The following is a 112,551-nucleotide window of genomic DNA, read 5'->3' as shown; positions in this document are numbered from 1 at the left end:
AGCAGGGCGATCTCCACGCGCTGGTTGCGCAGCATCAACAGGTCGATATGCAGGCTGCCGGCGAACAGGAGGAATCCCAGTACCCCCTTGAGCAACAGGTCCTCCAGGTTGAGAACCGGCAGCAGGTGGTCAGCCCAGCCGCGCAGGTCCAGCCAGCCGACCTTGCCCAGTCCCATCACCAGCAGCGACAGCGCCAGGGCACCGGCGGTAATGGCGATGGTGCTCTGCGCGCGCAGCACGTACTGGTTGAGAAACCCCAGGAATACCGACACTGCGGCGAGGAAACAGAAGGTGTAATAGATTTCCATGCCGCCTGGGCTCTCCACTAGCCACCGAGAGAGGGAAAAGAAAGTATGAATTCAGCGCGGGGGCTGCCGCCGGCCGGGATCCCGCCCGGCCGGAATACAATGCCGCGGGACCGATGTCAGCCGGCCAGGGTGCCGTTATTGTAGTCCCGCAGCGCCTGCTCGATCTCCGCGTGGCTGTTCATCACGAAGGGACCGTAATGGACCACCGGCTCGTTGAGCGGGCGACCGTGGAGGCACAGGACGCCGGCGCCCTGCTCCCCGGCGCGCAATTGTAGCGACTCGCCAGCGCCATACAACAGCAGATTGCCCCGCCCTGTCTGCCCGCGCTCGGTTAGCAGTGCCCCCCGGTACACGAAAACCAGCACACTGTGTGCCGCCGGGACAGGCAGCCTGGCCTCGGCGTCGGCCGCCAGACGGATATCCGCCACGGCCGCCTCGGCGGCGGCCTCGGTGAGCGGCCCGCTTTCCGTCGACTCGCCAAGCTGCCAGTGCCCGGTTACCAGCCGGATCAGCGAGCCGCGGTCGTCCAGCGCGTGCTCCGGTACCTCGCCGGCCTGGATATCCCGCCAGGTGGGTGCCGCCATCTTGTCGGCGGCGGCCATGTTGATCCACAGCTGGAAACCGTGCATCGCCGCTCCACTGCCATCTTCCGGCTGCGCCGGCATCTCCGAGTGGATGATGCCGCGCCCGGCCCGCATCCACTGGGCGCCGCCGGACGAGACTGCGCCCCGGTTGCCCAGGTGGTCGCGATGCTCGAACTCGCCGCTCAGCATGTAGGTCAGGGTCTCGATACCGCGATGCGGGTGCGGCGGGAACCCGGCGATGTAATCGTCCGCATTGTCGGAGCGAATCTCGTCGAGCATCAGGAAAGGACTGAAATCCGGGCTCTGGAATCCCGCCACCCGCTGGATTTTCACGCCGGCGCCGTCGGCAGACGCCTGGCTGGGCACGGTGCGCACCAGCGGTCGCGCGCCGGGGCCAAGTTCGAAAGTGGCCATGGAAGCCTCCTGCAGAGAAAGGTTTCTGGTGATATAGGTCGCAGTATAAGCCGATGAATTCGGTAAAAAATGGCAAATAATTGCCGGCTGTGTTCGAATTATTCGATTGTTCTCCCGGCCCCGGTTTCTGCATTGCTCGGCGAAACCGGCCTCTCCGCGAGATGAGATCCCCGATGGCAGAACCCCGAGGTGACAGCTGATGGCCAAGGTAACCCTGGAGCAGTGGCGCATGTTTCAGGCCGTGGTAGAGCACGGCGGCTTTTCCCAGGCGGCGCAGGCGGTGCACAAGAGCCAGTCCTCCATCAACCATGCAGTGCACAAGCTGCAGGAGAGCCTGGGTGTGGACCTGTTGGAAGTGCGCGGGCGCAAGGCGGAACTCACCGACGCCGGCAGGATTCTCCTGTCCCGCGCCGGCGGCCTGCTCAATGAGGCCGAGGCCCTCGAGGCGGTAGCCAGCAGCCTGGCCGGTGGCGAGGAGGCGCTGCTGACCCTGGCGGTGGACGTCATTTTTGATTACGACAGCCTGTTCAATGCCATCGAGCAGTTTGCCGGGCGTTTCCCCCACACCCGCCTCGAGCTGCGCGAGACGGTACTGTCGGGTGCCGAGGAGCTGTTGCTGCAGCAGCAGGCGGACTTCATCCTCAGCGCCCGTGTTCCCCAGGGTTTCGTGGGCGAGCCGGTGGCACGGGTGCGGTTTATCCCGGTGGCGCACCCGGACCATGCCCTGCATCACCTGGGCCGGCCGGTGGCGCGCAAGGACCTGAAGGCCTGTCGCCAGATAGTGTTGCGTGACAGCGCCATCCGCAATCGCCAGGACTCCGGTTGGCTGGGGTCGGACCAGCGCATCACCGTGAGCAACGTGCAGACCTCGATCGAGCTGATCGAGCGCGGCCTGGGGTTTGCCTGGCTGCCCGAGACCCGGCTGCGGGAATCGCTGCTGGCCGATCGCCTGCTGCCGCTGATCATGGAGGAGCCCTGGGCGCGGGAAGTGACTGTCTACCTGGTTTATGCCGACAGCGACAAGACCGGCCCCGCCGCCAGCTTCCTGATCGACGCCCTGCGCACCGGACTGGCGCCGCTCGACTGATTTGTTGGAAATACCGAAAGGTCCACGCGATTTTTTGCGGTTTTCTTTGCGATTTGTGCAACTAGACTGAATGCACAAATATGCAACCCGCAGCTGCGGGCAGGAAAGCAAGCGAGGAGAAACCGATGACCAACTCCATCCTGTGTGACAGCACCAAGCTGCTCGGCCGGGTGCTGATGTCGTGGATGTTCATCGCCGCCGGCTGGAGCAAGATCGGTGGCTATGAGGGCACCCAGGCCTATATGGAATCCGCCGGCGTGGCGGGCTGGTTGCTGCCGCTGGTGATTGTTGCGGAACTGGGCGGTGGCCTGGCGGTACTTTTCGGCTTCCTCACCCGCTGGGCGGCCCTGGGCCTGGCGCTGTTCTCGGTGGCCAGCGCGCTGCTGTTCCACTACGTGCCCGGGGACCAGGCGCAGATGATCTCCTTTATGAAGAACATCACCATTGCCGGCGGCTTCCTCATCCTGTCCTGCACCGGGGCCGGACGCTTCAGTGTGGACCATATGTTCAGCCGCACCAGCGGCTGAACCCTCCCGGTCGCATCTTCGCATCACCTCCCCGCCGGCCTCCGGGTGAAGCCGGCCGGGGTACTTTCACCATCATTATTCACAGACAGACACCGGATACCGACTGCAGGAGGTCACCATGGGATTGCTGGTCAAGGGGAAGTGGCAGGACCGCTGGTACGATACGGACAAGACCGAGGGCGAATTCGTGCGCGAGCAGGCACAGCTGCGCAACTGGATCACCGCCGACGGCAGCCCCGGTCCCAGCGGCGAGGGCGGCTTCCGCGCCGAGCCGGACCGCTACCACCTGTATGTCTCCCTCGCCTGCCCGTGGGCGCACCGGACGCTGATTTTCCGCAAGCTGAAGGGGCTCGAGGACCTGATCGGGGTATCCGTAGTGAGTCCTTACATGCTCGAGAACGGCTGGACCTTCAACGAGGACGAGGGCAGTACCGGCGACCCGCTCTATGGCGCCGATTACCTGCACCAGCTCTACACCCGCCACCGCAGTGACTACAGCGGGCGGGTTACGGTGCCGCTGCTGTGGGACAAGGAGCGGGAGTGCATCGTCAGCAACGAGTCCGCCGAGATCATCCGCATGTTCAACCGCGCTTTCGACGGCCTCACCGGCAACCGGCAGGACTTCTACCCCGAGGACCTGCGCGGCGATATCGATGCCACCAACGACATCGTCTACGAAACCGTGAACAACGGTGTCTACCGGGCCGGCTTCGCCACCACCCAGGAGGCCTATGAGCAGGCCTACGACAGGCTGTTCAGCACCCTGGACCAGCTGGAGCAGCGGCTGGCCGACAACCGCTACCTGTGTGGCGAGCGGGTGACGGAGGCGGACTGGCGCCTGTTCACCACCCTGGTGCGGTTCGACCCGGTCTACCACGGGCACTTCAAGTGCAACAAGCAGCGCCTGGCCGATTACCACAACCTGTGGGGCTACCTGCGCGAGCTGTACCAGTGGCCCGGGGTGGCGGACACGGTGGACTTCCACCATATCAAGACCCACTACTACGCCAGCCACGGCACCATCAACCCCACCGGCATAGTGCCGAAGGGCCCGGAACTGGATTATTCCGCGCCCCACCACCGGGGCTGAGCCGGCAGCGCGCGGGCGGCGGTACCAGTTCCTATAATTCGGGCAACTGCCGCAAACCAGACCGGAGAGACCATGAAGCTCTATTATGCGCCCGGCGCCTGCTCGCTCTCGCCACACATCGTCGCCTGCGAGGCGGGCATCGACCTGGAGCTCTGCAAGGTGGACCTGCGCGAGAAGAAAACCGAGGACGGGGCCGATTTCCTGGAGATCAACCCCAAGGGCTTTGTGCCGGCGCTGCGCATCGACGACGGCGAGGTGCTGACCGAGGGTCCGGCGATCGTGCAGTTCCTGGCCGACCTGAAACCCGATAGCGGCCTGGCGCCGCCCGCTGGCAGCCGCGAGCGCTACCGGCTGCAGGAGTGGCTCAACTTCATTGCCGCAGAACTGCACAAGTCCTTCGTGCCACTGTTCTGGGGCGGCACCGAGACGGAGAAGGACCACGCGCGCAATAAAATCCGCGAGCGCTTCGACTATGTCGAGGAGCGGCTGCAGCACGACTACCTGCTCGGCGACGATTTCACCGTGGCCGACGCCTACCTGTTCACCATCGCCAACTGGCTCGACCGCCAGGACATGGACACCTCATCCTGGCCGCGCCTGCAGGAGTTCCAGGAGCGGGTCCGCCAGCGTCCCGGCGCGCGCAAGGCGCTGCGTGAGGAGGGCCTGCTGGGCGACTGACCCCCCGCCATTCAGCCGGCGGCGAAGCGACCCGCGACGGCCGGCTGCACCTCGATCGGCGTACGCGCGCGGGCGACCAGCAGTGCCATCAGCAGCGCCGCCACCGCGCAGCCGAACATGGTGCCGGCGATTGGCACCAGCGTGCCGGTGTGCATGCCGTTGACGATGCCACCCAGGACCCCGCCGCCGACAAACAGGCTGGCACCATAGAAGGCGTTGGCGCTGCCGCTGATGCGCGGGAAGAACTCCAGGTAGCAGGCCGCGGCATTGGGTGCGGTAATGCCGATGGAAGACATCGCCAGCACCAGCGGTACCAGCCACACGGAGAGCTCCCGCCCCCCGGTGAGTGTTCCCAGCAACAGCAGGCCACAGGCCAGCAGCTGTAGCGAGATTCCCGCCAGCAGTATCCGCCGCGGCTCGAAGAAGTTCAGCAGGCGGATATTCACCTGCACCATACAGATCAGCCCCACCACGGAACTGCCGAACAACAGCGGGAAGCGGCCGGCCGGTACGCCGAAATACTCCATGAACACGAAGGGTGCGGTGGTGATGTAGATGAACATGGAGCCGCTGACAAACGCCTGGGCGCCGAGGAAACCCAGCGCGCGGCGATTGCCCAGTACCTGCAGGTAGTTGGCCAGCAGCCGGCGCCGGGGTTCCAGGCTGCGCCGGGCGCGGGTGAAGCGCGACACCGTCTCCGGCAGCAGCCGCCTCACCAGCATCAACATGGCGGCGCCGTAGCCCAGCAGGAACACAAAGATACTCTGCCAGCCACCCGCAGCCAGCAACACCGAACCGATCACCGGCGCCACCAGCGGGGCCACCAGCATCATGGTGCTGATGGTGGAGATCACCCTGGCTGCCGCCCGGCCGCTGTAGAGGTCGCGCACTATCGCCGCACAGATCACCGTAGCGAAGCCGCCGCCGAAGGCCTGCAGCAGGCGCAGCGCGATCAGCTGGGCGGTGTCGGTGACAAACAGGATCAGCAGTGTGCTGGCCAGGTAGATCGCCAGCCCGATGGTGCCCACGGTGCGTCGTCCCCAGCGGTCGGAGAGGGGGCCGCCCGCCAGCTGGCCCATGGCGAAACCGAGCAGGAAGCTCGATACCGAGTGCTGCACCCGTGCCACCTCGCTGCCCAGTGCGGTCGCCATGGCCGGTATTGCCGGCAGGTAGGTATCCAGGGAAAAGGGCGTCAGCGCCACCAGTGCCGCCAGCCACAGGGCCAGTGAACGCAGGGCGGCGCCCGATTCCCGCGCGGGGGTCGGACTCATAGGGTGCTCGGTATTTGGTGTCAGGGAATGCGGGCCGGGCCCGCAGCGGGGCGGGCATGGTAACGGCGGGAACCGGTCGCCGCCAGGCCCGCCGTGGAAAATCAGGCCGAGGACTCAGTCCTTCTCTTCGCGCAGGGTGTAGAGGCCCTTCTTGAGCTTCAGCAGGTGCTCCTGCAGCTGCGGGCCCTTGCGCTGGGCCACGCCGATGGCGAGTACATCGATCACCACCAGGTGGGCGATGCGCGACGACAGCGGCGTGTAGATCTCGATGTCCTCCTCCACGTCTACCTCCAGCGGGATGGTGGAGCGCTGCGCCACCGGTGAGCCGCTGGGCGCCAGGCCGATCACGGTGCCGCCCTGCTCTTTGACCATCTCCATGGAGTGCAGCAGCGCCTTGGTGCGGCCGCTCTGGGAGATGGCCACCACCACGTCGCCCGGCTCCATCGACATGGCAGACATGTTCTGCATGTGGTGGTCGGAGTGGGCCGCTGTGGCCAGCTGCAGGCGGAAGAACTTGTGCTGGGCGTCGGTGGCCACCGCACCGGAGGCGCCGAAGCCGAAGAATTCCACCCGCTTGGCCGCGGCGATGGCGCTCACCGCCGCCTCCAGCGCACGGGCATCGATCTTGTCGCGCACGTTCAGCAGGGTGTCGACGGTGGAGTCGAACACCTTGCGCTTGTACTCGGCGATGGTGTCGGTATCGGTGACCGCGATCTGGCCGAAACTGGGGCTAGAGGCCAGCTGCTGGGCCAGGTTCAGCTTGAACTCCTGGAAGCCCGAGCAGCCCACCGCGCGGCAGAAGCGCACCACCGTCGGTTCGCTCACCTGGGCCTCGGTGGCCAGGTCCACGATGCGCATATGGATGATTTCGTCCGGGTTGGCGAGGATATACTCGGCCACCTTGCGCTCTGACTTGCGCATGGACGACAGCTGTTCGCTGATTTTCTGCGTGACTTCCGCCGGTTTCACGGGACTACCTTCTCTGCTACAGACAGGCAGTTTAGCGGCTGCCACCCCCGCTGGCGAGCGGTGCGGCCGCCGCCCGCCCCCTCGCTGGACCCGCCGGTCGCCCGATCGGGCGGAAACCTGTTCATTTAAACAGGTATCCACTGCCGGCTCTGGTACAATGCCGCCCCATGGACGTATCTCAGATTCTCGACCCCCTCAACGACGCCCAGCGCGAGGCTGTGGCGGCCCCGCCCGGCAACCAGCTGGTGCTGGCCGGCGCCGGTTCCGGCAAGACCCGCGTGCTGGTGCACCGTATCGCCTGGCTGATGCAGGTGGAGGGCGCCTCGCCCTACTCCATCCTGGCGGTGACCTTCACCAACAAGGCCGCCCGCGAGATGCGCGCGCGCATCGAGGAGCTGCTGGGGGTCAACACCTTCGGCATGTGGGTGGGCACCTTCCACGGCCTGGCCCACCGGCTGCTGAAGGCCCACTACAAAGAGGCCAACCTGCCGCAGAACTTCCAGATCCTGGACTCTGACGACCAGCTGCGCCTGATCAAGCGGGTGCAGAACGACCTGGGACTGGACGAGGCCAAGTGGCCGCCGCGGGAGACCCAGTGGTGGATAGGCGGCCAGAAAGATGAAGGGTTGCGCCCGCAGTACATCCAGGCCGGCGCCGACCCCTGGCTGCAGACCATGGTGCGCATCTACTTCGCCTACGAGGAGGCCTGCCAGCGCGGTGGCCTGGTGGACTTCGGCGAGCTGCTGCTGCGCGCCCACGAGCTGTGGCTGAACAACGAGGGTGTGCTGGACCACTACCGCCAGCGTTTCCCCCATATCCTGGTGGACGAGTTCCAGGATACCAATACCATCCAGTACGCCTGGCTGCGCCTGCTGGCCGGCGACCAGTGCCACATTACCGCGGTGGGGGATGACGACCAGTCCATCTACGGCTGGCGCGGCGCCAAGATCGAGAATATCCAGCACTTCGCCCAGGATATGCGCGAGGTGCAGACGGTACGCCTGGAGCAGAACTACCGCTCCACCGGCACCATCCTCAAGGCCGCCAATGCGGTGATCGAGCACAACGCCGGGCGCCTGGGCAAGGAGCTGTGGACAAAGGGCGACGATGGCGAGCCCATCTCCCTCTATGCCGCCTACAACGAACAGGACGAGGCGCGCTTTATCGTCGAGCGCATCGAGCAGTGGGTGCGCGACGGCAACCCGCGCGACTCGGTGGCGATCCTCTACCGCTCCAATGCCCAGTCGCGGGTGCTGGAAGAGGCGCTGCTGCGCGAGGCGGTGCCCTACCGCATCTACGGTGGCCAGCGCTTCTACGAACGCCTGGAGATCAAGAACGCGCTCTCCTACATGCGCATGATCAGCAACCCCCACGATGACACCGCCTTCGAGCGGGTGGTGAATACCCCCACCCGCGGCATCGGCGCCCGCAGTGTCGACGCGGTGCGCGGCTTTGCCCGCGAGCACGGCTGCTCCCTGTGGGCGGCGGCGCAGCAGATGGTGGCCCAGCGGGTACTGGCCGCCCGCGCGTCCAATGCCCTGCAGGGCTTCCTCGACCTGGTCAACCAGCTGGCTGCCAATGCGGAAGATAAAGAGCTGGATGCCATCGCCGAGGACGTGATCGAGACCAGCGGCCTGCTGGAATTCCACCGCAAGGAAAAGGGGGAGAAAGGCCAGGCGCGGGTGGAAAACCTCAAGGAACTGGTCAGTGCCTGCCGCGCCTTCGACGGCATCGAGGTGCCGCCGGACGAGTCCGGGGCCGAGGTGGAAGAACCCTCCCTGCTCGACCAGTTCCTCGACAGCGCCGCGCTGGATGCCGGCGAGGGCCAGGCGGACGAGTTCGAGGAGGCGGTGCAGCTGATGACGTTGCATTCGGCCAAAGGCCTGGAGTTCCCGCTGGTGTTCATGGCCGGGGTGGAGGAAAACCTGTTCCCGCACAAGATGTCGGCACAGGAGCCGGGGCGCATGGAGGAGGAGCGGCGCCTCTGCTACGTGGGCATCACCCGCGCCATGCAGAAGCTGTACATCACCTATGCCGAGAACCGGCGCCTGTTCGGCAGCGAGACCTTCAACAGCCCGTCGCGCTTTATCGGCGAGATACCGCCGGAACTGGTGCACGAGGTACGCCTCAAGACCGAGATATCGCGGCCGATGTTCAACCCGGACTACGGGAAAGTGGGTCGCTTCTCCGACCCGGCACCGGATTTTGACGACGACCTGCCGCCGCTGGCGCTGGGTGGCCGGGTGGAGCACCGCAAGTTCGGCGAGGGCACGGTGGTGCAGTTCGAGGGCAGCGGCCCGCGGGCCAGGGTACAGGTCAACTTCGACGACGCCGGCAGCAAGTGGCTGGTGGTGGCGATGGCGAAGCTGCAGCCTCTCTGATAAAAAACCGGGTGGCGCATCGCGGCCTTGGGCCGCTCCTACAGGTGTCACGCAACAATCGTTTGACTGTCGTCATCCCGGCGCAGGCCGGGATCCAGATCCCCCTCAGCGTTCGCAGGGCCAGCGGGCCCGGCGTCGCGTGCGTAACCCGTGCGCAACAGATGGATTTCGGCTGGGTTCGAGCGTGAGGTGACGCCGGCGCACAACTTTGCCACTATCTCCTCTGGCGAAGACAAAAACGCAAAAATAAAAAGCATGAAAAAAATCAACTGGTACCCCCCCGTCATCCTCGGCCTGCTGGCGCTGCTGGTCATTACCTTCGGTGCGCTGGTGGTATCCCGCTCCGAGCAAGGGCCCGCCCGGCAGTTCACCGAGGACGGCAGCCGCGAGACGTTCGAGTGGAAGCTGGTCACCACCTGGCCCAAGAACTTCCCGGGCCTCGGCAGTGCACCGGAGCGCTTTGCCCGCACTGTCGAGGCCATGTCCGACGGCCGCCTGAAGATCAAGGTGTACGGCGCCGGGGAGCTGGTGCCGGCCATGGGCGTGTTCGGCGCGGTATCCGAGGGCGCGGCGCAGGTAGGCCACGGTGCGGCCTACTACTGGAAAGGCAAGGTGCCGGCGGCACAGTTCTTTACCGCCGTGCCCTTCGGGTTAAACGCCCAGGAGATGAACGGCTGGCTGCATTACGGCGGCGGCCGCGAGCTGTGGGAAGAGCTCTATGCGCCCTTCAACCTGATCCCCATGGCCGGCGGCTCCACCGGCGTGCAGATGGCCGGCTGGTTCAACAAAGAGATCAACACGGTGGAGGACCTGCAGGGCCTCAAGATGCGCATTCCCGGCCTGGGCGGTGAGGTGCTGAACCGGGCCGGCGGCACCGCCGTGACCATTCCCGGCGGCGAGCTGTACACCGCATTGCAGACCGGGGTGATCGATGCCACCGAGTGGGTGGGTCCCTACAACGACCTGGCCTTCGGCTTCCACCAGATCGCCAAATACTATTACTACCCGGGTTGGCACGAACCGGGCTCTATCCTCGAGTTTATCTTCAACAAGACCGCCTTCGAGAAGCTGCCGAAGGACCTGCAGGCCATAGTGCGCGTGGCCGCCCGCGACGCCAACCAGGATATGCTCGACGAGTACACCGCGCGCAACAATCGCGCCCTGCAGGAGCTGGTCGAGCAGCATGGCGTGCAGCTGCGGCGCCTGCCGGACGAGGTACTGGCACACCTGAAGGCAGTGAACCGGGAAATCCTGGAAGAGACCGCAGCCGAAGACCCCCAGTTCGCGCGGGTCTACGAGGCCTTCAAGGAATTCAGGGACGATGTGATTCCCTATCATCGCATCAGCGAAGAGGCTTATTACCAGACCAGAGCAATTAGCGCGGATTAAAAAAACGGGGCCCTGTGGCCCCGTTTTTTGATTACCGTAATGAATCAGTAATCGTAAGCACCTGCAGATGTTTCAGGCTTTATGCCTTCTGCTTTATCGGCCACCATTACCTCGGTAGTCAACATCAGGCCGGCGATGGAGCCCGCGTTCTGCAGCGCTGAGCGGGTGACCTTGGCCGGGTCGATGATGCCGAATTCCAGCATATCGCCGTAGTCTGCGGTCTGGGCGTTGTAGCCGTAATTGGGGTTATCGTGCGCCCGCACATTGTTCAGCACCACGCTGCCGTCCACGCCGGCGTTGGCAACGATCTGACGGAAAGGTTCTTCCATCGCCCGCAGCGCGATATTGATCCCCACCTGCTGGTCGTCGTTGGCGCCTTTGATCCCGCTTTTACGCAGGCTGTCGGCAACGCGCACCAGCGCCAGGCCACCACCGGGTACAATGCCCTCTTCCACCGCCGCGCGGGTTGCATGGAAGGCGTCGTCCACCAGGTCCTTCTTCTCTTTCATTTCCACTTCGGTAGCGGCACCGACCTTGATCACGGCAACGCCGCCGGCCAGCTTTGCTACGCGCTCCTGCAGCTTTTCCCGGTCGTAATCGGAAGTGGAAGCCTCGATCTCAGCACGGATCTGTTTTACCCGGCCATCGATGGCCGCTTTGTCCCCGGCACCATCCACAATCACGGTGTTGTCCTTGCCGATCACGATGCGCTTGGCGCTTCCCAGCTGTTCCAGCTGTGCTTTTTCCAGGGTGAGCCCGACCTCCTCGGAGATCACCCTGGCGCCGGTGAGGGTGGCGATGTCTTCCAGCATCGCTTTGCGGCGATCGCCAAAGCCGGGCGCCTTGGCCGCTGCCACCTTGATGATACCCCGCAGGCTGTTGACTACCAGTGTGGCCAGCGCCTCGCCCTCGATATCCTCGGCGATCACTACCAGTGGTCGACCGGCCTTGGCAACGGATTCCAGTAGCGGTAGCAGGTCGCGGATATTGCTGATTTTCTTGTCGAAGAGCAGGATGAAGGGGTTATCGAGTTCCGCCTGCATCTTCTCCTGGCTGGTCACGAAGTAAGGGGATAGGTAGCCGCGATCAAACTGCATGCCCTCCACTACTTCCAGCTCGTTGTGCAGCGACTTGCCTTCCTCAACGGTGATTACGCCGTCGCGGCCCACTTTCTCCATGGCCTCAGCAATAATCCTGCCGATGTCCTCGTTCCAGTTGGCGGACACTGTGCCCACCTGGCCGATGGACCTGGTGTCGTCGCAGGGTTTGGAGAGTTTGGCGAGTTCCTCTACCGCAGCCTTTACGGCCGTATCGATGCCGCGTTTCAGGTCCATCGGATTCATACCCGCGGCGATGGACTTGTGTCCCTCTCGCAGCAGCGCGTGGGCCAGTACCGTGGCGGTGGTGGTGCCGTCGCCGGCGACATCTGCGGTCTTGGACGCAACTTCCTTGACCATCTGTGCGCCCATGTTCTGGAACTTGTCCTTGAGCTCGATCTCCTTCGCCACGGAAACGCCGTCTTTGGTCACTCGCGGCGCCCCAAAACTTTTGCTCAGTACCACGTTGCGGCCTTTGGGGCCGAGTGTGGCCTTGACGGCGTTTGCCAGGATATTTACGCCGGTCAGCATGCGCTCGCGGGCGTCATCGGAAAACTTTACGGCCTTCGCACTCATGCGGCTTTCTCCTGCTGTTGGGTCGGTTCAACGATGGCGAGGATGTCGGACTCCTTGACGATAAGGTAGGTCTCGCCGTCGTGTTTGATTTCACTGCCGGCGTACTGGCCGAATAGCACCCGGTCACCCACCTTGACGGCCAGCGCGCGCAATTCACCGTTATCCAGCGCCGCACCATTGCCGATGGCAATTACCTCGCCCTGGGTGGGCTTTTCTGCGGCTTTGTCTGGAATGATGATGCCGCTGGCGGTCGTGGTTTCCGCGGCGAGGCGTTTGACAACCACCCGGTCGTAGAGCGGTTTGATACTCATCGGATTTCCTCCCAATAAGCATGTGCAATTCAATGGTTGAAGATTCGAAGTCCTGGGACGCTGACCATCCCCCGACAGCGGCAAAATAGGAGCGCGAGGGGCATTTTCAAGAGGGACGCGCGGCGGATTTTGTATAATTTTTTATTATATAAAAACGGTTTTTAACAATTGAAAGCGCAGAAATCTGGCTTATAGTTTTCAGTAGGGCAACAGGATTCACGGGAGGTGGGACCATGTCGCTGCGGAACCAGCCCGACTTTGAGAGAACGCTGGCGGACTATTTCCGCAACCGGTTGGAAGAGTGCGGCCGCGAACTGGAGCCCCTGCCCCAGGAGGACACGCTCTGGTATATGGGCAGCATGCTAGCCCGTTTCGGTGACAGCGATGAGCTGTTCACCTATGACCAGGGGCAGCTGGGCATCCGCCCGCTGGCACTTCTCTACAAGGACGCCCACGAGGCGGCGAGTGACTGGGAGCGCTGCCAGATACTGCGACAGCTGGGGGACCTGGCGCTGTTTCTCGGCGGGCTCTTCCCGGATAACTACGCCCGGCGCGGCATCCGGCAGGACTACTTCATCGGCATGGGCGGTGGCGCTTACGACTACCTGGCAGACAATGCGCGCGACAACCGGCACGTGTTCTCTGAACTCGCCGCTATGTTCGGCCGCTTGCTGGAACTGGTGGCGCGGGCCTGCGCCAAGGAGCATCCCTACGACGCCCACGATGTGCTTGAGCTATATCAGCGCTGGCGGCGCAGCGGCGACCCGCGGCTGGCCAGGGAACTGGGCCGGCTGGGAATCGTGCTGCCCGAAGCGGAGGGCCGCCACTGACGGCGGCCGCGCCGGAAACAGGTCAGAGGGGCAGCGGACGGGTATTACCGCGGTCATCGATCGCCACGAACACGAACTCGCCCTCGGTGACTTTCACTTGTTCCCCGGAATCCACCCGCGTCAGCCAGACTTCCACCATGCAGCGGATAGAGGAGCGACCCACTTCCAGTGGTTCGGCGTAACAGCTGACGGTGGAGCCGACAGGCACCGGGCGCAGGAACACCATATTGCCGGTAGCCACCGTGGTCACGCGGCCGCGGGCGATACTCTGGGCGAGGATGGCGCCGGCCAGGTCCATCTGTGACATCAGCCAGCCGGCAAAAACGTCTCCCTGCGGGTTGGTGTCCCGCGGCATGGCCAGGGTCTGCAGGGTCAGGGTGCCGGTGGGTTGCGGCTCTTCATCAAGTGCGGACATCGGATACTCACGAATTGTTAGAGTTATTGGCGCTCCCACACGTAGGCGGGCGGCGCATTCTACCACGGATTGGGTATTAAATAACCACTGATCTCGCGGGATAATACGGGCATAATGGCGCAGCCAGAGGCGCCAGCTGCGCCCGGCTGAGTTGCCGCCACCCCGGAGAGCCCATAGAATCGCCCCATGCGTGCCCTTATTGCCCTGTTTCTGTTGCTGTTCCTGTCTGCCCAGGGTCTCGCCCTGACGGCAGCCTATCCCTGTGGGGACGACAGCGACAGTGAACCGGCGATGGCGATGCACCATGCCGGTGGCGAAACCACCGCCCATGGGGACATGCCGTGCTGTGACGATGGCGACCCCGCGGTCGATCCGCAGGCAGAGCTCTGCCAGCTCACCTGCGCCGCCGGCGCGTGCAGCTCGGCGACCACGCTCGAGTCTTCCCCCCTGCCGCGGCTGGTGTTGGCCGGCGTGGCCAGCCCCCCGGTCACCCCTGGTCCCTTCGCCCCCAGTCCGCCTGCGGGCTCCCCCTTCAGGCCCCCCATTTCCGGTTGATCCCCGCTGAAGCGGCGCCCGTGCGCGCCGGTATGTCATTTACCAGACAGGATTCAACCCATGTACCCCCTATTCAGGACACTGGGCCTGGTTGCGGCGCTGCTGGCCGCCAGTGAGGCGCCCCTCGCCGACCAGACCCGATCCGCACTTGACCTCCAGCAGGCGCTGGATCTCGCGTTGCAGCAGGACCCCGGGCCCGCCAGTGTGCGGCAGGAAGCCGAGGCCCGGCAGGCGGAGGCCATTGCCGCCGGTGAGTGGGACGACCCGGTGCTGAAGCTGGGTGCGGCCAATGTGCCCGTGGACAGTTTCGCCTTCGACGAGCAGCCCATGACGCAGAAAGTGGTCGGCCTGCGCCAGCTGCTGCCGCGGGGCGATTCGGCGCGGCTGGCCCGGGAGCGGGGTTCCCTGCTGGCGAACGCCGGCTTTGCCAGCGCCGACGACCGCGTTCTGCAGCTGGCCCGCGATGTCAGCCGCGAGTTCCTCACCCTCGCCGAGCAGCTGCGCACCCGCGAGCTGCTGCAGGACAACCGGCGCTGGCTGGAGGAACTGGTGACCTACAACCGCGCGCGACTCGCCAGCGCCCGGATCCAGTCGCAGCAGCTGCTGCAGTCGCAGCTGGCGGTGACCCGCCTTGACGATCGCATCGCTGCGGTAGAGGGCCGGATCATTACTACCCGCGGCCGGCTCGCGCGCTGGCTCGGCAATGCCGCCTGGGCGCCTGTCGAGACTACCCCGCCCCGCTGGCCTGAACTGGAGTCCTGGCTCGAGGCCCAGTCCCTGCCGGTGCCGCCGCAGCAGCTGGCGGGCCACCCGGCGCTGACTGCGGCCGACGCGCAGGTGGCCGCCGGCGAGCGCGGTGTGGCGCTGGCCCGCGAGGCCTACAAGCCGCGCTTCGGACTGGAAGTGCAGTACGGCCAGCGCGACACCGAGGACGCCAGTGATTTTGCCGGTGCGGCGGTCACTTTCGACCTGCCCCTGTTCACCGGCAAGCGCCAGGACCAGCGGCTGGCAGCAGCGAGGGCGCGCGAGAGCGCCGGGATCCTCCAGCGCCAGGAGCTGCTGCAGACCCTCCACGCGGGCCTGAACGCCGCCGCCGCCAGGGCAACGACCCTCGCCGAACGCCGCCAGCTGTATGACCGCTCGCTGCTGGACCAGGCGGAAGAGACGGCAGACGCAGTGCTGCGGGGCTACGCCAGCAATACCGCCGATATGGAGGCGGTGATCGCGGCGCGCCTGGATGCCATCGAGGCGCAGATCAGCGCCGCGCAACTGGACTACGGCTATTTCCGCGCGCTGGCAGAGCTGCGCTACTACCTGGCCGGCGGGCCCGATGCCGCGCCGGCAGCCAAATAGCCACCCAACCGAGAACGGGCAGCCGCTGGCTGCCGGTAACAGGATACTGAAGATGAGAAACATACTGCTTACGACTGTTGCGGCCCTGGCCGGACTGGGCGCGGGCTGGTGGCTCTCTGCCGATCGCGGCGGAGCGGACGCGGGCGCGGGAGCGTCCGCCGAACGCAAGATCCTCTACTGGGTCGCGCCGATGGATTCCAGCTACCGCCGCGATGGCCCCGGCAAGTCCCCCATGGGCATGGACCTGGTTCCCGTCTACGAGGGTGAGGAAAAGGAACAGCAGCCGGGCACGGTGAACATCTCCTCCCAGGTGCAGAACAACCTGGGTGTGCGCACCGCCGCAGCCGAGCTGGGTGAGGTTGCTACGGGGGTGCGGGCTGTCGGCCTGGTGCGCCTCGATGAGCAGCAGGTGCAGCACCAGCACAGCCGGCTCAGCGGCTGGGTGCAGAAAACCTGGGTCAAGGCCGTGGGCGACCGGGTGCGCAAGGGCCAGTCCCTGCTGGAGCTCTACTCGCCCGAGCTGGTCAAGGCCCAGAGCGAGCTGGCGGCGGCGGTGAAAAGCGGTAACCGCACCCTGGTGTCCGCCACCCGCGAACGCCTGCAGAGCCTGGGTATCCCGAATGACCAGATCAGGCGGGTAGAAACCACCGGCGAGGTGCGCGAGACCATCACCCTCTACGCCGAGGCTTCCGGCTACGTGAACAAGCTGGGTATCCGCGAGGGCATGTACATCACCCCGGCCAACGCGCTGGTGTCCGTGGGCCCGCTGGACACGGTATGGGTCGAGGGGGACATCTTCCCGCGCGAGGGCCAGCAGGTCCGCGAGGGTGGCAGCGCCGAGATCAGCGCCGACATAGCGCCCGACCGCCGTTGGGACGGCCGTATCCTGCAGGTGCTGCCGAACCTGGACGAGCAGACCCGCACCCTCACCGTGCGCGTGGAGGTGGACAACCCCGACCAGGTACTGCGCCCGGGCATGTTCGTGCAGCTGGAGCTGGATGGCCCGGCCCAGGAGGCGCTCACGGTGCCCCGCAGTGCCCTGATCCGCACCGGCAAAATGGACCGGGTGGTACTGGCCGAGGGTGATGGCAACTTCCGCTCGGTGCGGGTCCGCGCCGGCCGCGAATTCGGTGACCGGGTCGAGATTCTCGAGGGCCTGCAAGCGGGCGAAGAGGTGGTCACCTCGGCCCAGTTCCTGATCGATTCCGAGTCCAGTATCAGCGCGGACCTTGAGCGCATCGAGCAGCCCGCCGAAACCCTCACGCCATGGGCCCATGCCCGGGTGCTGAGCATGCCCGACGACAACCACTACGCGCGGCTCGAGCACGGGCCGGTAGCCGAGTGGGACTGGCCGTCGATGGTCATGGGCTTCTACGTGGCCGACAGCGCCGGCGAGGCCCTGCGCCGGGCTATGGAGAGCGACCGCGAGGTAATGGTGCAGCTGCGCCAGCGGGAGGATGAAAAGTACGAGGTGATCGCGGTGCGCGCCCATGGCCAGGACCAGGGCGAAAGCCTGGAGCTGCCGGCGCCGCGCCAGGAGGCGCCCTCCCCAGGCGGCAGCCACGAGGGTCACGGCGGACATAACGGCGGGCATGATAGCGACGCCCACGCCGGCCACGGGGACATGCACCAATGATTGAGCGGATTATCCACTGGTCCCTGGCCAACCGCGTCCTGGTGCTGCTGGCGGCAGTGGCGCTGGCGGTGGGCGGCCTCTACAGCCTGCGCCAGACCCCGGTCGACGCGCTGCCGGACCTGTCCGATGTGCAGGTGATCATCAAGACCCGCTATCCCGGCCAGGCACCGCAGGTGGTGGAGGACCAGGTCACCTATCCCCTGACCACCGCCATGCTGTCCGTGCCTGACGCGGTGACAGTGCGCGGCTACTCCTTTTTCGGCGATTCCTACGTCTACGTCATCTTCGACGACGATGTGGACCTCTACTGGGCGCGCTCACGGGTGCTCGAGTACCTGAGCCAGGTGGCGCCGCGACTGCCGGAGGGCGCCAGCCCCGAGCTGGGCCCGGACGCCACCGGCGTCGGCTGGATCTACAGCTACACCCTGGTGGACCGCAGTGGCCGCCATGACCTGGCCCAGCTGCGCAGCCTGCAGGACTGGTTCCTCAAATATGAACTCCAGACCCTGCCCGGCGTCGCCGAGGTGGCGACGGTGGGCGGCATGGTGCGCCAGTACCAGGTGCAGGTAGACCCGTTGCGCCTGCGCGCCTACGACCTGAGCCTGGCCAGCGTCGAGCAAGCCATCGCCCGCGGCAACCGCGAATCCGGCGCCTCGGTGGTGGAGATGGGCGAGGCCGAGTACATGGTGCGCGCCAGCGGTTATATCCGCGGCCTGGAGGACCTGCGCCAGCTGCCCCTGGGCGTGGGCGAGCGCGGCACCCCCCTGCTGCTGGGGGATGTGGCGGATATCAGCCTCGGCCCGCAGATGCGCCGCGGCATCTCCGAGCTCGACGGCGAGGGCGAGGCGGTCGGCGGCATCATCGTGATGCGCTTCGGCGAGAATGCTCGCGCGGTGATCGAGCGGGTGACCCAGCGCCTGGAGGAGCTGCAGCAGAGCCTGCCGGCCGGGGTGGAGATAGTCCCCACCTACGACCGCAGCGAGCTGATCGACAGTGCCGTGGACAACCTGGGCCACAAGCTGCTGGAGGAATTCATCGTGGTGGCGCTGGTATGCGCCCTGTTCCTGTTCCACCTGCGCTCGTCGCTGGTGATCGCCATCAGCCTGCCGCTGGGGATTCTCGGCGCCTTCGTGATCATGCGCCTGCAGGGCATCAATGCCAACATCATGAGCCTGGGCGGCATCGCCATCGCCATCGGTGCCATGGTGGACGGCGCCATCGTGATGATCGAGAACCTGCACAAGCACATGGAGCGGGAGCGCCTCACGGATGACAACCGCTGGCAGCTGGTGGCCCGCGCGGCCACAGAGGTGGGTCCGCCGCTGTTCTTCAGCCTGCTGATCATCACCCTCAGCTTCCTGCCGGTGTTCGCGCTGGAGGGCCAGGAGGGGCGCCTGTTCGCGCCGCTGGCCTACACCAAGACCTATGCCATGGCGGTGGCGGCGGGACTGGCCATCACCCTGGTGCCGGTACTGATGGGCTATTTCGTCCGCGGCCGCGTGCGCCCGGAGGGGGACAACCCGGTCAACCGGGGTTTCACCGCGGTATACCGCCCGGCGCTGGAGCTGGTGCTGCGCCACCCGCGCCTGGTGATCGCCGCCGCCCTGCTGTTGCTGGCCAGTGCACTCTACCCCCTGGCGAAGCTGGGCAGCGAGTTCATGCCGCCGCTGGACGAGGGCGACCTGATGTACATGCCCAGCACCCACCCGGGTATCTCCATCGGCAAGGCGCGCGAGCTGCTGCAGCAGACCGACAAGATGATCATGACGGTGCCGGAAGTGGCACAGGTGTGGGGCAAGATCGGCCGCGCGGACACCGCCACCGACCCGGCGCCGCTGACCATGGTGGAGACCATCATCCGCTTCAAGCCCCGCGAGCAGTGGCGACCCGGGATGACCCCGGAAAAGCTGCGCGCCGAGCTGGATGCGGCAGTGCAGATCCCGGGCGTCACCAACGCCTGGGTGATGCCGATCAAGACGCGCATCGACATGCTCGCCACCGGCATCAAGACTCCGGTGGGGGTCAAGGTGGCCGGGCCCGACCTGGGGCGCATCGAGTCGATCGGCAAGCGCCTGGAGCAGGTGCTGATGGAGGTGCCGGGCACCACCTCGGTCTACGCCGAGCGGGTCGAGGGCGGCCGCTACCTGGATATCGATATTGACCGCGCCCGCGCGGCCCGCTACGGGCTCAACATTGCCGATGTGCAGGCGGTGGTGGACACCGCAGTGGGTGGGCGAAAGGTGGCGGAGACTGTCGAGGGGCTGGAACGTTACCCGGTCAACCTGCGCTATCCGCAGGACTGGCGCGATTCCCCGGACCGCCTGCGGGCGCTGCCGCTGGTGGCGCCCAATGGCAGCCACCTGGCCCTGGGCGATGTGGCGCAAGTGGCGGTGGCCGATGGCCCGCCGATGATCAAGACCGAGAACGCCCGCCCCAACGGCTGGGTGTACATCGATATCGCCGGGCGCGACCTGGGTTCCTGGGTGGAGGAAGCGCAGCAGGTGGTCGCCGACCGGCTGGATCTGCCGCCGGGCTACTCGCTGGCCTGGTCGGGCCAGTACGAGTACATGGAGCGGGCGCGCGAGCGGCTCGGACTGTTGTTGCCGCTGACCCTGGCCATCATCGTACTGCTGTTGTACCTGAGCTTCCGGCGCTTCAGCGAGGTGCTGGTGATCATGGGCACCCTGCCGCTGGCGCTGATCGGCGGCCTGTGGCTGCTGCACTGGCTGGGCTACAACCTGTCGGTGGCGGTGGGTGTCGGCTTTATCGCCCTGGCCGGCGTGGCGGTGGAGATCGGCGTGATCATGCTGGTGTACCTGAACCAGGCCTGGGCGGCGGCCCGCCGGCGTGCACAGGAAGCCGGCGAGCAGCTGCGCCTCGGCGACCTGGAACAGGCTATCCGCAGCGGCGCCGGCCAGCGTATGCGGCCGGTGCTGATGACCACCGCCACGGTGTTTATCGGCCTGGTGCCGGTGATGCTGGGCGGCGGTGTCGGCTCCGAGGTGATGCAGCGTATCGCCGCCCCCATGGTGGGCGGCATGGTCAGTGCCATGCTGCTCACGCTGCTGGTGCTGCCGGCGGTGTACCGGCTGTGGAAGGGCCGCGGGCTGGCCCGCTAGGCCCGTGAACCGCGCCCGTTTCCGGGCGCCGGTCAGCCGGCCAGCGCCGCCGGTAGCCAGGTGGCCAGGGACGGCCAGAGGGCCAGCAGGCACATCACCAGTAGCTGGATAGCGATGAACGGCACCACCCCGCGGTAGATGGCCCCGGTGGCCACCTCCTCCGGCGCCACCCCGCGCAGGTAGAAGAGCGCGAAGCCGAACGGTGGTGTGAGGAAGGAAGTCTGCAGGTTGATGGCGATCATGATTCCCAGCCACACCGGATCCACGCCCATGGCCAGCAACACCGGCCCGACGATGGGCACCACCACGAAGGTGATCTCGATAAAGTCGAGAATAAAGCCCAGCAGGAAGATCACCACCATCACCAGCAGGGTCGCTCCCACCACCCCGCCAGGCAGGCTATTGAAGAAGCCGGTCACCAGTTCCTCGCCGTCGTAGCCGCGGAAGACCAGCGAAAACAGCGAGGCGCCGATCAGGATGGCGAATACCATCGCGGTCACCTGCAGCGTACTGCGTCCCACCTCGCCGGCGCGATCCCGGTTCAGCGCACCCCGGCTGAAGGCCAGGATGCCCGCCCCCAGCGCGCCGACTGCCGCGGCCTCCGTGGGCGTCGCGGCGCCGCTGATGATGGAGCCCAGCACCAGCACCATCAGTGCAATCGGCGGCACCAGGCTTTTCAGTGTCTCCACCAGGTCCACCTGCTCGTCGTTCGTGCGGGCCACCGCCGGCTCGCGCCGGGCCACGAACAAGAGGTAGACGATGTACGCGGTCACCAGCAACAGGCCGGGCACTATGGCGCCCACGAACAGGTCACCGACACTCACAGGCTTGGGATTGAAGATCCCCGCCGACAGCTGCGCCTGCTGGTAGGCGTTGGACAGGGTGTCCCCCAGCAATACCAGGGCGATGGAGGGCGGGATGATCTGCCCCAGCGTACCGGTGGCGCAGATGGTGCCGGTGGCGAGCCGCGGCGAGTAGCCGCGGTTCAGCATGGTGGGCAGCGACATCAGGCCCATGGTCACCACCGTGGCGCCCACGATACCGGTACTCGCGGCCAGCAGCGCGCCCACCACCACCACCGACACCGCCATGCCCGCGGGCACCCGCGAAAAGACCCGGGCCAGGTTCACCAGCAGTTCCTCGGCGATGCGTGCGCGTTCCAGCATCACGCCCATCAGCACGAACAGCGGCACCGCCATCAGGGTGCCGTTCTGCATGATGCCGAACAGCCGGTCCGGGAAGGCGCGCAGCAACTCCGGGTCGAATACCCCGGTGACAATTCCAAGTCCGGCCGCCAGCAGCGCCGTGCCGCCCAGGGTGAAGGCCACCGGGTAGCCGAACATCAATGCCGCGCACACCGCGACGAACATCAGCAGGGGCACCAGCTCCATCATGCGCCCACCTCCTCAGCCACGCGGGGTGAGGATTCGCGCACCGCTTGCGGCTTTGGGGGCGGTGACTCCACCTGTGCCAGGGTTGCCACAGCCCGGGCCAGCTGGGCCAGGCCCTGCAGCGCCAGGGTGACCGCCGCCAGGGGGATCAGGCTCTTGAGCAGGAATATTCCGCCCAGGCTGTCGGCGCTGGCCCCGGTCTCGCGCACCGCCCAGCTGCTGGCCACGAAATGCCAGCTGCCGGCGAGGATGAAGGCGCACAGCGGCAGCAGGAACACCAGGGTGCCGACGGCGTTGACCCAGGCCTTGCCGCGCGGGCCCATGCGCCGGTAGAAGACATCCACCCGCACATGGGCGTCGGTCTGCAGGGCATAGGCCAGGCCCAGCATGAAAGCGGCTCCGTGCAGGTAGACCACCGCGTCCTGCAGTGCCAGCGAGCCACCGCTGAAGCCGTAGCGCAGTATCACCACCGCACTCTGCAGGACCACCATGGCCAGGGTGAACCAGCCCAGCAGCCGGCCCGCGCCTGTGGCCAGCCGGTCGAGCCCGCGCGCGCAGGCGAGTAAGGGGGACATGGGGAAGCCTCTCTCGTCATCTTATTGTTCTGTGTGCAGAGAGTAACCCCGGCGCCATGCGGGCGCCAGTGTCCCCGCGGAGGGCAAACAAGGCGGTATGTAACCTCTTTGTCACATTCCATTCATAGAATCGTCACCCGTTCTACCTAGCATCGCCGCGTGAATTGAATGCAAACACACCGGAGCAACGCATGAACAAGCGCCCTGTTAGCAAAATCCTGGCCTCCTCCCTGGCGGTCCTGACCGTCGCGGCTTCCCAGGCGGCCATGGCGGCACGCGACCATATCAGCATCGTCGGCTCGTCCACCGTCTACCCGTTCACCACCACGGTGGCCGAGCGATTCAGCCGTGCGACCCAGTTCAAGACCCCGGTGGTGGAATCCACCGGCACCGGCGGCGGCATGAAGCTGTTCTGCCAGGGGGTCGGTGAGGGGACCGCCGATATTACCGGCGCCTCCCGCCGCATCAAGCAGTCCGAGCTGGAGATGTGTAACGAAAACGGCGTGGACGTGGTTGAGGTACAGGTGGGCTACGACGGCATCGTGCTGGCCAACGCCAGGAGCGCCAAGCGCTACAACCTGAGCCGCAAGGACATCTTTCTCGCGTTGGCCAAGGAAGTGCCCAACCCCGATGGTTCCGAGACCCTGGTGGCCAATCCCTACAAGACCTGGAAGGACGTGAACCCGGCGCTGCCGAACACCAGGATCGAGGTGCTGGGTCCGCCCCCCACTTCCGGTACCCGCGATGCCTTCGTCGAGCTGGCGATGGAAGGCGGCTGCAAGAAGTTCGGCTGGATTGCCGCCAAGAAGAGTGAAGACAAGAATGCCTACAAGGCTATCTGCCACAACATTCGCGAGGACGGCGCCTACGTGGAGGCAGGCGAGAACGACAACCTGATCGTGAATAAGCTGGTGGCCAACCCGGATGCGCTGGGCGTCTTCGGCTTCAGCTTCCTGGACCAGAATTCCGACAAGGTGCAGGGTTCTGTCATCGAGGGTGAGCAACCCACTTTCGACAGCATCGCCGACCAGAGCTACCCGGTATCCCGCCCGCTGTTCATCTATGTGAAGAAGCAGCATGCTGACGTGATCCCGGGCATGAAGCAGTTCCTGGCCGAGTTCACCAGCGAGCGCGCCTGGGGCGAGGACGGTTACCTGGCCGACAAGGGCATGATCCCGCTGCCGGAAGAGCGCCGCGAGCAGGTGGCCCAGAACGTGCGCAAAATGAACGCGCTCGGCAACCTGGCCAAGAAGCAGTAACGCTCCTCGGCTAAAGACAAGGTAAAGGGAATTACCGGCCAAGCCCGCAGGGGCTTGGCCTTTCTTGTATTAACCAGCCCGCTCGCGGGCAATGCACTCACAGTAAATAAAGACCGGTTGATTGCCGGTAAAAAATCCCGAACGCGGAAAATCGATGCAGACACCAACACTTTTTGCAATGCTGCTGCTGCTGGTACTGGTGGTATACGGCACCGGCTTCAGTCGCGCACTGGCGGCGGCCCGCAGCCGCGGTGGCATGCGCAACCTGGCCTCCCTGCCCAGCTACTACGGTACCCACGCGGCCCTGTGGTGCGGATTGCCGGCGCTGATCCTGCTGGCTGCCTGGCTCGTGTTCGATGACCCGATCATCCGCTCGCTGGTGATGGGCTCCCTCGCGGACAGGCCCGATACCATCGCCGGGCGCGACCTGCTCTACGCGCAGATCCAGAACCAGGCTGCCGGCAGTCTGTTCGGCGAGCCTACGGCACAGGTCAAGGCCGCCGCCGAACGCCTTACCAGCCTGCAGCAGACGGCACAGCTACTGCAGACCGCTATGGTCCTGGTCCTTTCCATCGGACTGGCCGCCTTTGCACTGTTGCGCTTCTCGCCGGAACTGCGCGCCCGCGAAAAGGTGGAGAAGGTCCTGCGCGCTTTGCTGGTCGGTTGCGCCAGCGCCGCGATCCTCACTACCGTCGGCATTCTGCTGTCGGTGCTGTTCGAGTCGCTGCGCTTCTTCCAGTCGGTACCCGTCACCGAGTTCCTGTTTGGCCTGCACTGGAGCCCGCAGATGGCCCTGCGCGCCGACCAGGTGGGCTCCAGTGGCGCTTTCGGCGCGGTGCCGCTGTTTACCGGCACCCTGATGGTGTCGGCGATTGCCATGTTCGTGGCGGTACCAGTTGGCCTGATGTCGGCCATTTACCTGGCCGAATATGCCAGCAGCCGGGTGCGCTCGCTGGCCAAGCCGGTGTTGGAAATCCTGGCCGGTGTGCCGACCGTGGTGTACGGCTTCTTTGCCGCGCTGACCGTGGCTCCTTTCGTCCGTGATGTGGCGACCTCGATCGGCCTGGAGGCCTCCAGCGAGAGTGCGCTGGCGGCAGGCCTGGTGATGGGGGTGATGATCATCCCGTTCGTGTCGTCGCTGTCGGACGACGTCATCAACGCGGTACCGCAGTCCCTGCGCGATGGCGCCCTGGGGCTCGGTTCCACACGCTCCGAGACGATCCGCAGGGTAGTTATCCCGGCGGCGCTGCCGGGGATCGTCGGCGGCGTGCTGCTGGCAGTGTCCCGCGCCATCGGCGAGACCATGATCGTGGTGATGGCCGCCGGCCTGGCCGCTAACCTCACCGCCAACCCGCTGGAATCGGTCACCACCGTGACGGTGCAGATTGTCACCCTGCTGGTGGGCGACCAGGAATTCGACAGCCCCAAGACCCTGGCGGCGTTCGCGCTGGGCCTGATGCTGTTTTTGTCCACGCTGGTGCTGAACTTTATCGCCCTTCATGTAGTGAAGAAATACCGGGAACAGTATGACTGATCTGAGCCAAGCCCAGGTGCGCGAGCGAATCGAGCAGAGCCTCGCCCGCCGCCACCGCAAGGAAAAACTGTTTCGCGGCCTCGGTATCGCCAGCATCGCTTTCGGTGTGCTGGCAGTACTGGTGCTGTTTACAGATATCATCAGCAAGGGCAGCGGCGCCTTCGTGCAAACGGCGGTGCAGCTGGAGGTGACCTACGACGCGGCGGAGCTGGGTATCGACACCGTCGACGAGGAGAGCCTCACCTGGGCCAACTTCACCGGCGTGGTACGCGAGGCCCTGCGCGAGCGGTTCCCCGACGTCTCCGGCCGCAGTGAGAAGCGCGAGCTCTACTCGCTGGTTTCCACCGGTGCGCCCTTCACCCTGCGCGACCGTCTCGCCGCCAATCCGGAGTTGCTCGGCAAGACGGAGAAGGTCTGGTTCGCGGCCGACGATGACGTGGACACTTTTTACAAGAGCCTGGATGATTCCGCCGGCGGTTTCCGTGGCCGCACCTCCGAGCGCATGGCGGGCTGGGTGGAGCAGCTGGCCGAGAGTGGTGAGCTGAAAAAGCGCTTCAATACCACTTTCTTCACTAACGGCGACTCGCGCGAGCCGGAACAGGCGGGTATCCGTGCGGCGCTGGTGGGCTCCCTGCTCACCCTGCTGGTAACCCTGGCGCTGTCCTTCCCTATCGGCGTGGCGGCGGCCATCTACCTGGAGGAGTTCGCACCCAGGAATCGCTGGACCGACCTGATCGAAGTGAATATCAACAATCTCGCAGCGGTGCCCTCCATCGTGTTCGGCCTGCTGGGCCTGGCGATTTTCATCAACTTCTTTGAGCTGCCGCGCTCCGCGCCGCTGGTGGGCGGCCTGGTACTGACCCTGATGACCCTGCCCACCATTATCATCTCCAGCCGCGCGGCGCTGAAATCGGTCCCGCCCTCGATCCGCGAGGCAGCGATGGGCATGGGTGCCTCGCGTATGCAGGTGGTCCTGCACCACGTGCTGCCGCTGGCGATGCCCGGCATGCTGACCGGCGCCATTATCGGTATGGCGCAGGCGCTGGGGGAAACGGCGCCGCTGCTGATGATCGGCATGGTGGCCTTTATTGTCGATGTGCCTGGTGGCGTCACCGACCCGGCCACGGTACTGCCGGTACAGATCTTCCTGTGGGCGGACAGCCCCGAGCGCGCGTTCGTCGAGAAGACCTCCGCGGCGATCATGGTGCTGCTGAGCGTACTGATCGTGATGAATGCCAGTGCCGTCTGGCTGCGCAAGAAACTCGAGCGCCGCTGGTAGCGGCTGATAAACTGGGACTGATTGCATGACTACCATGACCCTCGACGCCGGCACTACTGCACCGGCTGCAACCGAACAACCGGAACAGGACGCTGTGAATACCAATACCAGGGTAAGCGAGACCGTCGGCCACCCACTGTGCGATGACGCCAAGCTGAGCATGCGCAATGTCAACGTCTTCTACGGCGAGACCCAGGCCATTCACGATGTCAGCCTGGATATCGGCCGCAACGAGGTGGTGGCCATGATCGGCCCCTCCGGCTGTGGCAAGTCCACCTTCCTGCGTTGCATCAACCGCATGAACGACACCATCGAGAGTTGTCGCGTCGAGGGCGACCTGACGCTGGACGGCGAGCCGATTTACGGCCCGAAGGTGGATGTGGTACCGCTGCGCGCGCGGGTGGGCATGGTATTCCAGAAGCCCAATCCCTTTCCCAAGACGATTTATGAGAACGTGGCCTACGGTCCCAAGATTCACGGTATTGCCAGCCGCCGCGCGGAACTCGATGAGATTGTCGAGAACAGCCTGCGCCGCGCAGGGCTCTGGAACGAGGTGAAGGACCGGCTGGACAAGCCGGGCACCGGTCTCTCCGGCGGCCAGCAGCAGCGCCTGTGTATTGCCCGCGCCATCGCCGTGAGCCCCGAGGTGATCCTGATGGACGAGCCCTGCTCGGCCCTGGACCCCATCGCCACTGCGCGCATCGAGGAGCTCATCGACGAGCTGCGCGAAAACTACACCATCGCCATCGTTACCCACTCGATGCAGCAGGCGGCGCGGGTCAGCCAGCGCACCGCCTACTTCCACCTGGGGCACCTGGTGGAAGTCAACGATACCGAGACGGTGTTCACCAATCCCGAACACGAACTGACAGAAGCCTATATCACCGGCCGCTTCGGTTAAGAAGCTGGTCTACAATGGCGCTGCAAAGAAGCGACAGAACTATGGAAATGCATTTCGACCAACATATCTCCCGCCAATTCAACGAGGACCTGGAAAGCCTCAAGAGCGAGATGCTGGAAATGGGTGGCATGGTCACCCGCCAGGTGGCGGACGCGGTGGAAGCACTGGCCAACGCTGACAGTGAGCTGGCCGATAAAGTCCTGCGGGTGGAAAAGGAAATCGACCGGCGTGAGATGGACCTGGATGAGCACGCGACGCTGATCATCGCCAAGCGCCAGCCCGCCGCCTCTGACCTGCGTATGGTGATGTCGGTAATCCGTATCTCGCGCGACCTGGAGCGCGTGGGCGATGAGGCGGCCAAGATTGCCAAGATGGCCATCGAGCTCACCGAGGAGGGGACTGCCCCCCGCGGTTACACCGAGATCCGCCATATTGCCAGTGCGGTGCGCAAGATGCTCAACGATGCGCTGGATGCCTATACCCGCTTCGATGTGAAGGCGGCGCTGGCTACCCTGGCCGAGGACGAGCAGGTGGACATGGATTACCGCACCGCGCTGCGGGAGATGATCACCTACATGATGGAGGATCCGCGCAGCATCTCCCGCGTGATGAATGTGCTCTGGAGCCTGCGCTCGCTGGAGCGTATCGGCGATCACGCCAAGAATATCTGTGAGCAGGTGGTCTACCTGGTAGAGGGAGCCGATATCCGCCACGGCCACGAGGAAAACCTGCGCAAGCTTTGACTGGTCTCGTAAGGCAGTTGTGAAAAAGGTCGCATTCCGCGGCCTTTTTTATTTCTGGCGCGAAGAAAATGGAACAACGGCTACCCCCCCTGTCGAAGCAAGTGCGGTGTCATGGCGTGTAACCGCGTATCACTGGCGCGGCCACGCACCTTCCCATACTATGCCGCTCCCCCGGTTGGCGGGAAAACAGCAATGTAAATACAGGGAGTTAGCCCAATGAAACTGAAGTATATTCTGCCCTTGGCACTGGTGTCTGCCACCGCGTCTGCGGAGCAATACACCTCTTTCACCAATGCCGGTTACCAGAATAATGATTATGGCTCGGGTTTCGAGACTGACAGCTATGATATCAATTCCCGCTACTTTTTCGCCCCCAAGGAAAACTTGGGTCCGCTGAAGGAATTTGAGTACATCAATAAGGTCAGCAATGTTTACGGCGGCTTCTCCCGTCTCGATTACGACGGCGGCGATGCCAGCGGCTCAAATCTCGGCGGTGAGCTTTTTGCCGGCAACTTCAAGCTGGGAGCTTCCTTCAGCGAATTCGAAGATGTCGACTCCAATACGCTGACGCTCGGCTACCTGTTCTCCGAAAACTTCCTGCTCAGCCTGGACAGCGTCGACACCGATGGTGCTGACCGCGAGAATATTGTCTCCGCGCGCTACAACCACCAGCTGGGCGGAACCGATTATGTCGGTTTCAATTTTGCCGTCGATGACGACCTGGACTATGCACAGGTTTCCTCCCGCTACCTGCGCAGCCTCGCCGGTGATTCCTACCTGGTGCTGGCAGGCAGCGTGACCGACTTTGACCAGGGTGACAGCGTCTGGAGCGCCGGGGCCGAGTACTACTTTACCCGCACCACTTCGGTCGGCTTCGAAACGGTAGACGGCGATACCCTGGGCCTGGACTTCACGCATTTCTTCAACCGCAGCATTGCGGTCAATGTTGCCTATGCCCAGACCGACGAGGATTTCGTCGATTACGATACTTTCTCCCTCGGCCTTACCGCCCAGCTCTGACGGGTAGCAGGTACGCAGAAGACGGCCGCTTCAAGCGGCCGTTTTTTTGCTGGCTCCGGCGCGGAAAAGCTAAGCTTGCCCTGAGCGCAAATGTAGGCACTGGAGACGCACAGTGAAGTTTATCTTCGAAGTGAAAGTGAAGGATGGTTACACCGCCGAGGAATACGCCGATGCCTGGGTGCGGGCTTCGGAACTGATCCAGCGGGCGCCGGGTGCCCGGGGCACCGAGCTGCACCGGAAAATCGGTGATCCCACACGCCTTATTGCTATCGCCAGCTGGGACAGCAAGGGACAGCGGGACGCGATGGAGAAAAAGCATAATCCGGAAATCGATAAGATTATCCGCAGCCAGGCGCCTTTCGTTGAAATCACACCCGTTGGCGAGTTTGAGGATCCCGAGTGGGTGGTAAAAGCTGATGGCTGCAAACCGGGGGGCCTACAGGAATAGCGCAGGTCCCCTATTTACCCGCACCGCGTGGCCTCCTCCGTATGCGTGGCAGGCAGGGTGGTACGTTACGGTTTATTTTCTTTATGCAAAAAAAATGAGATCTGCGTCACACTTGCAGTGTGCCGTCGGTGTCGTACTTTTCCTCACGAAGGTAGAATTATTTTTCTTAAAAAAAAGCCAAAGGGAAATAAAAGGCCATGAAGAAAGTACTGCTTATCATTGGATTGGGGATTCTGTTTACGGGGTGCGCGGCTACCCCACCCGTTTCTGAGCTGCGCCAGGGGGTCCAGACTGTCGCGTATGTACAGAATGGGGTCGAGCCATTGCGGTATTCCACCGGGGTGATTGATGCTTCCAGCTTCTGGGCGGCATATGGAAGCCAGGTGGGTGGCCAGACCGGGGGCGCCTTGTGGCATGGCCTCGCAGCCGCAGGCGCGAGTGAGCAGCTCAGCAAGGCGGAGCAGAACGCCTTGCTCGTAAAGGGCCTTTACGGGGAGCATGACCTAGCAACGGCCGTTTTCAGTGACCTGATGCCAAAGCTTGCCCGCGCGTGGGACCAGCCCTACGACGAGGCTGATCTGGTGGTACTTGCCGACCGCCCTGCTCGAGTGGAAGAGGGAGTGCTGAAAAATTTTGAGACGAATGCCGACCTGGTGCTGATGCTGGAGGTCAGCAATCTAAATCTCACCGAAATTTTTTCCATGGGTGGCGCCTTCGCTGCCGGCCTTACCATGGGGCTGAATACCAAATCCCTGACCACCGAGGCGAACGTGGTAATGCGGGCCTTCAAGCCCTCGGAGACTGATCCGCGTAACTATGAGCTGGCCTGGTGGCGGATGTGTGGCCCGAATTACACAACCATGGATACCTCTTACACCATGGAAGAGCTACAGGAAAAACCGGAGCGCATGCAGGAAATCCTGGACGAGGCAAAAGGACAGGCCATTGAGGGTTGTTCCGCAGTGCTGGCAAACCTGAAATAAGGTGGCTTCCTGCCATAGTAAAAAGGCCCCGCACTTGCGGGGCCTTTTTATTTATGAAGAGCCGGAAAATTCTTTCCTTCAGCCGCGGCTGCCCAGCGCCTGCATCCGCGCCTGGGCCTTGGTCCCGATCTCACCGCCGGCCTTCGCTGCGGTCTGATAGTGGCCGTAGGCGGTCTGAACCTGTCCCTGCTTCTCATACACCTGTCCCAGGAAATAGTGCGCGTGGGGTGTTTCCAGGTAGCGCATGGAGCGGGTCAGGTCCCGCTCGGCGTCGGTGTAATTATTCAGCTGGGCGCTCATCAGGCCCCGTTTCAGCCAGTGTGAGTAGAGCCCCGGGTTCTTCTGCACAGCCTGGTCATAGGCGTTGTAGGCCGCGCGGTATTGCTCCTTGTTGGCCAGCAGGTCGCCTTCCAGTTGGAAGAAAGCTGCTTCCCTGGGCTGCTGGCGCTGGGCCTGGCGGGTGAGGTTGAGCGCGCGGTCGTACTGCTTGTCTTTCACTGCCGCCAGCGCCTTGTCGTAGGTATCGTAGGCGTCGGCATCGCGCTTCAGCTGGGCGATGGCCCGCTGGTAGGCGGCGCGGTTGGTGGCGCCATCCGGCAGCTTCTTCGCATACTCGATGTTGGCGTTCACCCGTGCCTGCGACGGGGGGTGGCTGGCGAACAGCGCCTGCAGGCCGCCGGACTTGCGGCCCTTGGACAGCTCCACGAATTTGCGCTGCAGCCGCACTGCGCCCTGGGGGTCGTAACCGGCCGCGGCCATGTACTTCATACCGTACCTGTCGGCCTCCAGCTCGTTCTCGCGCCCGTAGCGGGCAATGTAGGCGGAACCGCCCAGCTGGCCGCCGAGCGCCACCAGATCGCCGTAGCCGGTATCCTGCGTAGCCGCACCAAGTACCGCCAGCCCCGCGCCGAGCACCTGCTGCTGGGACATGGCTGCAGCTGAGTGCCGCGCCGCCGCGTGGACAATTTCGTGGCTGAGTACCGCCGCCAGCTCCGCCTCGTCCTCGAGGACGGTCAGCAGGCCCCGGTTCACAGCGATCTTGCCGCCCGGCAGGGCCCAGGCATTGGGTGTGCCGTTGTTGATGACCACGAACTCGTAGGGTAGCTGCGGCTGGTCGGAGACGCGGGCCAGCTTCTGGCCCACCCGGCTGACATAGTCCTGCAGGGACCTGTCTACCACATAGGCACCGCCCTGCTGCTGGCGGGTGATGGGGTACTGCTTCTCGCCGAGGGCCACTTCCTGGCCCTGCGACAGCAGTGACAGCTCCTGCTTGCCGGTGACCGGGTTGACTGCGCAGCCGGACAGCAGTGTAGCGGCCACGGCGGCCGCAGTGAGTGCACGCGAGATCATCGCCTCCTCCCTGTATAATGCTGGAATCAGGAATTCATTCTACACGGTACCGGGAGCGAGGTTATGACGGCACTGCAGATTATTGAACTCTTCGCGGGGGTCGACCCTGAGGGACAGCCCGTGGTGGAGCGACTCCAGGTGCGCGTCAACGAGGACGACAGCTGCCAGCTGGTACGCTCACCTGCGTTTATCAAGGGTATCGCCAGCGGTGACACGATCAAGGTCAACAGGGACACCCAGGAATTCGAGCTCCTCAAGCGCTCCGGCAACCTGGCCGTGCGGGTACTCTGCCGCGGCGATAGCGCGGCACTGTCAGACCAGCTGACACCGCAGATCGAGAAGCTCGGCGGAGAGCTGGACATGGAGAGCCCCCGCCTGCTGGTCTACAGCATCCACGTCAGCTGCGGCTTTGCCAATATCGAGCATATACTCAACAGCGCCTGTGACGGCGCCAACAGCGTGTGGAACTACGGCAACGTTTACGATCCGCAGGATGGCCAGACCCCGCTCAACTGGTGGGTCGACATTCTCAAGCCGGAGTAACCACCGGGCCGGCTAACGGCCCGCCCACGTGAATCCCGATCGATGCCGGGCCGGGCCCGGCACTGTCAGCAGATAAGGATCCCGATGTTAATCGTCATCTCCCCCGCAAAAACCCTGGATTACGAGAGTGAGATACCGGAGTTGGACACCACCCAGCCGGAGTTTCTCAAGGACGCGGCCGCGCTGGTCCAAGAGCTGCGCGAGCTGGGCCCGCAGGATATCTCCAGCCTGATGAAGATTTCCGACAAGCTGGGTGTGCTGAACTACGACCGCTTCCAGCAGTGGAAGCGGCCGTTCACGGCGAAAAACGCGCGTCCCGCCCTGCTCGCGTTCAAGGGCGATGTCTATACCGGCCTCGAGGCGGAAACCATGGGCAAGCGGGATTTCAGTTACGCACAGAAACACCTGCGCATGCTGTCCGGCCTTTACGGCCTGCTGCGCCCGCTGGACCTGATGCAGCCCTACCGGCTGGAAATGGGTACGAAGTTTGCCAACGCACGGGGCAAGAACCTGTACGAGTTCTGGGGTGAGCGCATCACCGAGGCCCTCAATGACCAGCTGAAAAGCCTCAAGAGTCGCGAGCTGGTCAACCTCGCTTCCAATGAGTACTTCAAGGCCGTGAAGCCGAAACAACTGGATGCCGAGGTCATTACCCCGCACTTCCGCGACCTGAAGAACGGCGAGTACAAGATGATCAGCTTTTTCGCCAAGAAGGCGCGCGGCATGATGAGCCGCTGGGCCATCGACAACCGGGTCAAGAAAGCGGTGGAGCTCAAGGACTTCGATGTCGCCGGTTACACCTACAACGCCGGGCTGTCCGACGGTAACGACTGGGTCTTCACCCGCGACGAGGCCCAGTGAGCGACAGCGGCCTGCCCGACGCCCCCGCCTGCGCCCGCAATCGCGCCCCTATTCTGGAAGAGTTGCGGCGTCTGCTGGATACTGCCGGCTCGGTGCTGGAGATCGGCAGCGGTACCGGCCAGCACGCGGTTTATTTTGCCCCGCGGCTGCCGCACCTGGAGTGGCAGCCGTCGGACCGGGCGGAAAACCTGCCCGGCATCCGCGCCTGGCTGGCCCACCGGCCCGCCCCAAACCTGTTGCCGCCCCTGGAGCTGGATGTGACCGGGCCGTGGCCGGCGGTGTGCGTGGACGCAGTCTTCACCGCCAACAGCCTTCATATCATGCCCGCGGCCGCAGTGGAGGCGCTGTTCCGGCAGCTGCCCCGGGTGTTGCGTCCCGGGGGCCAGCTGCTAGTGTACGGGCCCATGAAAATCGCCGGCGAGTACGTCGGGGCGGGCAACGCTGAATTCGATCGCTGGCTGCAACAGCGCGACCCCTTGAGCGGGATCCGCGAAGTGGAGTGGCTGGATCACCTGGCGGTGGCCGCGGGCCTGCAGCGCCTGGAACTCAATTTCCTGCCGGCGAATAACCAGCTGGTGGTCTGGCAGCACAGTGCCAGCTCGCCGGCTCCGCACTCCGATAAACAAGAGGTGAGCTGACATGCCCCAGTGGTTCGAGATTGGCGTGGTGATGGTTTTCGCCGTGGCCGCAGTATTCTTCCTGGCCAAGTACCGCGAGACTGCGGCGGCCCTGCACGAGAGCGAGCGCATGAAAAAGCGGCTTTCCAGCGACCTGAGCCGCTACCGCGATGTAGCCACCCTGCGCACCCTCCGCGATGCCCTGGTGGGCAATGAGCCCCTCCCCGTGGACGACGATGGTCGCGAGCACCTGCTGTTGCGGGACGGCGACATGCAGCTCTATCACCTGGTCCTGCGCCGACAGTGCAATGCAGTGAGTGAGGGGGACAGGGTCACTTTCCGCCGCGACGGCGAAGAGGTCGAGCTCGAGGAGCTATCCCCGTAACCTTTCCCTCCTGATGGTCCCTCCCACCGGGGCCGCGCTCAGGCAGGGCTGGTGGCGACCAGCCGCCGGGCGGGAAAGTGCAGGGTGAAGGTGCTGCCCCGGCCGGGGCTGCTGTCGACTGTCATCTCTGCGCCGTGGCGCAACAGTACATGCTTGACGATGGCCAGCCCCAGGCCGGTGCCACCGCTGTCCCGCGAGCGCCCGGCGTCCACCCGGTAGAAGCGTTCCGTGAGCCGTGGAATATGGATGGGGTCGATGCCGATGCCGCTGTCGCGAACCGAAAAGTGGCCGCCGCGCCCGTCCTCCCACCAACGCAGTTCCACCGGACCCCCGGCCGGACTGTACTTGACCGCATTAAGAACCAGGTTGGCGAACGCGCTGTGCAGCTCGGTGGCATCGCCGATTAAAATGGATTCCCGCCGGCAATCGACGCTGATCTCGTGGCGCCCGCCGCTGAAGCTGCGGGCTTCCTGCGCCACCCGCTCCATCAGCTCATTTACGGACACTTTCTCCCGGCCGGTCTCCCGCTCCGAGGTCTCCAGCCTCGCCAGCAGCAGGAGGTCGTTGACCAGGGCCGTCATGCGCGCGGTCTGCTCGCGCATCTGCGCCATGGGGCGCGTCCAGGTTTGCGGGGCCTGGCCGCTGCCATCGAGGGTCTCCAGGTAGCCGGCGATTACGGTAAGCGGTGTGCGGAGCTCGTGGGACACGTTGGCGACAAAGTCGCGGCGCATCTGCTCAAGGTTGTGCAGGCGAGTGATGTCCCGCACGATCACCAGCGCCTCGTCCCGGCCGTAGCGGGTCAGTTCCAGCTGCAGCATGCGCGAGTCATTGCCGGGCGCCGGCATGGTAAGGGGCCCCTGGGCCCCGGGTTCACGGCTGTGCACATAGCTGACGAAGCCCGGCTCGCGCACGAAGTTCACCAGCGGCTGGCCGGCATCCTCCGGACGCAGCCGCAGCAATTGCCCGGCGGCGGGGTTCCACCAGGCCAGGTTGCCGTCATCCTCCAGCGCCACGATACCCTCGCGCAGTGCGCTGGTGCTGTCCTGTACCCGGCGCAGCGTGGCGTGGAGTTTCTGCTTCTCGCGCCGGTGGCGGCGCTGGAGGCGGTAGAAGTCGTCGGCTATTTCGCCCCAGATACCGAAAACCGTGGGAGCGGGACCCCGACGGCCGTTGGCCAGCCAGCGATTGAAGCGATGCTGTTGCGCCAGTACCCAGAACAGGTACACGCCCAGGCCCAGCACCAGTGCCCAGGCCCACTTCCCGGTGGAAAAGCCGAAGATGGCCGTGCCAAGGGCAATCACCGCGAAGCGGGAAAATTCGCCGATACTGCGTTCCAGCATTGTGGGGGGCTGTCTCCGGTTCGGGTCAGTGACACGCGCCCGCGATAAAGGTCCTGCTCACAGCAGACCGATGCGGGCTGAGTGGGTGGGAATTTTTACACTTTCTCGGCAGTTTGCACAGAAAAGCGATAGCCGGTACCGCGCACCGTCTGGATAAAGCGGTCGTGGCCACCGATGGCCAGGGCCTTGCGCAGGCGCCGGATATGCACGTCTACGGTACGCTCTTCCACGTACACATTGCCGCCCCACACATGGTCGAGTAACTGGGTGCGGGTATACGCCCGCTCCTGGTGGGAGAGGAAAAATGTCAGCAGGCGGAATTCGGTGGGCCCCATATCCACCGCCTGGTCCCCGATACTGACCCGGTGGCTGACCGGGTCGAGCACCAGCTCGCCGGCAGTGAGCGGCTCCTCCGGGGTAGCGGGACCCGCACGGCGCAGCACCGCTTTCAGCCGGGCCACCAGCTCGCGGGGGGAGAAGGGCTTGGTGATATAGTCGTCGGCGCCGGTCTCGAGGCCCTTGATCTTGTGGTCTTCCTCACCCTTGGCCGTGAGCATGATGATCGGCAGTGCAGCGGTCAGCTCATCCCGCTTCAGCCGGCGGGCCAGTTCCACGCCGGAAACGTCCGGCAGCATCCAGTCGAGGAGGACCAGGTCGGGCCTCTCGTCGATGATCAGCGCGTGCGCCTCCTGGGCATTTCCGGCCTCGATGCAGCGGTAGTCTGCCATTTCCAGGGCCACCCGCAGCATGTCGCGTACCGGGGCCTCATCATCGACGATCAGGATTGTCTTGCTGTCCATTTGCCTGTCATACCCTGCTTTCTTCGGGCCCATTTAACGGCATTTTAGTGACAAATATGTGACAGCCGCCGGGTGCGCCACGGGCTGTGGTTCAGGCCAGCAGGTAGTGGAAAAATATTCCCAGAAAAACCGATGCGCCGACCCAGTTATTGTTCAGGAATGCGCGGAAGCAGGCATTTCGCTCCCTCTCCCGCGCCAGCCACTGCTGGTAGGCAAACAGTGCGGTGGCCGCTGCCAACCCGCCATAGTAGGCACCGCCCAGTTCGAAGCGCTGCCCGGCCAGCAGTAGTGCGAACACGGCCAGGGCCTGCAGGGCGGCGATCATGGGCCGGTCGAGGTCGCCAAACAGCACTGCCGTGGACTTTACCCCGATCTTCAGGTCGTCGTCGCGGTCCACCATGGCGTAGAGGGTGTCATAGGCCACCGTCCATAGCAGGTTGGCGGTATAGAGCAGCCAGGCCTCCGGCGGTACTTCCGCGCGCACAGCGGCAAAGGCCATGGGGATGGCCATGCTGAATGCCGCCCCCAGCACCACCTGCGGCATATGGGTGTAGCGCTTGACGAATGGGTAGCAGAACGCCAGCGCCACCGCGGGCAGTGACAGCAGGATGGTGAGCCTGTTGGTAGTCAGTACCAGCAGGAAGGCCAGCAGGCTGAGCCCGGCAAACATCTTGATGGCGGAGGCCGGGCTGATACTGCCGGTGGCCAGCGGGCGCGCCGCAGTGCGCTTGACGTGACCGTCGATATTCCGGTCGGCGAAGTCATTGATGGCACAGCCGGCAGCCCGCATCAGGATGACCCCGAGGGTGAATACTGCAAAGAGGTGCAGGCCAGGCCAGCCGCCTGCCGCCAGCCACAGGGCCCACCAGGTGGGCCACATCAGCAACAGCGAGCCAATGGGCCGGTCGAGGCGGGCCAGCTGCCAGTAGGGCAATGCCGCCGGCCAGCGCTGTGAAAGTTGTTGGCTGATCACGATTGTTCTCCGTCGCCCGCCTCTCCCGGCCCGGTAAGGGGCGCGAAGTCGGGCTGAAATGCCTTCAGGAAAGTCTCTGCCACCAGCAGCGGCCGGTTCCGCAGCCAGAATGTCGAGCGGCGTCCCCAGGCCCGCTCGTCCTCATCCGCCAGCTCGGCCAGGTCGCAGCGCGGGTTGCGATGCTGCCGGTTGAGCAGGATGGGGCCGCGGCGGATGCCGGGTTCGCTGAACAGCAATTCTCCCAGCGGCCGGTTGTCCAGGTTGCGCAGGTAGCGTGAAGGGCCGCGCAGGCAGTATTCCGGCAACACGCTGCGGGCATATACCCAGGGGGTCTCACCGCCGTACAGCAGGACTTCCCGCACCAGGGCCAGTTGCCGGTCGCGCAGTCCCAGCTCGCGACGTTCCTCGAGCGTTGGCTGGTGCCAGCGCTGGTGCAATACCTGCACGTGAAACCGGTTGCGGCTCAGGTGTTTCAGCGCCGCAGTCAGGGAGCCGGGGTGCACCAGCCACGGCAGCAGCCGTGCCGGAGGCCGGCAGTGCAGCGACTCCAGCGGCTGCCTGAACCACTGGCCATCAGGTGTGTAGGGAGACTGGTACAACGCGAACCCCGGGGCCGAACTCGAAGGCCCCATTGTACCCTCTGCCACCGTCACGTAACCAACTCCGCGCGTCCGGCTTTTGCCGAAGAGCGCGCCTGCCGATATAGTGGCCGCTTGCGTTAACCAGAACCTTACCAGCGCCCCGGCCCCCGCAACCGCGCGGGCCCTCCCCGGGCAAGCGCCACAGTGGCGCGCTGTCCCGACCGGTGCAGGGGCCGGACAATTGCGGAGAGCAACAACAGAAATGGGTCTCACTACCAAAATACTCCTGGGGATGCTGGCCGGTATCGTTGCCGGTGTCATCATCTATGCCGTGGGCCACACCCTGATGCCGGGCAGCGCGCTCGCGAATTTTCTCGATACCTACCTCACCCAGGGCCTGTTCGACATTGCCGGTCGCGTGTTCATCGCCTCGCTCAAGCTGATGGTGGTGCCGCTGGTGCTGGTGTCCCTGATCTGTGGTGCCTGTGCCCTGTCCGAGGGACATCGTATCGGGCCGCTGGCCGGCAAGACGCTGCTGCTCTACCTCCTTACTACTGCAGTGGCAATCACGCTGGCGCTGGTGGTGGCGCTGGTGGTGCAGCCCGGTACCGGCGTGGAGGCAAGTGCAGACGCGACCTTTGAAGTGAAGGAGCAACCGCCCCTGTCCGAGGTGCTGGTGAACATCTTCCCCACCAACCCGGTGCAGGCGATGGCCGAGGGCAACATGCTGCAGATCATCGTATTCGCCCTGCTGATGGGCTACGCGATTTCCCGTTGCGGCGAGCCGGGCCGGCGCGTGTCAGCTTTCTTCAACGACCTCAACGAAGTCATCCTGCGCATGGTGGGCGTGCTGATGGTGTTTGCGCCGTACGGCGTTTTCGCCCTGCTGGCCAAGACCTTTGCCGAGCTGGGCTGGGATTTCATGCTCGACCTGGGCAAATATTTCCTCGTGGTGCTGGGCGTGCTGCTGCTGCACGGCCTGGGCTTCTATTCAGTCCTGCTGAAGCTGCTCTCCGGCCTGAACCCGCTGGAGCTGTTGAAGAAGATGCGCCCCGCCATGGCTTTTGCCTTCAGCACCGCCTCGTCCGCGGCCACCATCCCGGTGACCCTGGCAACGGTGGAGAAGCGGCTCGGCGTGGACAACAAGGTGGCGGCGTTCACCGTGCCGCTCGGGGCCACCATCAACATGGACGGCACCGCCATCATGCAGGGGGTGGCCACGGCCTTCATCGCCCAGATGTACGGTATCGATATCGGCCTCGGTGGCTACCTGACAGTGATCCTGACCGCGACCCTGGCTTCAATCGGTACCGCCGGGGTGCCGGGCGTGGGGCTGATCATGCTGGCAATGGTGCTGCAGCAGGTGGGACTGCCGCTGGAGGGTATCGCCATCGTGATGGGGGTGGATCGCCTGCTGGATATGGTCCGCACTGCGGTCAATATTACCGGTGACTCGGTGGTGAGCACGGTGGTGGCGAAGAGTGAGGGGGCCTTCTCGGAGGAAGTCTTCTACGACCGCAATTACAACAGTGTTGCCGGCGGTATGGATGGCGGCGGGGAAGCACGGCCGGTCGCCCAGTAAATAGCGGGCCCCTAATGAGCGCCCCCGCCTGCGGGGCGCGCTCTTGCGTGGCCGTCCTTCCCTTCAGAGGCTGGCCAGGGAGCGCAGCTGTTCCGGCTCGAAGTCGTCTTCGCTCTTGTCCAGCATTTCCTCTACCATCTCCGACAGGGCGCGCTTGATCGCCTCCTCGGTGGTGTCCTCTTGCGTGTTGCCACCGAGGTCGCTCTTTACCTTGTAGCTCTCCCGAATCCTCAGGTCGGCGAGGTTGACTTCCCCCTCACGCATCGCTGTTCCGTCAGCTGTCCGCCACTGGTATCGATAGACCCCCTCGAGTTCCACCGTACCGCGCTCCAGCTTCTGGTCACTGCCCTTGCGCAGCTCACTGAAGTGCTTGATTGCTTTCACCTCGAGGAAATTTGACAACGTCAGCTGGGCCCCGCCCTCTACCACCGGGATCTCGGCGTCGGCAAACCGTTCCGCCAGTTCTTCCGACAGCTCCCGGTGCAGGTGCTGCTGGTATACACGCAGTGCTTCCTCCTTTATCGCACTCAGGCTCAAGCCGGAATTTGCCCTCGCCAGCAGGTCGGCGAGATCCGCACCGCTGACGGGCATGGGTATGTCGAGGAGGATTTCTGCCGGGGCCACTTTTACCCGGGGGTTTGGCGCATCTTCCTGAAAGCCGAGGAATTTAGCCTGGGCGGCTGCGGGTCCGGACAGGGCATACAGCACAGCGGCCAGCGCTGTAAGGCGGGCTGTGGATATCATCGCTTTTCTCCATCATCATTATTCTTATGCTGGCGACCTGTACTTGTATTTGTTGTTTGTCGCCCCGCCGTAACCTGGCGGCACTGGCGAAAGGGCTGGGCCCGTATTCGCCAGGCTTATAGCTGGGATTGATAGCAAAAATCGGCGGGAGACGCCAGTCCTCCAATCAGGGCAGGATGTAGACTAAATTTTTGTTTTTAGTCACTTATGATGATGAGCGTTTTAATGGCGGGCGGGGGAAGCGGGCTGCTGGGCGCGCGCCCAGGCGTATTGCGGCAGAGAACGCCCCCACAAACCGGGTGCTGTGGGGGACATCCGATACTTGCCGCGTATTACCCTGGCCGGGGCGGGCAGCTGTTCAGGGCGACTGGGTTTTCAGTGCCAGCTGCTGCAGTTTCCCTGCTTCGAGCCGGTCTTCGACCACGTCGATGATCTCGTCGACCAGGTCACTCAGGACTTTCTCCACTGCCGGTCCGGTGCTGTCTTCCACCATGCCGCCATCACGGGGGGTGCGGGTCAGGTAGCGGCGCTCGACCCCGAGCTTCTCCAGGTCCACCTGCTGTTGATCGAGCATGGCGCCCTGGCGGTCCCTGAGCGTGTAGCGAAACTTACCGTAAACCTTCAGGGAGCCCCGCTCGGAATCGTAGCGATCGAACTTCTTGACCTCGCGGATTTGCTGGCGGATCGAGATCTCTACTGCGCTGTCCAGCACGAGTTCACCGCTGTTCTCAACCAGGGGTATTTCCTCATCGTTGAACAGCTCGGTCAGGTGCGCCTGGATTTCGTTTTGTAGATGGGCCTCGAACTGGGCTGATGCCTGCCGCTGCAGCTCACCGAGGCCATTCGGCAGTGACAACAGCAGTTGCAGGTTCTGGCCATCCATCGGCGTGGGGCCGGCGAAAGTGATTTCACTCGGCTGCAGAAGCAGGCTGGGCCGGTACTCGTCGTCGCCGCCGAACCAGCCCCCCTGCGCGTGTCCCGTCGTGGCGAAACCGAACAGCAGCGGGATAGTGAACAGGAACTTGTAAGCGTTGCGGATTTTCATGGGGCTCTCCCTGAGTGCTGATGACTCTTCGTGGTGTTGTCTGTTTCTTTTCTTTAGAGAAAAGGGCCCGTTCCGGAAGCGGCTTTGTTCTCGCTGGTGACCGTCCCCATCCCGCCGCAGCTTCCCTGGTGGGGATGGGGGCGCGGACGTGGGAAAACCCTGAAATGGTGATTCGTGACTGATTGTACCCTTCCATTCACCGCGGTGGCCACGGCCGGGCTTGCTCAGGCCTCGGCGAAGCGCGGCCTGTTCTGCAGCCACCGTTCGACCAGGCGCTGGCGCGACTCGTTGGAAAGCTCGGCCGCGGCTGCGATCCGCTGTACCAGCGGCAGCAGGGGCGCGTCCCGCTGCAGGTCGGCGATGCGGTGTGCAATTTCGCCGGTCTGCCGGGTCCCGAGAATCTCGCCCGGCCCGCGCAGGCGCAGGTCCTCTTCGGCGATCGCGAATCCGTCGCTGTGCTGGCGCAGGGCCTGCAGCCGGGCGCGGCCGTTCTGCGACAGCGGGCTGCCGTACAGCAGCACGCAGTGACTGGCCACCGAACCCCTGCCGACGCGCCCGCGCAGCTGGTGCAATTGCGCGAGCCCCAGCCGCTCCGGGTTCTCGATGATCATCAGGCTCGCATTGGGCACGTCCACGCCGACCTCGATCACCGTCGTCGCCACCAGCAGGTCCACCTCCCCGGCCTTGAAGGCAGCCATGGCGCGCTCTTTCTGTGCGGGCCTGAGGCGCCCGTGCACCAGTGCGATACGTACGCCATCCAATACTTCGGCCAGCTCACAGGCCGTGGACTCCGCGGCCTGGGCCTGGAGGCTTTCCGACTCCTCGATCAGCGTACATACCCAGTAGGCCTGGCGGCCCTCGGCGACCGCCCGGTGCACCCTTTCAATCACCTCCTCGCGGCGCTCGCCGGAAATGGCCACCGTGTTGATCGGTTGCCGGCCGGGCGGAAGCTCATCGATCACCGAGCAATCGAGGTCGGCGAATACCGACATCGCCAGGGTGCGGGGGATCGGTGTGGCCGTCATAATCAGCTGGTGCGGCTGCACATTGCCCGTTCCACCAGTTCCACTGCCTTTCTGCCGCAACTCCAGTCGCTGGCGCACGCCGAATCGGTGCTGCTCGTCGATGACCACCAGCGCCAGGTGATGGAACACGACGTCGGCCTGGAACAGTGCGTGAGTACCCACCACCACCTGGGCCTCGCCCGAGGCAATGGCGGAGAGCTGCGCTCGCCGTTCCGCGGCCTTCATACCGCCGGTCAGGCTGGCGACACGAACGCCCAGCGGTTCCAGCCACGCGCTGAAGTTGCGCCGGTGCTGTTCGGCGAGGATCTCGGTAGGAGCCATCACCGCTACCTGGGTAGCACTGCCGATCGCCCTGAGCGCGGCCAGGGCTGCGACCAGGGTCTTGCCGGCGCCGACATCGCCCTGCAGCAGGCGCATCATCGGCCGCGGCTGCGCCAGGTCGGCCGCGATCTCACGGCAGACGCGCTCCTGCGCACCCGTCAGCTGAAACGGCAGCTGTGCGCGGAAGTCGCGCTCCAGCGCCGGGTCCCCCGGTAACGGCTGCGCGGTGTTGACGTCGCCCTTGCGCCGCAGCTCCAGCAGGCTCAGGTGGTGCGCCAGTAATTCCTCCAGTGCCAGTCGCTGCTGTGCCGGGTGCATTCCTTGCAATAGCTGTTCCAGGTCGGCGCCGGCCGGCGGTGCGTGCAGGTAGGCGAGCGCCTCCGCCATGGGGTAGCGCATTTCCTCGGGCAGCAACCCGGCGGGAAGCAGTTCGGTGACTCCTGAGCGCGCCAGGCGCTCCAGGGCCTGTTGCACGAGCCCGCGCAGGCGCGCCTGGCTGACGCCCTCGGTGAGGGGGTATACCGGGGTGAGGGTCTCCGGCCGGGGCGGGCTGTCCGCGCCAATGACTTCGGTTTCCGGGTGGTACAGCTCGATGCCGGCGCTGCCGCGGCGCGCTTCACCGTAACAGCGCAGGCGGGTGCCGGGCGTAAAGCGCTGCTTCTGCGCCGCGGTAAAGTGGAAGAAGCGCAGCGACAGCGTGCCGCTGCCGTCCTGCAGCCGTACCAGCAGGCTGCGCCGGCGCCCGAAAACGATGTCGGCCGCGCGTACCTCGCCCTCGATCACGGTATCCACTCCCGGCACCAGCGCGGCCACGGGGGTAACGCGCGTGCGATCCTGGTAGCGCAGCGGCAGGTGGAAGAGGAGATCCTGGACCGTGCGGATATGCAGCCGGGCCAGCACCTGGGCAAATTTCTCTCCCACCCCCTTCAGGGTGGTCACGGGCTGGTCGGCGGGATCAGTCACTGGTCGATAGCTGGCACTGGTTGATGGCGTCGCGCAGGATATCGATGGCGCGGTGGCGCGGGAAGCTGGCCCGCCAGGCCAGGGCCACGGTTCGCTGGGGAGCCGGTGATTCGAATGGCCGCGTTACCAGCAGGCCGCTGGCGTACTGGGAGGCCGTTGCGGCAGACATCGGCAGTACGGTGATGCCCAGCCCGGAGGCCACCATATGCCGCAGGGTCTCGAGCGAACTGCCGTCGGCGGCCGTGCGGATACGACCGTTGCCGGCCTCCCTCTCGATGCTGTGCTGCAGCTGCGGGCACGCTTCCAGCACCTGGTCGCGGAAGCAGTGCCCCTCGCCCAGTAGCAGCACGTTGTCCTGCGACAGCTGGTCGGCGGCTACCTGCTCCTGCCTTGCCAGGGGATGATCGGCGGGCATCAGCACCACGAATGGCTCATCGTACAGCGGCTGGGTGACGACATCCGGCTCGTTGAATGGGAGCGCGATGATGATGGCGTCGAGCTCGCCCTTGCGCAGTCGCTGTCGCAGGGTGGCGGTGTAGCCCTCCTCGACCACCAGGGGCATATCCGGCGCAATGCGCTGGAGCTGCGGGATGAAATGCGGGAAGAGGTAGGGCCCGATGGTAAAGATGGCGCCCACGGAAAGCGGGCTGGAGAGCTGGTCCTTGCCGGCGCTGGCGATGTCCCGGATGGCGGCGGACTGCTCCAGTACCAGTTGCGCCTGCGCGACGATACGCTCGCCGAGGGGCGTGGCCTGTACCCGGGTCTTCGAGCGCTCGAACAGGGAGACCCCGAGTTCCTTCTCCAGCTTCTTGACCGCGATGGACAGCGTCGGTTGGCTGACGAAACAACGTTCCGCAGCGCGCCCGAAATGCTGCTCCTGGGCCAGGGTCACTATGTAGCGCAGTTCGTTCAGCGTCATGGCAATGCAATCGGTTGTGGGGCTGTAATAGAGATTATTCATAAATAGGCGCCCCCTGCCAGCCTGGTGCGTGACCGGGGATACCCTGCGACTTGTTTAGAACTATTTGCTATGAAAAAGCATTATTAGAGGAAAAAGGCGCAAAAATTTGCTATATGTGTAGGGACATACTGAGTGGAGTGCCACCATGGGAATTCTATCCTGGATTATTCTCGGGTTGATCGCCGGCGCCCTGGCGAAATGGATCATGCCGGGGCCGGATCCCGGCGGCTGGATCGTGACTATCGTTATCGGGATTATCGGTGCCTTTATCGGCGGCTGGCTGGGATCCCTGGTGGGCATTGGTGGCCCGGTCACCGGTTTCGGTTTTGGCGATATCATCACGGCCACTATCGGTGCGCTGATTTTCCTGTTCATCTACCGCAAGCTCAAACAGCGCAGTCACTGACGCCTGCAATAGCGCCTGGCGGGATTCACATTCCGGCCGGGCGTTACCCAAAAAACCGGGACTTGCCGTATTCGGCGCATTTTTTGTGCTGGGAGTCGAGGAATCTGCAGCGCAGATGTGACACATTAAGGCCGCCGCAGTTCCCGCGGGCGCGGCAGACCGATTGACTTTCTTTTGGGGGGTACCGCACGGCACCGGCGAAGCAGGCTGGCGCCCTGCGCAGATGCTGATGGCAAAACAAAAGCTCTGGATATTTGGCTGCGGTGATCTGGGTGCCAGGCTGGCCCTGCAGCTGGACCGGGATTCCTACAGTGTATTCGGCGTCCGCCGCAATCCGTTGGTGGCGCTGGCACGCAAGCGCCGCGCGGATGCCGTGCACTGGCGCCGTGGTGATGCCACCCGGGCCGAGGATATCGAGCGATTGCTGGCCGATGGCGCCGATGTGGTGATGGCCACATTCACCCCCGACGAGTACACGCCTGCCGGTTACCACCGCGCCTATGTCGATACCGCCACCGCCATGGCGGAGGCGCTGCGCAATCTGGCCAACCCGCCCCGGCTGTTGATCTGGGTTTCCTCTACCCGGGTTTACGGGCAGGGTGGTGACGACTGGATCGATGAGCGCACGCCGCCCCTCCCTGCCGGTTACCAGGGTGATATCCTGCTGGCAGCCGAAGAGATCATCCGCGATGCGGTTCCCGCCACCTGCGTGGTGCGCTTCGCCGGTATCTATGGCCCCGGGAGGGACCGGCTGCTGTCGCAGGTGCGCGCGGGCCGCTGTGCCCCACCACACCCGCCCCAGTTCAGCAACCGTATCCACGTGGACGACTGTATCGGTTTCCTGATCCACCTGATGGAAAAGCAGCGCGGGGGATGGTCACCGGAACGGCTCTATATTGGTTCGGACTCGCTGCCGGTGCCCATGCATGAACTGCAGCACTGGCTGGCTCGGGCGATGGGCTACACCAGTGCGCACCTGCGCGAGGAAGTGCAGACCAGCCAGCGCCGCTCGAAAAAGCTGAGCAACCGGCGCATGCTGGAGAGTGGCTACGAATTGAAGTACCCGGATTACCGGGCCGGCTACAGCGCCTTGCTGGATATCGACTGACTTACCTGCCCGCCCGCCGGGCGGATATGCCCGTAGGTGCCCCGCTGGTGCTCAGATCACCATTACCCCTTCGGCCTCAAACAGGGCGCCCTTGGGCAGCTCCTTGACTCCCACCGCGGCGCGGGCGGGGAACGGCTCATCGAAGAACTCCGCCATGACGCTGTTGACCGTGGCGAAATGGGACAGGTCGGTGAGATAGAGGTTCAGCTTGACCATATGTTTCAGCGAGCCGTTGGCGGCTTCGCACACCGCGCTCAGGTTTGTGAATACCTGGCGGGCCTGGGCTTCGAAGCCACCCCCGACAATCTCCATGGTCTCCGGGTCCAGCGGGATCTGGCCCGACAGGTAGACGGTATTGTCCACCTTGACCGCCTGGGAATAGCTGCCGATGGCCGCCGGTGCCTTATCGGTTTTTATTACCGCGCGATTAGGCATGTTTCTCTCCAGAGTTTCCTGAAAAACGAAGCGGGGGAATATAGCGCGGCTCGCGAAGGAATGGGAGGGCGCCGATACCGGGCGCTCGAATAAAGCAGCTGTTTTGCGCACTGGTGACGATTATGGCGTCACCCATCCCACGATTTATCCCGGTCGGGCGATGCGGATCACCGACGGCAGGTTGCGCAGGCGCTTCATTACCCGCGCCAGGTGAACGCGATTGGTCACCTCCAGGGTCAGCGAGATCACACTGTTGTGCGCATCCTTCTCGTCCACGTGAATCTGCTCGATGCTGGCGCCCTCTTCTGTGATCCGGGTTGCCAGCCGGGCAATGATGCCGCGCTCAGACTCCACCTCGACGCGGATATCGCCAAGGAACTCGCCCTTCACGTCCGGTGACCAGTTCACCAGCATGATATTTTCGGGATGATCGCGGAAATCGCCGGTATTGCGGCAGGTATCGCGATGAACCACCACGCCTTTGCCCGAGCTGATATGGCCGATGATGGTATCGCCGGGGATCGGGCGGCAGCAGCGTGCGAAGCTGATCAGCATGCCCTCCTGGGCATCGATATTCAGCGGCGAGGAAATGTTGCTGGCCTCGGTTTCGGCGCTGCCGGCGGGAACCAGCAGCTTGGCCGCGGAGAAAGCCACCTTGTTGCCGAGCCCGATCTCCTCCAGCAGCTTTTCCAGTGTCGCGCACTTCGCTTCCCTGAGGCCGCGCTGCAGCTGTTCATCACCCAGCTGGGCGAGGCTGGTATTGAACTTCAGCAGGGCCTTTTCCAGCAGGCGCCGGCCCAGCGCGATGGAGTCGTGGTGGCGCTGGTGCTTGAGGTAGTGGCGGATGGCACTGCGGGCCTTGGCAGTGACGACGAAATTGAGCCAGTTGGGATTCGGCTGGGCGTTCTTGCGCGTCAGGATCTCCACCTTCTGGCCACTCTCCAGGGGCTGCGACAGGGGGGCCAGGCGCTGGTTGATGCGCACCGCCACGCAGGAATTGCCGATGTCGGTGTGTACCGAGTAGGCGAAATCCACGGCAGTGGCGCCCGCCGGCAGGTCCACGATCTCCCCCTTGGGGGTGAACACGTAAACCTCGTCCGGGAACAGGTCGATCTTCACATTCTCGATGAATTCCAGCGAATCGCCGGCGCGCTGCTGCATTTCCAGCAGGCCCTGTACCCAGCGTCGCGCGCGCACCTGGCTGGTACCGCCGGTGTTGATCACCTCATCCCCCGAGGCCTTGTACAGCCAGTGGGCGGCGATACCGCTGTTGGCCATCTCGTCCATTTCCTTGGTGCGGATCTGCACCTCGATCGGCACGCCGTGCATGCCCAGCAGGACCGTGTGCAGGGACTGGTAGCCATTCGACTTGGGGATGGCGATGTAATCCTTGAACTCGCTGATGACCGGCTTGTACAGGTTGTGGATAACCCCCAGAGCCCGGTAGCAGGTGTCCACGCTGTCGACGATGATACGGAAGGCGTAGACGTCCATGATTTCCTTGAACGACTTCTTCTTCGCGCGCATCTTCTGGTAGATGCTGAACAGGTGCTTCTCGCGGCCGATCACCAGCGCGTCGATGGTCTCGCGCTGCAGCCGCACCTCGATGGCGTTCTGGATTTTCTCCAGCAGTTCCTTGCGGTTGCCCCGGGCTGCCACCAGCGCGGCGCGCAGGCGGCTGGCGCGCAGCGGGTAGATGGCGAAGAAGGAGCGGTCCTCGAACTCGATGCGCACGTCATTCATGCCCAGCCGGTGGGCGATGGGCGCATAGATCTCCAGGGTCTCGCGGGCGATGCGCACCCGCTTCTGCGGCTTGAGGGCGCCCAGGGTGCGCATGTTGTGCAGCCGGTCGGCCAGCTTCACCAGGATCACACGGATATCCCGCGCCATCGCCAGCGCCATCTTCTGGAAGTTCTCGGCCTGCTTCTCCGCCGGGCTGTCGGTCTCGAACTGGGTCAGCTTGGAAACCCCGTCGACCAGGTCGGCAACCTCCTCACCAAACTGTTCTTCCAGTGCGGCCTTCGGGATACCGGTGTCCTCGATCACGTCGTGCAGCATGGCTGCCGCGAGGCTCTGGTGATCCATGTGCATCCCGGCGAGGATGGTTGCTACCGCCAGGGGATGGGTGACGTAGGGCTCGCCGGAACGGCGCTGCTGGCCTTCGTGGGCCTGTTCCGCGTAGAAGTAGGCGCGGCGGACAATCTGGATCTGGTCGGGGGGCAGGTACGAAGAGAGGCGATGGGCCAGACTATCGATGGTATGCAAAGCCGCGCTCGCCTCCCATTGCTACAGATATGAGGATAGCTTACAGGTCCTGCTCGGGCAGGTAAGCGGGTGCCGGGCTTGATGCCACCGGTGCTTCGTGTTCTTCCGGCTCATCCAGGATGCCGGCGTCGACCAGACCCTCCTCGATCTCGCGCAGGGCGATCACGGTGGGCTTGTCGTTCTCCTCCGGCAGCAGCGGGTCCCGGCCACCGGTAGCAATCTGGCGGGCGCGCTTGCTGCCCACGATAACGAGTTCGAAGCGGTTGTCGACGTGCTCGAGACAGTCTTCGACGGTAATACGTGCCATAGATCTAGGATTCCATTGCAGTGCCGCCGGCGCCGGCAGCGAATTCGGTACTGGGCTCGCGGTTCGCCAGCATCTGGGGCGCCCGGAGCCGCGGGACCGGGGAGTTTACCCTACTGTAGAGTGTACGTAAATCGAGCAGTGATGTGTCGCAGCGGGCGTCACCGGTGCCGGAGCAGCGCCTCCAGCAACCCGGAGTGTCGCTCCTGCTGGCGCTGCAGCCGCTGGCGCTCGGCGGTTACCACCGCGCGCAGCTCGTTGAGGGCCACCTGGAAGTCGTCGTTGATCACCAGGTAGTCCGCCTCCACGTAATGGGACATCTCATCAATCGCCTGGGACATGCGCCGCTCGATGACAGCCGGGTCGTCCTGCCCGCGGCCGGTCAGCCGTTCCCGCAGAGTCTCCTGTGACGGGGGCAGGATAAAAATACCCACGGTGTCCGGCAGCAGGCGGCGCACCTGCGCGGCGCCCTGCCAGTCGATCTCGAGGATAACGTCACGCCCGCCAGCCAGGGTCTCTTCAACCCACTCTTTTGAGGTGCCGTAAAAATTGTCGAACACCTGCGCGTGCTCGAGGAATGCGTCGCGACCGAGCATGTCGACAAATGACTCCCGCTCGACAAAATGGTAGTTGACCCCATTCTGTTCGCCGGGACGCATGGGGCGGGTCGTGTGGGATACCGAGACCGTTACCTGGCTGTCACTGTCCACCAGGGCCTTCACCAGGCTGGTCTTCCCTGCTCCGGAAGGAGCGGACACGGTAAATAGGGTTCCTGCTTGCACAACTGATCCTGTATCCGGGCAAATGCGTGGATTATAACCGAATGCTCCGGCTTGCAGGGCAGAAGGGGGTGAGTATGGAAAACCAGGCTGAGCCCCGGCCGGTTGGGGGGGGGGGAGTGTTGGGAGTTCCAGCGCCGCACTTCTCATCACCACAAAACCGCATGGTGCATGCGACACTGAATCCGGCCGGGGTCGCCCAGCGGAAACCTGCCGATCACCACAAACCCCCTGTGACCGGGCCAGCTTCCTGTTGCTAATCGCTAACGGAAGGGACTGTATCCTCTTTATTGGCAAATGCCAACCACCACCAACTGCCCAGGCTGGCCAGCACGTAGCCCGCGACGATCGGGCCCACCGTGCCCCCCGCGAGCGGCGCCGCCAATAGCAGCGCACCGAGCCGCAATAATTCCCAGTAACGGCTGTGCGGGTGGCCATCGAGAATGCGGCCGTTTACCACCAGGCCGGCGGCGACCATCAATACAGCTGCGAGCAGTTCGGTGTAGGCCATGCTCTCCGCATGCCAGAGCAGGGCCAGGGTGGCTGCGGAGTACACCAGGTGCTGTACCAGGGCGTAAAGGCGGCGGCCGCGGTCTATCTGCGGGTCGAAGCGACGGAAATTCCCGAGGTCAGACGAGGGCAGTGGCATGGCCGCTTCCGCGTCCGCCGGGCGGTAGCCGGTGCGCCGGAACCACAGTGTCAACTTGTCCCACCAGCTGCGGGTATGCCAGGCATCCAGCGCCATGCGCTTGTAGTGCTGCAGGTTGGCCGCCAGGGGGTCGAAGCTGTTGAGCGGTTTGCGCACCCCGTAGATGCAGGGCTCGTGCTCGAGTTCCTCCTGGTAGGTGCCGAACAGGCGGTCCCAGATGATGAAGACCCCGCCGTAATTGCGGTCCACGTAGACCTTGTTCTGCGCGTGGTGCACCCGGTGATTGGACGGCGTTACCAGTACCCACTCCATCCAGCGTACCTTGGGGAATTTCTGCGTGTGCACCCAGAACTGGTAGATCAGGTCGATGGCGCCCGCGGTGACCAGCATTTCTGCCGGCAGGCCCACCAGCAGCAGGGGCATGTAGAAGATCCAGCCGATCGGCAGGCCGCCACAGGGCTGGCGCAGGGCCGTAGTGAGGTTGTAATCCTCGCTCTGGTGGTGGACCAGGTGATCGGCCCAGAAGATATTGATCTCGTGGCCGAAGCGGTGCTTCCAGTAGTAACAGAAGTCGTAGGCCACGACAGCGAGGAACAGGTGCCAGGGGTTGTCCAGTGACCAGTTTATCCCCAGCAGCTGGTACCAGGGCTGCAGCATCTCGTGCAGGGGGATATAGATCACCAGCAGCAGTCCCGCCCGCACCAGGCCCGACAGGCGGCTCAGGACGCCGGCGCCGAGACTGCCGATGGCGTCGTTGAGGCGGTACAGGCCCCAGCCCTTCCAGCGATCGAAGGCCAGCTCGACCAGCACGGCGAGCAGGAAAAAGGGAATGGCGAGGGTAACGAGACTCACGGCGACCTCTTATGTTTCTAATACCGCATCCGATGGTCGACTTTGCCACAGTCCCGCTGCAGCGCAAACGCCTGCAGGGGGCGGATTTCGGAATCCGTTAGCTCCGGCCGCCCGGTGTCCCGGCCATCGAGCCGTCGAACAGGTGTTCGACGATCTCGCCCACCGCTGCCCGGTCTCCGGTGGCGCGTAGATAGCTGCGCAGGCCGATCAGCTGGATCTGCAGCTGGCGCGCCAGCAGCGCGGCTCCGGTACGTGCCGGCAGCTCACCGCGGGCAATGGCCGCCTCCACCAGGGAGCGGAACTCTGCTTCCGTTCCCGCCAGCAGCGCGCGGGTTTCCCGCAGCAGCTCGCCCTCTTCCTCATCCAGCTCGGAGAGGGACTTGGCCAGCAGGCAGAGTTCACTCGGCGCGTCCTTACCGCCCTTCAGCAGGACCCGGCGGAAGAATGCCTGCAGCCCGCCCACAATCGTATCCTCTGTCGCCAGGCTCTGCGCCAGCTGCTCCGACATGTCTGCGGCATAAAAGCGCAGAACTTCACGGAAAAGGCCGGCTTTGCTGCCGAAAGCAGCATAAATGCTGCCCGGACGCATATCGATTGCCTGCTGGATATCCCGAGTTGAGGTAGCGTGAAAACCCTTTTGCCAGAACAGCCTGGTGGCTTTCTCCAGTACCTCCCGACGCTTGAATTTTGCGGTGTTGGCCATAACACCTCCGCTTGAACAACCGCTCAAAGTTTACCGACGGCCCCGGAAGGGGGCAAACGCACGCGGTTGAGCGATCGTTCAATTTTAGCTACGGTGGTGCCCAAGTTGAGCGACCGCTCAAATTCTCGTTTACCATAACCTGGAGGTACAGCGATGAAAGCATTCCAGATTCACGATAAAGAGACCGCACCGGATGCCAGCAAGCCCCTGCTGGATAACTCCATCCAGGCTTTTGGGTCCATCCCCAACCTGCATGGCGTGATGGCCGAGGCGCCGACTGCCCTGAAGTCCTACCAGGTGCTGCACGAGGAATTCCTCAACACCTCTTTCACTGCCGGGGAGAAAACCGTGGTCTGGCAGTCAATCAATGTGGAGCACGGCTGCCATTACTGTGTCCCTGCCCACAGCGCCATCGCCAAGTCCATGAAGGTGGATGACGAGATCAACGAGGCACTGCGCAACAAGACGCCGCTACCCACCGACAAACTCGAAGTACTGCGTGACACCACCCTGGCGATAGTGCGCGATCGCGGTGTTGTCTCCGACGAGGTGCTGCAGCGTTTCTACGACGCCGGCTACACTCAGCAGAACCTGCTGGAGATTATCGTGGGGGTGTCGCAGAAAGTGATGAGCAATTACATCAACCATTTCGCCGACACACCGGTGGACAAACAATTCGAAGCATATGTGCGCTGATTGCTTACATGACAGTCTCTCCGGCGGCTGTGCGGCCGCAGTGGGTACTGGAGATCTGCACGCATTATCGCGGACGTACTATTTTCCTGAACACAACAAAATGGAGTAACGCATGATCAACGCCTATGCCGCGCGTGAGGCCGGCGGCCAGCTGTCCCCCTACCAGTACGACCCGGGTGCGCTGAAGCCCGGCGAAGTTGAAATCGAGGTGATGTACTGCGGTTTGTGCCACAGCGACCTGAGCATCATCGACGACGAGTGGGGCATGTCCGAGTACCCGGTGGTGCCGGGCCATGAAGTGGTGGGCCGGGTGGGCCAGCTGGGGGACCAGGTTACCCACCTGCAGCCGGGCCAGCTGGTGGGCCTTGGCTGGCACTCCGGGTACTGTAACCATTGCCACTCATGTAACTCTGGCGACCAGAACCTGTGCGCCGATGCCCAGCACACCATCATCGGGCACCACGGTGGTTTTGCGGATAAAGTACGGGCGGATGGCAACAGCGTGATACCCATCCCCGATTCGATTGACCCTGCCAAGGCCGGCCCCCTCTTCTGTGCGGGCATCACAGTATTCAATCCGCTGGTGCAATTCGATATCAAGCCCAACAGTCGCGTGGGTGTGATCGGAATCGGCGGCCTGGGTCACCTGGCACTGCAGTTTCTCAATGCCTGGGGATGCGAGGTAACCGCTTTTACCTCCAGCGACTCGAAGCGTGAGGAGGCCCTGGCACTTGGTGCCCACCATACGCTGAACTCCCGTGACGAGAGTGCGGTCGAGGGCGCCGCCGGCCAGTTCGACGTAATACTCTCCACCGTGAACGTGAAGCTGGACTGGAACCTTTACCTGTCCACGCTGAAGGCCCGCGGTCGGCTGCACTTTGTCGGCGCTACCACCGATCCACTGGACATCAATGTGTTCCAGCTGATCCTCGGACAGCGCCAGGTTTCCGGCTCACCGGTGGGTAGTCCCGAAACCATCGCGCAGATGCTGGAATTTGCCGCGCGCCACAAGATTGAACCGAAAGTGGAAATGTTCCCCATGAGCAAGGTGAACGAGGCGTTGGACCGGCTGAAGAGCGGCGATGCCCGTTACCGGATCGTACTTGAGGCTGGAAAGTAAACTGCTCTTGAGAACGAAAAAAGGCCGGCGGAATGCCGGCCTTCTTCATTTCAGTCAGTTACCTGCGAGGGAGCTCAGGGGCTCGCCTGGGCCTCCAGCGTGACACCTGAATAGGCATCGTAAGCGCGGATACTGATGTACCAGGTGCCTGACTGCGGGTTGCTGAGCGAACAGGTTTCGCTGTTACCCCAGCGGTACGGGCGACAATCATAGCTGCTGGTGGTCGGCTGCGAGCCGAAGCGCACGTACAGGTCGCCATCGCCGCTGCCGCCGGACATATTCACGTCCAGGGAAGCCATGCCCGGGTTCACCTGCAGGGTGAAGTGCTGCCAGGAACCGGTCGAACCGGACAGGTTGCTCTCGGTCCAGCCGGTGGCACCACTACCGCCGCCGTCCTCGTCATAGCTGCCCACCAGGCTGACGCCCGAGAAGCTGGTATAGCCGCGCAGCATTACGTGGTAGGTCCCGGCCTGCACGTTGGAAATGGAACAGGTTTCGTTGTTGCCATTCAGGTAGGGCCGGCAGTCGTAACTGCTGGTGGTGGGGGCGGAACCGAACCTCACATACAGGTCCGCGTCACCGCTGCCACCGGAGATCTGGAACTGCAGGTTGGTGGCACCGGCCGGAACCTCCAGAGTGTAGAACAGCTCGTCACCACTGTTCCCGGACAGGTTCGACTCCGCTACGCCGTTCTGGAGCTCACCGGTACCGGGCCCCGGGCCGGGATCGGTGCCGGATGCCGCGGCGACGGCCGCTGCCGCATCCACGATACCCGCACCACAGCCGCTACAGGACGCCGGGAAACTGCGAGCGGTGTTGGCCAGGATGGATTCCACCTCGGTCGGGGTCAGGGTTGAGTCGACTGCATACAGCAGTGCAGCAGCGCCGGCCACGTGGGGCGCCGCCATGCTGGTGCCCTGGTAGAAGGAGTAGTTGTCGCTGCCCGGTCCCTGGCTGCCGCTGTTCAGGGTGGAGAGTACGCCGTTACTGGAGACAGAGGTGTCACCACCCGGCGCCGCCACATCCACCACGTTGCCGTAGTTCGAGTACCAGGCGCGACCGCCGGAGCGGTCGACAGAGGCTACCGTCACCACACCGGAGCAGTTGGCGGGTGTGGCATTGCTGGCATTGGTGTTGGAGTTGCCGGCGGCGACCACGACCGTGGCGCCCAGGCTACGGGCGGTGTTGATGGCATTCTGGGTGGTGCTGCCGCAGCTACCGCTGCCACCCAGTGACAGGTTCAGTACCTGCGCCGGGTTGGCATTCGATGGTGCTCCGCTCACCGAGCCGCCGGCCCCCCAGATGATCGCGTCGGCGATGTCCGAGGTATAGCCCCCGCATCGGCCCAGTACCCGGATAGGCACAACCTTGGACTTGTAGGCAACACCGGCCACACCGATGCCGTTATTGGTAGCCGCCGCCACGGTGCCCGCAACATGGGTACCGTGCCAGCTGCTGTTGCTGGCTGGACTGCCAGAATAGCAGGCCCCGGCCGGTGCCCAGTCGCCGGGATCGCTGGCGTCGCTGTCGCGCCCGTTACCATCCTGGGCCACTTCCGCATCCGAGATCATGTCGTAGCCGGGCAGCAGGTTGTCGGTCAGGTCCGCGTGGGGCCGGTAGCCGGTGTCGATCACCGCCACCACAACGCCCTCGCCCTGGGTGGTATCCCAGGCGGTGGGGAGGTTAAGTCCACCGGTGGACTCGAAGTAGTGCCACTGCTGGCTGTAGCTGGGGTCGCTGGGAGTGGCCATGGGCTGTAACAACAGGTCCGGCTCCACGTATTCCACGTTCGGGTCCTGTTGCAGCCGGCCGATGATTGCTGCCATCTCGGCGCCCGCCATGCGCCGATCCAGTCGCAGCAACTGCGCACCGGTAGCTAGCCGGCGCATGTGTTGCAGGCGCGTGCCGGCCACCTGCGAGGCGCGTTGGACGGCGGTCTGGGACATGGTGCTGGCAGCTCCCATCTGGGTGCTGTCCTTGTACTTCACAATGATACGGTCGCTGACCATCGGGGCCCCGGCAGCAGCGGCTGACGGCTGGCTGGTTTCCACCGCCAGCGCTGGCACCGCAAGTGCGACGCCCATGGCGAGCACACTACCGGTCGTCATCTTCGTGATTAGTTTTTTTATTGGGTGCTTCATTGTTGATCGATTCTCCATATTTATTATGCGGCGATTTCCTTGTGGGAAAATTCGCCAAATGCAAAGCGGCGGGACCGCTTCTGGGACTTCCTTCCTTGAATTAATTTGTCTTACTTCCCTGAGTGCAGGCATTTATTGACCTTAACCGGTCTAGGTTTTGCCGGGATCGCCGGCCGATTAAGCCTCTGCACCTTGCCTTAACGGTGCAGGCGAAAATTCCTCAGGGAATTCGTACATAAGTTGTGGATGGGTACGCCAAAAATTCTCTACTGAAAATAAAAGATGATTTAGATTCCAGATTTGTGGGGTGATCGAGGCTGGTATTGAGAGGTCGGCGGGGTGTCCGGGTTCGGGCGATATTTATTGATGGCAGGGCGTCCTGTCACATCTTGGGCGAAAATATTTTTCTAAAAACACCAGAAAGTGGCGGGAGCTTACCGCAACCCCCGCCCGAACAGGTTATTCGAATTTTTGAGAACAGATTGGATCTGTGCAGCTGTCGCTGCGATCTTCCAGCGTGACCGAGCAGGTAGCGGTGTCCGTATTGCCATTGCTATCGGTCACCACAAGACGGGCAGAATGAGTCGAGAGTTGTTGGCCCCCTGAATAGAAAGTTGCGGTGTGTGAGCCGATACCAGAGCGGGTGCTGCCATTCGACAGCGTCCAGTGGAAATTTAGCGGAGTGCCACTGCGACTCTCCGATCCACTCCCATCAAAAGAAACCGTTACCTGCGTTCCCTGTGCCCAACGGGACGACATATTGCATTGTGCTTCCGGTGCCATGGAGGCAATCCGCTCCGGCACCATCAGGTTATAGGCATCCTTTACCGCCATGAGGAAGCGCCAGTCGTATGCGGGAAGGTTGGCCATCCAGCTATGCGAGATCGTGTGCCACTGCTGGAAGTACCAATGATCGATTGAATCCGAGTCGGCGGTACCTGTATCCATCTCGGCGAAAGAACGATGCTCGTAGACTCCGTACTCGATCTCGGGGGGCATAAATTCGTCGCCCGAAACATGGTTGTGAATCAGGAGCCGCTTCCTCTTGGTAGGGGTACTGAACACGCTGTGTTCCAGGCCGGAGCGATAGGCGAAGTAGGTTGGCTTGATCGGATTAGTGATCTCGTCAAACAAGATGGTGCCCAGCTCCTGATGCAAAGGATCCGGGTTGGCGACCGGGTCATACAGGTGTACGAACACTGGGACTTCGGGCATTTCGTCCTTGAACTTGCTGGCAAGCAGGGTAGCCAGGGTGCCACCGCGGCTGTGTCCCGCCAGGTAGATGAATTTCATCTCCGAGCGATAGAATTTCTTGCGCAGCCACTGGTAGTGAGCATTTAAAATCTCGCGTTGATTGTCCCTGGTAAAGTTGTAGTTGAAGCGCGCATCCATCGCCACGGCCATAAACGTCCGGTCCATATCGAAGAAGCTGTCGGTGGCTATCTTGTAGGGGATGGAGTCCGGCAGGATGGGGATATTCTTATTGGCCAGGTTAAAGTCGCTGTGGTCGAACAGTTTGTCCCAGTTCTCGCACAGGCCGATGCCACTGGCTGGTGCGGTATCCTTGTCAAAGTACTGTCCCCCGATAAAGTACATCAGCGTATCAACCGACGACTTCTGGGGCGCATTGTAAGTGGCAATAATAGTGCGTTTTTGCTTACCCGTGGAGACGCCGTTCTGCTCCCACTCGGCAAACTCGGCCTGAGTTTTTCCGTTACAGATCAAGGGGCCGTCATAACGGCAATAGCGCACGCGCTGCGCCCGCATTAGCTTGGGGAAGCCCGAGGAGCTGCTGCCGTAGACCCCGCAGCCAAGATAGGTTGGGCTACTGCCGACCGAACCGTCATCGGGATATTCAGGCACATAGGCATGGGCGGAAGTGGCGGCCAGTGCCAATAGCGAAAATACTACATATCGAAACATCAATCCTCCTTAATAAATGTCTTCCTTTAAAAGGAGGGGCAATGCTCGCAGTTTTTATTAACGAGTAAATGTTTTTTGGTGTTTATTTACTGTTTTTAAGAAATATTAAGTATTTTTAATTATTATTTCTTTATTTATTAAAATAATTTTACTAACCGTGGGGGGGTAAGATTGATGCGGCACCAGGAGTATGATGCCGCCGGGCGTTCATCTGTACGGGTGTTCCAGTTTACAGATTTTGGTCGTTATTCAATATTCTGCACCTGCTCACGCATCTGCTCGATCAGCACCTTTAACTCGACGGCGGCCTGGGTGGTATCGGTGACCACGGACTTTGACGAAAGCGTGTTGGCTTCGCGGTTGAATTCCTGCATCAGAAAATCGAGCCGCCGGCCAATGGCGCCGCCGCCAGCCAACACCCTGCGGGTTTCCTTTACGTGGGCATCAAGGCGGTCGAGTTCCTCGTCGACGTCTGCCTTCTGGGCCAGCAGGGCAATTTCCTGCTCGACACGATCCTGGTCCAGTTCGCTCAGCAACTCCTCCAGGCGGGTGCGCAACTTGTCGCGCTGGGTTTGCAGAATTTCCGGCAGAAGTTCGCGCACGCTGTTGACCTGCTTCTCGATACCCTCGAGACGCGCCTCGATAAACTTGCGCAACTCGGCGCCCTCGCGTTCGCGGTTGGCGACCAATTGGCCGAGTGCTTCCCGGAACGCGTCCGTGATACAGGCTGACAGTTCCTCGCGATCAGTGTCGCGTTCCGCGATCACACCTGGCCACTGCAGCACCTGCAGCGGATCGATGGGTGCCGGCGGGGAGAGTTTGGCCGCGACGTTCTCGGCGGCACCGACCAGGGCACGCACCATCGCCTCGTCTACCTGTAATTCCGACGCCTCGCCGCTTTCTGTCTTGAGCGTCAGGTTCATTTCAAGTTTGCCGCGACTCAGCTGCTTGCGCAGGGTTTCACGCAGGTTCGGCTCCAGGGGGCGGGCCGCTTCCGGCAGTCGGAAATGCGGTTCCAGATAACGGTGATTGACCGAGCGCAGCTCCCAGACCACGGTTTTGGTGGCGTAGGTAGCTTCGGCGCGGCCGAAGGCCGTCATACTGCGAACTGGTTTCTGGGCCATGGTCTCTCCCGCATACAGAAATATGGCCGGGCATCATAGCACAGGGCCCGGCCGGCCCCCGCCAGCCCGATTGCAGTTATAATGAAGCGCTTTGATGGAAACGCGAGGAGAAGTCATGCAACGTCCGAGTGGTCGCCGACCAGAAGAACTGCGCTCCGTGAAGATTACGCGCAACTATACCCGCCATGCGGAGGGTTCGGTGCTGGTGGAGTTCGGCGAAACCAAGGTGCTGTGCAATGCGTCCGTGGAGGCGGAAGTACCGCGTTTCCTGCGCGGCCAGGGCAGTGGCTGGATTACCGCCGAATACGGGATGCTGCCGCGCTCCACCGGGTCGCGCATGGCGCGCGAGGCGGCACGCGGCAAGCAGAGTGGCCGTACCATCGAGATCCAGCGCCTGATCGGCCGGTCACTGCGCGCGGCGGTAGACCTGACCCTGCTCGGCGAGCATCAGGTCACCGTGGACTGTGACGTGATCCAGGCGGATGGCGGCACCCGCACCGCTTCCATTACCGGAGCATGCGTGGCCCTCGTGGACGCGCTGCGCCACATGCAGCGGGAGCGGATTATCACCGAGGACCCCCTTAAGAACATGGTGGCAGCGGTCTCCGTGGGCATCTACGACGGCGAGCCGGTACTCGACCTCGATTACCCGGAGGACAGCCGCGCGGATACCGACATGAACCTGGTGATGGCCGAGGACGGCGGCATGATCGAGCTGCAGGGCACCGCTGAGGGAGCACCGTTCACCGAGGCGGAGTTTGCGAAAATGCTGGCGCTGGGCAAGGCGGGACTGGAGGATCTGTTCGCGCTGCAGAAGAAAGTACTGGCAGAATAAACTGTGTGCTGCCCGCCTGGAGGCGGGCAGCGAGCAGGCCTCGCCGAAGTCAGACTTCCAGGTCGTAGTCCATGATCAGGGGCAGGTGGCTGGAGAAGTTCGCGTTCTTGTTGATGGCGCCGTACTCGATGCGGTTGCGCAGGCCGTGGGATACCACGTGCATATCGGTGCGCCAGCCATCGCCCTCCCCCACGGTACCACTTGGCCACCAGGTGAATTCGTCCGCGTCCTTCACCACCTTGCGGAATGCATCCACGTAGCCGATATCGTTGAAGAGCTGGTCGAGCCAGCGCTGCTCGTGGCGCATGAAGCCGGGCGTGTCCTGGTGGTCCTGCCAGTTCTGCACGTCGGCCCGCCGGTGGGCGATGCCCCAGTTGCCGCAGAAGATAAAGTCGCGGCGCTTGCGGCTGATCTTGGCCAGGTGCGCCTGCATGTCGTCGAAGAACTGTACTTTCTTCTCCATCGCCGCCTCGTCCCCTGGCTGCGCCTGCGGCGCCAGCAGCGAGCCGACGCTCAGGCGCTCGAAGTCGGCCTGCAGGTAGCGACCGTACATGTCCTCGCCATTGGCAAAGCCCATGCCGAATATGATCGCTTTCGGCTGGCTGCGGGTGTAGATGGCGACGCCGTTCTCGTGGGGGGTGCCGGAGTCGAAGAAATAGCTGTAATAGCCATCCGGGTGGAAGACCGGATGATCCAGCTCGGGTTCCAGTGAACGCAGGTCCTGCAGGCAGATGATGTCCGCGTCCTGTTCCGCCAGCCACTCATAAAGGCCGCGCTGCGCGGCCTGATGCACGCCGTCTACCGACAGGCTTACTATTCGCATTCTTTAGCCCCTTACCAGCGGACTAGTGTTCGGTTTCATACAGAAGGATCGCGGCGCCTGATTATACGAGCTCCCCAAGAGCGCGGTACGCAAAGCTCTGATAGCACCTTTCAGTATGAGGCAGTACACTGTATTAACTAGCATTATTTGACATGTCTCCCGCACGGGCTGCGGGTAGATCTCCCTTCACCTTAGCCAATAGTTAACAATTTTCCATGCAGCAGTATCAGCGCGACTTTATCCAACTGGCCCTGGATCACGAGGTTCTCTGTTTCGGCGAGTTTACGCTCAAGTCAGGCCGCCGCAGTCCGTATTTTTTCAATGCCGGGCGATTCCACCATGGCGCGGCACTCTCCGCCCTGGGCCATGCCTATGCCGAGGCCATACTCGCGTCGGGAGTGGAGTTCGATGTCATCTTCGGGCCGGCCTACAAGGGCATCCCACTGGGGGCGGTTACCGCTGTCGCCCTGGCCCAGAAAGGGGTGGACAAGCCCTTCTGCTATAACCGCAAGGAGGCCAAGGCACACGGTGAGGGCGGAACCTTAGTGGGTGCGCCCCTCGAAGGCAAGGTCCTGATCATCGATGATGTCATTACTGCCGGTACCGCCGTGCGCGAGGTCATGGAGATTATTGCCAACCACGATGCCGAGGCGGCTGGCGTGGTCATCGGCCTCAATCGCCAGGAGCGGGCGGGGGAGGATACGGAGCTGTCAGCAATTCAGCAAGTGGAACGGGATTACAACATTCCTGTGATCAGCATTGTGCAACTGGACGATATAATCAGTTACCTTAGTGAGGAATCGCAGGATCGCGATACTGTACAAAAAATAATCGAATACCGGCAGCGTTACGGTGCAGCTGAGCATCCCGGCTGAACCGGGCGCACCGAGACCGGAGCAAGGAACCCGATGAAACCCTCGAGACTATGGCCGGCCGCCCTGTTGCTGCCGGTTACCCTCGCCATCGCCAAGCAGGATCAGGCGTTTGATGGCGAGGTTCTCTACCGCTACACCGATGAGAAAGGGGTGCAGGTTATCGACGACCTGGTGCCACCGCGCTATGTGTCCCGCGGGTATGAGGTCATCAGCCTGTCCGGGCGGGTGCTGAAAGTGGTGCCGCCGGAGCTCACCGGGGCAGCGCTGGAAGAGAAGAAGCGTCGCCTGGCCCAGCAGGAGGCCGACCGCGAGTTGCTGAAGCGCTACAACAGCGTGGCGGACATCGAGAGCGCAAGGGCGCGAAAACTTGCGGTGGTTCGGCAGGACATGGCGATCATGCGCTCAAACCTCGCCAGTCTCGGCGCACAGATCGAGCGCGAGGAGGATGCCGCTGCACGCGTGGAGCGCAACGGCGCCGAGGTCCGCCCCGAGCGTCTCGAGCGCATTGCTGACCTGCGCCAGGAAGTCAAAGTGCTGCGCGAGCGGCTGGCGCTGCGCCGCAAGGAAGAAAAACGTATCAACGCCGAGTTTGACCGCGCCGCCGGCCGCTATACGGAAATTGCCGGCAAGTAACCCTCGCGGGCCCGGCCCCGGGCCCGAATTCCCTCTATCCCTGCTGACAGTTACCGGTGAGCGACCGCCACCGGCTCCCGGAAGAACCCCGCAATCAGCACCGGCCATTGCTCTGCCCAGTACTCGGTGGGCTTGCGCCGGAAGCCGCTGCGTACGTACTGGACGATGCGGCCCTCGGCAGAGGCCATCAGCAGGTTGGCCGCCCCGCCAAGGGGAATCGCCGGGCGCAGCTGCTCGCGCAGCTCGGCATCGCGCAGGATTTGCTTGAGCTGGGTTTCGAGCCGATCGAAAAACTGCAGGATGCGCCCGTGCAGGCGCTCGGTCTCACCGGTCAGGGCGTCGCCGGTCAGCAGCCGCGTGATCCCCGGGTTGCGTTCGCAGAAGGCCAGCAACAGGTGCAGGATTTTCTGGCAGCGCAGCGGGGCCGACGGCTCTTCCTGCAGGATCTTGGATACCCGGCTGAAGATGGTCTCCTCGATAAACTCGATCAGCCCCTCGAACATCTTGGACTTGCTCGGGAAATGGCGATAGAGGGCGGCTTCGGAGAAACCCACTTCCTTGGCCAGGGCCGCGGTGGTGATACGGGCGCCGGGACTCGCTTCCAGCATATGTGCCAGGGCCTGCAGGATCTGTTGTCGCCGGTTGATTTTTTCGCTGCTCATTCAGTGCCTTCAACCCGGGCCGGGCCCGGGACTCTCCGTTCTTGTTATTGCCTGGATGCCATCCGCGGCCGGCGGAGGCGGGCTGGGCGGTGGAATCCTAACGATTAGGCGGGCGCGCTTCAATTATTGTCGTGCCCACATGGCGGCTCAGGGCTGTTCCTCACCATCGGTGATGAGGGTGCCGACCCCGGTGTCGGTGAAAATCTCCAGCAGCACCGCATGCGGCACGCGGCCGTCAATGATGTGGGCGGAGGTAACACCCGCTTTCACCGCGTCGAGGGCGCAGGCGATCTTCGGCAGCATGCCGCCGTGGATGGTGCCGTCGGCGATGAGGCCGTCGACCTCGAGGGTGGACAGGCCGGTAAGGACCTTGCCCTGCTTGTCCTGCAGGCCGGCCACATTGGTCAGCAGCATCAGTTTCTCGGCGCCCAGGTATTCGGCGATCTTGCCGGCGACCAGGTCGGCGTTGATATTGTAGGAGGTGCCATTCTCCCCTACCCCGATAGGTGCAATGACCGGAATAAAGTTGCCGTGGATCAGCATGTCTATCACGTCGGTATTCACACTCTCTACTTCGCCGACGTGGCCGATGTCGATAATCTCAGATGCGTGCAGGCCGGCCGTCTCGCTTTCCATCAGCAGCTTCCGGGCACGTATCAGCAGGCCGTCCTTGCCGGTAACACCCACTGCGCGGCCGCCGTTCTTGTTGATCAGGTTGACGATCTGCTTGTTGACGGTCCCGCCGAGGACCATTTCCACCACATCCATGGTTTCGCTGTCGGTTACCCGCATGCCGTCGACGAAGCGCGACTCGATACTGAGTTTGCCCAGCAGCTCGCCGATCTGCGGACCGCCACCGTGTACCACCACCGGGTTCATGCCCACCAGTTTCATCAGGATGATGTCGCGGGCAAAGCTGTTTTGCAGCTCCTCATCTACCATGGCGTTGCCGCCAAACTTCACCACAATGGTCTTGCCGATAAAGCGCTGGATGTACGGCAGGGCCTCGTTGAGGACCTTGGCGACGCGCAGGGCGGACTTGCTGTCCAATGCCATAAGACGTTATTCCTTATCGTTGCTCTTCCCGGGGGGCCGCGCTAGAGCGGCAGGCCGGGGTTCAGTTGCTGCAGCTGGCCGATGACAGTCCGGCGGATTTCCTCCAGGGCCTGTTCGTTCTCGGCCTCGAAGCGCAGGGTCAGGGCGGCGCCGGTATTCGATGCCCGCACCAGGCCCCAGCCGTTGGGGTACTCGATGCGCAGGCCGTCGGTGGTATCCACGTCGGCCTCGCCAAAGTCACCCTGTTCACGCAGTCTTTCAACCAGCGCAAACTTCTCGTCCTCCTCCACCGGAACCAGGATTTCCGGGGTGCTGGCCAGCCGCGGCAGGGAATCGAGCAGCTCGTCCAGGCCCTGTTCTCGCAGTGCCATGATCTCCAGGATGCGCGCTGCGGCATAGATGCCGTCATCAAAACCGAACCAGCGGTCCTTGATGAAGATATGCCCGGACAGTTCCCCGCCGAGAATGGCGCCTGTCTCCAGCATTTTTGTTTTCATCGGCGCGTGGCCGGTCTTCCACATAACCGGTCGGCCCCCATACTGGCTGACCAGCTCACCGAGGGCGCGGGAGCTCTTCACATCGAACACCACGTTCTCGCCCGGCTTGCGCGCCAGGATATCCCGGGCCAGCAGCATCACCAGCTGGTCGGCCCAGACGATGCGACCCCCTGCGGAGACCAGGGTGACGCGGTCGCCGTCCCCGTCGAGCGCCACGCCCAGGTCGGCGCCGGCCTCTTTTACCTTTTCCACCAGCGCCGCCAGGTTCTCGGGCCGGGAAGGGTCTGGGGGGTGGTTGGGGAAATCCCCGTCGATTTCACAGAAGAGAGGGGTCACCTCGCAGCCCAGTTGCTCAAACAGTCGCGGCGCCAGCTGCGAGGTGGCACCGTTGCCGGCATCCACTACCAGGTGGGGCGCGCCCGCGAGCGCCACATCATTGAATATCTCCTCGATATAGAGGTCCTGTATATCCTGCTGGCGGTTGCTGCCCTTGCCCTCGTGGAAGGGGCCATCGATCATCAGCTGGCGCAGGCGCTGCAGCTTTTCGTCCGCGAGTGGGCGGCCGCGCAGGATAATCTTGAAGCCATTGTACTCGGCAGGGTTGTGGCTCGCCGTTACCATGACGCCGCTGCTGCCGTTCTTGCCCCTGGCACAGGCATAGTAGAGGATCGGCGAGGGCACCAGCCCGAGGTCCACGCTATTGCAGCCGCTGTCGAGTATCCCCTCGACCAGGCACCGCGCGAGTAACTCGCTGGAGTTGCGGCCGTCGCGGCCGACCATCAGCAGTTCCTCGCCTGCGTGTTGCGCCAGGCTCCCGAGCGCACGTCCCAGCTGGTAGGCGAAAGGTTCATCGATTTCCGTGCCGGCGATGCCGCGAATATCGTAGGCCCGGAACACGCGGCGGGGGAAATCTGTTGGCGTACCGGGTCTCGCGTAGCCCCCACTATCTCGCTGTGGCTCGCCAGGCCCCGTATCGGGACCCCGGTTGCGGGCGGAGATGGATCCCGCAGCGGCCAGCTCGGGGTAGTCTGAACGCCGGCGGACCGGCCGCTCGCCGCTCTGCCAGGGAGCGGGCGTGTGCCGTGGCATGTGGCGATACAGCAGCGCGAGGGTTGCCAGCAGCCCCGCTGCGGCCACTGTGTAGAGCCAGGAGGCCGGGGTGCTGTGCTCGGCGGCAAATGCGGCCGATGGCCGCAGTTCCACCCTGACGTAGCTGCCATCGACAGGGACAGACACCGCCGCCCCTGCTCCCTGCCCTGCTTCCCACAGCGACTGCTCCGGGCCTTCGGGGAACTGCTGCAGGATGCGCAGTCGCCCGGCGGCGGTGCCGAATTGCGTGAAGACTCGCTCCAGTTCGGCGAGGGGCTCGGAGACCAGTGCCACTCCCCCTGATGTGCGTGTGGCCCCGTGCAATTGCCAGCCCTCGCCACTGCCGGTGCGCAGGAACTCCAGTGCCTGCTGCCCGCCCGCGGCACTGCGCTCCAGCAGGTCCACCAGGGCGAAATTGAGGCGCGGTCGCTCGCCGGCGCCGACACGGATATCCTGCGCGCGGAAAACCTGGATCCTGCTGCCGGAGGGAGCGGCACCGGTAGCTTCCGACAGCGCCTGCAGGTAGCGACTGCGCTGTGCGAATTGCTCCGCCACCCGGTCGGCAACTTCGCTTGCGAGCGCGGTTGTGGCACTGCGCACCTGCTGTTCGTTGTGCGGGGCGAGGACATGCTTGTGCAGCAGGTAGGCGCCGCCGGTCCAGGCAACCAGCGCCAATAGGGCCGGCAACAGCAGCTCGCGGTGGAACAGGGGTAGCTGTATGGGTGCTTTTACTGGGGGCACTTGAGTCGTATGTCCTGTGGCTGAATTTTACTTGTTATTCTGTCGCTGATTGCTCACCGCGCGAAGGCCCGCGCGGCAATGATCTCGATCAACTGGTCGGCGAGCTCGCTCTTCAGGGTCGATGGCAGGTGGGTCGCGCCATCGGCGCCGATTACCGTCACCGCGTTGCGGTCGCTGTTAAAACCGCCGCCCGGCACGCTGACATCATTGGCGATAATCAGGTCGAGTTTCTTGCGCTTCAGCTTGTCCCGCGCATGCTCCTCCACCTTCTCCGTCTCCGCGGCAAAGCCCACGGTAAACGGTCGCCGCTCGCGGCGCCCGGCGATACCGGCGACGATATCCGGGTTCTTTACCAGCGCCAGGCTGTCGGTATCACTGCCGCCCCGCTTCTTTATCTTCTGCTGCGCCACCTCCACCGGGCGAAAGTCCGCCACTGCGGCCGCACCGATAAACAGGTCGCAGAGGTCGGCGGCGCGCTCGGCGGCTTCCTTCATCTGGCGTGCATCGATCACATCGACCCGCTTCACCCCCGGGGGCGTGGCCAGGGAAACCGGGCCGGCGATGAGGGTCACGTCCGCACCGGCCCGCTGCGCCGCGGCCGCCAGCGCGAAGCCCATTTTCCCGGAACTGTGGTTGCTCAGGAACCGAACCGGGTCCAGCGCCTCGCGGGTGGGCCCGGCGGTGATGGCTACCCTCCTGCCCGTCAGCGACTGCGCCGGTGCGAGCAGCCTCTCCACTTCGGCCACCAGTGCCAGTGGTTCCAGCATACGTCCCGGCCCCACATCGCCGCAGGCCTGGCTGCCGGCATCCGGGCCCAGCAGCGCTGCCCCGCGCTCGCGCAGGGTGGCCGCATTTGCGGCCGTGGCCGGGTGCCGCCACATCGCCTGGTTCATCGCCGGCGCCAGGGCCAGCGGCGCTTCCGTGGCAAGGCAGAGGGTGCTCAGCAGGTCGTCCGCCATCCCAGTGGCAAGCCGCGCCAGGATGTTAGCGCTGGCGGGCGCCACCAGGATAAGCTGCGCCCACTTGGCCAGTTCGATATGGCCCATGGCTGCCTCGGCCGCCGGGTCCAGCAGGTCGGTGTGCACCGGGTTGCCGGACAGAGCCTGGAATGTCAGGGGTTGCACGAACTCCCGCGCCCCGGCGGTCATGACCACTCGCACGTCGGCGCCCCGCTCTTTCAGGCGGCGCACCAGGTCGGCACTCTTGTAGGCGGCGATACCGCCGCCCACGCCCAGCAGGATTCGTTTGTCGGCCAGGGAGGACATAGTCAGGTTTCCGAAATTGCAGGAGCGGGTAAGATTAGCATTTATGCGCCTCGCGGGATAAGCGTGGCAAGCGTTCAGGCGGGCTGCCGGGGGCGGCCCGAAGGTCTCAGGGAGGAGACAGATGGCGATCAGTGACTGGCCAGCGGCGGAGCGCCCGCGGGAAAAGCTGCTGCAGCGCGGGGCCGCGGCACTCTCGGATGCGGAATTGCTGGCGATATTCCTGCGTACCGGTACGCCGGGGATCTCGGCGGTGGACCTGGCGCGGCAGCTGCTGGCGGATTTCGGCGGCCTGCGGCCGTTATTGGAGGCCCCCCAGGCCGAATTCTGCCGCGGCCACGGTCTCGGTGCCGCCAAATATGTCCAGTTACAGGCGGTGCTGGAGATGGCACGGCGCCATCTCGCCGAGGACCTGCAGCGCAGCGACGCCATGGACAGCCCTGCCGCGGTGCGCGAGTACCTGGCCGCGCAGCTGCGCCACCGCCGTCGCGAGGTGTTCTGCTGCCTGTTCCTGGACACCCAGCACCGGGTGATCGCGTTCGACGAACTGTTCGAGGGCACCCTCAACGCCGCCAGCGTCTACCCGCGCGAGGTGGTCCAGGCGGCACTGCAGCGCGGCGCAGCCGCGGTGATCCTCGCCCACAACCATCCCTCCGGCGTGACGGAGCCCAGCCAGGCGGATATCTGGATCACCGAGCGGCTGGCGCAGGCGCTGGCACTGGTGGATATCAAGGTGCTGGACCATATGATCGTGGGCGACGGTGCCGCACTGTCGTTTGCCGAGCGGGGACTCCTGTAGCGAGGGCGAGAGTGCGTGGCAGTGCGGTGCGGGCTGCCCGGGACGCCACCGGGATGACGGGACAGTACCGCCCGGTCGCGGCCGGGGCTGGTTAAAACTTGTCTGCCGCCGGCTGTTCTGGTATAAAACGCCGCTCTTTGCGGCCGGGCCAGATTCTGAACAGTTTCCGCCGCCGCCCAGGAACCGGATTAGAATCCCGAATTACAGTCCCCCGCACTCCCCGTCATGCGGGCACGAGAGTTTTGAAGAGGCCAACAGATGTCCAAGGTATGTCAGGTAACCGGTAAGCGCCCGGTAACCGGTAACAACGTATCCCACGCCAAGAACCGCACCAAGCGTCGCTTTGTGCCCAACCTGCACAGCCACCGTTTCTGGGTTGAGTCCGAGAAGCGCTTCGTGAAGCTGCGTGTATCCTCCAAAGGCATGCGCGTGATCGACAAGAAAGGTATCGACACCGTGCTGAGCGAGCTGCGCGCCCGCGGCGAGAAAGTGTAACTGACGGCCCAGCCAAGAAATCGGAGACAGAACAATGCGTGAGAAGATCCGCCTGAATTCCAGCGCCGGTACTGGTCACTTCTACACCACTACCAAGAACAAGCGCAACATGCCGGAAAAAATGGAGATCAAGAAGTACGATCCCGTTGTCCGCAAGCACGTGATGTACAAGGAAGGCAAGATCAAGTAACTGATCTGCCTTGCGCGAAAAAACCCGGCTTGCCCGGGTTTTTTTGTGTCCGGCGGAAATGCCCGCCGTTTCACCGCAGCTGAGCCGCCATGCCCGAGTTACCCGAAGTCGAAACCACCCGCCGCGGCCTGGCGCCGCACCTGGAGGGCCACACCGTGTGCTCGGCCACCGTGCGCCAGCGCCGCCTGCGCTGGCCGGTGGAACCGGATTTCGAGCGGCGTATCGCCGGCGCGCGGATCCTGAAACTCGAGCGCCGTGCCAAGTACCTGCTGGTGCATACCGACCGGGGTTGCGCCATCTGGCACCTGGGCATGTCCGGCAGCCTGCGGCTGGTGGAGCCCGGCGCAGAGGTGCGCAAGCACGACCACGTGGACTGGGTTCTCGACAGCGGTCTGTGCCTGCGCTTTCACGACCCCCGCCGTTTCGGTGCCCTGCTGTGGACCGACTCCGACCCGGCGGCCCACGACCTGCTGGCCCACCTGGGACCGGAGCCGCTGTCAGAGGAGTTCTGTGGCGATTACCTGTTCCGCGTATCCCGCGGCCGCCGCCAGGCGGTCAAGACGCTGATCATGGACGGACGCGTGGTGGTGGGTGTGGGCAATATCTACGCCAGTGAATCCCTGTTCCTGGCCGGTATCCGCCCCGACCGCGCCGCCGGCACCATCTCGCGCGCCCGCTATGGGCGCCTCACCGATGCGATCAAGCAGGTCCTGGCGCGCTCCATCGAGCAGGGCGGCACCACCCTGCGGGACTTTATCGGCGGCGACGGCAAGCCCGGCTATTTTGCCCAGCAGCTGAACGTATACGGGCGCACGGGTGAGCGCTGCCGCCAGTGCGGCGGACCGGTGCGCGATATGGTGCTGGGCCAGCGCAGTACCTTCTTCTGCCGCCGCTGCCAGCGCTGACCCGCCTCCCTCCGGGCTCACCCTGGCACTGCAGGCCAGTTTCCTATACTCAGGCGGCTATCCACCGGCGCGGCGGCAGCAGCCGTGCGGCCGGTTTTTCGTAACAGTCAGGCGAGGGAGTGCAACGGATGGGACGGCCCTGGATACTCGGCACATTGCTGCTGGCACTGGCGGCCTGTGGCCCCGAATCGCCCCCCGGCGCCGAGCGGCAACCCGGCGCCGCGGCGCCCCAGCAGCCCGGGACCGGCGCGCAGGAGGCCGCGCCCGCCGCGGACCTGGTGCTCAGGAATGCCTATATCTACACGGTCGACAGCGAGCGGCGCATAGCCCAGGCCCTCGCCGTGCGCGGCGGGCGGATTGTCTACGTCGGGAGCGACGACGGCGCCAGGCCCTATATCGGCGACGGCACACGGGTCGAGGACCTGGACGGCAAGCTGGTCTTGCCGGGCTTCATCGACTCCTACATGTATGTCGGCAACCTGGCTGGCGAGGTGGACCTGTATGACGGCGATAGTATCGCCGACTACCAGCAGGCCGTGGCGCAATTTATCGAGGCCCACCCGCAGCGCCAGCTGGTGGTCGGGCGCGGCTGGGACGGCAGTACCTTCAGTGAGGGCACGCCCCACAAGGCGCAGCTCGACCAGGTCAACGACCTGGTGCCCATTGTCCTCTATGCCGCCGACCACCACACCATCTGGACGAACTCCGAGGCGATTGCCGCCGCGGGCATCGACAACGATACGCCGGACCCGGAGGGCGGCGTGATCGAGCGGGACGAGACCGGCCTGGTGACCGGCGTGTTTCGCGGGCGCAGTGCCATGGCACTGGTGGAGAAGATTATCCCGCCGAAAAACGAGGCGGATTACCGCGCGCAGATACGTGCGGCACAGGACGCCCTGGCGCGCCGCGGCATCACCACCGTGCACGATGCCTATATCCGTCCCACCGAGGACCGCTCCAAGCTGGACGCCTACCAGAAGATGGCGGGGCTCAAAAACCTCACCGTGCGCGTGCGCGGCTCCTTCTCCCTGGCCCCGGGAGCCGGCGAGAAAGAAATCCAGTTCCTCAAGACGCTGTCGGAAAAATACCGCGATGAGGATTTCCAGGTGCACTCGGCCAGGCTGGTGACGGATGGGGGTGTAGCCGCGGCCCGGGCCCTGCTGAAGCAGCCTTACCGGGACCGGCCAGATCACCGCGGTGCACAGCGGTTCGGGCAGAAAGACCTGAACCAGATGGTCAAGCTCGCCAACGCCGCGCGCCTGCAGGTCATGCTGCGCACCGTTGGCGATGCCGCCGTCGATATGGCGCTCACCGCCTTCGCCCACTCGCGGGATATCAACGGCCCGGAAGACCTGCGCAACGCGCTGGTTCACCTGCGCCTGGTGGATCAGCAAGACCTGCAGCGGTTTGTGGAAACCCGTACCGTCGCGCTGGTTTTGCCCTACCGGCTCGATCGTGGGGCGAGCCTCCGGGCGCAGGGCCTCCCGCAGCTCGGTGACACGCGGGCAGCGGCCCAGTATCCCCTGCAGAGCCTGTTCGACGCCGGCATCACCGTCGCCGCCGGCAGCAATCGCCCCGGTTCCAGTCCCGGCAACCCGCTGGCCGGGATCCAGCTGGGGGTGACGCGGGGCGAGGCAGGCGGTGGCAGCGACCCCGCCGCCGGGGATGGCGCTGGAGTATCGGTGGAAGAGATGGTGGCAGCCTTCACCATCAACGGCGCCTTCGCCAACCGGCTGGAGGAACAGACTGGCAGTCTCGAGCCCGGCAAGTGGGCGGACATGGTGGTACTGGACCGGAACCTGTTCCAGGTTGCACCGCAGGAGATAGCTTCGACCCGCGTCCTGCAGACCTATTATCGCGGCAGGCAGGTCTTTGGGGCCGGGGAGTGAGAGCCGGGCGATGGCTCAGGCAGGGGAAGTCAGCTTGAGGCCGATAATCCCCGCGACAATGAGCCCGATGCAGGCGAGCCGGGCCGGCGCGGTGGACTCAGCAAACAGCACTATACCCAGGATAGCCGTGCCCACGGTGCCGATTCCGGTCCACACGGCGTAGCCGGTGCCCACCGGGATCTGCCGCAGCGCCAGTGCCAGGCAATAGAAGCTGGCCGCCATCGCCAGCACCGTGAGGATGCTCGGCAGGGGCCGGCTGAAGCCGTCCGTGTACTTCAGGCCCACGGCCCAGCCCACTTCCAGCAACCCGGCCAGCAACAGCATGAACCACGGGTTGGTCATTGCTGCCTCCCCTGCCCGCGGTCGGCGGCCAGCAGGCGGTCCTCGTCGCGAAAGGCCCACAGCACCAGGCAACCGGCAAAAACGATGAGCGAGGGGTAAAACAGCACATTGGTGCCGTCCAGGTACCATCCCCAGGGATCGACGATTGAGCGCCACACGCCGAGGAGCGTGACGCCGTTGACTGCGGCCTGGGCGGGATAGCTGTAGCGCTGGTAGAACCCGGCAATCACGGCAGTGCCCAGCAGCAGCTGCAACACGCCGAACGCCTTCCACAGCAATGGTGCACTAATGACCCCCAGATAGAAGCGGTCAGATACGGCGATGGCGTGGTCCACGTTGACCAGCTTGTCCACGCCCCAGATGAGCAGCAGCAGGCCGAGGCTGACACGCAGCAGAAACAGGGAAAAGGCGCGCATCGATGATCTCCCCTACTGGATTACCTGCCCACCGCACTGCCCTCGCGACGAGGGTCGGCGCCGCCGTGCAGCTTGTCGCCGGTGAGCGCGATGGCGTGGATGCCGCTGTTGAGCTGGCGTTCCACCACCCTGTGTCCCAGCTCCTCCAGCTTTCTTACGGTGGGTGGCGGGAAAAACCCGGTTTCGAGTTCCACCCGGCCGCCGATGGCGCCGATGTTGCCGTCGGCGATGGCGTCTGCAATGGGGATGCCGAGCCCCAGGTGGTAGAGGATAGTGCGCGCCGTGTAGTCGATGATGCGCGAGCCCCCCGGTGAACCCACCAGCAGTCGCATGCTGCCGTCCCTGTTGAAAACGATGGTGGGTGACATGGATGAGCGCGGCCGCTTGCCCGGTTGTATGCGATTGGCCACCAGCCGGCCATCGGCATTTTTGGGCGTAAACGAAAAATCCGTCAGCTGGTTGTTGAGCAGGAATCCCCGGACCAGCAGGCGCGAACCAAAACCGGTCTCGATGCTGGTGGTCATGCTCACGCCATTGCCGTAGCGGTCGACGATCGCCAGGTGGCTGGTATTGGGTTTCTCCGGCGAGCCCGCCGGCCGGCGTTCGCCGTCGAAGGGTTTCGGCTTGCCAGACACCGCATCGGTGGCCTCTTCCCGCGAGATCAGCCTGGCCCGGCGCACCAGGTACTCGGGCGCCACCATTGCCCGGGCGGGCACGGCCACGAAGTCGGGGTCGGCGGCATAGGTATTGCGGTCGGCGAAGGCCAGCTCGGACGCCTCGGCGAACAGGTGGGTCAGCATTGTCCCGCCGGCCTCCAGCTCCGCCAGGCGAAACTCTCCCAGCATACCCAGGATGGCGCCCACGGTAGTGCCGCCAGACGACGGCGGCCCGGCGCCGCAGACACGGTAGACCAGGAACTCGCTGCACAGCGGCTCGCGCACTTTGGCCCGGTAACCGGCCAGGTCCGCGCGGGTCATTACGCCGGGATTGACCGGGTCATTGCGCACCGCGTCGACGATGGCCGCGGCAATTTCACCGGTGTAAAAGGCTTCGGCGCCCTCCCCTGCGAGCACACGCAGTGTCTCCGCGTAGTCGGGGTTTTTCAGCAGGGTGCCGACGGGCAGGGGCTCGCCCTTGTCGGTGAAGAAATATTCCGAGATTGCCGGGCGCACATTCACCTGAGGCAGGCGCTCCAGCAGTTTGTGTAGCCGCGGTGATACCTCGAAGCCGCTTTCCGCCAGCGCGATGGCGGGCCCGAACAGCTCCGCCCAGGGCAGCTTGCCCTCGCGCTCATGGGCAAGCCCCAGCATGCGCACCACGCCCGGCACCCCGACCGAATAGCCACCGATCACCGCCCTGAGAAAGTCCCGCGGCTCGCCGTCGTGCATAAAGTAGTTTTCATCCACGGCCGCCGGCGCGGTCTCCCGGCCGTCGTAATAAGTCAGGGACTGGTCATCGGCGTTGAAGCTGAGCATAAAGGCGCCACCGCCGATACCGGAGGACTGTGGCTCCACCAGGCCCAGTACCAGCTGGGCGGCAATGGCCGCGTCCACGGCGGTGCCGCCCCGGGCGAGAATGTCGGCGGCGGCCTTGCTGGCGTGGGGGTTGGCGGTGACGGCCATGAACTCCTCCGCCGTGGCCGCCTTGACCTCACCGCGGCCGGTAAAGACCTCGGGCTGGATTTCCGCAGGATCATCGGGGGTGCGATCCGGCCCGGCGACGAGCACACCGGCGGAAATGATGCCGGCCGTTACCAGGGAGGCAAAAAGCAGTTTGCGCACGAGATACTCCGGTCAGGGAAAGTCCCGCCGGAGTGTAACAGAAAGCCGGTGCGGCCCGCCGGGGGCGGACTGTATGCCGCTCAGGGCCGCCATTCGCTCAGGGCTGCGTTTGGCTCAGGGCTGCTGCGGGATCAGCCGCGGAATTTTTGCTGCAGGGCCTCTTCCACTGCCGGCGGCACGAACTTGGTCACGTCCCCGCCGAGGGAGGCGATCTCGCGCACCAGGGACGAGGAGATATAGGACAGGTGCTCGGCGGGCGTCAGGAACAGGCTCTCCATGTTCGGCGCCAGCTGCCGGTTCATGTTGGCCAGCTGGAACTCATACTCGAAGTCCGATACCGCGCGCAGCCCCCGCAGTACCCCGTAGGCATCCACCTGGCGCACCAGGTCCGCCAGCAGGATATCAAAGCCGATCACCTCCACGTTGGGCAGGTGGCTGAGCACCTGCTGCGCGAGTTCCACCCGCTCGTCGAGGGTGAACAGGGGGTTCTTGCGGGAACTGGACGCAACGGCCACGATCACGTGGTCGAAGAGGCGGCAGGCGCGCTCCACCAGGTCCATATGGCCATTGGTGATGGGATCGAAGGTTCCGGGGTAGACGACTTTTTTCATGAGCAGGGTTTCACAGGTTGTCGCTGGATGCCGATATCGAGGCCGCCGTGTCATTGGGTCACCCGCCGTCGGGGTGTTTCAGCGGCCCGGCGGGGACGCGCATGTTAAACAATTTGCGGTCCGCGCTCAAAAGGCGGTCTTTCAGCCTGTGGCCAGTAGCCGCATGCACACCTGGCCAGCGCGCTTCTCTTTTTCAGTCAGCCAGCCTTCCGGCAGGTTGATGGGGGTATCGCGGGGAGTTTCAACGTAGACCCGGGCCCCCTTGGCAAGGTGCCCACCCAGCGCCGCGAGTGACTCCTGCCAGAGGTCCGCGGCAAACGGCGGGTCGAGAAAGACCACGTCGTAGGGGGCGCCATGGGTGCCCGGCTCGCGGGCGAGGAATTGCAGCGCGCTCTCGTGGTGCACCCGGCCGCGGTCGGTGCCCAGCAGTTCGAGTTGCGTGCGGAGGGTATCTGCCGCACGCCGGTTCAGCTCCACGAAATCCACCGCAGCGGCCCCGCGGGAGAGCGCCTCCAGCCCGAGGGCGCCGGAGCCGGCAAACAGGTCCAGGCAGCGCGCCCCGGGCAGGCGGAACTGCAGCCAGTTGAACAGGGTCTCGCGCAGGCGATCGCCGGTGGGACGCAACCCTTCGACCGGGGCGAACTGCAGCTTGCGGCCGCGCCACTCGCCACCGATGATGCGCAGCTGGGACATGGGTTGCGGGGCGGATCTGCGCGGGCGATTCCTGGACAAGTCGGTTTCCTGGTGACGTGGGGTTTGAAGGGCAGCCGGGCGGTAAACACTGATATCGCATTTAGTGCTGACAGGCCCTAAGATTAACGCCTTTCCAACACAGCGGTATAGCCGGACACAAGCATGATCTTTGATTTCCTGCGCAAGAAAAAGCCCAAGCCCGAAGAGCAGGCGGACGAAAAGCCTGTCGAGCAACCCGGTGAGGCGCCGGCAGAAAGTGAGGCCACCGAGGCCGCTGAGCACCCTCGCGCGGGGGAACCCGCTGGTGAGCCAGCCGGAGCGGTGCCGGAACGCGAAGAGAGCGGCGCCTCAGCTCGCCGGGCGTCTTCCCCGGCAGGAGATACCGCCGAAGCTGTCCCCGGGGCGCCCGCTCCGGCCCAGTCGCCCGCGGACCAGCCCCCCGCGGAAAAACCCGGCGAGCCGGAACAGGAGGGCAAGCCCGGGTTTTTCGCCCGCATCCGCCGCGGCCTGAGCCGCACCAGCAGCCAGTTTGCCGAGGGTATGGGCAACCTCTTCCTGGGTGCGAAAGAGATTGATGACGAGCTGCTGGAAGAGCTGGAGACCCAGCTGCTGATGGCCGATGTGGGCATGGACGCGACCACCGAAATCGTCGATCGCCTGACCGCGCGGGTGTCACGCCGCGAACTGAAAGACGGTGAGGCGCTATACCGGGCCCTGCAGGAGGAGCTGGCCGACCTGCTGGGCAGCGTCGAGGCGCCGCTCGAGATAGATTCCGCGAAGAAGCCCTTTGTGATCCTGGTGGTGGGCGTCAACGGCGTGGGCAAGACCACCACCATCGGCAAGCTGGCACACCGCTACCTCAACGAGGGCAAGTCGGTCATGCTGGCCGCCGGCGACACCTTCCGCGCGGCGGCCGTAGAGCAGCTGCAGGTTTGGGGCGATCGTCATAGTGTTCCGGTGGTGGCCCAGCACACCGGTGCCGACAGCGCCTCGGTGATCTACGACGCGGTGCAGTCGGCCCAGGCACGCGGCGTCGACGTGGTCATCGCCGACACCGCCGGGCGCCTGCACACCAAGTCCAACCTGATGGAAGAGCTCACCAAGGTGCGCCGGGTCATGGGCAAGCTCGACCAGACGGCCCCCCACGAGGTATTGCTGGTGCTGGACGCGGGTACCGGCCAGAACGCCATCAGCCAGGCCAGCCAGTTCCGCGACGCTGCGGGCGTGACCGGCCTGGTGCTGACCAAACTTGACGGCACCGCCAAGGGCGGTGTGATCTTTGCACTGGCACAGCGCTTCGGTATTCCGGTACGCTTTATCGGTGTCGGCGAGCAGGCCGAAGACCTGCAGCCATTCCGCGCCAGAGACTTTGTCGCCGCGCTGTTTCGCCGCAACTCCGACTGAGTTTCCCATTGTAGGAGCGGCCCATGGCCGCGACTGCACCGCCCGGACCCTCTGGTATCCGGTCGCGGCCATGGGCCGCTCCTACAGCCAATAAATAACAAGAACACGCCGCTGCATGATCACCTTCGACAACGTCAACAAGCGCTACGAGTCCGGGCAGGATGCGCTGGTGCGCATCAGCCTGGAACTGGGGCGTGGCGAGATGGTGTTCCTCACCGGGCACTCCGGGGCCGGCAAGAGCACACTGCTGAAACTGCTCACCGCCATCGAGCGCCCCACCCGCGGCACCATCCTGGTCGGCGGGCAGAACCTGAACCGCCTGCGCAACAGCCAGGTGCCCTACTATCGCCGCAATGTCGGCATCGTGTTCCAGAATCACCAGCTGCTGTTCGACCGCAGCGTGTTCGACAACGTGGCACTGCCCCTGGCGGTGGCCGGCTGCAACCGGCGCGAGGTGGGCCGGCGCGTGCGCGCGGCCCTGGACAAGGTGGGGCTGCTGCACAAGGAGAAGCAGAATCCCATCGTGCTCTCCGGTGGTGAGCAGCAGCGGGTTGGTATCGCCCGGGCGGTGGTCAACAAGCCGGCGATCCTGGTGGCGGACGAGCCCACCGGTAACCTGGACCCGCAGTTGTCGGCGGAAATCATGCAGCTCTTTGCCGACTTCAACGCCGTCGGTGTGACGGTCCTGGTTGCCAGCCACGACCTGGAGCTTATCGCCCGCCAGAAGCGCCGGGTGCTCACCCTGCAGGCGGGCCAGTTGATCTACGATGGAATCCCGAGCCGTGAAGCAGCCTACCCGTAACCCAGGCCCTGCAGCCCGCGCTGCGAACCGCCAGCCGCCTGCAGCCGAGGGGCGCGCCCGCCCCGCCGGTGCGGTGACCGCCCGCACGCGCCTCGGTGATCGCGGCCGCAGCTGGCTCGGACACCACCGCGAGATGGCCGGCGAGGCGGTGCGCCGCTTCCTGGCGGCGCCCATGGCCAGCGGCATGACCGCGCTGGTAATAGCCATCGCCCTGGCCCTGCCGGCCTCGCTGCAGCTGGGCCTGGTCAACTTCCAGCGGGCGGTCGCCGGCTGGGAGGGCCAGCCGCAGATTTCCGTGTTCCTGCACAAGCGCGCCCGCGAGGCGGCGGTAACCTCCTATGTGGAGGACCTGCGCGCCGATCCACGGGTGGCGGCGGTTACGTATATTTCCCCCGAGCAGGCCCTGGCGGAGTTCCAGCAGTCGTCGGGACTCGGTGATGCCCTGGCCGGCCTGGATGCGAACCCGCTGCCGGCGGTGCTGCTGGTGCGGCCACAAGACAGCGCCGCGTCCGACCTGGAAGCACTGGCAGCGGGCCTGCGCGAGAGCGCGCTGACCGATGCGGTGGTGCTGGATATGGCGTGGGTGGAGAGGCTGGCGCGGCTGACCGAGCTGGGCCAGCGGCTGTCGCTGGGGCTGGGATTGTTGCTGGCGCTGGGCGTCATCCTGGTGGTGGTGAATACCATCCGCCTGCATATCGAGAGCCGCCGCGAGGAGATCCTGGTGGTGAAGCTGGTGGGGGGCACCAATGCCTTCGTGCGCCGGCCCTTCCTATACAGCGGCATCTGCTATGGCCTCTGCGGCGGCCTGCTGGCCTGGCTGCTGGTCGCCGTGGGGGTGGCGCTGCTGGCGGGGCCGGTAGCCGGACTGGCGGACTCCTATGGCAGCGGATACACCCTGGACGGGCCCGGCCCTGCCTACCTGCTGGGCCTTGCCGGCGGGGCCGCGTTGCTGGGCCTGGCGGGAGCCTGGCTGGCCGTCGCGCGGCATCTCCGGGCTATCGAACCATCGTGACCGGTTGGTTGCACCTGTTCGCATATTTGCTCCCGCGAGCGGGAACCCGGTCTGTGGATAACCCCTCTAATGCCACGGAAATCAACGGTTCCAGCGCTCCCGGGCGGGCTTCCTAAAGCGCCCGGGCTAGTGCTACACTGAGCCAATTCACCGCGCCGGGCCCAGTCCCGGGTGGTGGTCGATTGATCCAGAAGTTCAACCGACACTGAGAATTCCAAGGGGAGAAACCTGAATGGGTACAAGCCTGCAGCCAGTCCATACACTGTCTCCGGGTGCCAATCTCGGCGCCTATATCCAGACGGTCAGCAGCTTCGACGTGCTGTCCGCGGAGGAGGAGAAGCGTCTGGCGGAGGACCTCTACTACCGCCAGGACCTGGATGCCGCACGGCAGCTGGTCATGTCGCACCTGCGCTTTGTGGTGCACATCGCCAAGTCTTACTCCGGCTACGGCCTCAACCAGGGTGACCTGATCCAGGAGGGCAACGTGGGCCTGATGAAGGCCGTCCGTCGCTTCAACCCGGAGAAGGGCGTGCGCCTGGTTTCCTTCGCCGTCCACTGGATCAAGGCGGAGATCCACGAATTCATCCTGCGCAACTGGCGCATCGTGAAGATCGCCACCACCAAGGCCCAGCGCAAGCTGTTCTTCAACCTGCGCGGCCAGAAGAAGAAACTCGCGTGGCTGACCAACGACGAGGCCAAGGCCGTGGCGGCGGAGCTGAACGTGGACGTCTCCCACGTGCACGAGATGGAGGGCCGGCTGTCGGCCCACGATGCGGCCTTTGACGCCGGGGTGGACGATGACGACGACTCCGCCTGGCAGGCCCCGGCGCACTACCTGGAAGACCGCAGCTTTGACCCGGCGGCCCAGCTGGAGCGGGACAACTGGGAGGAGACCAATCTCAGCAGCCTCGCTGCCGCCATGGAGCAGCTGGACGAGCGCAGCCGCGATATCATCCAGGCGCGCTGGCTGAGCGATGAGAAGTCGACCCTGCACGAGCTGGCCGACAAGTACGGCGTGTCCGCCGAGCGTATCCGCCAGCTGGAAAAGAACGCGATGAAAAAGGTGCGCGTGGCCATGGAAGCCTGATCGCGCAACCGGGCTCAGAGCGAAAACCGCGCGACCGCGCGGTTTTTTTTTGCGTGCCGGCCGCGGCCTGGTGCCCACGGGTCGCGCAACCGGAAATACCAAAGTGCGGAAATCACTGTGACCAAATTCTACCTGTTACTCACCGCCTTTCTCGGCGGCAGCGGCGTCATCCTGGGCGCCTTTGGCGCCCACGGCCTGCGCGGCAAGGTGGCGGAAAACCTGCTCGAGGCATTCAAGACCGGCGTGCACTACCAGCTGATTCACGCGCTGGCACTGTTCGGGGTGGCGCTGCTGATGCAGCAGTGGGGCGAGCGCATGGCGCTGCTGGTGGCCGGCGCCCTGTTTGCAGCCGGCGTGCTGCTTTTCTCCGGCAGCCTCTACGGCCTCACCTTTGGCGGGCCGCGCTGGCTGGGGCCGGTCACGCCGCTCGGTGGCAGCCTGATGATAGCCGGCTGGGCGGCGCTGTTTGTGGCGGCGCTCAACCTGTCGCGCTGATTTTCCTATCGTTTCCTGTAGGAGCGGCCCATGGCCGCGATGACCCGGAAATATCTCAACGGTCGCGGCCATGGGCCGCTCCTACAATAATTCGTTTACGTATTTGCAGCCGAGGTCGCGCAGCATGCACGAAGAGTCCGCGGAAGATTTTCCCTACCGCACCGAGTACAAGAAAAAGTCCATCCGCAGCTATGTCATCCGCGCCGGGCGCATGACCGAGGGCCAGCGCCGCGCCTTCGACAATTACTGGGGCACCTATGGGCTGTCCCTGTTCGATGGTCCGCTGGACGCAGAGCAGGTATTCGGGCGCGAGGCCCCGCTGGTGCTGGAGATTGGCTTCGGCATGGGCGATTCGCTGCTGGCCATGGCAGAGGCGGAACCGGACAAGGACTTCATCGGCATCGAGGTTCACCCGCCGGGCGTGGGTCGCCTGATCAATAACGCCGGCAAGGCCGGGATCGGAAACCTGCGGGTGTATATGGCCGACGCGGTGGACGTGCTGAACGACTGTATCCCCGACGCTTCGCTCGACCGTTTCCAGCTGTATTTTCCCGATCCGTGGCACAAGAAGAAGCACCACAAGCGCCGTATCGTCCAGCCGGAATTCGTGCGCCTGTTGTGCAGCAAGCTCAAAGCCGGCGGCCTGATGCACCTGGCCACCGACTGGGAGAACTACGCCGAGCATATGCTGGAGGTGCTGGAGGCAGAGCCTGCCCTGGAGAACACCGCCGGCGCCGGCCAGTATGCGCCGCGCCCGGAGTTCCGCCCGGAAACCAAGTTCGAGCGCCGCGGGCAGCGGCTCGGCCACGGCGTGTGGGACCTGCTCTATCGCCGCCGCTGAGCGGCCGAAACGGGCTGCCGGCGGGTCTGCTATCTTCAGTAGTCAGACGACCCGCCGGTAAAAGGACACTCCGGAGCCCACAATGACCCATAAAAGTCTTCGGCCCGCACGCAGACTCCTGCCCCTGTTGCTGTTGCTCGCCCTGCCCGGCCCGGTGGCCGTGGCCGATGAGGAGGGCACCCTCAACCTCTACCTGAAAGGCTCGCAGCAGTGGTTCGACAGCGACCGCCTGGACGGCACCCCCTTCGAGAACTTCGACCTGGACGACAGCAGCGGCGGCGGCGTGGGCTTCGGCTTCAATATCACCGACCGCTGGGCGCTGGAGGGCGTGGTCGATGGTTACTCGGTGGATATCGACGGCCTGGACGAGAAAGTCGATCTCTACAACTACCACCTGGACCTGTTCTGGCAGTTCGCCGGCCAGTTCTGCAATGACCCCTGCTGGCAACCGTACCTGGCGATTGGCGTGGGCGAAATCCGCATCGAATACGACCGGTTGATCGAGCCGCTGCCGGAGATCCCGCCGGATTTCGAGGGCCCGATACTGTTTGATCGCAGCAAGGAGGAGCATGACCGCCAGACCATGGCCAATTTCGGTATCGGCGTGAAATACCGGCTGGGCCCGCGCTGGCAGGCCCGCGCCGATGCCCGGGCCTTCTATGGTGTCGAGCGCGGCGGGGTCGATGGCGCGCTCAGCTTCACCATCGGCTACCAGTGGATGGAGTCCCCGCCCATCGTGCGGGACACCGATGCCGACGGCTTTATCGACAACGTGGATATGTGCCCGCAGACGCCACCAGGCGTCAATGTGGACAATACCGGCTGCCCGGTGGACTCGGACTCCGACGGCATCCCGGACTACCTGGACCTCTGCGCGGGCACACCGTTCGGTACCGCCGTGGACGAGCAGGGCTGCCCGGAGGAACTGCCGGAGAGGTAGTCCGGGGAATCAGCCCCGCATCGACTCCAGCTGCTCACTGATTTCCAGCCACTCCATTTCGAGCGTCTCGAGCTGTTCCCGCTGTTCTGCCTGGGCGCGGTTGAGGCGGGCGATTTCCTCCTGCTGTCCGCCCGTGTAAAGGCTCTCGTCCGCCAGCAGCTCTTCCAGCTCCGCCAGCTGCTTCTCCGCGCGGGCCATTTCGCGCTCCACTTTCTTCAGCTGATTGGTCAGCGGTTTCAGCTGCTCGCGCAGCGCCGCCGCAGCGCGTCGCTGGGTTTTCCTGTCTTCCGGCGGTTGCTCTGCAGTCCTGGCAGCTGCCTTCTCGCCGGCGCGTTCATTGCGGCGGAATTCCAGCAGCCAGTTGCGGTAATCCTCCAGGTCGCCATCGAAAGGTTGCGCACGGCCCTCGGCCACCAGCAGGAATTCGTCGGCGGTGTTGGCCAGCAGGTGCCGGTCGTGGGACACCAGCACCACCGCGCCGGGGAATTCCGCCAGCGCCAGGGTCAGGGCATGGCGCATTTCCAGGTCCAGGTGGTTGGTGGGCTCATCGAGCAATAGCAGGTTGGGCTTCTGCCAGGCGAGGATCGCCAGCGCCACGCGTGCCTTCTCGCCCCCGGAAAAGCCGCCCACCTGCTCGAAGACCCGGTCGCCGGTAAAGCCGTAGCCACCGAGGAAATCCCGCAGGGATTGCTCGCTGGCGTCGGGTGACAGGCGTTGCAGGTGCAACATCGGCGACGCGGCAGTGTCCAGTGCCTCCAGCTGGTGCTGGGCGAAATAGCCGACCGCCAGGTGTTCGCCGCACAGCCGTTCGCCGGCCAGGGGTTCGAGTTCGCCGGCCAGCGTCTTGATCAGGGTCGACTTGCCGGCACCATTGGGGCCCAGCAGGCCGATGCGCCGCCCCGGCTCGATTCCCAGCTGCACCTTGTGCACCACCACGCGGTCCCCGTAGCCGAGGTCTGCCTCACGCAGGTCAATTAGCGGATTGGAAACCTTGTCCGCCCCCGGCAGCGAGAAGCGGAACGGCGAGTCCACGTGGGCCGGCGCTATCTGCGCCATCCGGTCGAGGGCCTTGAGGCGGCTCTGGGCCTGCCTGGCCTTGGTGGCCTTGGCGCGGAAGCGGCGAACAAAGTCCTCCATATGCGCGCGCTGGGCCTGCTGCTTCTCGTATTCCGCCTGCTGCTGCGCCAGCCGCTCCGCCCGGGTGCGCTCGAACGCGCTGTAATTCCCGCTGTACTGCACCAGGCGACGGTGCTCGAAACTGATGATCCCGTCGACCACTGCATCGAGGAAGTCGCGGTCGTGGGAGATGATCAGCAGGGTGCCGGGGAATTTCTGCAGCCACTGCTCCAGCCACAGGGTGGCGTCCAGGTCCAGGTGGTTGGTGGGTTCGTCGAGCAGCATCAGGTCCGCCGGGCACATCAGGGCCCGCGCCAGGTTCAGCCGGATGCGCCAGCCGCCGGAGAAACTGTGTACCGGGCGCTGCTGGTCGGCATGCGCAAAGCCCAGGCCGTCGAGCAGCTGGGCTGCGCGCGCAGGCCCGCTGTAACCATCCACCGCCGCCATGCGCTCGTGCAGTTCTGCCAGGCGCCTGCCATCGGGCGCGTCCGCGCTCTCGAGTTGCGCCAGCTCGCGCTGCAGGTCGCGCAGCTCACCATCGCCGTCGAGGACATAGTCCAGGGCGGACTGGTCCCCGGCCGCTACTTCCTGGGCCATATGGGCGATGCGCCAGCCGGCCGGAACCTCGACGTTGCCGGCATCGCTTTCGATCTCCCGCAGCAGCAGTTTGAACAGGGTGGACTTGCCGCAGCCATTGGCACCGATAATCCCCACTTTGTGGCCGGGAAAGATACGGCAATCGGCGTTGTGCAGCAGTTCTCGTCCGCCCACTTGCAGGGAGACACCATGCAGATTGATCAAGAAAAACCTCTTTTGGCATTACCCGGGTGGGCGACAATGCTAGGCTAACGGGATATAAGCCCCGCGGCCCGACGCCCGACGGCGCACCCGATAAGAAATGCCGGGATTCTAACGTGACGAAATCCTCGCCTCCATCCTCCGTACCCTCTGCGCTGGAAAATCCCCTGTGGGAGTTCAGCCTCGATTTTTACGCCCACGGGGATGTGGAGGCATTCCTGCTCGCCTGCCAGGAGGAGCGCGGTGCCGATGTCTGCCTGCTGCTCTGGGCCAGTTACGTGACTGCGGCCGGCCGCCAGCTGAGCGAGGAGAGCTGGCGGGTGGCGGACCGCGGGCTGGCACCGCGTCGCCGCATCATTGCCACGGTGCGCAACCTGCGGCGTTTCCTCGGCGGGATGCGCCCGCGGACCCAGCTGTTGTATGAGCGCTGCAAGCGTTTTGAGCTGGGGTTGGAGCAACGCCAGCTGGCGGCCCTGTGGAAGCTGCAGCAGGAGTCCTGGCCGGAGGATCGCTCCGCGCTGGCGCTGGCCGGCCAGCAGTACGGCCTGCCACAAAAAGAACAGGCCCGCTGGGCGGGCCTGATCGACAGCTACTGCAATGAGCGGGGCTGAGGGCTAGCGCTCCTCCGACGGCTCGCTGGAAAACAGGCTGTTGGCGGGGGTAACCGGCGTGATGCTCGGTGTCGGCTTGGGGCTCTCTGCCGGAGTGGAGGGGGTTTGCGCCGGCTTGCTCTCGGCCGCCGCTTCCTTTTTCTCAACGGGCGCAGTCGGCTCGGCCGGCTTCGCTGTCGCAGGCCGGGCGGTCTCGGCAGGGCTTACCGCGGCTGACGGCTTGTTGGTCGCTGCCTCATGGGTAGGCGCCTTCTTCACCGGGGCTTTCTTCACCGGTGCCTTCTTGACGGCTGGTTTCTTTGCCGCAGATTTGGCGCTGCTGGCCTTTTCAGGCGATGCCTTTTTGGTACTGGCTGGTTTGGCGCTGGCAGACTTCTTCGCAGCGGATTTCTTGGCCGGTGCCTTCTTCGCGGTGCCACCCTTGGCGGCGGCTTTGGTGGCTGCCTTCCTGGCGGCGGGCTTCTTGGCCTTGCTGCTTGTGCTCTCTTTCGCGCCGGCCTTCTTCGCAGGCGTCTTCTTGGCGGAGGCTTTCTTGGCGGAGGCTTTCCTGGTGCCGGCCTTGGCCGCGCCCTTCTTCTTCTGCTTGGCGACTTCCTTTTCGGCCTTGGCGGCGGCTTTCTTGACGCTCTCCGCGAGCTTCATTTCCAGCTTGCTCGCCGCTTCAGCCTGCTTGGCTTCCGCCGCAGCTTCTTTGGCCTCGGCCACCGCTTCGGTCAGTTTTTCCACATTGGCCTTGGCGGTATCTACGCGCTTCTGCGTGGCAGCAGTTTTGCGCTTCTTGGCGGCAGCGCGCGCGTCGGCGAGCTTGCTCTTGGCCTTGGCCAGCTTGTCCTTGGCGGAGGCCAATGCCTTGGCAGATTTCTGCACCGCCTTGCCGGCGTCGGTTGCCTGCTTGGTGCGGGCCTTGTCGAGTTTGTCGGTGAGCTTGGCGATTTGCGCTTCCAGTTCTGCAACCGGATCGACAGCTTTCTTCTTGGCAGCCATGAGTAAATATCCTGAGAGTTTTTATCGGTTCAACGCATCCGGACAAAGCGGGTGCCCGGTATTCTTGCGGTCGGTACCGCAGTTACAGTTCTTGCACTGACGCGTTGCCAAGGGAAGCAAATACCTTGCAGCAATCCAAAGCAACCGCAGGTGCACCGATAATAGCGCTGTTTTTTTCAAAATTGTATGCCGTGGCCGGCGAAAAACCGCGGATTTTGCCTATAAAAAGCGTTTGCCCTGGAAACTTAACGGGGTAAGCCGTGTTCTATGTGAACACGGTCGGTGTGCACGGGTCGTCACCTTGCGTTAGACTTGGCCGGTATCGGCTGACACACCGTCGTGCGGGCCGTGGCGGGTTCCCGGCTTTCACGGTGGGTCGCCATGGCCATAGGGCCGCCTCCCGCGCCCGCTGCTGCGGGCCGGTGACGAGGGAACCTCACCAATAAACACATGCAAAGACCAAGAGATAACCCTATGAAAAAATTTCCACTGGCTGCGGCAGTAGCCCTGGGCGTCGCACTGGCCGGCTGTAACAAGCAGGAAGGCGGCCAGTCCGAGGAAGTCGCACTGGATACTCAGGAGAAAAAAGTCAGCTACATCATCGCCGAGGACATGGCGCGCCGGCTTGAGTCCCAGGATGTCGCGCTGGATCCCCAGGTCGTGACCATGGCTCTCAATGACGTGGCTGAAGGCCGCGACTCACGCCTGAGCGATGAGGAAAAGCAGCAGGTGATCGCGGTATTCCAGGAAAACATGCAGGCCAAGCAACAGGAAATGCTGGCCAAGCAGGAGCAGGAGTTCAAGGCCAAGGCTGAGGAAAACCAGGCCAAGGGCGAGGCTTTCCTGGCCGAGAACGCGAAGAAAGAAGGCGTGGTTACCACCGACTCCGGCCTGCAGTACAAGGTTATCCGCGAGGGTAGCGGCGACTCTCCCTCCGCCGACAGCACCGTAGAGGTGGATTACAAGGGCACCCTGATCGACGGGACCGAGTTCGACAGCTCCTATGCGCGCGGTGAGCCGGTCCAGTTCCCGGTAGATGGCGTCATCAAGGGATGGACCGAAGCCCTGCAGCTGATGAAGGAAGGTGCCAAGTGGGAGCTGTATATCCCGTCTGACCTGGCTTACGGTCCCGGCGGCGCCGGCGGCCTGATCGGCCCCAATGCCACCCTGATTTTTGAGGTGGAGCTGCACAAGGCGAATGTGGCTGAAGGCGCTGGCGAGGAAGGCCAGGAGAAGCAGGATGCCGAACCCGCCGAGCAGTCGGGTGAGGAGCAGTCAGGCGAGGACGCCAGCGGCGAGCAGTAATATTACTGACGTCGGGCGATAAAAAGGGGCCACCAGGTGGCCCCTTTTTTGATTCCGGTTGTTGCGTTTTATCCGCCGCGGGGGCGGTCGCCCATCACGCCAGCTGGTTTTTGTGTGCGGTGTGCAACACGGCGATCATCTGGTCTTCCGAGGTGAAGCGCGTCTCGAGCGCCTCACCCAGTTCGGACAGGTCGCGGGCGAGGCTGGAGAGATCATCCGTCTCCAGGTACTTGTCGTTGAAGTCCACGGCGACATCCGTGGTACCGTCGATCCGGCGATAGAGCTCCTTGGATTTCTCCAGGCCATCGTCATCGTTGAACGCCTTTCCCTCGAGCATCAGCTGTTCGTAGACCTCGAAGTGTCCCGCTGAGACGTAGTCCATCAGCAGCTGGCACAGTTCCCGCACGGCTTCCTCGGTGTGGGCATCGCCATCGCGGATTTCCCGGTTCTCGGTCAGGCCGCAAAAGCTCACCAGCAGTGCCTGGCGCGCGTGTAACCAGCGGTCGATAATCTCACTCACGCCGCCCCAACGCTCGCGCGCCGACTTACAATTTTCCAACATCTCACGCTTCCTTTTATCCGGGTAACAACCCCATTGTGGCACTGCGCGCAGGCGTCCCGGGGCATACCTGCAAGATAGGAGATTCGGGATTTGGCGGCAAGAAGTCCAGAGCAATGCGCGCCAGAAGGCGCTGTTACCCGCCTGCCGCCAGAAGCGGCAGCAGGATTGCCGTCAGCGCGCCGCAGAGGCCCATCGCCAGCGCGGCAAAGGCACCGCACAGGGCGCTGATTTCCAGCGATCGCGCCGTGCCGATGGCGTGCGCGTTGATACCGAGCACGAAGCCGATAATGCGCTCGTCCCCGGCACCCAGCCAGCGCATCAGCGGCGGCCCCAGTACCGCGCCCACCACGCCACTGAACACCACGATGCCCACCGTGAGGCTCTCCGCAGCCCGCACTTTCGCGGCTATGGCCAGGGCGATGGGTGTGGTCACCGCCTTGCCGGAGAGTGCCGCCAGCACGGGGCCGGAGGCTCCCAGCAGCAGGGCGATGCCCACACCGATAAGCGGTGCCAGTGCGGCCCCGGCAACCAGGGTGACCGTGAGTGGCATGGCGGCCCGACGGATGATGGCGAGGTTCTGCCGCAGGGGCACGGCCAGCGCCACCACGGCCGGCCCCAGCAGCGCGTACAGCAACCCGCTGGCCCGCTGGTAGTCGGGATAGCCGATATCGAGCAGGTGAAGGGTGGCCGCCACCAGCAGGCTGGCCCCGACGATGGGGTGCAACAGCGCGGTGCCACTGCGCCGGTACAGCCATACCCCGAACAGGAAGGCCGCGACATTGAGTGGCAGGGCGAATGCCGGCGAGGCAAGCAACGCAGCGGGCGTCTCAGGCATCGGTGTCCTCCCTGCGCCCGCGCAGCAACAGCCTTTTCAGCAACAGCGCGCACAGGGCGATACTGGCCAGGGTGCCGAACACGGTGGCCGCGAACAGGCCGACCCAGTCAGCGGGTGCCAGGCTGTCCAGGAAGAACAGGCCGGTGGCTGCGGGCAGGAATAACAGCGCCAGCAGGCGCAGCAACACCCCGCTGATTTCGGCCAGTCCCCGCGGCACGCTACCGTATACCAGCAGGCCCGCGACCAGGAGTAGCATGCCCAGCACCGAGCCGGGCACCGGCAGTGCCAGGCTGGCCTGCAACCAGTTTCCGGCGAAGTGCGTCCCCGCCAGTATGGCGGCGCCGGCCAGCCAGCCCGGGAGCCGGCGCCAGGTATTCACGCGCTCGCGGTGCCGCTCACTGGCGGCGGAAAGCCTGCCAGGCACCAAAGGCGACCAGTCCCACGAAGCCTACTGCGGCCCAGGCGGGAATGCTCAGGCCGAGCATGGTCCACTGCACTTCCGCACAGTTACCGTCGCCGGTCAGCAGCACCTTGACCACATCCAGGAAGGGAAAGGCGTCGATCATATAAGTGATGCCGGGTCCGCAGGCCGGTACCTGGTCGGCCGGCAGGCTCTGCAGCCACAGCTGGCGGGCTGAGAAGTAGAGCCCGCCGAGTGCCCACAGGGACACCAGCAGCCCGTAAATGCGCCGGCCCAGCCACTGCGGGTTGTGCAGGAAGGCCACCAGTGAGACGAGTCCCACGCCCAGCAGCATCACGCGCTGGGTGATACACAGCGGGCAGGGTTCCAGCCCGCGCACATATTCGAGGTAGAAGGCGGCGCCGAGCAGGAAGACCACGGCGAGGAACACCAGCAGGAAGGTAAAACGCGGGTTGGGAAGTCTCATGTGTTATCGAATCCTGAAAAATCCTCTCGAAACCGCCTGGCAACGAGCATCAAGTCACTGAACAACTGGTTGAAGTCGAGCTGAAGGGGCTGCTCCGCGGCGATCAGCACGGGCATTGCCTCCTCCAGTGGCACGGGCCGGCGCAGGCGCTGCCCCACCCGCTCCAGGCTGCGGGTAATGACAGCCCGGTCGGGATAGCCCTGCAGCAGTTTAAATTGCTCCGCGCGCTGCATAAAGCGCCACGCGTTCGGCGGAATATACCGGCTGCGGGCGCGAAAGTCCCGCCAGCACTGGTCACAGAAATGGTCGAGCGATTCGTGGTGCCATGCGCTCCACTGGCGGCTCAGCAGGTGGTCGAACCAGATATCCAGCACGATGCCGCCGTAGCGCCGCCAGCCGGGCCCGAGCCGCTGCAGGGCTGTGAGGTAAGCCGGGTGCGCATCCGATACGGCGTCGATACGGCGATGCAGGCGGATGCCCGCCTCAATGGCTGGCGGGCGCTCACCCCGCAGGGGCCCCTTGACGAAGTCCCCCAGCAGGCCGCCCAGGCGCCAGTCCGGGTCGGGGCCGGACAGCAGCAGGTGGGCGAGATAGTTCATGACACTGCCCGCGAGGGCGAAGGCGAAGCCAGCGGGAGCCGGGTTACGGCTCCCGGGCCGGCGAGAGGCACCGGCAGGGCCGGTACAGCGGCGGCCTCAGCGCTGGCAAAAGGTGTACTGGGCATAGTAGTGGCCGAGGAAGTCCTCGAAAGTGCCGGTGTCGGCCTCTTCCACGGCGCGCTGGCGCTCGAGCGATTCGCGCGCGTGCCGGGCGAACTCCTCCCGGGTGGCGGTATCCAGTGGCCGCTCGAGGAAATACTGGCGATGTTGCTCCGCCTTGTCCTGCGCCCACTCGAAGAAGCTCTGTTTGCGCTCGCGCATTTCCGCCAGCATATGCGCGGCGGGAGTCGCCAGCTCGCCGCGGATTTTCTGTTGCTGTGCGGCGACCGCGCGGGCGAAGGCGTTGCCTTCCCAGGCCCGGTCGAGCAGTTCCGCCAGCGGCTGCATCTCGTCCAGCAGTTCCTCTGCCCATTCCACCAGCGGGCGCTCGCCACCGTTGTGGATCAGCTTCAGTTCTGGCTCGCGGCCCCGGTAGACAATACGGTCCTGGTTCTCCTGGGTGGCACGGTAATCCGCGTCGTCGGTCTTGGGGCTGTCCTCCAGCAGGCAGTGAAGCAGGAAGCTGTCGAGGAAGCGCATCTGCTGCGCATCCATGCCCAGCGGTGCGAAGGGGTTGAGGTCCAGGCAGCGCACCTCGATGTATTCCACGCCGCGGTTGTCCAGCGCCGACAGGGCCGTCTCCCCCATGCGGGCCGGGTTCTTGGGCCGGATGGCAGAGTAGAACTCGTTCTCGATCTGCAGCAGTCCCGTGGAGAGCTGCTGGTAGTTGCCCTCGGCATCCTTGACCCCCAGCTGGTGATAGGGCGGGTAGGGCTTGCTGATGGCCGCACACAGGGTCGAGAGGTAACTGGGCAGGTCGTTGTAGCAGACGATCAGCGACTGCTGCGCCTCGCTGTTGTAGCCCAGGTCGCCCATGCGCAGCGACGTGGCATGGGGGGCGTGCAGGCTGCTGGCATTGCCCTCGAAGGGTTCCAGCTTGTGTTCCCGGCCCTCGACAAATGACCCGCATACGGCCGGTGCTGCACCGAACAGGTAGATGAGCAGCCAGTAGTGGCGGCGGAAATTGCGGATCAGGTCGAAGTAGCGGCGGGTCTTGAACTCGCCCAGTTCCTCGCTGCTGCCCTCGCGCTCGTGCAGCCACTGCCAGAAGGATTCCGGCAGGGAAAAGTTGTAATGGATGCCGGCGATGGTCTGCATCGCGCGGCCGTAGCGCAGGCCCAGGCCCAGCCGGTAGACGGTCTTCATGTTGCCGCTGTGGGAGCTGCCGTAGCGGGCTACCGGGATCCCGGCGTCCTCTCCCAGGCGGCAGGGCATGCTGGCCACCCACAGGCGCTCGTCGCCAATCTCGCCGTAGGTGTAACGGTGGATCTGGTCCAGGGTATCCAGCACCTCCTCCGGGGTCGCCACCGGTGGGGTGATGAATTCCAGCAGGGCCTCGGAGAAATCGGTGGTGATCAGGTCGTGGGTCAGGGCCGAGCCGAGTGCGGTCGGGTGCGGGCTCGTGGCCAGCGAGCCGTCAGGGTTTACCCGCAGGCTCTCTTTCTCGATACCGCGGCGAATGCCCTTCAGCAGTTGCAGCGTGTGCGGCTGGGCCAGGGCGGCCAGGTAATTGGGCACTCGAATCTCCTTACTGGGGCGGGTGGCGCCTCCGGACTGCCAGTGAAAGGCTGCCGCGGGTGTGGCGGCAGCGGGCGCTTCGGCCGATATGGGGGCCGGCGCCGCTTTTCTCAAGGCTCTTATATTTTCGGGGACGGGGTGGCGCGGCCCTGGCTCAGACGGCGGAGCGGGAGCGCCCGGCGGCCTCGTCGGGTTGTTGCGGCTCGATCTCCGGCGGCTCCTCGGGGGTGACCTCCGGCGGCTCGTCCGGCTCGATCTCGGGGGTCGGCTCCGGACTGACTTCGGGGTTGCTCTCGGGCGGGGTTTCCGGCGGGGAGCCAGGCTGGATCTCGGGGTCGCCCAGTGCCTCCTCGGGCACCTGGGGCTGGCCCTTGGCATTAAGGTCGCACTGCAGCAGCTCGATACGCAGGCTGACGTCGCGGGTGTTGGCCTCGAACATCTGGTTGATGGCGACGTCTTTGTGCTCACTGCGGAACAGCTTGCCGGCCTCGCGGCCGTCGATCCACTCGTTACTCTTGCTCAGGAACTGTTGATGCTGGTTTGTCAGCACGTAAACGTGGCTCATGCGGAAGGACAACTTTGCTTATGCTCAGACGGGCAGTGTAGCGATGGTGGCAGTGGGGTCAAGAATCCGGACCCCATGGACTGCGCCCGCCGCTGCAACTGGAAACGGGATGCTGCGGCGGGCGGCGCCGGTAACAACGCGCGCGGGAATTACAGCGCCTCCAGCGGATAGTGCTCCGGGTATGGCAGGCGCGCCGCGCCGCTGTCCACCGCGGCGCGGGCGACCGCCGCCGCCACTTCCGGCAGCAGGCGCGGGTCGGTGGGCTTGGGCAGGATATAGTCGGGGCCGAAGCCCAGTTCGATGCCGCCGTAGCCCTCGCGTACCGCAGCGGGTACCGGCTGGTGGGCGATGCGCCGGATGGCCTCGATCGCGGCCAGCTTCATGTCCTCGTTGATGCGCACCGCGCGCACGTCCAGCGCGCCGCGGAAGATAAATGGGAAACACAGCACGTTGTTGACCTGGTTCGGATAGTCCGAGCGGCCGGTGGCCATGATCAGGTCATCGCGGACGCTGTGGGCCAGCTCGGGCTCGATCTCCGGGTTGGGATTGGAGCAGGCAAACACCACCGGCCGCGGGGCCATGCGCTTGAGTTGTTCGGCCGACAGCAGGTCGGGACCGGAGACCCCGAGGAACACATCGGCGCCCTCGATGGCGTCGTCCAGGGTGCGCATCTCGGTGTCCCGCGCCCACTCGCCCTTGTAGGCGTTGATGTCGGTACGGCCGGAGTGGATCACGCCGCGGCTGTCGAGCATGGTGATCTGCTCTTTCTTCGCCCCCGCTGCCAGCATCAGCTTGCAGCAGGCAGTGGCGGCGGCACCGGCACCCAGGCAGACCATGCGCACATCACTGATCTTCTTGCCCTGGATCTCGAGGGCGTTGAGCATCCCCGCCACGGTCACGATAGCAGTGCCGTGCTGGTCGTCGTGGAATACCGGCACCGGGCAGCGCTCGATCAGCGCCTCCTCGATATGGAAGCACTCGGGCGCCTTGATGTCCTCCAGATTGATGCCGCCGAAGGTATTGGCGATGGCGCTGACGGTCTCGATAAAGCGCTCCGGGCTCTTGGCTTCCACCTCGATGTCGACCGAGTTGATGCCGGCAAAACGCTTGAACAGCAGCGACTTGCCCTCCATCACCGGCTTGGAGGCCAGTGGGCCCAGGTTGCCCAGCCCGAGGATGGCGCTGCCGTTGGAGATCACCGCCACCAGGTTGCCCTTGCCGGTGTACTGGTAGGCGGCGTCCGGGTCGCGGGCGATCTCCCGCACCGGCTCGGCCACGCCGGGGCTGTAGGCCAGGGACAGGTCTTCCTGGGTCTGGGCGGGTTTGGTGAGCTCTACCGACAGCTTGCCCGGTACCGGCAGCGCATGGTAATCGAGCGCGGCCCGGCGCAATGCTTCCTTTGCATCCTTCATCTTGGGTAATTCTCTCGAGTCAGTGGCCGCTAACCCGTGCAGGGGCGACCGGTTTACTGCGGGGGGCGGAGAGAATAACCGAGGCGGGTTGGCGCCCACAAGGGCGCGGGGCGGCAGGGAAAGCTATTTCCTACTAATTTCAATGGTAAATTCGGAATCCACCGCAATAAACCAGCGTTTATGTTGCGGAAACCGGGACAGGTATTTCGCTCCCCGGTCAACCAGCCAGCCTTTCACTTCTATTTCGCGACCTTGCCAATCGCGCCGCGCCATCTGGCCATAATCACCCTCCGGATCCAGCCGCAGGGCAACCGGTCCGTCCAGCTCCAGCCACAGGTAGCGGTTGCGATCGACCTTCTCGACGCGGCCGCGCAGCAGCACGAAGCCGCCATCGCCCGGCCGGATATCGCCGGCCCGCATCACCGGCCAGGTACCGGGTGCCCAGACACCGCGTCCGGCTTCGCGGGCCTCGTCCTCGCGCGAGGCCAGGCATTCCGCCAGTGCCAGGTTGGGGGCCACCGCGATATGGAACGCCAGCCCCGCGGAGAGCAGGGCCGCTTCGAGGCTGTCGCCGCGGTGGTTGTAGACGTGGGCCAGGATCCGGCCGTAGCGGTCGCGCCGGTCGCGGTCGTAGACCAGTTCCAGGTCGCCGTCGGCGAGGAAGCGCTCGGTGAACTGCCGCGCCTCGGCGGCCAGGGGTTGCGCCTGTTGGCCGTCGCGGGCGAGTTCCGGGGTATTGACGCCGATCAGCCGCACGCGCCGCCCATCAGCCAGTTGCAGGGTGTCGCCATCCTGGACCCGCGCCAGTGCCACCAGCTCATCCGCCGGCCCCAGCACGCAGTCGGCCCGGCCGCCGGTGCCTGCCAGCAGTAACAGGAGCGCAAGCAACCGGCCACAAAAAAGGGCACCGCGGTAAGCCCGGGGTGCCCTTTTTCTGCAGTCTTTGCCGTTGTTCACGACAGCGACGCTGCGCGATGCGCTTACTTGCTGATGCGGCTGCCGAAACGCTTCTTGAAGCGATCCACGCGACCACCGGTGCTCGCTTCGCGCTGCTTGCCGGTGTAGAACGGGTGGCACTGGGAGCACACGTCCAGCTGGATGTCCTTGCCCAGGGTAGAGCGGGTCTTGATGCTGTTGCCGCAGGAACAGGTTGCGGTCACATCGGTGTAATTCGGATGGATTTCTGCTTTCATGATTGCCTCTTTTCGATGCCGCCACCGGATCATTTGCCCGGCACGGAATCGTCGTTGGTGCAGGAGCTGGCCGTGTGGCCGGGACTCCGGGCTGCTTAAAAAGTCGGCGCATACTATCAGATTAGCGCGGCGGATCAAGCAAAATTGGCCCCCGGGGGCGCCCCGTCCCGGCGGCTTGCCTGCGCCGCGCATGGGCAGCATTACAAGTCACGGCGAGCCTGCCGCCAGGTGCGCTATCATGCCCCGCTTGCACGAGCAGTAACGGGAGGCATTTTGGCGACAGACGGCGAACAAGCGGTAATCCTGCGGATGGCAGTACCGGTACCCCTGCGGCGCCTGTTCGACTACCTGCCCCCGGATGGCCTCGACCCGGCCCGGCTGGCGCCGGGCCAGCGCCTGTGGGTGCCCTTTGGCAACCGCAAGCTGGTGGCCGTGCTGGTGGAGGTGCTGGCGGAGTCGCCGCAGGCAGAGCTGAAGCCGGCGCTGGAGCTGATTGACGCCGCGCCGCTGTTCGATGGCCGCAGTCGCGCCTTCCTGCAATGGGCGGCCGACTACTACCAGGCCCCGCTGGGCGAGCTATACGCCGCCGCGCTGCCGGTGGCGCTGCGCAAGGGCAAGCCCGCCGACCACTGGGCCGAGCAATGGCTGCAGCTCACCACCGAGGGCAAGGGCCTGCCCGAGTCGGCGCTCGCCCGCGCGCCGAAACAGCAGGCCCTGCTGCAGCTGCTGCTGGAGCAGGGGCGCCAGAGCCGTACCAGCCTGAAAGAGCGGGGCCACTCCGCCGGCAGTGTGCGCGCGCTGTTGGAGCGCGGCCTGGCCGAATGGCTGGCCGGGCCCACCGTGCCGCCCCCCATTCCCGCCGCGGAGCCCGGCGCGCCGCCGCAACTTAATGCAGAACAGCAGCAGGTGCTCGAGGCCGTGCCCGGGGAGGGCTTTTCCGCCTCCCTGCTGGAGGGCACCACCGGCAGCGGGAAGACCGAGGTGTACCTGCGCCTGATGCAGCGCGCGCTGGACCGCGGGCAGCAGGCGCTGCTGCTGGTCCCGGAAATCGGCTTGACGCCCCAGACCCTGCGCCGCATCGCCGCGCGCTTCCCCCGCCACAGCATCGCCGCGCTGCATTCCGGGCTGGCCGACGGCGAGCGGGCGCAGGCCTGGCTGGCGGCCGCGGCCGGCCAGGCGGATATCGTCATCGGCACCCGCTCGGCGATCCTCACGCCCCTGCCCCGCCCCGGCGTGGTGCTGGTGGACGAGGAGCACGACGCCTCATTCAAGCAGCAGGACGGGGTGCGCTACTCCGCCCGCGACCTGGCCGTGGTGCTGGCGCGCAACGCCGGGATACCGGTGCTGCTGGGATCCGCCACGCCATCGCTGGAGAGCCTGCATAACGCCCTCAGCGGCCGCTACCAGCACCTGCGCCTGCGCCAGCGCGCCGGGGATGCCAGGCCGCCGCAGATTCATGTGGTCCCCACCCTGGGGCAGCCGCTGGAGGAGGGGTTCGCGCCGCAGGTGCTGCGGCATATCGGCGAGACCCTGGCCCGCGGCGAGCAGGTGCTGGTGTTCATCAACCGGCGCGGCTTCGCCCCGGCGCTGACCTGCGACGACTGCGGCTGGCTGGCGGACTGTCCGCACTGCTCCAGCAAGCTGACCCTGCACCGCCGCCAGCGCCACCTGCGCTGCCACCACTGCGACTACCGCCGCCCGCTGGTGGACAGCTGCCCCCAGTGCCACAGTCGCTCGCTCAGCGCCCTCGGCGGCGGTACCGAGCGCAGCGAGGAATTGCTGGCGCGGCGCTTCGCCGATTTCCCGGTTATCCGCGTCGACCGCGACACCACCGCCAGCAAGCAGGCCCTCGACCGCCTGCTGGCCCCGGCCCGCGATGGTGAGCCGTGCCTGTTGCTGGGTACCCAGATGCTGGCCAAGGGGCACCACCTGCCGCGGGTAACCCTGGTGGTAATCCAGGATGCCGACGGCGGCCTGTTCAGCGCCGACTTCCGCGCCCCGGAGCGCACCGGCCAGCTGCTAGAGCAGGTGGCGGGTCGCGCCGGCCGCGGCGAGCTGGCCGGGCGCGTACTGGTGCAGAGCCGCTTCCCCGAGCACCCGCTGCTGCAATTGTTGCTGGAGAAAGGCTACGGCGCCTTCGCGCGCCAGCTGCTGCGGGAGCGTGCGACGGCGCAGCTGCCGCCGCTGCGCGCCATGGCGCTGGTGCGGGCCGAGTGCGAGGAGCCTCGCTGGGCGGAGGAATTCCTGGAGCAGGCGCGCGCGCACCTGCAGGCACTGGCCCCGCCCTCGCCCGAGCTCGAGTACCTGGGTCCGGTACCGGCGCTGCTGGAGCGCAAGTCTGGCCGTTTCCGCTTTTACCTGCAGGTGACGGCGGTCAGGCGCGCGCAGCTGCAGCCGCTGCTGGCGCGCCTGTGCCAGTGGGCCGAGGGCCACCGGAACCGCCGCCTGCGCTGGGCGGTCGATATGGATGCGCAGGAGCTGTCCTGAAGAAAAATCGCCCGGCCGTGCCCCGCCGGTCCATAAGGCGTTACAATTTGCCGCAGGTCACCCGGAACGGGGAATACCGGCCACGCACAGAACGCAAAACAAAAAGCACCACCCGAAAGCCGCACCGCGAAAAAGGAATTGATCCGAGATGAGCCGTCGCAACGCCAGCCGCCGCAGCAGTAACGCCGGCAAGCCCGCCTGGGTCTGGTTTGTCCTGGGTAATTTTGTCGGCGGCTTCGCGGTTTTCATGATTTTCCTGAACCAGCTGGACACGGACCGACCCGGCAAAGGCGCCCGGCAACAGGAGGCCCCGGCGGCCGAGCGCGCCGGGGACGACGGCCGCTCACCCAAGTTCGACTTCTATACCCTGCTGCAGGAAAACGAGGTGGCGGTGCCACCCCCCAAAACGAAGAAACTGGTGCGCCCCGAGCGGGCCCCCGCGGAAAGTGGTTCCAGCAAGGACGAGCCGCCGCGGGAGATCGCCGTGCGCGAGGAGCGCCCGGCGGCAGAGCCGGGACTGGTTTATATCCTCCAGGCCGCCTCCTTCCGCGATCCCGCGGAGGCGGACAAGCTGCGCGCCCAGCTGGTACTGTCCAACCTGGACGTAAAGGTGGAGACCGCCACCGACAGCCGCGGCACCTGGCACCGGGTGCTCATAGGCCCCTACCAGAGCCGCTCCCGGGTCGCCAGGGCCCGCGAGATCCTCGCCGAACACCAGCTGATGCCGCTGGTGCTGAAGCGCTCGCCCAAGTCCGGCTGAGGCCGCCCGCTCCCCCTCAGGGCTCTGCCGGCCGCACCAGCCGCCGGGTCAGCCGGTGCGCCAGCGGCGCAATCACGGATACGAGCGGGAACGCCACCGCCCACGCCACCACGAAGGCCCGCAGCCAGCGGAGCGCGAAGCCCGCGTCCAGCCCGGTATTGATCCAGGTAATGATCCCCGACATCAGCAGCGACATCATGCACGACATGATGAGTGCGAAGACCAGGGTGTACAGGCGTGGCGGAAGGGGCGGCACGGGGGGAACCTCTGAGTAACTCCATGGCCAATCTGGCTTTCAGAGCGGTTTACAATTACGGCGCAGTTTCGCGGAAGTGTCGTGGCCATTCAACAGGCCGGAATACTCTGGAGGCCCCTTCGGGCGGGGCCTGAAACGCACATCTGCGGCGTTGCCGCCCTTGTAAAGGGCCTGCCATTCCCGGCGGGCGGCGCCTTGCATCTGCACGCTTCAGGTCCCGCAGACCGGCTATGGAGTTACCCAGAGGTTCCCCGGCTCCGGTGGCAGTGTGACCGCATTTTAACCGCCGCGTATTGAAAAAGCCCTCCGTCGACCACACTTACCACTACCAGTAACGAACATCCCCGTAGGAGCGGCCGCTGGCCGCGACCATCGCTGGGAAACCCCGGCCATCGCGGCCAGCGGCCGCTCCTACAACCAGAACCCGAATTCAAGAGGTCCCTCCTTGGAACAGTATCGCGGAACCACCATTCTCTCCTGTCGCCGCAACGGTAAGGTCGTGATCGGCGGCGACGGCCAGGTGTCCATGGGTAACACCATCATGAAGGGCAACGCGCGCAAGGTGCGCCGCCTGTACAAGGACAAGGTGATCGCGGGCTTCGCCGGCGGCACCGCCGATGCCTTCACACTGTTCGAGCGCTTCGAGGCCAAGCTGGAGGCGCACGGCGGCCAGCTGACCCGCGCCGCCGTCGAGCTGGCCAAGGACTGGCGCACCGACCGGGCGCTGCGCCGGCTGGAGGCACTGCTGGCCGTGGCCGATGAGACCGCCAGCCTGATCGTCACCGGCAATGGCGACGTAATCCAGCCCGAGGACGACCTGATCGCCATCGGCTCCGGCGGCCCCTTCGCCCAGTCCGCGGCGCGCGCGCTGCTGGACAATACCGAACTGGATGCCCGGACCATCGTCGAGCAGGGGCTGAAGATCGCCGGTGATATCTGCGTCTACACCAACCAGAACCACACCATCGAAGAATTGAGTTATTGAGCAAGCTGCTGAAAAGTTATTTCGTCATTCCGGCGGAGGCCGGAATCCAGGCACCACTGAACTGGATACCGGCCTGCGCCGGTATGACGGGTCTGGCGGTCTCTAGGTACCGCTGAGTAGCGACAACCAGCTCCTGATTTACAAACGAGAATTTCCATGTCCCAGTCCCAGATGACACCCAGAGAAATCGTCCACGAACTCGACCGCCATATTGTCGGCCAGAAGGACGCCAAGCGCGCCGTGGCCATTGCGCTGCGCAACCGCTGGCGCCGCATGCAGGTGAGCGAGGAGCTGCGCCCCGAGATCACACCCAAGAACATCCTCATGATCGGCCCCACCGGTGTCGGCAAGACCGAGATCGCCCGCCGGCTGGCCAAGCTGGCCGGGGCGCCCTTCATCAAGGTGGAGGCCACCAAGTTCACCGAGGTGGGCTACGTGGGCCGCGACGTGGAGTCCATCGTCCGCGACCTGGTGGAGATGGCGGTCAAGCTCGAGCGCGAGAAGGCCATGGCGTCCGTACAGCAGCGCGCCATGGATGCCGCCGAGGACCGCGTGCTCGACGCCCTGCTGCCGCCGGCGCGCAGCACCGATCCCGCCGAGCGCGGCGATAACAGCACACGCCAGATGTTCCGCAAGAAGCTGCGCGAGGGCCAGCTGGATGAGAAGGAGATCGAGGTCGAAGTCTCCGCCGCACCCATGGGGGTGGAGATCATGGCGCCCCCGGGCATGGAAGAGATGACCAACCAGCTGCAGGGCATGTTCTCCAACATGTCCCAGGGCAAGACCAGAAAGCGCAAGATGACCGTCAAGCAGGCCATGAAGCAGCTGACCGACGAGGAAGCCGCGCGCATGGTCAACGACGAGGACATCAAGAACCGCGCCATTCAGGCCGCCGAGCAGAACGGCATTGTCTTCCTCGACGAGATCGACAAGGTGGCCAAGCGCCAGGAGAGCGGCGGTGCCGATGTCTCCCGCGAGGGCGTGCAGCGCGACCTGCTGCCGCTGATCGAGGGCAGCACCATCACCACCAAGCACGGTATGATCAAGACCGACCATATCCTGTTCATCGCCTCCGGTGCCTTCCACCTGTCGAAGCCGTCGGACCTGATTCCCGAACTGCAGGGTCGCCTGCCGATCCGCGTGGAGCTGGACTCGCTCACCTCCGACGATTTCCAGCGCATCCTCACCGAGCCCTCGGCGTCGCTCACCGAGCAGCAGAAGGCCCTGCTGGCCACCGAGGGCCTGAACCTGGAGTTCACCGACGACGGCATCCGCCGCATCGCCGAGGTGGCCTTCCAGGTCAACGAGAGCACCGAAAACATCGGCGCGCGCCGCCTGCACACGGTACTGGAGCGCCTGCTGGAGGAGATCTCCTTCGATGCCGGCGACGGCGGGCAGACGGTAACCATCGACGCGGCCTACGTGGATGCCCAGCTCGGCGAACTGAGCCAGGACGAAGACCTGTCGCGCTTCATCCTCTAAACCGGAGTCCGGCATGAAGCCCGCCATCAAGCCTGGAAAGATCCGCCTGGACCGCGCCGACAAGAGCCTGCAGCTGGTGTACCCCGACCGGGAGTGCACCCTGCCGGCGGAATACCTGCGGGTCTATTCCCCCAGTGCCGAGGTGCGCGGCCACGGCCCCGGCCAGGAACAGCTGGTGCACGGCAAGATCAACGTGGGTATCGAGAGTGTCACTACCGCCGGACGCTACGCCCTGCAGATCCTGTTCGACGACGGCCACGACAGCGGCATCTACACCTGGGCTTACCTGCGCGAGCTGTGCGAAAAGCAGGAAGAATACTGGCAGGACTACCTGCGGCGCCTGCAGGAGGCCGGCCGCGGCCGCGACCCGGACGAGAGCCCGGTGCGCATTATCGGCTGAGGCAGCGGCCGCACTGCTTTTCCCCTTCTCTATTTATCCCTCGTCCTGTCACACTCGCCCGATATATTCCCCCTCAACCCGCCGCGTTACGGCATCTATCTGTAGCTGCGGCTGCGGATTCCCGCGCCGGTGGCGGTACAATCCGGGAATTGGCAATTCACCTTGCAGCGACCCGGTCGAGAGCATGCGGGCCGGTGGGGAACGGGAGAAAACTGATGCGTACAAGAAACAATATCGGGATGGCCGCGGCACTGCTTATGGCATGCGGGGCAGCACCCGCGGCTGCCGCAGAGTCCCAGGCGGCCCCGCTGCCGAAGGCCCAGCGCGACAGTTCCTGGTTCGCCGACGGCCAGCAGCAGCTGGCGCAGGCCGCGGCGCAGCCGATCAACAACGCCCCGGGTGCGGCAAAGAACATCATCCTGTTTGTGGGCGACGGCATGGGCATCTCCACCGTCACCGCCGCGCGGATCCTGGCCGGCCAGCAGCAAGGCATGGACGGCGAGGAGTATCGCCTCAGCTTCGAGAAGATGCCCTTTTCCGGGTTGGTGAAGACTTACAATACCAACCAGCAGACAGCCGATTCTGCCGGCACCATGAGCGCCATCATGACCGGCGTGAAGACCCGTGCGGGCATGTTCGGCGTGACCGGCGACGTACCCCGCGGGGATTGCGCGGCCAGCCGTGGCCGCGAACTCGTTACCGCGCTGGAACTGGCCGAGGGACTCGGCAAGCGCACCGGCGTGGTGAGCACCGCGCGCATCACCCACGCCACGCCCGCCGCCACCTTTGCCAAGGTGCCCGAGCGCGGCTGGGAGTACAGTGCGCCGGAGGGTTGCCGGGACATCGCCGCGCAACTAGTGGAGCTTACCGCCGGTGACGGCATCGACGTTATCCTCGGCGGGGGGCGCCGCGCCTTCCTGCCCAAGGATGTGACCGACGTGGAAGGCGCAGCCGGCCGGCGCGAGGACGGTCGCAACCTGGTGCGGGAATGGCAGCAGCGCTATCGCGACCAGGGTGCCGCCTACGTTGAGGACCGCAATGCGTTGGTTGACATCGACCCCGCCAAGACCGACAAGCTGCTGGGCCTGTTCGAGCCATCCCATATGCGTTACGAGGCCGACCGCAAGAATGACCAGGCCGGCGAGCCGTCGCTGTCAGAGATGACCGCGAGTGCGCTGGAAATACTCAAGCGCAATGACGACGGCTACTTCCTGATGGTGGAGGGCGGCCGCATTGATCACGGCCACCACGCCGGCAATGCCTACAACGCGCTGAACGATGCGGTGGAGTTTGCTGAAGCGGTGCAGGTGGCCATGGACAGGACCAGTGCCGAGGACACGCTGATCATCGTCACCGCCGACCACAGCCACGTGTTCACCATGGCCGGCTACCCCACCCGCGGCAACCCGATCCTGGGCAAGGTGGTGGGCAATGACAGCCGCGGCGAGCCGGAATCAGAACCGGCCAGGGCCGCCGACGGCCTGCCCTATACCACGCTGGGCTACGCCAACGGCCGCGGTTTCGCCGCCCTGGGCAAAGAGACCGACGCCGACGTGCGCTATGGCCTGCCGCAGAAAACCGGCCGCAAGGACCTCACCGAGGTGGACACCACCGCGACCGGCTTCCACCAGGAAGCGCTGGTGCCGTCCGATGCCGAAACCCACGGTGGCGAGGACGTGGGGGTGTGGGCCCGCGGTCCGGGTGCGCACCTGTTGTCCGGCACCCACGAACAGAGTTATCTCTTCCACGTGATGGCCCACTCGGGAGGCCTGCTGGCCGACTGATCCTGTAATCCGGATATTGTGAAAGCCCCGGCAGTGGCAGCGCTGCCGGGGCTTCTTGTTGGAATTGCTACAGGGTGACGTAACGGTAGTTATTTAACGGGAATGAATTGGGTATTGGGTAGTTGAGCAATTGAAATAAATCTGCGTCGGCCCGGCCTGATGTTTCCGGATTGAATCAAAGCCAGGGGCCCTGCTTCAGCTATTGCGTAAAAGTCTGGAAGCTGGTGATAAGTGCGCCCAGGTTTTGAAGAATTGGTTTCGGCAAGTAACTCACTCCTGCCGATAGAACACCGCCAGCCACACCGTCTGTCGCTCAGGGTCCGTCCAGCTGACGCGGTGACGTACATGTGCGGGGATATTAAGGTAATCACCCTCGCCGAGTGCTACCTCAGTGCCGTCCGCGAATTCGATGCGGGCGCCACCGCGTAACACGAGCACCCACTCGCCCTCTTCCTGATTGTACCACTCTCCCGCCGGGGTCACCTGTCCGTGCGAGACGATCCGCTCGATGCGTACCGGGCCGGCGGCAAGCAGGTCTTCGAATAATTCACCGTTGACAGCTTTCGGCAAGTGCGCGAAAAGATTATGAATTTCCATGGCCTTTACTCCCGACTTGCCACTCTCGATGTGTGGGCAAATTACCAGAGATACATGCTGGCTTTCTTGTTCAGTATTTGCAGCTCAAAAGACTCGCTGCACCGCGACCCCGTGAAACCGTAACAGACGTGCAGGGGCAACAGGTGCTCCTCGCGCGGATGGCAGTAACGCGCACCCGGCGCGTTTGCCCAGTCCGCCAGTCGCGCCGCCCGCTCTTTCTCACTGAGGTCCGCGCTGCCGCAGGTCTCCAGCAGCCAGTCTTCAAAGGCGACATTCTTTTCCCGGGTCTCGGAGGTTTCCGGTGCGAAGAACGCCTTCATATTGTGGAAGGAAAACCCGGAGCCGATCACCAGCAGGTTATCGCGGGGTAGGGCCCGGAGCGCCCGCCCCATTTCCATATGCATTTCGGGATCCAGGCTGTTGACCAGCGACAGTTGTATGCTGGGAATGTCCGCCTCCGGGTACATGATCTTCAGCGGCACGAACAGCCCGTGGTCGAAACCGCGCCCGGAATCCAGTCGCGCACTCATGCCACAATCCTGCAGGCTGTCATGAATCGCTCGCGCCAGCCCCGGATCTCCCGGGCAGGGATACTGGATCGCATAGGACTCTTCCGGGAAGCCGTAATAATCGTAAACAAGCCCGGGGTTCGCTGCCGCCGTCACGGTGGGTACGCCTTCCTCCCAGTGAGCACTGATCACCAGGATGGCGGAGGGCCGCCCGATCCGGCCGGCGATATCCTGCAGGCACTGGACCATTTCGGTATGCCCGGCGTCGCCCAGCAGGGGCATGGGGCCCCCGCCGTGGGACAGGAACAGGGCGTGTGTATTCTCCTGCATGGCTTATCCTCTGGCTAATTACCAACCAGTATAACTTCTGCTATCATCGCGCCCGCAACACCTGAGGGGTGGCTCCGGCCTGAGATGTGCCCGTACCGGTAAGGTACCGCGGCGCGAACCCTTGAACCTGATCCGGTTAATACCGGCGTAGGAATAGGTAAAGATCAAGATCTTCCCCACGTCGCACTCCGGGTCTCTTTCACTTACGTTTTGCCGAGAGAGAACCATGAATACCGCCAACAGAATAAAACCCATTGCCTGGTCAATCGCACTCGCTGGCAGCCTGTCCGCAGCCCAGGCGTGCGCGGAGACCGAATCCGGCCAGGCCGGCCTGGAGCAGGTGATCGTCACCGGCGAGCTCCGCGACACCAACCAGCTGGACCTGCCCACCAGCGTCACCGTCCTGGGTGAAGACGCCATCAGTGCGCGTGGTGCAGGCAACCTGGACCAGCTGCTTGGCCTTGCCCCCAACGTCAATTTTGCCGCCGGCGCCTCCCGCGGCCGCTTTATCCAGATTCGCGGTATCGGCGAGCGCAGCCAGTTTATCGATCCGGTGAACCCCTCCGTGGGCCTGGTCATCGACGGTATCGACTTCACCGGCCTGGGGCTGGCCGCCAGCACCCTGGACATGCAGCAGGTGGAAATCCTGCGCGGCCCGCAGGGCACCGCCTACGGCGCCAACGCCCTGGCCGGCCTGGTCAACATGACCAGTGCGGCCCCCACCGCCGAACCCATGGAGAAGGTCTCCGCCGAAGTGGCGGAATACAACGGCCGCACCGTATCTGCGGTGGGCAGCGGCGCCCTGACCGACAGGCTCTCTATTCGCCTGGCAGCGCGCAAGCAGCAGTCCGACGGCTATATCGAGAATGACTTCCTGGGCCGCAGCGACACCAACAACATCGACGAGTCGGTACTGCGCGGTAAGCTGCGCTACCAGGCCAGCGACGACCTGCAGCTGGACCTCACTGCGCTGCATATTGATGTGGACAACGGCTACGACGCCTTCTCGCTATACAACACCCGGACGACCCTCTCCGACCAGCCGGGCCACGACCGGCAGCAGACGCTGGCAGGCTCCCTGGTCGCCCGCTGGTCCGGCAGCGAGCTGTTCACCCTGGAATCCACCCTGAGCGCCGCCGACTCGGATACCGAGTACGGCTACGACGAGGACTGGACCTACGTGGGTTTCCATCCGTGGGAATACAGCTCCACCGACAACTACCAGCGCGAGCGGGACAACCTGAGCGCCGACCTGCGCCTGCTGTCGACCGACGCGTCCGCCCTGTTCGGCGGCCGCACCACCTGGGTGGCCGGTGCATATTTCCGCGATGAGAGCGAGGGCCTGGAGCGCAAGCAGAGCTTTACCAGCCAGTTTGATACCCAAAACAGCGCCCTCTACGGCCAGCTGCGCACCGCACTCACTGAGACCCTCGCCCTGGTTACCGGCCTGCGGCTGGAGAAGCGCACGGCAGAATACGCTGACTCGCTCGCGGTCGATTCCAGTAACAGCGAGAACCTGTGGGGCGGCAATGTGACCCTGGAATACGCGTACGCCGACGACAGGCTCGTTTACGCCACCGTATCCCGCGGCTACAAGGCGGGCGGCATCAATGGCCGTATTATCTCTGCCTCGGCCACCAACCCGGCTATCGGCAGCGATGTGTTCGCATTCGATACCGAGCACATGCTGAATTACGAGCTGGGCCTCAAGGGCGCGTGGCTGGAAAACCGGCTGCAGGCACAACTGGCGGCCTTCTACCAGGACCGCAGTGACGTACAGGCCAAGCAGTCGATCTTCGACCCGGCCGACTTCTCCTTCGACGACTTCCTGGCCAACGCCGCCGGCGGCGCGACCACCGGGCTGGAAGTGGAGCTGAACTACCTGGCCACTGACTCCCTGCGCCTGTTCGCCTCGGCGGGCTGGCTGGATGCCGAGTTCGTGGATTTCGTCAGCACCTCGCATGTGGATGCCCGCGACGACTGGAACGGCATCGCGCTGGCACCGGTGGACCTGGATGGCCGTGACGTGGCCCACGCCCCCAATTACCAGTACTTTACCGGTGCGGAATACGCCTTTACGCCCAGCCTGCTGCTGCGCGTCGAGGTGGAAGGCAAGGATTCCTTCTATTTCTCCAACAGCCACGACGAGAAATCCATCGCCTACGAGCTGCTGAACGCGCGCCTGACATACCGCGGCAACAACTGGGAGGCCTCGCTCTGGGGCCGCAACCTCACGGACGAGGACTACTACACCCGCGGCTTCTACTTCAGCAACCAGTTCGGCAACAACCCGGCCAACGGCTATGCGCCCGAGCCTTACTACCAGTACGGCGAGCCGCGGGTAGCGGGAATTTCCGGCAGTTACACCTTTTAATCCGGGCGGGCGGCTACCAACCGCCCGCATTTTCCGGGCAACACTGTCTGGAGGTAGCTTATGAAACTCTCCGTCGAAATCAGCATGTACCCGTTGAAGGACGAGTACATCCCGGCGATCCAGGAATTTATCGACCGGCTCCACCAGCATCAGGACCTGCGGGTGATCACCAACACCATGAGCACCCAGGTATTCGGCGATTACGAGCTGGTGATGGATATCCTCAGGCAGGAAATGCGTGCATCCTACGAGCAGTTCGGCCGCGCCATCTTCGTGTGCAAGTTTATCGAGGGCGACCTGGCCCCCGGTGGGCATAACGGGTGAGCGGGATGCTTGACGGAGAAATCGGCAGCGCCATCGCCGCTTCACTGGCCGCCATGTCCCTGTGGGAAATCGCTGCAGTTATCCTCGCGCTGGCCTACCTAGTGCTGGCCATGCAGGAGAAGATCAGTTGCTGGTACGCGGCCTTTGTCAGTACGGCGATCTACCTGTTCCTGTTCTGGGATGTCAGCCTGCTGATGGAATCGGCGCTGCAGGTGTTTTACCTCGCAATGGCGGTCTACGGCTGGTGGCAGTGGCGCCACCACGCCGAGCGCCAGCGGGACCTGCAGATCCACTGCTGGTCGCTGCGCAGGCACCTGCTGGCAATCGGCGGGGTGGGTGTGCTTACGCTGGTGTTCGGTTACCTGCTGCAAGCCAACACCAGCGCCGCGCTTCCGTACCTGGATTCGTTTACCACTTGGGGCGCGGTGGTCACCACCTATATGGTGACGCGCAAGGTATTGGAAAACTGGATCTACTGGTTTGTCATAGATGGTGCCTCCATCTATCTCTACCTGGACCGGGAACTCTACCTCACCGCGCTGCTGTTCCTGGTTTACGTAATCCTGGTGGTGGTGGGCTTCATCCAGTGGTATACCATCTACCGCAGGGAATCCCTGGCGGATCGCTCTGGTGCGATGGCGGCGTGAGCGCGACGACTGCCGATATAATTCCGCACGACTGGGCCCGGTGGAGCGGCATCCGGCCCGAACTGATCGGGCAGCTGTCCGGCGGCCTTACCAACAGGAACTACCTGCTGGCGACGGGCAAAGAGCGGCTCGTTCTGCGCCTGAACTCGGATATCAGCACCGAGCTGGACCTGGACCGCGAAGCGGAGGCATCGGCCCTCCACCTGGCAGACCGGGCAGGCCTGTGCGCGCCGGTGGTCCACTGCGACCCCGCCCGCCAATACCTGGTCACGCGCTACCTGGAAGGGCAAGCCTGGTGCCCTGACGATGAAGGTGCGCTACAGAAACTGGCGGACCTTTTGCGCAAGATCCACGCCCTTCCTCCTATCGATGCCCACCTGGATATTCAGGGGAAAGTAGCGCGCTACCGGGAATCGATCGACGACCGGACCGAATTCGGCGCGGAACTTCATGTGCTGCACCGCCACCTCGAGCCGCATATCGAGCGCGCCAGGTCGCTCAGCGACGGCGCGGTCCTCTGCCACAATGACCTGGTGCCGGCAAACCTGGTCGTCACGGGGCCGGATCGCCTCTTTGCCATCGACTGGGAATATGCCGCCATGGTCGATCCCTTCTATGATCTCGCGGTAATCGCAGAGGAACACACACTGGATGAGCGCCGGTGTCGATTGTTACTGGCGGAATACCTGGGTTGTGAGAACGTTGATAATGAGTTGCAGCGCCTCAGCCACTGGCGGCTGATTTACAGGTACCTGGCTGTGCTGTGGCATGCAGTCCAGTGGAGTATGGGCAGGCACGGGACTGCTAGCGTTGGTGAAATTCTTGGCTGGGCCCGCAATTTATCCAGGGCCGCCTCACTTTCCGGTGGAGCAGGTCGCCGATAATTCTGGCCAATTGACCTCGCTCGAATGAACGGTGTGAACCGGGCCTGCGCTCCCGCCCGTCGATTAATTCGTTCCCACTCGCTCCCGCACCAGATGAACGGTATCGGCCGGGAAATCGACCAGCATCGAAAAATTCTTCAGCAGCTGCATGCCGATGTTCATCGAGAGAGATTCCTCGGTATCATCGATTGCCACTGTCAGGTCATGAAAGGTCCTGTTACCAATCGTCAGGCTCTTTACGCGGATCAGCTGTCGGGTCACCTCGCCCCCCACGCCGCCGCCGGACTTTGTGCCCGCTATCCGTTCGTCGGAAACAAGGCCGAGTTCGCTTGCCAGGGTACGGCTGACCAGCGTTTCGCTGCCATTGCCGAGGTCGAAGTCTGCCAAGACTTCATGACCCTCGAGCAGCACAGGGATCTGCTTGATCCCCTTATGGTCCCGCAGCGGCAGCTTTTCGGCGTCCCTCAGTTTTTGAACCCAGATATCCTCCGCCTGATCCTGAGCCGGGAGTACCTGTAGTTCGTTGCTGGCGAAATCAATCCACACGGGGCCGCGATCAAACAGGCTGCGGCCGATCACCAGCGTGAGTGGTCGGCCGATCAGGCGCTGTGATACATCGGCCAGGTCAATGGCTACCAGTGTCTGGCTCTTTAAAAGGGCACCGTCCACCTGGAGCTCTACGTCACTTACAAACTGCACAGCCTGCTGCCCCCCGGTTCCCCTGGCAACGGCTTCGCCTTCAGGCACCAGCGACTGGGAGCGGGCGTATCCTTTATCGATCAGTGACATCTCCGCCCCACTGTCCAGCAAAGCCAGGGTTTCAGTGCCGTTGATGTACGCCGGCAGGAAAACCCTGTTGTTAAAGACGGTGAATTCTGCGGCGTAGGATGCGTGGGAAATAAATGGACTGAGCAGAATTGCGGTAAAAATACAGGCGAGAGGCTTCATAGAGCTGCACCCTGGGATTGCCGAAAGCACTCTTGGCCAGTGCGCGGCGTTAAATGGTAGATTCTTGGATAGTCAATCAGTCAGGCGGGCCGACGTCAGTGATACTACGTCGCCCGCCCCGGTTGGGCCAGACAGGTAGTCGCTCGTCCCTGGCAGATGATGCTTGCCCAGTTCAGATGTATCTCATGGTCGCGGGAGGGGCACTAGTTAGCCCCATCGACGGGATACCTGAATCGAAAGTCTGATCAACACTGTATCAAGTCAACGATAGCGCCGACGCCTGATACCGGGCGGGGCCTGCAGCAGGCGCACGCCCGGTCCAAGTCTGCAGCGCCTAACTGCTCTTACAGTTAAGTACGTTTTTGGGGCAGGATTCGAAATGTTTATCTGCCTCGCTGATCAGCTGCTTCGCCTTTATCGCATCACAGCGGATAAGCGGTGCACTGCCAAATTGGGTTGATTCCATTGTGGCCTGCTGCATCTCGGCTGAGTCAATGCTCAAGGTACCGGAGATACTCTCGCCAGATAACCGGTACCGGGCCACATCCACCTTTTCCAATTTGCCCTCGGTTAATTGGTAAGACTTATACTCTCCTCGTTTTTTGTCTTCCACATCGAGGCGGGTGTAAATCCTGAATTCGCCGTCGGCATTGTCAAAATGATAAATATAGCCATCGCAGGCATGGGTGGACCAATAAACATCTTTCAAGTCGTCAGAGAGACCAAGGCTCGGCGATAAGGCGAAGGCCAGCAATATTCCATTCATCGTTATTCTTTTCATGATTTTCTCCGTCGTGAAGTTGAGCTGATGATATTTCTATTATCAGTACAGCGTCCATGATCCTTCGCTGTGTCCCTCGCGACTTATCGTGTTTTTATTTTCCCTGTTGTCCCGCATAGGTCCCCTCTTGCCGAAGCCGCGCTGGACGAATCATCGGTCGCCAAGATACCGTGACTGGTGCATCTCGGGCTGCTCGCCGGTGGTTGTCAGGCGCATGGCCCGGAAATGAATCAGGCTGATACCCGAATCCAGAGAATTCGGTAAGCCAAAAAAATATAATTAACAAACCGAGTTGGGACTATAAATGGGAAGCATAACAACAACCCCCTCGTCCTCCGTCCAGGTTGCCGCGCCAGCGACGGCAAAAAGGATCCTTGCACTGGACGCCCTGCGCGGCCTTGCCGTTATGGGAATGATACTGGTGGTGAGCCCGGGCTCCTGGGGTCATCGCCTGCCGATGCTCGATCACGCGCCCTGGCACGGTTACACCCTGGCCGACCTGGTGTTCCCTGCATTCCTCTTCGCCGTAGGTGCAGCCATGGCCCTGGGCTTCCCCAATGACCGGTCAATCGGCCAGCACGCAGGAAGAGTCGGCCGACGCACTCTGTCGCTGATCGGATTGGGCCTGCTGTTGAACCTGTTGCCCAGTTTCGACTTCACCAGCCTGCGCATTCCCGGCGTGTTGCAGCGGATAGGCGTGTGTTACGTGCTTGCCGCGACAATCATATTGGCTCTGGCGAACCGTTCGGGCTCAACCCTGCACATGAATAACAAAGGCCTGGTGCTGGCCACCGGTGCCCTACTGATTGGCTGGATCCTTGTGCTGACCTTTACCTCGGCACCGGGCTACCCGGCGGGCTCGGTCACTCCGGCCGGCACCCTGGCTGCCTGGGTGGATCGCCAGGTCTTCACTGTGGCGCACCTGTGGCCCTACGGCACCGATGCAGCCGGTAAGGTGGTGTATGACCCGGAGGGATTACTGGCGAGCTTCCCCGCCACGGCCAACGTCCTCATCGGAGCGATCTTCGCGCACTGGCTGGGGCGGGCACCCTCAAACCGGCAACTGAAGCTGGGTATCGCGGCCGGGTTTGCGCTGGTCTGCATCGGGCACCTGCTGGATCCGCTCTTTGTCATCAACAAGCGGATCTGGACCTCCAGCTTCGCGATCGTATCCAGTGGCTGGGCGGCAATTGCTTACTGTGTGTTATTTTTTGTCCTTTACGCGGCAGCGGGACGGAAAATACTGCAGCCTGTGCTGATCCTTGGCGGCAATGCTATTTTCGCCTTTATATTGTCCCAGGTTTTCCTGGCCTATTCGGGCACGCCGATCGGCGACACCAGCCCGCAGAACTTTGGCTTCCAGGTGGCGTTGTCTGTTGTCGGCAATCCGTGGGCGGCCTCATTACTGTGTGCCTTTGGCATAGTTACCATAGTGACGTTGTTGGTATGGCCGCTAAATCGCAAGGGCATCTTCATTCGGCTCTGATCCCGCCTGGACAAAAATAGTATCGGTGTTGATCCGATCTCATCTGGGGCGACCTCCGCACCTGCTCGAGTCTCCGGCGCTGCCTGGCTATAACGCTTGCGCGCGCCGGAGCCTCGACATGCAAGCAAAGCCAATGAAACTAACGCCATTCTCTGGCGAGACGGGCGATTAGGTACGAAAAACGTATTATCCTGCCCTTCTAATAAAAAATCGAATAAGGGGGCAGTATGGACCGGTGGAAACTACTTCTTGTGCTTGTGGCTGGTCTGTCCCTCGTGTCATGTGGCGGCGGAAGTGGTGGAGGGGGAGATGGGACCTCTTCCGGGGATGCTACATCAGAATTTACCGTGTCGACATCTGCTGGGTCCGGGGGGGCTATCAGCCCAGAGAGCACAACGGTTAGTGCTGGCGGTAGGGCTAGGTTCAATGTCTCCCCGGACCTCGGCTATAAGGTCAGCACGATCCGTGGCTGCGGCGGG

Annotated in this window: 111 protein-coding genes and 1 riboswitch (2 of these 112 only partly in view); of the genes, 57 read left to right on the top strand and 54 right to left on the bottom strand. The window is 64.1% G+C overall.

Annotated features, from left to right (window positions below; all coding sequences use genetic code 11):
* Window positions 1-308: the beginning of a cation:proton antiporter gene (locus BLT26_RS11350; protein WP_091513933.1), read on the bottom strand. It extends 985 nt beyond the left edge of the window; the window shows 308 of its 1,293 coding nt (coding positions 1-308); its start codon is at window positions 306-308; its stop codon lies off the left edge, out of view.
* Between the two features lie 116 nt (window positions 309-424).
* Window positions 425-1,306: a pirin family protein gene (locus BLT26_RS11345; protein WP_091513929.1), complete on the bottom strand. Its 882-nt coding sequence runs from the start codon at window positions 1,304-1,306 to the stop codon at window positions 425-427.
* Between the two features lie 199 nt (window positions 1,307-1,505).
* Here BLT26_RS11345 and BLT26_RS11340 point away from each other — a divergent pair, with 199 nt between their 5' ends.
* From BLT26_RS11340 to gstA, 4 genes are all read left to right on the top strand, one after another.
* Complete coding sequence (locus BLT26_RS11340; protein WP_091513926.1) at window positions 1,506-2,393, top strand: LysR family transcriptional regulator; 888 nt, start codon at window positions 1,506-1,508, stop codon at window positions 2,391-2,393.
* 125 nt (window positions 2,394-2,518) lie between these two features.
* Window positions 2,519-2,920, top strand: a complete 402-nt coding sequence (locus BLT26_RS11335) for a DoxX family protein (protein ID WP_091513923.1) — start codon at window positions 2,519-2,521, stop codon at window positions 2,918-2,920.
* Between the two features lie 118 nt (window positions 2,921-3,038).
* Window positions 3,039-4,010, top strand: a complete 972-nt coding sequence (locus BLT26_RS11330) for a glutathione S-transferase family protein (protein ID WP_091513919.1) — start codon at window positions 3,039-3,041, stop codon at window positions 4,008-4,010.
* A gap of 72 nt (window positions 4,011-4,082) precedes the next feature.
* The gene (gstA, locus tag BLT26_RS11325) at window positions 4,083-4,688 is read left to right on the top strand and encodes a glutathione transferase GstA (protein ID WP_091513915.1); all 606 of its coding nucleotides are present in this window, start codon (window positions 4,083-4,085) and stop codon (window positions 4,686-4,688) included.
* 11 nt (window positions 4,689-4,699) lie between these two features.
* Here the strand turns inward: gstA and BLT26_RS11320 are convergent, their stop codons facing one another.
* Window positions 4,700-5,959, bottom strand: coding sequence for a multidrug effflux MFS transporter (locus BLT26_RS11320; RefSeq protein ID WP_091513912.1), 1,260 nt, complete (start codon window positions 5,957-5,959; stop codon window positions 4,700-4,702).
* A gap of 114 nt (window positions 5,960-6,073) precedes the next feature.
* Entirely contained in the window at window positions 6,074-6,928 is an 855-nt protein-coding gene (gene hexR / locus BLT26_RS11315; RefSeq protein ID WP_091513909.1) for a transcriptional regulator HexR, read from the bottom strand.
* Between the two features lie 167 nt (window positions 6,929-7,095).
* Here hexR and uvrD point away from each other — a divergent pair, with 167 nt between their 5' ends.
* A complete protein-coding gene (gene uvrD / locus BLT26_RS11310) occupies window positions 7,096-9,309 on the top strand; it encodes a DNA helicase II (protein ID WP_091513907.1) in 2,214 nt (737 codons plus the stop codon).
* Between the two features lie 255 nt (window positions 9,310-9,564).
* Complete coding sequence (locus BLT26_RS11300; RefSeq protein ID WP_091513901.1) at window positions 9,565-10,698, top strand: TRAP transporter substrate-binding protein; 1,134 nt, start codon at window positions 9,565-9,567, stop codon at window positions 10,696-10,698.
* A 44-nt stretch (window positions 10,699-10,742) separates the two neighbouring features.
* Here the strand turns inward: BLT26_RS11300 and groL are convergent, their stop codons facing one another.
* Window positions 10,743-12,371 carry a chaperonin GroEL gene (gene groL / locus BLT26_RS11295; protein ID WP_091513897.1) on the bottom strand — a complete coding sequence of 543 codons (1,629 nt, stop codon included), beginning with the start codon at window positions 12,369-12,371 and terminating at the stop codon, window positions 10,743-10,745.
* A complete protein-coding gene (groES, locus tag BLT26_RS11290; protein ID WP_091513894.1) occupies window positions 12,368-12,682 on the bottom strand; it encodes a co-chaperone GroES in 315 nt (104 codons plus the stop codon). Before groES ends, groL begins: the two co-directional genes overlap by 4 nt.
* Before the next feature lie 233 nt (window positions 12,683-12,915).
* On the opposite strand from groES, the gene BLT26_RS11285 reads away from it, so the two are divergent.
* The gene (locus BLT26_RS11285) at window positions 12,916-13,512 is read left to right on the top strand and encodes a hypothetical protein (RefSeq protein WP_091513891.1); all 597 of its coding nucleotides are present in this window, start codon (window positions 12,916-12,918) and stop codon (window positions 13,510-13,512) included.
* Between the two features lie 22 nt (window positions 13,513-13,534).
* Here BLT26_RS11285 and BLT26_RS11280 read toward each other — a convergent pair whose 3' ends face one another.
* Window positions 13,535-13,927 (bottom strand): acyl-CoA thioesterase, encoded by a 393-nt coding sequence (locus BLT26_RS11280; RefSeq protein ID WP_091513887.1) that lies wholly within the window; start codon window positions 13,925-13,927, stop codon window positions 13,535-13,537.
* A 186-nt stretch (window positions 13,928-14,113) separates the two neighbouring features.
* Between BLT26_RS11280 and BLT26_RS11275 the strand changes: the two genes are divergently transcribed.
* The 4 genes from BLT26_RS11275 to BLT26_RS11260 are packed head-to-tail and all read left to right on the top strand — an operon-like array spanning window position 14,114 to window position 20,590.
* Complete coding sequence (locus BLT26_RS11275; RefSeq protein WP_091513883.1) at window positions 14,114-14,482, top strand: hypothetical protein; 369 nt, start codon at window positions 14,114-14,116, stop codon at window positions 14,480-14,482.
* Window positions 14,483-14,542: 60 nt separating this feature from the next.
* Entirely contained in the window at window positions 14,543-15,835 is a 1,293-nt protein-coding gene (locus tag BLT26_RS11270) for a TolC family protein (protein WP_091513879.1), read from the top strand.
* A 52-nt stretch (window positions 15,836-15,887) separates the two neighbouring features.
* Window positions 15,888-17,471, top strand: coding sequence for an efflux RND transporter periplasmic adaptor subunit (locus BLT26_RS11265; protein ID WP_175453096.1), 1,584 nt, complete (start codon window positions 15,888-15,890; stop codon window positions 17,469-17,471).
* Window positions 17,468-20,590, top strand: coding sequence for an efflux RND transporter permease subunit (locus BLT26_RS11260; protein ID WP_091513872.1), 3,123 nt, complete (start codon window positions 17,468-17,470; stop codon window positions 20,588-20,590). Before BLT26_RS11265 ends, BLT26_RS11260 begins: the two co-directional genes overlap by 4 nt.
* Before the next feature lie 32 nt (window positions 20,591-20,622).
* Here BLT26_RS11260 and BLT26_RS11255 read toward each other — a convergent pair whose 3' ends face one another.
* Together BLT26_RS11255 and BLT26_RS11250 are read right to left on the bottom strand one after the other, a co-directional pair.
* Window positions 20,623-21,984, bottom strand: a complete 1,362-nt coding sequence (locus BLT26_RS11255; RefSeq protein ID WP_091513868.1) for a TRAP transporter large permease — start codon at window positions 21,982-21,984, stop codon at window positions 20,623-20,625.
* Window positions 21,981-22,556: a TRAP transporter small permease subunit gene (locus BLT26_RS11250; RefSeq protein ID WP_091513864.1), complete on the bottom strand. Its 576-nt coding sequence runs from the start codon at window positions 22,554-22,556 to the stop codon at window positions 21,981-21,983. Before BLT26_RS11250 ends, BLT26_RS11255 begins: the two co-directional genes overlap by 4 nt.
* A 191-nt stretch (window positions 22,557-22,747) precedes the next feature.
* Between BLT26_RS11250 and BLT26_RS11245 the strand changes: the two genes are divergently transcribed.
* From BLT26_RS11245 to BLT26_RS11210, 8 genes are all read left to right on the top strand, one after another.
* The gene (locus tag BLT26_RS11245; protein ID WP_091513861.1) at window positions 22,748-23,815 is read left to right on the top strand and encodes a PstS family phosphate ABC transporter substrate-binding protein; all 1,068 of its coding nucleotides are present in this window, start codon (window positions 22,748-22,750) and stop codon (window positions 23,813-23,815) included.
* A gap of 154 nt (window positions 23,816-23,969) precedes the next feature.
* On the top strand, window positions 23,970-25,349 hold the full coding sequence (gene pstC / locus BLT26_RS11240) for a phosphate ABC transporter permease subunit PstC (RefSeq protein WP_091513858.1): 1,380 nt from the start codon (window positions 23,970-23,972) through the stop codon (window positions 25,347-25,349).
* Window positions 25,342-26,628 (top strand): phosphate ABC transporter permease PstA, encoded by a 1,287-nt coding sequence (gene pstA, locus BLT26_RS11235; RefSeq protein ID WP_091513854.1) that lies wholly within the window; start codon window positions 25,342-25,344, stop codon window positions 26,626-26,628. The genes pstC and pstA overlap by 8 nt, the downstream gene beginning before the upstream one ends.
* Before the next feature lie 25 nt (window positions 26,629-26,653).
* On the top strand, window positions 26,654-27,529 hold the full coding sequence (pstB, locus tag BLT26_RS11230; protein ID WP_091513851.1) for a phosphate ABC transporter ATP-binding protein PstB: 876 nt from the start codon (window positions 26,654-26,656) through the stop codon (window positions 27,527-27,529).
* A 41-nt stretch (window positions 27,530-27,570) separates the two neighbouring features.
* Window positions 27,571-28,272: a phosphate signaling complex protein PhoU gene (gene phoU, locus BLT26_RS11225; RefSeq protein ID WP_091513848.1), complete on the top strand. Its 702-nt coding sequence runs from the start codon at window positions 27,571-27,573 to the stop codon at window positions 28,270-28,272.
* A gap of 216 nt (window positions 28,273-28,488) precedes the next feature.
* On the top strand, window positions 28,489-29,292 hold the full coding sequence (locus BLT26_RS11220; protein ID WP_091513845.1) for a putative porin: 804 nt from the start codon (window positions 28,489-28,491) through the stop codon (window positions 29,290-29,292).
* 112 nt (window positions 29,293-29,404) lie between these two features.
* On the top strand, window positions 29,405-29,740 hold the full coding sequence (locus tag BLT26_RS11215; RefSeq protein ID WP_091513842.1) for an antibiotic biosynthesis monooxygenase family protein: 336 nt from the start codon (window positions 29,405-29,407) through the stop codon (window positions 29,738-29,740).
* 197 nt (window positions 29,741-29,937) lie between these two features.
* On the top strand, window positions 29,938-30,723 hold the full coding sequence (locus BLT26_RS11210; protein WP_091513838.1) for a hypothetical protein: 786 nt from the start codon (window positions 29,938-29,940) through the stop codon (window positions 30,721-30,723).
* Between the two features lie 78 nt (window positions 30,724-30,801).
* On the opposite strand, the gene BLT26_RS11205 is transcribed toward BLT26_RS11210, so the two are convergent.
* A complete protein-coding gene (locus BLT26_RS11205; protein WP_091513834.1) occupies window positions 30,802-32,073 on the bottom strand; it encodes a M48 family metalloprotease in 1,272 nt (423 codons plus the stop codon).
* A gap of 63 nt (window positions 32,074-32,136) precedes the next feature.
* On the opposite strand from BLT26_RS11205, the gene BLT26_RS11200 reads away from it, so the two are divergent.
* The 4 genes from BLT26_RS11200 to BLT26_RS11185 all read left to right on the top strand — a co-directional run bounded on the left by BLT26_RS11200 (window position 32,137) and on the right by BLT26_RS11185 (window position 34,479).
* Window positions 32,137-32,616 carry a DUF4265 domain-containing protein gene (locus tag BLT26_RS11200; RefSeq protein ID WP_091513829.1) on the top strand — a complete coding sequence of 160 codons (480 nt, stop codon included), beginning with the start codon at window positions 32,137-32,139 and terminating at the stop codon, window positions 32,614-32,616.
* Window positions 32,617-32,700: 84 nt separating this feature from the next.
* Window positions 32,701-33,477, top strand: a complete 777-nt coding sequence (gene yaaA / locus BLT26_RS11195) for a peroxide stress protein YaaA (protein ID WP_091513826.1) — start codon at window positions 32,701-32,703, stop codon at window positions 33,475-33,477.
* Complete coding sequence (locus tag BLT26_RS11190) at window positions 33,474-34,115, top strand: DUF938 domain-containing protein (RefSeq protein WP_091513823.1); 642 nt, start codon at window positions 33,474-33,476, stop codon at window positions 34,113-34,115. Before yaaA ends, BLT26_RS11190 begins: the two co-directional genes overlap by 4 nt.
* A gap of 1 nt (window position 34,116) precedes the next feature.
* The gene (locus BLT26_RS11185) at window positions 34,117-34,479 is read left to right on the top strand and encodes a hypothetical protein (RefSeq protein ID WP_091513820.1); all 363 of its coding nucleotides are present in this window, start codon (window positions 34,117-34,119) and stop codon (window positions 34,477-34,479) included.
* A 38-nt stretch (window positions 34,480-34,517) separates the two neighbouring features.
* Here the strand turns inward: BLT26_RS11185 and phoR are convergent, their stop codons facing one another.
* The 4 genes from phoR to BLT26_RS11165 all read right to left on the bottom strand — a co-directional run bounded on the left by phoR (window position 34,518) and on the right by BLT26_RS11165 (window position 38,224).
* Entirely contained in the window at window positions 34,518-35,819 is a 1,302-nt protein-coding gene (gene phoR / locus BLT26_RS11180; RefSeq protein WP_091513816.1) for a phosphate regulon sensor histidine kinase PhoR, read from the bottom strand.
* Window positions 35,820-35,914: 95 nt separating this feature from the next.
* On the bottom strand, window positions 35,915-36,619 hold the full coding sequence (gene phoB / locus BLT26_RS11175) for a phosphate regulon transcriptional regulator PhoB (protein ID WP_091513813.1): 705 nt from the start codon (window positions 36,617-36,619) through the stop codon (window positions 35,915-35,917).
* Window positions 36,620-36,710: 91 nt separating this feature from the next.
* Complete coding sequence (ubiA, locus tag BLT26_RS11170; protein ID WP_091513809.1) at window positions 36,711-37,592, bottom strand: 4-hydroxybenzoate octaprenyltransferase; 882 nt, start codon at window positions 37,590-37,592, stop codon at window positions 36,711-36,713.
* Window positions 37,589-38,224, bottom strand: a complete 636-nt coding sequence (locus tag BLT26_RS11165) for a chorismate--pyruvate lyase family protein (protein ID WP_245720688.1) — start codon at window positions 38,222-38,224, stop codon at window positions 37,589-37,591. Before BLT26_RS11165 ends, ubiA begins: the two co-directional genes overlap by 4 nt.
* A gap of 211 nt (window positions 38,225-38,435) precedes the next feature.
* On the opposite strand from BLT26_RS11165, the gene BLT26_RS11160 reads away from it, so the two are divergent.
* The gene (locus tag BLT26_RS11160) at window positions 38,436-39,755 is read left to right on the top strand and encodes a dicarboxylate/amino acid:cation symporter (RefSeq protein WP_091513802.1); all 1,320 of its coding nucleotides are present in this window, start codon (window positions 38,436-38,438) and stop codon (window positions 39,753-39,755) included.
* Between the two features lie 63 nt (window positions 39,756-39,818).
* Here BLT26_RS11160 and BLT26_RS11155 read toward each other — a convergent pair whose 3' ends face one another.
* The 4 genes from BLT26_RS11155 to BLT26_RS11140 all read right to left on the bottom strand — a co-directional run bounded on the left by BLT26_RS11155 (window position 39,819) and on the right by BLT26_RS11140 (window position 44,772).
* Window positions 39,819-40,499 carry a hypothetical protein gene (locus tag BLT26_RS11155; protein WP_091513799.1) on the bottom strand — a complete coding sequence of 227 codons (681 nt, stop codon included), beginning with the start codon at window positions 40,497-40,499 and terminating at the stop codon, window positions 39,819-39,821.
* A gap of 358 nt (window positions 40,500-40,857) precedes the next feature.
* Window positions 40,858-41,544 (bottom strand): hypothetical protein, encoded by a 687-nt coding sequence (locus BLT26_RS11150; RefSeq protein ID WP_091513795.1) that lies wholly within the window; start codon window positions 41,542-41,544, stop codon window positions 40,858-40,860.
* Between the two features lie 224 nt (window positions 41,545-41,768).
* The gene (gene recG / locus BLT26_RS11145) at window positions 41,769-43,853 is read right to left on the bottom strand and encodes an ATP-dependent DNA helicase RecG (protein ID WP_091513791.1); all 2,085 of its coding nucleotides are present in this window, start codon (window positions 43,851-43,853) and stop codon (window positions 41,769-41,771) included.
* On the bottom strand, window positions 43,846-44,772 hold the full coding sequence (locus BLT26_RS11140; protein ID WP_091514365.1) for a hydrogen peroxide-inducible genes activator: 927 nt from the start codon (window positions 44,770-44,772) through the stop codon (window positions 43,846-43,848). Before BLT26_RS11140 ends, recG begins: the two co-directional genes overlap by 8 nt.
* A 187-nt stretch (window positions 44,773-44,959) precedes the next feature.
* Here BLT26_RS11140 and BLT26_RS11135 point away from each other — a divergent pair, with 187 nt between their 5' ends.
* The gene (locus tag BLT26_RS11135; protein ID WP_091513787.1) at window positions 44,960-45,220 is read left to right on the top strand and encodes a GlsB/YeaQ/YmgE family stress response membrane protein; all 261 of its coding nucleotides are present in this window, start codon (window positions 44,960-44,962) and stop codon (window positions 45,218-45,220) included.
* 229 nt (window positions 45,221-45,449) lie between these two features.
* Window positions 45,450-46,328 carry an NAD-dependent epimerase/dehydratase family protein gene (locus BLT26_RS11130; RefSeq protein ID WP_091514361.1) on the top strand — a complete coding sequence of 293 codons (879 nt, stop codon included), beginning with the start codon at window positions 45,450-45,452 and terminating at the stop codon, window positions 46,326-46,328.
* A 51-nt stretch (window positions 46,329-46,379) separates the two neighbouring features.
* On the opposite strand, the gene BLT26_RS11125 is transcribed toward BLT26_RS11130, so the two are convergent.
* The 6 genes from BLT26_RS11125 to BLT26_RS11100 form a co-directional block, all read right to left on the bottom strand.
* Window positions 46,380-46,763, bottom strand: coding sequence for a RidA family protein (locus tag BLT26_RS11125; protein ID WP_091513784.1), 384 nt, complete (start codon window positions 46,761-46,763; stop codon window positions 46,380-46,382).
* A 144-nt stretch (window positions 46,764-46,907) separates the two neighbouring features.
* The gene (spoT, locus tag BLT26_RS11120) at window positions 46,908-49,028 is read right to left on the bottom strand and encodes a bifunctional GTP diphosphokinase/guanosine-3',5'-bis pyrophosphate 3'-pyrophosphohydrolase (RefSeq protein ID WP_091513780.1); all 2,121 of its coding nucleotides are present in this window, start codon (window positions 49,026-49,028) and stop codon (window positions 46,908-46,910) included.
* 40 nt (window positions 49,029-49,068) lie between these two features.
* Window positions 49,069-49,335: a DNA-directed RNA polymerase subunit omega gene (rpoZ, locus tag BLT26_RS11115; protein WP_091513777.1), complete on the bottom strand. Its 267-nt coding sequence runs from the start codon at window positions 49,333-49,335 to the stop codon at window positions 49,069-49,071.
* Between the two features lie 158 nt (window positions 49,336-49,493).
* Complete coding sequence (gmk, locus tag BLT26_RS11110; protein WP_245720687.1) at window positions 49,494-50,114, bottom strand: guanylate kinase; 621 nt, start codon at window positions 50,112-50,114, stop codon at window positions 49,494-49,496.
* A 253-nt stretch (window positions 50,115-50,367) separates the two neighbouring features.
* Complete coding sequence (locus tag BLT26_RS11105; protein WP_091513770.1) at window positions 50,368-51,612, bottom strand: sterol desaturase family protein; 1,245 nt, start codon at window positions 51,610-51,612, stop codon at window positions 50,368-50,370.
* A 97-nt stretch (window positions 51,613-51,709) separates the two neighbouring features.
* Window positions 51,710-52,315, bottom strand: a complete 606-nt coding sequence (locus BLT26_RS11100) for a TetR/AcrR family transcriptional regulator (protein ID WP_091513767.1) — start codon at window positions 52,313-52,315, stop codon at window positions 51,710-51,712.
* Window positions 52,316-52,468: 153 nt separating this feature from the next.
* Between BLT26_RS11100 and BLT26_RS11095 the strand changes: the two genes are divergently transcribed.
* Window positions 52,469-53,011, top strand: coding sequence for a carboxymuconolactone decarboxylase family protein (locus tag BLT26_RS11095; protein WP_091513763.1), 543 nt, complete (start codon window positions 52,469-52,471; stop codon window positions 53,009-53,011).
* Window positions 53,012-53,123: 112 nt separating this feature from the next.
* Window positions 53,124-54,131: an NADPH-dependent aldehyde reductase Ahr gene (gene ahr, locus BLT26_RS11090; RefSeq protein WP_091513760.1), complete on the top strand. Its 1,008-nt coding sequence runs from the start codon at window positions 53,124-53,126 to the stop codon at window positions 54,129-54,131.
* A 74-nt stretch (window positions 54,132-54,205) separates the two neighbouring features.
* Here the strand turns inward: ahr and BLT26_RS11085 are convergent, their stop codons facing one another.
* The 3 genes from BLT26_RS11085 to BLT26_RS11075 form a co-directional block, all read right to left on the bottom strand.
* Window positions 54,206-56,272 carry a S8 family peptidase gene (locus BLT26_RS11085; RefSeq protein ID WP_091513757.1) on the bottom strand — a complete coding sequence of 689 codons (2,067 nt, stop codon included), beginning with the start codon at window positions 56,270-56,272 and terminating at the stop codon, window positions 54,206-54,208.
* 459 nt (window positions 56,273-56,731) lie between these two features.
* Window positions 56,732-58,195 carry a PKD domain-containing protein gene (locus BLT26_RS11080; protein WP_139169516.1) on the bottom strand — a complete coding sequence of 488 codons (1,464 nt, stop codon included), beginning with the start codon at window positions 58,193-58,195 and terminating at the stop codon, window positions 56,732-56,734.
* Between the two features lie 245 nt (window positions 58,196-58,440).
* Window positions 58,441-59,319 (bottom strand): YicC/YloC family endoribonuclease, encoded by an 879-nt coding sequence (locus BLT26_RS11075; RefSeq protein WP_091513752.1) that lies wholly within the window; start codon window positions 59,317-59,319, stop codon window positions 58,441-58,443.
* A 115-nt stretch (window positions 59,320-59,434) separates the two neighbouring features.
* On the opposite strand from BLT26_RS11075, the gene rph reads away from it, so the two are divergent.
* The gene (rph, locus tag BLT26_RS11070) at window positions 59,435-60,154 is read left to right on the top strand and encodes a ribonuclease PH (protein WP_091513749.1); all 720 of its coding nucleotides are present in this window, start codon (window positions 59,435-59,437) and stop codon (window positions 60,152-60,154) included.
* 49 nt (window positions 60,155-60,203) lie between these two features.
* Here the strand turns inward: rph and BLT26_RS11065 are convergent, their stop codons facing one another.
* Window positions 60,204-60,977, bottom strand: a complete 774-nt coding sequence (locus tag BLT26_RS11065; protein ID WP_091513746.1) for an exodeoxyribonuclease III — start codon at window positions 60,975-60,977, stop codon at window positions 60,204-60,206.
* A 215-nt stretch (window positions 60,978-61,192) separates the two neighbouring features.
* On the opposite strand from BLT26_RS11065, the gene pyrE reads away from it, so the two are divergent.
* Both pyrE and BLT26_RS11055 read left to right on the top strand, forming a co-directional pair.
* Window positions 61,193-61,852 (top strand): orotate phosphoribosyltransferase, encoded by a 660-nt coding sequence (gene pyrE / locus BLT26_RS11060; RefSeq protein ID WP_091513743.1) that lies wholly within the window; start codon window positions 61,193-61,195, stop codon window positions 61,850-61,852.
* A 33-nt stretch (window positions 61,853-61,885) separates the two neighbouring features.
* The gene (locus BLT26_RS11055; RefSeq protein ID WP_091513739.1) at window positions 61,886-62,485 is read left to right on the top strand and encodes a hypothetical protein; all 600 of its coding nucleotides are present in this window, start codon (window positions 61,886-61,888) and stop codon (window positions 62,483-62,485) included.
* A gap of 50 nt (window positions 62,486-62,535) precedes the next feature.
* On the opposite strand, the gene slmA is transcribed toward BLT26_RS11055, so the two are convergent.
* The 4 genes from slmA to coaBC form a co-directional block, all read right to left on the bottom strand.
* Window positions 62,536-63,147 (bottom strand): nucleoid occlusion factor SlmA, encoded by a 612-nt coding sequence (gene slmA / locus BLT26_RS11050; protein ID WP_091513735.1) that lies wholly within the window; start codon window positions 63,145-63,147, stop codon window positions 62,536-62,538.
* A 147-nt stretch (window positions 63,148-63,294) separates the two neighbouring features.
* Window positions 63,295-64,203: an acetylglutamate kinase gene (gene argB, locus BLT26_RS11045; protein ID WP_091513732.1), complete on the bottom strand. Its 909-nt coding sequence runs from the start codon at window positions 64,201-64,203 to the stop codon at window positions 63,295-63,297.
* A 41-nt stretch (window positions 64,204-64,244) separates the two neighbouring features.
* On the bottom strand, window positions 64,245-66,530 hold the full coding sequence (locus BLT26_RS11040; protein WP_091513730.1) for a phosphomannomutase/phosphoglucomutase: 2,286 nt from the start codon (window positions 66,528-66,530) through the stop codon (window positions 64,245-64,247).
* Window positions 66,531-66,583: 53 nt separating this feature from the next.
* Window positions 66,584-67,795 carry a bifunctional phosphopantothenoylcysteine decarboxylase/phosphopantothenate--cysteine ligase CoaBC gene (coaBC, locus tag BLT26_RS11035; RefSeq protein WP_091513724.1) on the bottom strand — a complete coding sequence of 404 codons (1,212 nt, stop codon included), beginning with the start codon at window positions 67,793-67,795 and terminating at the stop codon, window positions 66,584-66,586.
* 121 nt (window positions 67,796-67,916) lie between these two features.
* Here coaBC and radC point away from each other — a divergent pair, with 121 nt between their 5' ends.
* From radC to BLT26_RS11010, 5 genes are all read left to right on the top strand, one after another.
* Window positions 67,917-68,591 (top strand): RadC family protein, encoded by a 675-nt coding sequence (gene radC, locus BLT26_RS11030; protein ID WP_091513721.1) that lies wholly within the window; start codon window positions 67,917-67,919, stop codon window positions 68,589-68,591.
* A gap of 258 nt (window positions 68,592-68,849) precedes the next feature.
* Window positions 68,850-69,086, top strand: coding sequence for a 50S ribosomal protein L28 (rpmB, locus tag BLT26_RS11025; RefSeq protein ID WP_091513718.1), 237 nt, complete (start codon window positions 68,850-68,852; stop codon window positions 69,084-69,086).
* Between the two features lie 34 nt (window positions 69,087-69,120).
* Window positions 69,121-69,276, top strand: coding sequence for a 50S ribosomal protein L33 (rpmG, locus tag BLT26_RS11020; protein WP_020413983.1), 156 nt, complete (start codon window positions 69,121-69,123; stop codon window positions 69,274-69,276).
* Window positions 69,277-69,365: 89 nt separating this feature from the next.
* Window positions 69,366-70,181 carry a bifunctional DNA-formamidopyrimidine glycosylase/DNA-(apurinic or apyrimidinic site) lyase gene (gene mutM, locus BLT26_RS11015; protein ID WP_091513715.1) on the top strand — a complete coding sequence of 272 codons (816 nt, stop codon included), beginning with the start codon at window positions 69,366-69,368 and terminating at the stop codon, window positions 70,179-70,181.
* A 128-nt stretch (window positions 70,182-70,309) separates the two neighbouring features.
* Complete coding sequence (locus BLT26_RS11010) at window positions 70,310-72,070, top strand: amidohydrolase (protein WP_091513713.1); 1,761 nt, start codon at window positions 70,310-70,312, stop codon at window positions 72,068-72,070.
* A 15-nt stretch (window positions 72,071-72,085) separates the two neighbouring features.
* Here BLT26_RS11010 and sugE read toward each other — a convergent pair whose 3' ends face one another.
* The 5 genes from sugE to rsmD all read right to left on the bottom strand — a co-directional run bounded on the left by sugE (window position 72,086) and on the right by rsmD (window position 75,952).
* A complete protein-coding gene (gene sugE, locus BLT26_RS11005; RefSeq protein ID WP_091513710.1) occupies window positions 72,086-72,412 on the bottom strand; it encodes a quaternary ammonium compound efflux SMR transporter SugE in 327 nt (108 codons plus the stop codon).
* On the bottom strand, window positions 72,409-72,828 hold the full coding sequence (locus BLT26_RS11000) for a DoxX family membrane protein (RefSeq protein WP_091513707.1): 420 nt from the start codon (window positions 72,826-72,828) through the stop codon (window positions 72,409-72,411). Before BLT26_RS11000 ends, sugE begins: the two co-directional genes overlap by 4 nt.
* Window positions 72,829-72,848: 20 nt before the next feature.
* Window positions 72,849-74,609, bottom strand: coding sequence for a gamma-glutamyltransferase (ggt, locus tag BLT26_RS10995; RefSeq protein ID WP_245720686.1), 1,761 nt, complete (start codon window positions 74,607-74,609; stop codon window positions 72,849-72,851).
* A 131-nt stretch (window positions 74,610-74,740) separates the two neighbouring features.
* Window positions 74,741-75,220 (bottom strand): pantetheine-phosphate adenylyltransferase, encoded by a 480-nt coding sequence (gene coaD, locus BLT26_RS10990; protein WP_091513704.1) that lies wholly within the window; start codon window positions 75,218-75,220, stop codon window positions 74,741-74,743.
* 141 nt (window positions 75,221-75,361) lie between these two features.
* Complete coding sequence (gene rsmD, locus BLT26_RS10985; RefSeq protein ID WP_425435282.1) at window positions 75,362-75,952, bottom strand: 16S rRNA (guanine(966)-N(2))-methyltransferase RsmD; 591 nt, start codon at window positions 75,950-75,952, stop codon at window positions 75,362-75,364.
* A 123-nt stretch (window positions 75,953-76,075) separates the two neighbouring features.
* Here rsmD and ftsY point away from each other — a divergent pair, with 123 nt between their 5' ends.
* The 7 genes from ftsY to BLT26_RS10950 all read left to right on the top strand — a co-directional run bounded on the left by ftsY (window position 76,076) and on the right by BLT26_RS10950 (window position 82,494).
* Window positions 76,076-77,317 (top strand): signal recognition particle-docking protein FtsY, encoded by a 1,242-nt coding sequence (gene ftsY / locus BLT26_RS10980; protein ID WP_091513697.1) that lies wholly within the window; start codon window positions 76,076-76,078, stop codon window positions 77,315-77,317.
* 115 nt (window positions 77,318-77,432) lie between these two features.
* Window positions 77,433-78,119 (top strand): cell division ATP-binding protein FtsE, encoded by a 687-nt coding sequence (gene ftsE / locus BLT26_RS10975; RefSeq protein ID WP_091513694.1) that lies wholly within the window; start codon window positions 77,433-77,435, stop codon window positions 78,117-78,119.
* Window positions 78,100-79,131, top strand: coding sequence for a permease-like cell division protein FtsX (gene ftsX / locus BLT26_RS10970; protein WP_245720685.1), 1,032 nt, complete (start codon window positions 78,100-78,102; stop codon window positions 79,129-79,131). Before ftsE ends, ftsX begins: the two co-directional genes overlap by 20 nt.
* A 232-nt stretch (window positions 79,132-79,363) precedes the next feature.
* Entirely contained in the window at window positions 79,364-80,218 is an 855-nt protein-coding gene (rpoH, locus tag BLT26_RS10965; RefSeq protein ID WP_091513688.1) for an RNA polymerase sigma factor RpoH, read from the top strand.
* 117 nt (window positions 80,219-80,335) lie between these two features.
* Window positions 80,336-80,713, top strand: coding sequence for a DUF423 domain-containing protein (locus tag BLT26_RS10960; protein WP_091513685.1), 378 nt, complete (start codon window positions 80,336-80,338; stop codon window positions 80,711-80,713).
* A gap of 124 nt (window positions 80,714-80,837) precedes the next feature.
* Window positions 80,838-81,554 carry a tRNA (guanosine(46)-N7)-methyltransferase TrmB gene (trmB, locus tag BLT26_RS10955; protein WP_091514353.1) on the top strand — a complete coding sequence of 239 codons (717 nt, stop codon included), beginning with the start codon at window positions 80,838-80,840 and terminating at the stop codon, window positions 81,552-81,554.
* An 82-nt stretch (window positions 81,555-81,636) separates the two neighbouring features.
* On the top strand, window positions 81,637-82,494 hold the full coding sequence (locus BLT26_RS10950; RefSeq protein ID WP_091513682.1) for an outer membrane beta-barrel protein: 858 nt from the start codon (window positions 81,637-81,639) through the stop codon (window positions 82,492-82,494).
* 9 nt (window positions 82,495-82,503) lie between these two features.
* Here BLT26_RS10950 and BLT26_RS10945 read toward each other — a convergent pair whose 3' ends face one another.
* Window positions 82,504-84,411, bottom strand: a complete 1,908-nt coding sequence (locus BLT26_RS10945) for an ATP-binding cassette domain-containing protein (protein WP_091513678.1) — start codon at window positions 84,409-84,411, stop codon at window positions 82,504-82,506.
* 113 nt (window positions 84,412-84,524) lie between these two features.
* Here BLT26_RS10945 and BLT26_RS10940 point away from each other — a divergent pair, with 113 nt between their 5' ends.
* Window positions 84,525-85,019: a TIGR02444 family protein gene (locus BLT26_RS10940; protein WP_245720684.1), complete on the top strand. Its 495-nt coding sequence runs from the start codon at window positions 84,525-84,527 to the stop codon at window positions 85,017-85,019.
* Between the two features lie 3 nt (window positions 85,020-85,022).
* On the opposite strand, the gene BLT26_RS10935 is transcribed toward BLT26_RS10940, so the two are convergent.
* Window positions 85,023-86,003: a histidine kinase gene (locus BLT26_RS10935; protein ID WP_139169514.1), complete on the bottom strand. Its 981-nt coding sequence runs from the start codon at window positions 86,001-86,003 to the stop codon at window positions 85,023-85,025.
* Window positions 86,004-86,477: 474 nt separating this feature from the next.
* Between BLT26_RS10935 and bamJ the strand changes: the two genes are divergently transcribed.
* Window positions 86,478-87,308 (top strand): BamJ family beta-barrel-assembly machinery protein, encoded by an 831-nt coding sequence (gene bamJ, locus BLT26_RS10930; protein WP_091513675.1) that lies wholly within the window; start codon window positions 86,478-86,480, stop codon window positions 87,306-87,308.
* A 94-nt stretch (window positions 87,309-87,402) separates the two neighbouring features.
* Here the strand turns inward: bamJ and rsd are convergent, their stop codons facing one another.
* The 10 genes from rsd to rpmE form a co-directional block, all read right to left on the bottom strand.
* A complete protein-coding gene (gene rsd, locus BLT26_RS10925; protein ID WP_091513671.1) occupies window positions 87,403-87,870 on the bottom strand; it encodes a sigma D regulator in 468 nt (155 codons plus the stop codon).
* Between the two features lie 133 nt (window positions 87,871-88,003).
* Window positions 88,004-88,705 (bottom strand): LrgB family protein, encoded by a 702-nt coding sequence (locus BLT26_RS10920; RefSeq protein ID WP_091513668.1) that lies wholly within the window; start codon window positions 88,703-88,705, stop codon window positions 88,004-88,006.
* Entirely contained in the window at window positions 88,698-89,084 is a 387-nt protein-coding gene (locus BLT26_RS10915) for a CidA/LrgA family protein (protein ID WP_217631428.1), read from the bottom strand. The genes BLT26_RS10920 and BLT26_RS10915 overlap by 8 nt, the downstream gene beginning before the upstream one ends.
* 16 nt (window positions 89,085-89,100) lie before the next feature.
* Window positions 89,101-89,592, bottom strand: coding sequence for a disulfide bond formation protein B (locus tag BLT26_RS10910; RefSeq protein WP_091513664.1), 492 nt, complete (start codon window positions 89,590-89,592; stop codon window positions 89,101-89,103).
* Entirely contained in the window at window positions 89,589-90,191 is a 603-nt protein-coding gene (locus BLT26_RS10905) for an acyl carrier protein phosphodiesterase (RefSeq protein WP_091513660.1), read from the bottom strand. Before BLT26_RS10905 ends, BLT26_RS10910 begins: the two co-directional genes overlap by 4 nt.
* A gap of 96 nt (window positions 90,192-90,287) precedes the next feature.
* Window positions 90,288-91,868, bottom strand: a complete 1,581-nt coding sequence (gene gshA / locus BLT26_RS10900) for a glutamate--cysteine ligase (RefSeq protein ID WP_091513657.1) — start codon at window positions 91,866-91,868, stop codon at window positions 90,288-90,290.
* A gap of 154 nt (window positions 91,869-92,022) precedes the next feature.
* Window positions 92,023-92,433, bottom strand: a complete 411-nt coding sequence (locus BLT26_RS16630) for a hypothetical protein (protein ID WP_091513652.1) — start codon at window positions 92,431-92,433, stop codon at window positions 92,023-92,025.
* Window positions 92,434-92,582: 149 nt separating this feature from the next.
* Window positions 92,583-93,845, bottom strand: a complete 1,263-nt coding sequence (locus tag BLT26_RS10890; protein ID WP_091513649.1) for a malic enzyme-like NAD(P)-binding protein — start codon at window positions 93,843-93,845, stop codon at window positions 92,583-92,585.
* A gap of 123 nt (window positions 93,846-93,968) precedes the next feature.
* Window positions 93,969-94,733 (bottom strand): thermonuclease family protein, encoded by a 765-nt coding sequence (locus tag BLT26_RS10885; RefSeq protein ID WP_175453094.1) that lies wholly within the window; start codon window positions 94,731-94,733, stop codon window positions 93,969-93,971.
* Window positions 94,734-94,825: 92 nt separating this feature from the next.
* Window positions 94,826-95,038 carry a 50S ribosomal protein L31 gene (gene rpmE, locus BLT26_RS10880; RefSeq protein WP_091513643.1) on the bottom strand — a complete coding sequence of 71 codons (213 nt, stop codon included), beginning with the start codon at window positions 95,036-95,038 and terminating at the stop codon, window positions 94,826-94,828.
* A 273-nt stretch (window positions 95,039-95,311) separates the two neighbouring features.
* Here rpmE and BLT26_RS10875 point away from each other — a divergent pair, with 273 nt between their 5' ends.
* Window positions 95,312-97,525, top strand: coding sequence for a primosomal protein N' (locus BLT26_RS10875; protein WP_281245470.1), 2,214 nt, complete (start codon window positions 95,312-95,314; stop codon window positions 97,523-97,525).
* Window positions 97,526-97,673: 148 nt separating this feature from the next.
* Window positions 97,674-98,285 (top strand): SPOR domain-containing protein, encoded by a 612-nt coding sequence (locus tag BLT26_RS10870; protein WP_091513640.1) that lies wholly within the window; start codon window positions 97,674-97,676, stop codon window positions 98,283-98,285.
* 16 nt (window positions 98,286-98,301) lie between these two features.
* Here BLT26_RS10870 and BLT26_RS10865 read toward each other — a convergent pair whose 3' ends face one another.
* Window positions 98,302-98,541 (bottom strand): DUF2798 domain-containing protein, encoded by a 240-nt coding sequence (locus tag BLT26_RS10865; RefSeq protein ID WP_217631427.1) that lies wholly within the window; start codon window positions 98,539-98,541, stop codon window positions 98,302-98,304.
* A 445-nt stretch (window positions 98,542-98,986) separates the two neighbouring features.
* On the opposite strand from BLT26_RS10865, the gene hslV reads away from it, so the two are divergent.
* The 4 genes from hslV to BLT26_RS10845 all read left to right on the top strand — a co-directional run bounded on the left by hslV (window position 98,987) and on the right by BLT26_RS10845 (window position 103,192).
* Entirely contained in the window at window positions 98,987-99,526 is a 540-nt protein-coding gene (hslV, locus tag BLT26_RS10860; RefSeq protein ID WP_091513636.1) for an ATP-dependent protease subunit HslV, read from the top strand.
* Between the two features lie 156 nt (window positions 99,527-99,682).
* Complete coding sequence (hslU, locus tag BLT26_RS10855) at window positions 99,683-101,008, top strand: ATP-dependent protease ATPase subunit HslU (RefSeq protein ID WP_245720683.1); 1,326 nt, start codon at window positions 99,683-99,685, stop codon at window positions 101,006-101,008.
* 13 nt (window positions 101,009-101,021) lie between these two features.
* Window positions 101,022-101,408 carry a gamma-butyrobetaine hydroxylase family protein gene (locus tag BLT26_RS10850; RefSeq protein WP_091513634.1) on the top strand — a complete coding sequence of 129 codons (387 nt, stop codon included), beginning with the start codon at window positions 101,022-101,024 and terminating at the stop codon, window positions 101,406-101,408.
* 215 nt (window positions 101,409-101,623) lie between these two features.
* The gene (locus BLT26_RS10845) at window positions 101,624-103,192 is read left to right on the top strand and encodes an alkaline phosphatase (RefSeq protein WP_217631426.1); all 1,569 of its coding nucleotides are present in this window, start codon (window positions 101,624-101,626) and stop codon (window positions 103,190-103,192) included.
* A gap of 270 nt (window positions 103,193-103,462) precedes the next feature.
* On the opposite strand, the gene BLT26_RS10840 is transcribed toward BLT26_RS10845, so the two are convergent.
* Entirely contained in the window at window positions 103,463-103,789 is a 327-nt protein-coding gene (locus BLT26_RS10840) for a cupin domain-containing protein (protein WP_091513628.1), read from the bottom strand.
* Between the two features lie 41 nt (window positions 103,790-103,830).
* Window positions 103,831-104,628 carry a DODA-type extradiol aromatic ring-opening family dioxygenase gene (locus BLT26_RS10835; protein WP_091513624.1) on the bottom strand — a complete coding sequence of 266 codons (798 nt, stop codon included), beginning with the start codon at window positions 104,626-104,628 and terminating at the stop codon, window positions 103,831-103,833.
* A gap of 54 nt (window positions 104,629-104,682) precedes the next feature.
* Window positions 104,683-104,799, top strand: a riboswitch (TPP riboswitch).
* A gap of 55 nt (window positions 104,800-104,854) precedes the next feature.
* Here BLT26_RS10835 and BLT26_RS10830 point away from each other — a divergent pair.
* From BLT26_RS10830 to BLT26_RS10815, 4 genes are read left to right on the top strand one after another with little or no spacing between them, the layout of a single operon-like run.
* On the top strand, window positions 104,855-107,002 hold the full coding sequence (locus BLT26_RS10830; RefSeq protein WP_091513619.1) for a TonB-dependent receptor: 2,148 nt from the start codon (window positions 104,855-104,857) through the stop codon (window positions 107,000-107,002).
* Window positions 107,003-107,062: 60 nt separating this feature from the next.
* A complete protein-coding gene (locus BLT26_RS10825; RefSeq protein ID WP_091513616.1) occupies window positions 107,063-107,326 on the top strand; it encodes a YkoF family thiamine/hydroxymethylpyrimidine-binding protein in 264 nt (87 codons plus the stop codon).
* A 5-nt stretch (window positions 107,327-107,331) separates the two neighbouring features.
* Window positions 107,332-107,973 carry a nicotinamide riboside transporter PnuC gene (pnuC, locus tag BLT26_RS10820; protein ID WP_091513614.1) on the top strand — a complete coding sequence of 214 codons (642 nt, stop codon included), beginning with the start codon at window positions 107,332-107,334 and terminating at the stop codon, window positions 107,971-107,973.
* Window positions 107,970-108,857 (top strand): choline/ethanolamine kinase family protein, encoded by an 888-nt coding sequence (locus BLT26_RS10815; RefSeq protein ID WP_175453093.1) that lies wholly within the window; start codon window positions 107,970-107,972, stop codon window positions 108,855-108,857. The genes pnuC and BLT26_RS10815 overlap by 4 nt, the downstream gene beginning before the upstream one ends.
* 63 nt (window positions 108,858-108,920) lie before the next feature.
* Here BLT26_RS10815 and BLT26_RS10810 read toward each other — a convergent pair whose 3' ends face one another.
* Both BLT26_RS10810 and BLT26_RS10805 read right to left on the bottom strand, forming a co-directional pair.
* Window positions 108,921-109,805, bottom strand: a complete 885-nt coding sequence (locus BLT26_RS10810) for a retropepsin-like aspartic protease (RefSeq protein ID WP_091513607.1) — start codon at window positions 109,803-109,805, stop codon at window positions 108,921-108,923.
* 334 nt (window positions 109,806-110,139) lie between these two features.
* The gene (locus tag BLT26_RS10805; RefSeq protein WP_091513602.1) at window positions 110,140-110,586 is read right to left on the bottom strand and encodes a hypothetical protein; all 447 of its coding nucleotides are present in this window, start codon (window positions 110,584-110,586) and stop codon (window positions 110,140-110,142) included.
* 304 nt (window positions 110,587-110,890) lie between these two features.
* On the opposite strand from BLT26_RS10805, the gene BLT26_RS10800 reads away from it, so the two are divergent.
* Entirely contained in the window at window positions 110,891-112,072 is a 1,182-nt protein-coding gene (locus BLT26_RS10800; protein WP_139169512.1) for an acyltransferase family protein, read from the top strand.
* Window positions 112,073-112,299: 227 nt separating this feature from the next.
* Window positions 112,300-112,551, top strand: partial view of a hypothetical protein gene (locus BLT26_RS10795; protein WP_139169510.1) — the 5' portion only. The gene runs 1,830 nt beyond the window's last position; 252 of the gene's 2,082 nt are visible here — the first part of the coding sequence; it begins with the start codon at window positions 112,300-112,302; its stop codon lies off the right edge, out of view.

Origin of the sequence: Microbulbifer yueqingensis (assembly GCF_900100355.1) — a bacterium.
Taxonomy (GTDB): Bacteria; Pseudomonadota; Gammaproteobacteria; order Pseudomonadales; family Cellvibrionaceae; genus Microbulbifer; species Microbulbifer yueqingensis.
This window is presented reverse-complemented; position numbering and strand designations above follow the sequence as displayed.

Coding starts and splice junctions, on each gene's coding strand:
- BLT26_RS10910 (WP_091513664.1), bottom strand. CDS start 89,592: ATGAGACTTCCCAACCCGCGTTTTACCTTCCTGCTGGTGTTCCTCGCC.
- BLT26_RS11130 (WP_091514361.1), top strand. CDS start 45,450: ATGGCAAAACAAAAGCTCTGGATATTTGGCTGCGGTGATCTGGGTGCC.
- BLT26_RS11100 (WP_091513767.1), bottom strand. CDS start 52,315: ATGGCCAACACCGCAAAATTCAAGCGTCGGGAGGTACTGGAGAAAGCC.
- coaD (WP_091513704.1), bottom strand. CDS start 75,220: ATGAAAAAAGTCGTCTACCCCGGAACCTTCGATCCCATCACCAATGGC.
- BLT26_RS11330 (WP_091513919.1), top strand. CDS start 3,039: ATGGGATTGCTGGTCAAGGGGAAGTGGCAGGACCGCTGGTACGATACG.
- BLT26_RS11200 (WP_091513829.1), top strand. CDS start 32,137: ATGACGGCACTGCAGATTATTGAACTCTTCGCGGGGGTCGACCCTGAG.
- rpmG (WP_020413983.1), top strand. CDS start 69,121: ATGCGTGAGAAGATCCGCCTGAATTCCAGCGCCGGTACTGGTCACTTC.
- ftsE (WP_091513694.1), top strand. CDS start 77,433: ATGATCACCTTCGACAACGTCAACAAGCGCTACGAGTCCGGGCAGGAT.
- groES (WP_091513894.1), bottom strand. CDS start 12,682: ATGAGTATCAAACCGCTCTACGACCGGGTGGTTGTCAAACGCCTCGCC.
- BLT26_RS11205 (WP_091513834.1), bottom strand. CDS start 32,073: ATGATCTCGCGTGCACTCACTGCGGCCGCCGTGGCCGCTACACTGCTG.
- gstA (WP_091513915.1), top strand. CDS start 4,083: ATGAAGCTCTATTATGCGCCCGGCGCCTGCTCGCTCTCGCCACACATC.
- BLT26_RS10825 (WP_091513616.1), top strand. CDS start 107,063: ATGAAACTCTCCGTCGAAATCAGCATGTACCCGTTGAAGGACGAGTAC.
- BLT26_RS11260 (WP_091513872.1), top strand. CDS start 17,468: ATGATTGAGCGGATTATCCACTGGTCCCTGGCCAACCGCGTCCTGGTG.
- BLT26_RS11000 (WP_091513707.1), bottom strand. CDS start 72,828: ATGCGCGCCTTTTCCCTGTTTCTGCTGCGTGTCAGCCTCGGCCTGCTG.
- BLT26_RS11270 (WP_091513879.1), top strand. CDS start 14,543: ATGTACCCCCTATTCAGGACACTGGGCCTGGTTGCGGCGCTGCTGGCC.
- BLT26_RS11335 (WP_091513923.1), top strand. CDS start 2,519: ATGACCAACTCCATCCTGTGTGACAGCACCAAGCTGCTCGGCCGGGTG.
- pstC (WP_091513858.1), top strand. CDS start 23,970: ATGCAGACACCAACACTTTTTGCAATGCTGCTGCTGCTGGTACTGGTG.
- BLT26_RS10950 (WP_091513682.1), top strand. CDS start 81,637: ATGACCCATAAAAGTCTTCGGCCCGCACGCAGACTCCTGCCCCTGTTG.
- yaaA (WP_091513826.1), top strand. CDS start 32,701: ATGTTAATCGTCATCTCCCCCGCAAAAACCCTGGATTACGAGAGTGAG.
- rpoZ (WP_091513777.1), bottom strand. CDS start 49,335: ATGGCACGTATTACCGTCGAAGACTGTCTCGAGCACGTCGACAACCGC.
- BLT26_RS16630 (WP_091513652.1), bottom strand. CDS start 92,433: ATGAGCCACGTTTACGTGCTGACAAACCAGCATCAACAGTTCCTGAGC.
- BLT26_RS11065 (WP_091513746.1), bottom strand. CDS start 60,977: ATGCGAATAGTAAGCCTGTCGGTAGACGGCGTGCATCAGGCCGCGCAG.
- pstA (WP_091513854.1), top strand. CDS start 25,342: ATGACTGATCTGAGCCAAGCCCAGGTGCGCGAGCGAATCGAGCAGAGC.
- BLT26_RS10835 (WP_091513624.1), bottom strand. CDS start 104,628: ATGCAGGAGAATACACACGCCCTGTTCCTGTCCCACGGCGGGGGCCCC.
- BLT26_RS11280 (WP_091513887.1), bottom strand. CDS start 13,927: ATGTCCGCACTTGATGAAGAGCCGCAACCCACCGGCACCCTGACCCTG.
- BLT26_RS11300 (WP_091513901.1), top strand. CDS start 9,565: ATGAAAAAAATCAACTGGTACCCCCCCGTCATCCTCGGCCTGCTGGCG.
- BLT26_RS11075 (WP_091513752.1), bottom strand. CDS start 59,319: ATGGCCCAGAAACCAGTTCGCAGTATGACGGCCTTCGGCCGCGCCGAA.
- ahr (WP_091513760.1), top strand. CDS start 53,124: ATGATCAACGCCTATGCCGCGCGTGAGGCCGGCGGCCAGCTGTCCCCC.
- BLT26_RS11255 (WP_091513868.1), bottom strand. CDS start 21,984: ATGATGGAGCTGGTGCCCCTGCTGATGTTCGTCGCGGTGTGCGCGGCA.
- BLT26_RS10800 (WP_139169512.1), top strand. CDS start 110,891: ATGGGAAGCATAACAACAACCCCCTCGTCCTCCGTCCAGGTTGCCGCG.
- trmB (WP_091514353.1), top strand. CDS start 80,838: ATGCACGAAGAGTCCGCGGAAGATTTTCCCTACCGCACCGAGTACAAG.
- BLT26_RS11320 (WP_091513912.1), bottom strand. CDS start 5,959: ATGAGTCCGACCCCCGCGCGGGAATCGGGCGCCGCCCTGCGTTCACTG.
- BLT26_RS11125 (WP_091513784.1), bottom strand. CDS start 46,763: ATGCCTAATCGCGCGGTAATAAAAACCGATAAGGCACCGGCGGCCATC.
- uvrD (WP_091513907.1), top strand. CDS start 7,096: ATGGACGTATCTCAGATTCTCGACCCCCTCAACGACGCCCAGCGCGAG.
- BLT26_RS11285 (WP_091513891.1), top strand. CDS start 12,916: ATGTCGCTGCGGAACCAGCCCGACTTTGAGAGAACGCTGGCGGACTAT.
- BLT26_RS10935 (WP_139169514.1), bottom strand. CDS start 86,003: ATGGCTGCCAAGAAGAAAGCTGTCGATCCGGTTGCAGAACTGGAAGCG.
- BLT26_RS10870 (WP_091513640.1), top strand. CDS start 97,674: ATGAGCCGTCGCAACGCCAGCCGCCGCAGCAGTAACGCCGGCAAGCCC.
- rph (WP_091513749.1), top strand. CDS start 59,435: ATGCAACGTCCGAGTGGTCGCCGACCAGAAGAACTGCGCTCCGTGAAG.
- BLT26_RS11080 (WP_139169516.1), bottom strand. CDS start 58,195: ATGTTTCGATATGTAGTATTTTCGCTATTGGCACTGGCCGCCACTTCC.
- slmA (WP_091513735.1), bottom strand. CDS start 63,147: ATGAGCAGCGAAAAAATCAACCGGCGACAACAGATCCTGCAGGCCCTG.
- BLT26_RS10850 (WP_091513634.1), top strand. CDS start 101,022: ATGAAGCCCGCCATCAAGCCTGGAAAGATCCGCCTGGACCGCGCCGAC.
- BLT26_RS11095 (WP_091513763.1), top strand. CDS start 52,469: ATGAAAGCATTCCAGATTCACGATAAAGAGACCGCACCGGATGCCAGC.
- BLT26_RS10805 (WP_091513602.1), bottom strand. CDS start 110,586: ATGAAAAGAATAACGATGAATGGAATATTGCTGGCCTTCGCCTTATCG.
- phoU (WP_091513848.1), top strand. CDS start 27,571: ATGGAAATGCATTTCGACCAACATATCTCCCGCCAATTCAACGAGGAC.
- sugE (WP_091513710.1), bottom strand. CDS start 72,412: ATGACCAACCCGTGGTTCATGCTGTTGCTGGCCGGGTTGCTGGAAGTG.
- argB (WP_091513732.1), bottom strand. CDS start 64,203: ATGGCATTGGACAGCAAGTCCGCCCTGCGCGTCGCCAAGGTCCTCAAC.
- BLT26_RS10905 (WP_091513660.1), bottom strand. CDS start 90,191: ATGAACTATCTCGCCCACCTGCTGCTGTCCGGCCCCGACCCGGACTGG.
- BLT26_RS10845 (WP_217631426.1), top strand. CDS start 101,624: ATGCGTACAAGAAACAATATCGGGATGGCCGCGGCACTGCTTATGGCA.
- BLT26_RS11340 (WP_091513926.1), top strand. CDS start 1,506: ATGGCCAAGGTAACCCTGGAGCAGTGGCGCATGTTTCAGGCCGTGGTA.
- phoR (WP_091513816.1), bottom strand. CDS start 35,819: ATGCTGGAACGCAGTATCGGCGAATTTTCCCGCTTCGCGGTGATTGCC.
- groL (WP_091513897.1), bottom strand. CDS start 12,371: ATGAGTGCGAAGGCCGTAAAGTTTTCCGATGACGCCCGCGAGCGCATG.
- ftsY (WP_091513697.1), top strand. CDS start 76,076: ATGATCTTTGATTTCCTGCGCAAGAAAAAGCCCAAGCCCGAAGAGCAG.
- hslU (WP_245720683.1), top strand. CDS start 99,683: ATGTCCCAGTCCCAGATGACACCCAGAGAAATCGTCCACGAACTCGAC.
- rpmB (WP_091513718.1), top strand. CDS start 68,850: ATGTCCAAGGTATGTCAGGTAACCGGTAAGCGCCCGGTAACCGGTAAC.
- BLT26_RS11220 (WP_091513845.1), top strand. CDS start 28,489: ATGAAACTGAAGTATATTCTGCCCTTGGCACTGGTGTCTGCCACCGCG.
- BLT26_RS11135 (WP_091513787.1), top strand. CDS start 44,960: ATGGGAATTCTATCCTGGATTATTCTCGGGTTGATCGCCGGCGCCCTG.
- BLT26_RS11245 (WP_091513861.1), top strand. CDS start 22,748: ATGAACAAGCGCCCTGTTAGCAAAATCCTGGCCTCCTCCCTGGCGGTC.
- BLT26_RS10810 (WP_091513607.1), bottom strand. CDS start 109,805: ATGAAGCCTCTCGCCTGTATTTTTACCGCAATTCTGCTCAGTCCATTT.
- BLT26_RS11140 (WP_091514365.1), bottom strand. CDS start 44,772: ATGACGCTGAACGAACTGCGCTACATAGTGACCCTGGCCCAGGAGCAG.
- pyrE (WP_091513743.1), top strand. CDS start 61,193: ATGCAGCAGTATCAGCGCGACTTTATCCAACTGGCCCTGGATCACGAG.
- mutM (WP_091513715.1), top strand. CDS start 69,366: ATGCCCGAGTTACCCGAAGTCGAAACCACCCGCCGCGGCCTGGCGCCG.
- rpmE (WP_091513643.1), bottom strand. CDS start 95,038: ATGAAAGCAGAAATCCATCCGAATTACACCGATGTGACCGCAACCTGT.
- BLT26_RS11085 (WP_091513757.1), bottom strand. CDS start 56,272: ATGAAGCACCCAATAAAAAAACTAATCACGAAGATGACGACCGGTAGT.
- BLT26_RS10890 (WP_091513649.1), bottom strand. CDS start 93,845: ATGAAGGATGCAAAGGAAGCATTGCGCCGGGCCGCGCTCGATTACCAT.
- BLT26_RS11150 (WP_091513795.1), bottom strand. CDS start 41,544: ATGAAAATCCGCAACGCTTACAAGTTCCTGTTCACTATCCCGCTGCTG.
- BLT26_RS11165 (WP_245720688.1), bottom strand. CDS start 38,224: ATGGGGCCTTCGAGTTCGGCCCCGGGGTTCGCGTTGTACCAGTCTCCC.
- coaBC (WP_091513724.1), bottom strand. CDS start 67,795: ATGTCCTCCCTGGCCGACAAACGAATCCTGCTGGGCGTGGGCGGCGGT.
- pnuC (WP_091513614.1), top strand. CDS start 107,332: ATGCTTGACGGAGAAATCGGCAGCGCCATCGCCGCTTCACTGGCCGCC.
- BLT26_RS11055 (WP_091513739.1), top strand. CDS start 61,886: ATGAAACCCTCGAGACTATGGCCGGCCGCCCTGTTGCTGCCGGTTACC.
- BLT26_RS10840 (WP_091513628.1), bottom strand. CDS start 103,789: ATGGAAATTCATAATCTTTTCGCGCACTTGCCGAAAGCTGTCAACGGT.
- phoB (WP_091513813.1), bottom strand. CDS start 36,619: ATGGACAGCAAGACAATCCTGATCGTCGATGATGAGGCCCCGGTACGC.
- BLT26_RS11185 (WP_091513820.1), top strand. CDS start 34,117: ATGCCCCAGTGGTTCGAGATTGGCGTGGTGATGGTTTTCGCCGTGGCC.
- rpoH (WP_091513688.1), top strand. CDS start 79,364: ATGGGTACAAGCCTGCAGCCAGTCCATACACTGTCTCCGGGTGCCAAT.
- bamJ (WP_091513675.1), top strand. CDS start 86,478: ATGAAAAAATTTCCACTGGCTGCGGCAGTAGCCCTGGGCGTCGCACTG.
- BLT26_RS11210 (WP_091513838.1), top strand. CDS start 29,938: ATGAAGAAAGTACTGCTTATCATTGGATTGGGGATTCTGTTTACGGGG.
- radC (WP_091513721.1), top strand. CDS start 67,917: ATGGCGATCAGTGACTGGCCAGCGGCGGAGCGCCCGCGGGAAAAGCTG.
- BLT26_RS11275 (WP_091513883.1), top strand. CDS start 14,114: ATGCGTGCCCTTATTGCCCTGTTTCTGTTGCTGTTCCTGTCTGCCCAG.
- BLT26_RS11160 (WP_091513802.1), top strand. CDS start 38,436: ATGGGTCTCACTACCAAAATACTCCTGGGGATGCTGGCCGGTATCGTT.
- rsd (WP_091513671.1), bottom strand. CDS start 87,870: ATGTTGGAAAATTGTAAGTCGGCGCGCGAGCGTTGGGGCGGCGTGAGT.
- BLT26_RS11250 (WP_091513864.1), bottom strand. CDS start 22,556: ATGTCCCCCTTACTCGCCTGCGCGCGCGGGCTCGACCGGCTGGCCACA.
- pstB (WP_091513851.1), top strand. CDS start 26,654: ATGACTACCATGACCCTCGACGCCGGCACTACTGCACCGGCTGCAACC.
- BLT26_RS11010 (WP_091513713.1), top strand. CDS start 70,310: ATGGGACGGCCCTGGATACTCGGCACATTGCTGCTGGCACTGGCGGCC.
- BLT26_RS11155 (WP_091513799.1), bottom strand. CDS start 40,499: ATGATATCCACAGCCCGCCTTACAGCGCTGGCCGCTGTGCTGTATGCC.
- BLT26_RS10830 (WP_091513619.1), top strand. CDS start 104,855: ATGAATACCGCCAACAGAATAAAACCCATTGCCTGGTCAATCGCACTC.
- BLT26_RS10920 (WP_091513668.1), bottom strand. CDS start 88,705: ATGCCTGAGACGCCCGCTGCGTTGCTTGCCTCGCCGGCATTCGCCCTG.
- BLT26_RS11345 (WP_091513929.1), bottom strand. CDS start 1,306: ATGGCCACTTTCGAACTTGGCCCCGGCGCGCGACCGCTGGTGCGCACC.
- BLT26_RS11265 (WP_175453096.1), top strand. CDS start 15,888: ATGAGAAACATACTGCTTACGACTGTTGCGGCCCTGGCCGGACTGGGC.